This window comes from Mycobacterium montefiorense (assembly GCF_003112775.1).
GTDB lineage: Bacteria > Actinomycetota > Actinomycetes > Mycobacteriales > Mycobacteriaceae > Mycobacterium > Mycobacterium montefiorense.
Genome location: NZ_BFCH01000001.1, coordinates 115,344 through 223,631, shown reverse-complemented (window position 1 = coordinate 223,631; position 108,288 = coordinate 115,344). Strand labels below are relative to the sequence as shown.

108 protein-coding genes, 3 pseudogenes and 1 riboswitch (1 of these 112 cut by a window edge) are annotated in these 108,288 nt (G+C 66.1%); of the genes and pseudogenes, 53 read left to right on the top strand and 58 right to left on the bottom strand.

Going from position 1 to position 108,288, the window contains the following annotated elements:
• The 3 genes from DB708_RS01100 to msrB form a co-directional block, all read left to right on the top strand.
• A partial coding sequence (locus tag DB708_RS01100; protein ID WP_108920098.1) for an alpha/beta fold hydrolase occupies positions 1–1,405 on the top strand: 1,405 nt, incomplete at its 5' end.
• A 20-nt stretch (positions 1,406–1,425) separates the two neighbouring features.
• Positions 1,426–2,736 (top strand): arabinofuranan 3-O-arabinosyltransferase, encoded by a 1,311-nt coding sequence (gene aftC, locus DB708_RS01095; RefSeq protein ID WP_108920097.1) that lies wholly within the window; start codon positions 1,426–1,428, stop codon positions 2,734–2,736.
• On the top strand, positions 2,733–3,155 hold the full coding sequence (msrB, locus tag DB708_RS01090) for a peptide-methionine (R)-S-oxide reductase MsrB (protein ID WP_108920096.1): 423 nt from the start codon (positions 2,733–2,735) through the stop codon (positions 3,153–3,155). Before aftC ends, msrB begins: the two co-directional genes overlap by 4 nt.
• 83 nt (positions 3,156–3,238) lie before the next feature.
• On the opposite strand, the gene DB708_RS01085 is transcribed toward msrB, so the two are convergent.
• The 4 genes from DB708_RS01085 to hemE are packed head-to-tail and all read right to left on the bottom strand — an operon-like array spanning position 3,239 to position 7,111.
• Positions 3,239–3,991 (bottom strand): class I SAM-dependent methyltransferase, encoded by a 753-nt coding sequence (locus tag DB708_RS01085; RefSeq protein WP_108920095.1) that lies wholly within the window; start codon positions 3,989–3,991, stop codon positions 3,239–3,241.
• On the bottom strand, positions 3,988–4,683 hold the full coding sequence (gene hemQ / locus DB708_RS01080) for a hydrogen peroxide-dependent heme synthase (protein WP_108920094.1): 696 nt from the start codon (positions 4,681–4,683) through the stop codon (positions 3,988–3,990). The genes DB708_RS01085 and hemQ overlap by 4 nt, the downstream gene beginning before the upstream one ends.
• A gap of 5 nt (positions 4,684–4,688) precedes the next feature.
• Positions 4,689–6,065 (bottom strand): protoporphyrinogen oxidase, encoded by a 1,377-nt coding sequence (locus tag DB708_RS01075; protein WP_108920093.1) that lies wholly within the window; start codon positions 6,063–6,065, stop codon positions 4,689–4,691.
• Positions 6,062–7,111: a uroporphyrinogen decarboxylase gene (hemE, locus tag DB708_RS01070; RefSeq protein ID WP_108920092.1), complete on the bottom strand. Its 1,050-nt coding sequence runs from the start codon at positions 7,109–7,111 to the stop codon at positions 6,062–6,064. The genes DB708_RS01075 and hemE overlap by 4 nt, the downstream gene beginning before the upstream one ends.
• Before the next feature lie 83 nt (positions 7,112–7,194).
• On the opposite strand from hemE, the gene DB708_RS01065 reads away from it, so the two are divergent.
• The 3 genes from DB708_RS01065 (at position 7,195) to DB708_RS01055 (ending at position 10,011) form a co-directional block, all read left to right on the top strand.
• Positions 7,195–8,004 carry an enoyl-CoA hydratase/isomerase family protein gene (locus DB708_RS01065; RefSeq protein WP_201263385.1) on the top strand — a complete coding sequence of 270 codons (810 nt, stop codon included), beginning with the start codon at positions 7,195–7,197 and terminating at the stop codon, positions 8,002–8,004.
• 131 nt (positions 8,005–8,135) lie between these two features.
• Positions 8,136–8,717 (top strand): DUF3000 domain-containing protein, encoded by a 582-nt coding sequence (locus tag DB708_RS01060; protein ID WP_235616569.1) that lies wholly within the window; start codon positions 8,136–8,138, stop codon positions 8,715–8,717.
• A 1-nt stretch (position 8,718) separates the two neighbouring features.
• The gene (locus DB708_RS01055; protein ID WP_108920090.1) at positions 8,719–10,011 is read left to right on the top strand and encodes an HRDC domain-containing protein; all 1,293 of its coding nucleotides are present in this window, start codon (positions 8,719–8,721) and stop codon (positions 10,009–10,011) included.
• On the opposite strand, the gene dxs is transcribed toward DB708_RS01055, so the two are convergent.
• From dxs to DB708_RS01035, 4 genes are all read right to left on the bottom strand, one after another.
• Positions 10,008–11,921 carry a 1-deoxy-D-xylulose-5-phosphate synthase gene (dxs, locus tag DB708_RS01050; protein WP_108920089.1) on the bottom strand — a complete coding sequence of 638 codons (1,914 nt, stop codon included), beginning with the start codon at positions 11,919–11,921 and terminating at the stop codon, positions 10,008–10,010. The genes DB708_RS01055 and dxs overlap by 4 nt on opposite strands.
• A 37-nt stretch (positions 11,922–11,958) precedes the next feature.
• Positions 11,959–13,422: a cation:proton antiporter domain-containing protein gene (locus DB708_RS01045; RefSeq protein WP_108920088.1), complete on the bottom strand. Its 1,464-nt coding sequence runs from the start codon at positions 13,420–13,422 to the stop codon at positions 11,959–11,961.
• A gap of 161 nt (positions 13,423–13,583) precedes the next feature.
• Positions 13,584–14,786, bottom strand: coding sequence for a class I SAM-dependent RNA methyltransferase (locus DB708_RS01040; protein ID WP_108920126.1), 1,203 nt, complete (start codon positions 14,784–14,786; stop codon positions 13,584–13,586).
• Between the two features lie 30 nt (positions 14,787–14,816).
• A complete protein-coding gene (locus DB708_RS01035) occupies positions 14,817–16,811 on the bottom strand; it encodes an APC family permease (protein WP_108920087.1) in 1,995 nt (664 codons plus the stop codon).
• A gap of 133 nt (positions 16,812–16,944) precedes the next feature.
• On the opposite strand from DB708_RS01035, the gene DB708_RS01030 reads away from it, so the two are divergent.
• Both DB708_RS01030 and DB708_RS01025 read left to right on the top strand, forming a co-directional pair.
• Complete coding sequence (locus DB708_RS01030) at positions 16,945–17,628, top strand: potassium channel family protein (protein WP_108920086.1); 684 nt, start codon at positions 16,945–16,947, stop codon at positions 17,626–17,628.
• 37 nt (positions 17,629–17,665) lie between these two features.
• Positions 17,666–18,343, top strand: a complete 678-nt coding sequence (locus tag DB708_RS01025) for a potassium channel family protein (RefSeq protein ID WP_108920085.1) — start codon at positions 17,666–17,668, stop codon at positions 18,341–18,343.
• On the opposite strand, the gene DB708_RS01020 is transcribed toward DB708_RS01025, so the two are convergent.
• Positions 18,340–19,023, bottom strand: coding sequence for a DUF3159 domain-containing protein (locus tag DB708_RS01020; RefSeq protein WP_235616568.1), 684 nt, complete (start codon positions 19,021–19,023; stop codon positions 18,340–18,342). The genes DB708_RS01025 and DB708_RS01020 overlap by 4 nt on opposite strands.
• Positions 19,020–19,388, bottom strand: coding sequence for an OB-fold nucleic acid binding domain-containing protein (locus DB708_RS01015; protein ID WP_108920084.1), 369 nt, complete (start codon positions 19,386–19,388; stop codon positions 19,020–19,022). The genes DB708_RS01020 and DB708_RS01015 overlap by 4 nt, the downstream gene beginning before the upstream one ends.
• Before the next feature lie 140 nt (positions 19,389–19,528).
• On the opposite strand from DB708_RS01015, the gene DB708_RS01010 reads away from it, so the two are divergent.
• Positions 19,529–20,227, top strand: a complete 699-nt coding sequence (locus DB708_RS01010; RefSeq protein ID WP_108920083.1) for a hypothetical protein — start codon at positions 19,529–19,531, stop codon at positions 20,225–20,227.
• Positions 20,228–20,243: 16 nt separating this feature from the next.
• On the opposite strand, the gene DB708_RS01005 is transcribed toward DB708_RS01010, so the two are convergent.
• Entirely contained in the window at positions 20,244–20,978 is a 735-nt protein-coding gene (locus DB708_RS01005; protein ID WP_201263384.1) for a DUF3710 domain-containing protein, read from the bottom strand.
• Positions 20,978–21,442, bottom strand: coding sequence for a dUTP diphosphatase (gene dut / locus DB708_RS01000; protein ID WP_108920081.1), 465 nt, complete (start codon positions 21,440–21,442; stop codon positions 20,978–20,980). Before dut ends, DB708_RS01005 begins: the two co-directional genes overlap by 1 nt.
• Before the next feature lie 25 nt (positions 21,443–21,467).
• On the opposite strand from dut, the gene DB708_RS00995 reads away from it, so the two are divergent.
• Positions 21,468–21,947, top strand: a complete 480-nt coding sequence (locus tag DB708_RS00995) for a DUF3093 domain-containing protein (protein ID WP_108920080.1) — start codon at positions 21,468–21,470, stop codon at positions 21,945–21,947.
• A gap of 9 nt (positions 21,948–21,956) precedes the next feature.
• Here the strand turns inward: DB708_RS00995 and DB708_RS00990 are convergent, their stop codons facing one another.
• Positions 21,957–22,259: a DUF4193 domain-containing protein gene (locus tag DB708_RS00990; RefSeq protein WP_036468275.1), complete on the bottom strand. Its 303-nt coding sequence runs from the start codon at positions 22,257–22,259 to the stop codon at positions 21,957–21,959.
• A 182-nt stretch (positions 22,260–22,441) separates the two neighbouring features.
• Here DB708_RS00990 and cei point away from each other — a divergent pair, with 182 nt between their 5' ends.
• On the top strand, positions 22,442–23,092 hold the full coding sequence (cei, locus tag DB708_RS00985) for an envelope integrity protein Cei (RefSeq protein WP_108920079.1): 651 nt from the start codon (positions 22,442–22,444) through the stop codon (positions 23,090–23,092).
• A 1-nt stretch (position 23,093) separates the two neighbouring features.
• On the opposite strand, the gene DB708_RS00980 is transcribed toward cei, so the two are convergent.
• A complete protein-coding gene (locus DB708_RS00980) occupies positions 23,094–23,936 on the bottom strand; it encodes an inositol monophosphatase family protein (protein WP_235616573.1) in 843 nt (280 codons plus the stop codon).
• Positions 23,937–24,141: 205 nt separating this feature from the next.
• On the opposite strand from DB708_RS00980, the gene ppgK reads away from it, so the two are divergent.
• From ppgK to DB708_RS27150, 11 genes are all read left to right on the top strand, one after another.
• Positions 24,142–24,951 carry a polyphosphate--glucose phosphotransferase gene (gene ppgK, locus DB708_RS00975; protein ID WP_108920078.1) on the top strand — a complete coding sequence of 270 codons (810 nt, stop codon included), beginning with the start codon at positions 24,142–24,144 and terminating at the stop codon, positions 24,949–24,951.
• Between the two features lie 176 nt (positions 24,952–25,127).
• Positions 25,128–26,663, top strand: coding sequence for an RNA polymerase sigma factor (locus tag DB708_RS00970; RefSeq protein WP_108920077.1), 1,536 nt, complete (start codon positions 25,128–25,130; stop codon positions 26,661–26,663).
• Positions 26,664–26,744: 81 nt separating this feature from the next.
• The gene (locus tag DB708_RS00965) at positions 26,745–27,686 is read left to right on the top strand and encodes a tyrosine-type recombinase/integrase (protein WP_108920076.1); all 942 of its coding nucleotides are present in this window, start codon (positions 26,745–26,747) and stop codon (positions 27,684–27,686) included.
• 299 nt (positions 27,687–27,985) lie between these two features.
• A complete protein-coding gene (locus DB708_RS00960) occupies positions 27,986–28,294 on the top strand; it encodes a hypothetical protein (RefSeq protein WP_108920075.1) in 309 nt (102 codons plus the stop codon).
• Between the two features lie 136 nt (positions 28,295–28,430).
• The gene (locus tag DB708_RS00955) at positions 28,431–28,844 is read left to right on the top strand and encodes a hypothetical protein (RefSeq protein ID WP_108920074.1); all 414 of its coding nucleotides are present in this window, start codon (positions 28,431–28,433) and stop codon (positions 28,842–28,844) included.
• Positions 28,845–29,010: 166 nt separating this feature from the next.
• The gene (locus tag DB708_RS27030) at positions 29,011–29,211 is read left to right on the top strand and encodes a hypothetical protein (RefSeq protein WP_133250965.1); all 201 of its coding nucleotides are present in this window, start codon (positions 29,011–29,013) and stop codon (positions 29,209–29,211) included.
• A gap of 140 nt (positions 29,212–29,351) precedes the next feature.
• Positions 29,352–29,678, top strand: coding sequence for a hypothetical protein (locus DB708_RS00950; RefSeq protein ID WP_108920073.1), 327 nt, complete (start codon positions 29,352–29,354; stop codon positions 29,676–29,678).
• Entirely contained in the window at positions 29,675–29,971 is a 297-nt protein-coding gene (locus tag DB708_RS00945; protein ID WP_108920072.1) for a hypothetical protein, read from the top strand. The genes DB708_RS00950 and DB708_RS00945 overlap by 4 nt, the downstream gene beginning before the upstream one ends.
• Positions 29,964–30,413, top strand: coding sequence for a hypothetical protein (locus tag DB708_RS00940; RefSeq protein ID WP_108920071.1), 450 nt, complete (start codon positions 29,964–29,966; stop codon positions 30,411–30,413). The genes DB708_RS00945 and DB708_RS00940 overlap by 8 nt, the downstream gene beginning before the upstream one ends.
• A 272-nt stretch (positions 30,414–30,685) precedes the next feature.
• A complete protein-coding gene (locus tag DB708_RS00935) occupies positions 30,686–31,897 on the top strand; it encodes a phage major capsid protein (protein ID WP_165839691.1) in 1,212 nt (403 codons plus the stop codon).
• Between the two features lie 2 nt (positions 31,898–31,899).
• Positions 31,900–32,073: a hypothetical protein gene (locus DB708_RS27150; protein WP_165839690.1), complete on the top strand. Its 174-nt coding sequence runs from the start codon at positions 31,900–31,902 to the stop codon at positions 32,071–32,073.
• 146 nt (positions 32,074–32,219) lie between these two features.
• On the opposite strand, the gene DB708_RS00930 is transcribed toward DB708_RS27150, so the two are convergent.
• Positions 32,220–32,669, bottom strand: a complete 450-nt coding sequence (locus DB708_RS00930; RefSeq protein WP_133250964.1) for a hypothetical protein — start codon at positions 32,667–32,669, stop codon at positions 32,220–32,222.
• 478 nt (positions 32,670–33,147) lie between these two features.
• On the opposite strand from DB708_RS00930, the gene DB708_RS00925 reads away from it, so the two are divergent.
• Entirely contained in the window at positions 33,148–33,771 is a 624-nt protein-coding gene (locus DB708_RS00925) for a prefoldin domain-containing protein (RefSeq protein WP_133250963.1), read from the top strand.
• Positions 33,772–33,859: 88 nt separating this feature from the next.
• Positions 33,860–35,128, top strand: a complete 1,269-nt coding sequence (locus DB708_RS00920; RefSeq protein ID WP_133250962.1) for a hypothetical protein — start codon at positions 33,860–33,862, stop codon at positions 35,126–35,128.
• Between the two features lie 4 nt (positions 35,129–35,132).
• Here the strand turns inward: DB708_RS00920 and DB708_RS00915 are convergent, their stop codons facing one another.
• Positions 35,133–35,843: a restriction endonuclease gene (locus DB708_RS00915; protein WP_108920066.1), complete on the bottom strand. Its 711-nt coding sequence runs from the start codon at positions 35,841–35,843 to the stop codon at positions 35,133–35,135.
• A gap of 469 nt (positions 35,844–36,312) precedes the next feature.
• Entirely contained in the window at positions 36,313–36,450 is a 138-nt protein-coding gene (locus tag DB708_RS27145) for a hypothetical protein (protein WP_165839689.1), read from the bottom strand.
• 262 nt (positions 36,451–36,712) lie between these two features.
• Here DB708_RS27145 and DB708_RS00905 point away from each other — a divergent pair, with 262 nt between their 5' ends.
• On the top strand, positions 36,713–37,090 hold the full coding sequence (locus tag DB708_RS00905; RefSeq protein WP_108920064.1) for a RidA family protein: 378 nt from the start codon (positions 36,713–36,715) through the stop codon (positions 37,088–37,090).
• On the opposite strand, the gene DB708_RS27480 is transcribed toward DB708_RS00905, so the two are convergent.
• On the bottom strand, positions 37,075–37,443 hold the full coding sequence (locus tag DB708_RS27480; protein ID WP_165839688.1) for a DUF952 domain-containing protein: 369 nt from the start codon (positions 37,441–37,443) through the stop codon (positions 37,075–37,077). The genes DB708_RS00905 and DB708_RS27480 overlap by 16 nt on opposite strands.
• 135 nt (positions 37,444–37,578) lie before the next feature.
• Between DB708_RS27480 and DB708_RS28355 the strand changes: the two genes are divergently transcribed.
• Positions 37,579–37,755 (top strand): DUF7455 domain-containing protein, encoded by a 177-nt coding sequence (locus tag DB708_RS28355; protein ID WP_108920122.1) that lies wholly within the window; start codon positions 37,579–37,581, stop codon positions 37,753–37,755.
• Between the two features lie 66 nt (positions 37,756–37,821).
• The gene (locus DB708_RS00890) at positions 37,822–38,826 is read left to right on the top strand and encodes a YihY/virulence factor BrkB family protein (RefSeq protein WP_108920063.1); all 1,005 of its coding nucleotides are present in this window, start codon (positions 37,822–37,824) and stop codon (positions 38,824–38,826) included.
• On the opposite strand, the gene DB708_RS00885 is transcribed toward DB708_RS00890, so the two are convergent.
• Positions 38,827–39,066 carry a DUF3039 domain-containing protein gene (locus DB708_RS00885; protein WP_108920062.1) on the bottom strand — a complete coding sequence of 80 codons (240 nt, stop codon included), beginning with the start codon at positions 39,064–39,066 and terminating at the stop codon, positions 38,827–38,829.
• 45 nt (positions 39,067–39,111) lie between these two features.
• On the opposite strand from DB708_RS00885, the gene DB708_RS00880 reads away from it, so the two are divergent.
• The 3 genes from DB708_RS00880 (at position 39,112) to DB708_RS00870 (ending at position 41,501) form a co-directional block, all read left to right on the top strand.
• Positions 39,112–39,567, top strand: coding sequence for a DUF3099 domain-containing protein (locus tag DB708_RS00880; protein WP_235616567.1), 456 nt, complete (start codon positions 39,112–39,114; stop codon positions 39,565–39,567).
• A gap of 150 nt (positions 39,568–39,717) precedes the next feature.
• Positions 39,718–40,680 carry a sigma-70 family RNA polymerase sigma factor SigB gene (gene sigB / locus DB708_RS00875; RefSeq protein ID WP_108920061.1) on the top strand — a complete coding sequence of 321 codons (963 nt, stop codon included), beginning with the start codon at positions 39,718–39,720 and terminating at the stop codon, positions 40,678–40,680.
• 131 nt (positions 40,681–40,811) lie between these two features.
• Complete coding sequence (locus tag DB708_RS00870) at positions 40,812–41,501, top strand: metal-dependent transcriptional regulator (protein ID WP_108920060.1); 690 nt, start codon at positions 40,812–40,814, stop codon at positions 41,499–41,501.
• A 5-nt stretch (positions 41,502–41,506) separates the two neighbouring features.
• Here the strand turns inward: DB708_RS00870 and DB708_RS00865 are convergent, their stop codons facing one another.
• Positions 41,507–42,565 carry a DUF4192 domain-containing protein gene (locus DB708_RS00865; RefSeq protein ID WP_108920059.1) on the bottom strand — a complete coding sequence of 353 codons (1,059 nt, stop codon included), beginning with the start codon at positions 42,563–42,565 and terminating at the stop codon, positions 41,507–41,509.
• Positions 42,566–42,679: 114 nt separating this feature from the next.
• Between DB708_RS00865 and sthA the strand changes: the two genes are divergently transcribed.
• Positions 42,680–44,086, top strand: coding sequence for a Si-specific NAD(P)(+) transhydrogenase (sthA, locus tag DB708_RS00860; RefSeq protein ID WP_108920121.1), 1,407 nt, complete (start codon positions 42,680–42,682; stop codon positions 44,084–44,086).
• 3 nt (positions 44,087–44,089) lie between these two features.
• On the opposite strand, the gene DB708_RS00855 is transcribed toward sthA, so the two are convergent.
• Positions 44,090–44,914: a trypsin-like serine peptidase gene (locus DB708_RS00855; RefSeq protein WP_108920058.1), complete on the bottom strand. Its 825-nt coding sequence runs from the start codon at positions 44,912–44,914 to the stop codon at positions 44,090–44,092.
• A 209-nt stretch (positions 44,915–45,123) separates the two neighbouring features.
• Between DB708_RS00855 and DB708_RS00850 the strand changes: the two genes are divergently transcribed.
• From DB708_RS00850 to DB708_RS00840, 3 genes are read left to right on the top strand one after another with little or no spacing between them, the layout of a single operon-like run.
• Positions 45,124–46,098, top strand: a complete 975-nt coding sequence (locus DB708_RS00850) for a proteasome assembly chaperone family protein (RefSeq protein WP_108920057.1) — start codon at positions 45,124–45,126, stop codon at positions 46,096–46,098.
• A 34-nt stretch (positions 46,099–46,132) separates the two neighbouring features.
• Positions 46,133–47,164 (top strand): alpha/beta fold hydrolase, encoded by a 1,032-nt coding sequence (locus tag DB708_RS00845; RefSeq protein ID WP_108920056.1) that lies wholly within the window; start codon positions 46,133–46,135, stop codon positions 47,162–47,164.
• Positions 47,165–47,202: 38 nt separating this feature from the next.
• Positions 47,203–47,889, top strand: a complete 687-nt coding sequence (locus DB708_RS00840; protein ID WP_108920055.1) for a PhzF family phenazine biosynthesis protein — start codon at positions 47,203–47,205, stop codon at positions 47,887–47,889.
• 32 nt (positions 47,890–47,921) lie between these two features.
• Here the strand turns inward: DB708_RS00840 and DB708_RS00835 are convergent, their stop codons facing one another.
• From DB708_RS00835 to DB708_RS00825, 3 genes are all read right to left on the bottom strand, one after another.
• Entirely contained in the window at positions 47,922–48,407 is a 486-nt protein-coding gene (locus DB708_RS00835; RefSeq protein WP_108920054.1) for a peroxynitrite isomerase, read from the bottom strand.
• 59 nt (positions 48,408–48,466) lie between these two features.
• On the bottom strand, positions 48,467–48,931 hold the full coding sequence (gene nrdR / locus DB708_RS00830) for a transcriptional regulator NrdR (protein ID WP_108920053.1): 465 nt from the start codon (positions 48,929–48,931) through the stop codon (positions 48,467–48,469).
• Positions 48,932–49,088: 157 nt separating this feature from the next.
• Positions 49,089–49,577, bottom strand: a complete 489-nt coding sequence (locus DB708_RS00825) for a LysM peptidoglycan-binding domain-containing protein (RefSeq protein WP_108920052.1) — start codon at positions 49,575–49,577, stop codon at positions 49,089–49,091.
• A 295-nt stretch (positions 49,578–49,872) separates the two neighbouring features.
• Here DB708_RS00825 and lexA point away from each other — a divergent pair, with 295 nt between their 5' ends.
• Positions 49,873–50,574, top strand: a complete 702-nt coding sequence (gene lexA / locus DB708_RS00820) for a transcriptional repressor LexA (protein WP_108920051.1) — start codon at positions 49,873–49,875, stop codon at positions 50,572–50,574.
• A 19-nt stretch (positions 50,575–50,593) separates the two neighbouring features.
• Here the strand turns inward: lexA and DB708_RS00815 are convergent, their stop codons facing one another.
• From DB708_RS00815 to DB708_RS00780, 8 genes are all read right to left on the bottom strand, one after another.
• Entirely contained in the window at positions 50,594–52,867 is a 2,274-nt protein-coding gene (locus DB708_RS00815) for an LGFP repeat-containing protein (RefSeq protein ID WP_201263383.1), read from the bottom strand.
• Between the two features lie 535 nt (positions 52,868–53,402).
• Positions 53,403–54,563, bottom strand: coding sequence for an acyl-CoA dehydrogenase family protein (locus DB708_RS00810; RefSeq protein WP_108920049.1), 1,161 nt, complete (start codon positions 54,561–54,563; stop codon positions 53,403–53,405).
• Between the two features lie 128 nt (positions 54,564–54,691).
• On the bottom strand, positions 54,692–56,131 hold the full coding sequence (gene hflX, locus DB708_RS00805; RefSeq protein ID WP_108920048.1) for a GTPase HflX: 1,440 nt from the start codon (positions 56,129–56,131) through the stop codon (positions 54,692–54,694).
• 46 nt (positions 56,132–56,177) lie between these two features.
• A complete protein-coding gene (gene dapF / locus DB708_RS00800) occupies positions 56,178–57,044 on the bottom strand; it encodes a diaminopimelate epimerase (RefSeq protein WP_108920120.1) in 867 nt (288 codons plus the stop codon).
• A gap of 4 nt (positions 57,045–57,048) precedes the next feature.
• On the bottom strand, positions 57,049–57,990 hold the full coding sequence (gene miaA / locus DB708_RS00795; protein ID WP_108920047.1) for a tRNA (adenosine(37)-N6)-dimethylallyltransferase MiaA: 942 nt from the start codon (positions 57,988–57,990) through the stop codon (positions 57,049–57,051).
• The gene (locus tag DB708_RS00790; protein WP_108920046.1) at positions 57,987–58,673 is read right to left on the bottom strand and encodes a class III extradiol ring-cleavage dioxygenase family protein; all 687 of its coding nucleotides are present in this window, start codon (positions 58,671–58,673) and stop codon (positions 57,987–57,989) included. The genes miaA and DB708_RS00790 overlap by 4 nt, the downstream gene beginning before the upstream one ends.
• A gap of 66 nt (positions 58,674–58,739) precedes the next feature.
• Positions 58,740–59,675: a DMT family transporter gene (locus tag DB708_RS00785; RefSeq protein ID WP_165839687.1), complete on the bottom strand. Its 936-nt coding sequence runs from the start codon at positions 59,673–59,675 to the stop codon at positions 58,740–58,742.
• Between the two features lie 455 nt (positions 59,676–60,130).
• Positions 60,131–61,033 (bottom strand): DMT family transporter, encoded by a 903-nt coding sequence (locus DB708_RS00780; RefSeq protein ID WP_108920045.1) that lies wholly within the window; start codon positions 61,031–61,033, stop codon positions 60,131–60,133.
• Between the two features lie 245 nt (positions 61,034–61,278).
• On the opposite strand from DB708_RS00780, the gene DB708_RS00775 reads away from it, so the two are divergent.
• Positions 61,279–62,613 carry a DUF349 domain-containing protein gene (locus DB708_RS00775; RefSeq protein WP_108920044.1) on the top strand — a complete coding sequence of 445 codons (1,335 nt, stop codon included), beginning with the start codon at positions 61,279–61,281 and terminating at the stop codon, positions 62,611–62,613.
• Here DB708_RS00775 and DB708_RS00770 read toward each other — a convergent pair.
• The 4 genes from DB708_RS00770 to recA are packed head-to-tail and all read right to left on the bottom strand — an operon-like array spanning position 62,610 to position 66,340.
• On the bottom strand, positions 62,610–63,254 hold the full coding sequence (locus DB708_RS00770) for an Rv2732c family membrane protein (RefSeq protein WP_235616566.1): 645 nt from the start codon (positions 63,252–63,254) through the stop codon (positions 62,610–62,612). The two genes, DB708_RS00775 and DB708_RS00770, sit on opposite strands and share 4 nt — an antisense overlap.
• Complete coding sequence (gene miaB / locus DB708_RS00765) at positions 63,242–64,768, bottom strand: tRNA (N6-isopentenyl adenosine(37)-C2)-methylthiotransferase MiaB (protein WP_409347539.1); 1,527 nt, start codon at positions 64,766–64,768, stop codon at positions 63,242–63,244. Before miaB ends, DB708_RS00770 begins: the two co-directional genes overlap by 13 nt.
• A gap of 44 nt (positions 64,769–64,812) precedes the next feature.
• Positions 64,813–65,334 (bottom strand): recombination regulator RecX, encoded by a 522-nt coding sequence (recX, locus tag DB708_RS00760; RefSeq protein WP_108920042.1) that lies wholly within the window; start codon positions 65,332–65,334, stop codon positions 64,813–64,815.
• The gene (gene recA / locus DB708_RS00755) at positions 65,300–66,340 is read right to left on the bottom strand and encodes a recombinase RecA (RefSeq protein ID WP_108920041.1); all 1,041 of its coding nucleotides are present in this window, start codon (positions 66,338–66,340) and stop codon (positions 65,300–65,302) included. Before recA ends, recX begins: the two co-directional genes overlap by 35 nt.
• Before the next feature lie 161 nt (positions 66,341–66,501).
• Positions 66,502–66,632: riboswitch (cobalamin riboswitch) on the top strand.
• Positions 66,633–66,674: 42 nt separating this feature from the next.
• Between recA and DB708_RS00750 the strand changes: the two genes are divergently transcribed.
• The gene (locus tag DB708_RS00750; protein WP_108920040.1) at positions 66,675–67,352 is read left to right on the top strand and encodes a (2Fe-2S)-binding protein; all 678 of its coding nucleotides are present in this window, start codon (positions 66,675–66,677) and stop codon (positions 67,350–67,352) included.
• Between the two features lie 14 nt (positions 67,353–67,366).
• Here the strand turns inward: DB708_RS00750 and DB708_RS00745 are convergent, their stop codons facing one another.
• Positions 67,367–67,561, bottom strand: coding sequence for a DUF3046 domain-containing protein (locus tag DB708_RS00745; protein WP_409347541.1), 195 nt, complete (start codon positions 67,559–67,561; stop codon positions 67,367–67,369).
• 23 nt (positions 67,562–67,584) lie between these two features.
• Positions 67,585–68,751 (bottom strand): glycosyltransferase, encoded by a 1,167-nt coding sequence (locus tag DB708_RS00740; RefSeq protein WP_108920039.1) that lies wholly within the window; start codon positions 68,749–68,751, stop codon positions 67,585–67,587.
• A 50-nt stretch (positions 68,752–68,801) separates the two neighbouring features.
• Here DB708_RS00740 and DB708_RS00735 point away from each other — a divergent pair, with 50 nt between their 5' ends.
• Positions 68,802–69,233 (top strand): limonene-1,2-epoxide hydrolase family protein, encoded by a 432-nt coding sequence (locus DB708_RS00735; protein WP_108920038.1) that lies wholly within the window; start codon positions 68,802–68,804, stop codon positions 69,231–69,233.
• 5 nt (positions 69,234–69,238) lie between these two features.
• Here the strand turns inward: DB708_RS00735 and pspM are convergent, their stop codons facing one another.
• From pspM to pgsA, 4 genes are all read right to left on the bottom strand, one after another.
• Positions 69,239–70,060: a phage shock envelope stress response protein PspM gene (gene pspM, locus DB708_RS00730; RefSeq protein ID WP_108920037.1), complete on the bottom strand. Its 822-nt coding sequence runs from the start codon at positions 70,058–70,060 to the stop codon at positions 69,239–69,241.
• 18 nt (positions 70,061–70,078) lie between these two features.
• On the bottom strand, positions 70,079–70,906 hold the full coding sequence (pspA, locus tag DB708_RS00725; RefSeq protein WP_108920036.1) for a phage shock protein PspA: 828 nt from the start codon (positions 70,904–70,906) through the stop codon (positions 70,079–70,081).
• 139 nt (positions 70,907–71,045) lie between these two features.
• Positions 71,046–71,384 carry a transcriptional regulator ClgR gene (gene clgR, locus DB708_RS00720; protein ID WP_108920118.1) on the bottom strand — a complete coding sequence of 113 codons (339 nt, stop codon included), beginning with the start codon at positions 71,382–71,384 and terminating at the stop codon, positions 71,046–71,048.
• Positions 71,385–71,441: 57 nt separating this feature from the next.
• Positions 71,442–72,032 carry a CDP-diacylglycerol--glycerol-3-phosphate 3-phosphatidyltransferase gene (gene pgsA / locus DB708_RS00715; RefSeq protein ID WP_201263382.1) on the bottom strand — a complete coding sequence of 197 codons (591 nt, stop codon included), beginning with the start codon at positions 72,030–72,032 and terminating at the stop codon, positions 71,442–71,444.
• A 56-nt stretch (positions 72,033–72,088) separates the two neighbouring features.
• Here pgsA and DB708_RS00710 point away from each other — a divergent pair, with 56 nt between their 5' ends.
• Positions 72,089–72,607, top strand: coding sequence for an amino-acid N-acetyltransferase (locus DB708_RS00710; RefSeq protein WP_201263381.1), 519 nt, complete (start codon positions 72,089–72,091; stop codon positions 72,605–72,607).
• Here the strand turns inward: DB708_RS00710 and DB708_RS00705 are convergent.
• Positions 72,604–75,105 (bottom strand): FtsK/SpoIIIE family DNA translocase, encoded by a 2,502-nt coding sequence (locus DB708_RS00705; protein WP_108920034.1) that lies wholly within the window; start codon positions 75,103–75,105, stop codon positions 72,604–72,606. The two genes, DB708_RS00710 and DB708_RS00705, sit on opposite strands and share 4 nt — an antisense overlap.
• A gap of 206 nt (positions 75,106–75,311) precedes the next feature.
• Between DB708_RS00705 and DB708_RS00700 the strand changes: the two genes are divergently transcribed.
• The 3 genes and pseudogenes from DB708_RS00700 to DB708_RS00690 all read left to right on the top strand — a co-directional run.
• The gene (locus DB708_RS00700) at positions 75,312–75,626 is read left to right on the top strand and encodes a putative quinol monooxygenase (protein WP_108920116.1); all 315 of its coding nucleotides are present in this window, start codon (positions 75,312–75,314) and stop codon (positions 75,624–75,626) included.
• A 2-nt stretch (positions 75,627–75,628) separates the two neighbouring features.
• Entirely contained in the window at positions 75,629–76,456 is an 828-nt protein-coding gene (locus DB708_RS00695) for a mycofactocin-coupled SDR family oxidoreductase (protein ID WP_108920115.1), read from the top strand.
• Between the two features lie 62 nt (positions 76,457–76,518).
• Positions 76,519–76,623 (top strand): annotated as a pseudogene (locus DB708_RS00690) (SAM-dependent methyltransferase); the annotation flags it as partial.
• Here the strand turns inward: DB708_RS00690 and DB708_RS00685 are convergent.
• The 9 genes from DB708_RS00685 to DB708_RS00645 all read right to left on the bottom strand — a co-directional run bounded on the left by DB708_RS00685 (position 76,620) and on the right by DB708_RS00645 (position 85,815).
• Positions 76,620–78,296, bottom strand: coding sequence for a ribonuclease J (locus tag DB708_RS00685; RefSeq protein WP_108920033.1), 1,677 nt, complete (start codon positions 78,294–78,296; stop codon positions 76,620–76,622). The pseudogene DB708_RS00690 and the gene DB708_RS00685 sit on opposite strands and share 4 nt — an antisense overlap.
• 7 nt (positions 78,297–78,303) lie before the next feature.
• Entirely contained in the window at positions 78,304–79,206 is a 903-nt protein-coding gene (gene dapA / locus DB708_RS00680; protein WP_108920032.1) for a 4-hydroxy-tetrahydrodipicolinate synthase, read from the bottom strand.
• Positions 79,207–79,255: 49 nt separating this feature from the next.
• Positions 79,256–80,008: an FAD-dependent thymidylate synthase gene (gene thyX / locus DB708_RS00675; protein ID WP_108920031.1), complete on the bottom strand. Its 753-nt coding sequence runs from the start codon at positions 80,006–80,008 to the stop codon at positions 79,256–79,258.
• Between the two features lie 5 nt (positions 80,009–80,013).
• On the bottom strand, positions 80,014–81,069 hold the full coding sequence (locus tag DB708_RS00670; protein ID WP_108920030.1) for a restriction endonuclease subunit S: 1,056 nt from the start codon (positions 81,067–81,069) through the stop codon (positions 80,014–80,016).
• On the bottom strand, positions 81,063–82,451 hold the full coding sequence (locus DB708_RS00665; RefSeq protein WP_108920029.1) for a class I SAM-dependent DNA methyltransferase: 1,389 nt from the start codon (positions 82,449–82,451) through the stop codon (positions 81,063–81,065). Before DB708_RS00665 ends, DB708_RS00670 begins: the two co-directional genes overlap by 7 nt.
• Positions 82,451–83,686: a winged helix-turn-helix domain-containing protein gene (locus DB708_RS00660; protein WP_108920028.1), complete on the bottom strand. Its 1,236-nt coding sequence runs from the start codon at positions 83,684–83,686 to the stop codon at positions 82,451–82,453. The genes DB708_RS00665 and DB708_RS00660 overlap by 1 nt, the downstream gene beginning before the upstream one ends.
• Before the next feature lie 41 nt (positions 83,687–83,727).
• Positions 83,728–84,429, bottom strand: a complete 702-nt coding sequence (locus DB708_RS00655) for a DivIVA domain-containing protein (RefSeq protein WP_108920027.1) — start codon at positions 84,427–84,429, stop codon at positions 83,728–83,730.
• A 103-nt stretch (positions 84,430–84,532) separates the two neighbouring features.
• Positions 84,533–85,018: a dihydrofolate reductase gene (locus DB708_RS00650; protein ID WP_108920026.1), complete on the bottom strand. Its 486-nt coding sequence runs from the start codon at positions 85,016–85,018 to the stop codon at positions 84,533–84,535.
• Positions 85,015–85,815, bottom strand: a complete 801-nt coding sequence (locus tag DB708_RS00645; RefSeq protein WP_108920025.1) for a thymidylate synthase — start codon at positions 85,813–85,815, stop codon at positions 85,015–85,017. The genes DB708_RS00650 and DB708_RS00645 overlap by 4 nt, the downstream gene beginning before the upstream one ends.
• Positions 85,816–85,980: 165 nt before the next feature.
• Here DB708_RS00645 and DB708_RS00640 point away from each other — a divergent pair, with 165 nt between their 5' ends.
• Positions 85,981–86,730 (top strand): dienelactone hydrolase family protein, encoded by a 750-nt coding sequence (locus DB708_RS00640; RefSeq protein WP_108920024.1) that lies wholly within the window; start codon positions 85,981–85,983, stop codon positions 86,728–86,730.
• Here DB708_RS00640 and DB708_RS00635 read toward each other — a convergent pair.
• The 4 genes from DB708_RS00635 to DB708_RS00620 are packed head-to-tail and all read right to left on the bottom strand — an operon-like array spanning position 86,727 to position 91,028.
• Positions 86,727–87,956 carry a glycosyltransferase gene (locus DB708_RS00635; RefSeq protein WP_108920023.1) on the bottom strand — a complete coding sequence of 410 codons (1,230 nt, stop codon included), beginning with the start codon at positions 87,954–87,956 and terminating at the stop codon, positions 86,727–86,729. The two genes, DB708_RS00640 and DB708_RS00635, sit on opposite strands and share 4 nt — an antisense overlap.
• A 5-nt stretch (positions 87,957–87,961) precedes the next feature.
• A complete protein-coding gene (locus DB708_RS00630; protein WP_108920022.1) occupies positions 87,962–89,059 on the bottom strand; it encodes an acyl-CoA dehydrogenase family protein in 1,098 nt (365 codons plus the stop codon).
• Positions 89,056–90,249 (bottom strand): acyl-CoA dehydrogenase family protein, encoded by a 1,194-nt coding sequence (locus tag DB708_RS00625; protein ID WP_108920021.1) that lies wholly within the window; start codon positions 90,247–90,249, stop codon positions 89,056–89,058. Before DB708_RS00625 ends, DB708_RS00630 begins: the two co-directional genes overlap by 4 nt.
• A complete protein-coding gene (locus tag DB708_RS00620) occupies positions 90,246–91,028 on the bottom strand; it encodes an SDR family oxidoreductase (protein WP_108920020.1) in 783 nt (260 codons plus the stop codon). The genes DB708_RS00625 and DB708_RS00620 overlap by 4 nt, the downstream gene beginning before the upstream one ends.
• 134 nt (positions 91,029–91,162) lie before the next feature.
• Between DB708_RS00620 and DB708_RS00615 the strand changes: the two genes are divergently transcribed.
• Entirely contained in the window at positions 91,163–91,492 is a 330-nt protein-coding gene (locus DB708_RS00615; protein ID WP_108920114.1) for a PE-PGRS family protein, read from the top strand.
• 20 nt (positions 91,493–91,512) lie between these two features.
• Here the strand turns inward: DB708_RS00615 and DB708_RS00610 are convergent, their stop codons facing one another.
• Together DB708_RS00610 and DB708_RS00605 are read right to left on the bottom strand one after the other, a co-directional pair.
• Complete coding sequence (locus tag DB708_RS00610; protein WP_108920019.1) at positions 91,513–94,740, bottom strand: acetyl-CoA carboxylase family protein; 3,228 nt, start codon at positions 94,738–94,740, stop codon at positions 91,513–91,515.
• Positions 94,737–96,269, bottom strand: a complete 1,533-nt coding sequence (locus DB708_RS00605; RefSeq protein WP_201263380.1) for a class I adenylate-forming enzyme family protein — start codon at positions 96,267–96,269, stop codon at positions 94,737–94,739. The genes DB708_RS00610 and DB708_RS00605 overlap by 4 nt, the downstream gene beginning before the upstream one ends.
• A 39-nt stretch (positions 96,270–96,308) precedes the next feature.
• Here DB708_RS00605 and DB708_RS00600 point away from each other — a divergent pair, with 39 nt between their 5' ends.
• The 9 genes and pseudogenes from DB708_RS00600 to DB708_RS00560 form a co-directional block, all read left to right on the top strand.
• Positions 96,309–97,142 (top strand): thioesterase family protein, encoded by an 834-nt coding sequence (locus DB708_RS00600; protein WP_201263379.1) that lies wholly within the window; start codon positions 96,309–96,311, stop codon positions 97,140–97,142.
• Positions 97,143–97,425: 283 nt separating this feature from the next.
• Positions 97,426–101,768: pseudogene (locus DB708_RS00595) on the top strand (AAA family ATPase).
• 102 nt (positions 101,769–101,870) lie between these two features.
• Positions 101,871–102,656: a hypothetical protein gene (locus DB708_RS00590; RefSeq protein ID WP_108920018.1), complete on the top strand. Its 786-nt coding sequence runs from the start codon at positions 101,871–101,873 to the stop codon at positions 102,654–102,656.
• Positions 102,656–103,840, top strand: coding sequence for a polyprenyl synthetase family protein (locus tag DB708_RS00585; protein ID WP_108920017.1), 1,185 nt, complete (start codon positions 102,656–102,658; stop codon positions 103,838–103,840). The genes DB708_RS00590 and DB708_RS00585 overlap by 1 nt, the downstream gene beginning before the upstream one ends.
• Positions 103,837–104,295, top strand: coding sequence for a hypothetical protein (locus DB708_RS00580; protein WP_108920016.1), 459 nt, complete (start codon positions 103,837–103,839; stop codon positions 104,293–104,295). The genes DB708_RS00585 and DB708_RS00580 overlap by 4 nt, the downstream gene beginning before the upstream one ends.
• Positions 104,292–104,564 (top strand): hypothetical protein, encoded by a 273-nt coding sequence (locus DB708_RS00575; RefSeq protein WP_235616565.1) that lies wholly within the window; start codon positions 104,292–104,294, stop codon positions 104,562–104,564. The genes DB708_RS00580 and DB708_RS00575 overlap by 4 nt, the downstream gene beginning before the upstream one ends.
• Positions 104,561–105,583 carry a hypothetical protein gene (locus tag DB708_RS00570; RefSeq protein WP_108920015.1) on the top strand — a complete coding sequence of 341 codons (1,023 nt, stop codon included), beginning with the start codon at positions 104,561–104,563 and terminating at the stop codon, positions 105,581–105,583. The genes DB708_RS00575 and DB708_RS00570 overlap by 4 nt, the downstream gene beginning before the upstream one ends.
• The gene (locus DB708_RS00565; protein ID WP_108920014.1) at positions 105,576–105,980 is read left to right on the top strand and encodes an SCP-2 sterol transfer family protein; all 405 of its coding nucleotides are present in this window, start codon (positions 105,576–105,578) and stop codon (positions 105,978–105,980) included. The genes DB708_RS00570 and DB708_RS00565 overlap by 8 nt, the downstream gene beginning before the upstream one ends.
• Positions 105,977–108,288 (top strand): annotated as a pseudogene (locus DB708_RS00560) (NAD(P)-binding protein) (it continues 786 nt past the right edge of the window). Before DB708_RS00565 ends, DB708_RS00560 begins: the two are co-directional and overlap by 4 nt.

Genomic DNA, 108,288 nt, shown 5'->3' with positions numbered 1-108,288 from the left:
GCCGATCGCCGCCCCCAAGAACGACTTGTCGTGGCACGACTGCACCTCGAAGGTGTTCAACGACGCCGGCGTCCGACCCGCCCCGGGCGGCATCCAGCTGGATTGCGCGAACTTCGACGCCGACCTCGACCCGGTCAACGGAGGGTCGGGAACCGTGACCGTGGGCGTGGTGCGCGCCCGGTCCAATCAGACCCCGAAGGACGCGGGCCCCGTCGTCTTCACCACCGGCTCGGACCTGCCGTCGTCGGCGCAGTTGCCGGTATGGCTGTCCCGGTCGGGCAACGATCTGCTGACGGCCCACCCGATTGTCGCCGTGGACCGCCGCGGGATCGGCATGTCGAGCCCGCTCGACTGCCGGGATCACTCCGACCGCCAGGCAATGCGCGATCAGGCGCAATTCCAGAGCGGTGACGACCCGGTCGCCAATCTGTCCGAAATCTCCAACACCGCCACCACCAACTGCACCGACGCCATCGCGCCGGGTGACAGTGCCTACGACAACTCACACGCCGCCTCGGACATCGAGCGGCTGCGCAGTCTGTGGGACGTGCCCTCGGTCGCGCTGCTGGGCATCGGCAACGGCGCCCAGGTCGCGCTGGCCTACGCGTCGTCGCGCCCGGACAAAGTCGCCCGGCTGATGCTGGACTCCCCAATTGCCCTGGGCGTCAACGCCGAAGCGGCCGCCGAGCAACAAGTCAAGGGCCAGCAGGCCGCGCTCGACGCCTTCGCCGCGCAATGCGTCGCGGTGAACTGCGCGCTGGGGCCCGATCCCAAGGGCGCCGTCAGCTCGCTGCTCGCCGACGCCCGCGCCGGCAGGGGCCCCGGCGGCGCGTCGCTGGCCGAAGTCGTCAACGCCATCACCGTCGCGCTGGGCTTCCCCTCCGGGAGCCGCGTCAACGCCACCACGAGTCTGGCCAACGCGCTGGCGGCTGCCCGCTCCGGCGACGCCAACCCGCTGACCAACCTGATCAACCATGCCGACGCCACCCAGGACACCGACGGTCAGTTCGTCAACTCCTGCAGCGACGCGATCAACCGCCCAACCCCGGACCGGGTCCGTGAACTCGTGGTCGCCTGGGGCAAGCTCTACCCGCAGTTCGGCACGGTGGGCGCGCTCAACTTGATCAAGTGCGTGCACTGGCCCACGATCTCGCCGACGGCGCCGCCCAAGGATCTCAAGGTCGACGTGGTGTTGCTGGGCGTGCAGAACGATCCGATCGTCGGCTCCGAAGGCGTTGCCCAGACAGCGGCGACCATCATCAACGCGAACGCGGCCAGCCGGCGGGTGATGTGGCAGGGCATCGGACACGGCGCGAGCATCTACACGCCGTGCGCCGTCCCACCGATGGTCGGCTACATCGACACCGGCAAACTGCCCGGAACCGACACTTACTGTCCCGCCTGACCGGACGGCCCGTCACGGCGGTGTACGGTGCGCTGGTGACGGCTGCTGACTCGACTCGGACCGGCCTGCGCGATCGGGTGCTTGCCACCTTCCGTCCCCGCACTGGGCCACCGAGCACGGCGACGATATTGCGGTCCGCGCTGTGGCCGGCCGCGATTCTTTCAGTGCTGCACCGCAGCATCGTGATCACTACCAACGGCAACATCACCGACGACTTCAAGCCGGTCTATCGGGCGGTGCTGAACTTCCGGCGCGGCTGGGCCATCTACAACGAGCACTTCGACTACGTCGACCCGCACTACCTGTATCCGCCCGGCGGCACGCTGCTGATGGCACCCTTCGGCTACCTGCCGTTCGCGCCGTCGCGCTACCTGTTCATCCTGATCAACACGATCGCGATCCTGATCGCCTGGTACTTGTTGCTGCGGCTGTTCAAATTCACCCTGTCCTCGGTCGCGGCCCCGGCCCTGCTGCTGGCCATGTTCTGCACCGAGACGGTGACGAACACGCTGGTGTTCACCAACATCAACGGCTGCGTGCTGCTCGCCGAGATGCTGTTCTTGTGGTGGCTATTGGACGGCAAACGCAGCCATCAATGGTGGGCCGGCTTAGTGATCGGCTTGACGCTCACGCTCAAACCGGTGCTCTTACCGCTGCTGTTGTTGCCTCTGCTGAACCGGCAGTGGCGGGCGCTGGTGCCCGCGGTCGTGGTTCCGATCGTGGTCAATGTGGCCGCGTGGCCACTGGTCAACGATCCGAAGGACTTCGTCACGAAAACGGTGCCGTATTTCCTGGGCACTCGCGACTACTTCAACAGCTCCATCGAGGGCAACGGCATCTACTTCGGCTTGCCCACCTGGCTGATCGTGTTCCTGCGGCTGCTGTTCACGGTGCTCGCGATCGGTGCGATCTGGCTGCTGTACCGCTACTACCGCACCCGCGATCCGCTGTTCTGGTTCACCACCTCGGCCGGCGTGCTGCTGCTGTGGTCGTGGCTGGCGTTGTCGTTGTCGCAGGGCTACTACTCGATGATGCTGTTCCCGTTCCTGATGACGGTCGTGTTGCCCAACTCGGTGCTCCGCAACTGGCCGGCCTGGCTGGGGATCTACGGCTTCATGACTCTGGACCGCTGGCTCTTGTTCAACTGGATGCGATACGGCCGCGCCCTGGAGTACCTCAAGATCACCTACGGCTGGTCGTTGCTGTTGATCGTGGTGTTCACGGTGCTCTACTTCCGCTACTCCGACGCCAAGGCCGAAAACCGGCTGGACAGCGGCATCGACCCGGCCTGGCTGACGTCCGAGCGGATGCGGGCTAACGTGGACGCATGACTTCCCCCGACATTGCTCCGAAGGTGCAACTGACCGACGACGAGTGGCGTAAGAAACTCACCCCGGAGGAGTTTGCGGTGCTGCGCCGCGCCGGCACCGAACGGCCCGGTGTCGGCGAGTACACCGACACCAAGACCGAGGGCGTCTACCAGTGCCGGGCCTGCGGCGCTGAATTGTTCCGCAGCACGGAGAAATTCGACTCGCACTGCGGCTGGCCGTCGTTCTTCGACCCGGCCAAGTCGGAAGCGGTGATCCTGCGACCCGACCATTCGCTCGGCGCGACGCGTACCGAGGTGATCTGCGCGAACTGCCACAGCCATCTGGGTCACGTGTTCGCTGGCGAGGGTTATCCAACGCCGACGGATCAGCGGTACTGCATCAACTCGATCTCGCTGCGCCTGGTCCCGTCTGACGAATAGCGGCCTCACCGCGTTGTCGCCGAGCCTGTAATTTCGCGGGGCGCTACTCGCACTTTCGCTGCGGATTTACCGTCTCGACGAAACTAGCCCGCTCGGGTGGCGTGGACTTCCCAGAACGGCGCATGCACCCGACCGTCCTTCAGCCAGGGTTCCATCGAGCGGTACCGCTTCAGCATGTCTTCGGCCTGATCGGCCATGTCGGGATTGGGCGCGGCCATCGTCTCAATGCTCTTGGCACTGATGTTGACTTGGTAGGTAGTGGTGCCCAGATAGCTGATCTCCCAGCCGCCGGCTGGAAGCACGTCACGAAAGTCGTTCTCGGACAACGACCGCATCATGGTGAAGCCGTTGACGTCGTGCGCTCCGAACTCGAACATGTAAAGTCGCGCGCCCGGCTTGGTCGCCCGCCGCAGCGCCTGCACGTACGACTGCGCAAGCTCGGGCTCACCGCTGAAGGTGTGGTAGAACGCGCAGTCGACGACGGTGTCGAAACGGTTGTCCAGCCCTTCCAGCTTGGTGGCGTCGGCCAGTTCGAAATTCACTGATACGCCTGCCTTTTGGGCGTTCTCGCGGGCCCGTTCCAGGGCGGCCGCCGACCCGTCGACGCCGGTGGCCGAGTATCCCTTGGATGCGTAGTAGATCGCGTGGTGGCCCGGGCCGGTGCCCGGGTCGAGCACCTCACCCTTGATCGCGCCGAGCGCGACCAGCTGCTGGACCACCGGCTGCGGGCCGCCGATGTCCCATGGGGTCGCCGCGGGCAGGCCGTGCGACGTCTGGTCGTCGCGGTACATCTGCTCGAAACGGGTGGGATCGTTGGGATCGAATTGCGTTGTCACGGCAGGGAATTAACCAACTGCTCGACCGGCACCCGCGGCCCGGTGAAGAACGGCGTCTCCTCGCGGGTGTGCCGCCGGGCATCGGTGGCGCGGAGTTCACGCATCAGATCGACGATGCGGTGCAGTTCGGGAGCCTCGAAGGCCAGGAGCCATTCGTAATCGCCGAGCGCGAACGCTGGCACCGTGTTGGCCCGGACGTCCTTGTACTCGCGCGCGGCCATGCCGTGCTCGGCGAGCATGCGGCGGCGTTCCTCGTCGGGCAGCAGGTACCACTCGTAGGACCGCACGAATGGATACACGCAGATGTAGGCACCGGCTTCCTCGCCGGCCAGAAACGCCGGAATGTGGCTCTTGTTGAACTCCGCCGGCCGGTGCAGCGCCACGCTGCTCCACACCGGCGCGCTGACCTGTCCTAGCGTGGTGGTGCGGCGGAAATCTGCATAGGTGGCTTGCAACGCTTCGACCCGCTCGGCGTGCGTCCAGATCATGAAATCGGCATCCGCACGCAGACCCGCGACGTCGTAAAGGCCGCGCACCACGACACCGCGTTCTTCCTGCTGCTTGAAAAACCGGGCCGTCTCGTCAATGACGGCGTCACGCTGGTCACCCAATTCACCGGGCTCCACCGAGAACACCGAGAACATCAGGTAGCGAATCGTCGAGTTCAGGGCGTCAAAGTCGATCTTGGCCATGAGACCTATCGTGCCACTTCCGCGTCGGAACCCTCGATGGCCCTGATCACACGCTCGACGGCCTTGCCGGCCGCGCCGATACAGGCCGGCACGCCGATCCCGTCGAGGTAGCTGCCCGCCACGGCGAGCGTCGGCGGCAAGCCGTCGCGCAGTTGCGCGACCACGTCGGCGTGGCCCGGCCCATACTGCGGCATCGCCTCGATCCACCGCTGCACCCGGGCATCCACCGGTTCGACGCCCAGCCCGAACACGGTCGCCAGGTCGTCGACCGCCCAGGCCAGCAGCTCCTCGTCGGAGGCGGTGGCCGCCAGGTCGTCGCCGAACCGCCCGAAGGACAGCCGCAGGAATTGCAGGTCGCCCGGCACACCCCACTTGCGTGACGACAGCGTGATTGCCTTGCTGCGCAACCGCTCACCGCTGGCCACCAGCACTCCCGAGTACTCCGGGAACGCCGTATCACCGGGCACCGCGAGCGCGACCACCACCGACGACGCACTCGCGATCCGGCTCGCGGCGGCGAACGTCCGCGGGGCTACGCGATTGATCAGGCGGGCCAGCCGCGGGGCGGGGACGGCCAGGATCACCGCGTCGGCGTTGCATCCGGCGCCGCTGTCATCGCGCAGCGCCCAGCCCTGCCCGGCAGGGTCGAGCCGCTGCACCGCGGCCCGAATCCAGCGCGCCCGGCTGCGCGCCACCAGCTCGTCGATCAGCACCTGGTAGCCGCCGTCCAGCGCGCCGAACACCGGCGCACCCGTCGCCGGCGGCAGACCCTGCCGGACCGCGTCGGTCAAGCTGGTGGCGCCGCGATCCAGAGCCGCCGCCACGCTGGGGGCGGCGGCGCGCAGCCCGATCGTGGCCGCCGAGCCCGCGTACACACCGCTCAGCAGCGGGTCGACCGAGCGGGCCACGGTCTGCTCGCCGAACCGATCACTCACCAATTCGGCTGCGGCGGGGTCGGTTCCGGGTTTCCAATCCAGCGGGCGGCCCGGCTCAGCCTCGATGCGCGCGAGAGTGGCGTCGTCGACCAGTCCGGCGACCGACGCCGCCGAGGAGGGAATTCCGACGACCGTGGCCGCCGGCAGCGGGTGCAGCTCGCGCTGACTGTAGATCAATGGCCGGGCGCCGGTGGTGCCAAGTTGGCGATCAGACAGCCCCAGCTCGGCGAGCAGCGCGGGCATCTCGGGCCGGCGCAGCACGAACGCCTCCGCACCCAGGTCCATCGGCCGTCCGCCGACCTGCTCGGTGCGCAATATCCCACCAAGCCGCTCGCCCGGATCGAACAACGTGATGCTCGCGTCGTCGCCCGCAGCCAGCCGCAGCCGGTAAGCCGCCGTCAGGCCGGAAATCCCGCCTCCCACAACGCAATACGAGCGCTGGGTCATAACGAGTGGACCAGTGACACCAGGTCGGTCAGCACACCGGGGTCGGTCTCGGGCAGCACTCCGTGACCGAGATTGAAGACGTGGCCCGCGACACCGGCGTCCACAGCGCGGCGGCCATCGTCGACGACGGCGCGCGCCGCGCGTTCGGTCGCCGGCCAGCCCGCCAGCACCACCACCGGATCGAGGTTGCCCTGCAGCGCGGTGCCGGGCCGCACTCTGGCAGCGGCATCGGTGAGCGAGGTTCGCCAATCCACCCCGACGACCGTCGGACCCGCTTCGCCCATCGCGCCCAGCAGTTCGGCCGTCCCGACGCCGAAATGTGTCATCGGTAGCCCGTACTCGGCCAGCGTCGCGAACACCCGGCTGCTGTGCGGCAGCACATATTGGCGATAGTCGGCCAGCGACAGGGTTCCCGCCCACGAGTCGAACAGCTGGATGGCGTCCACCCCGGCGTTGATCTGGCCGCGCAAGAACTGAACGGTGAGATCGGTTAGCTTCGACATCAGCGCGTGCCAGCTGGCGGGTTCGGCCAGCATCATCGCCTTGGTGCGGGCGTGGTTTCGGCTCGGGCCACCTTCGACGAGGTAGGACGCCAGCGTGAAGGGCGCCCCGGCGAAACCGATCAGCGGGACGTTGCCGAGCGCGTCGACCAGCAGCGAAACCGCCTGACAAACCGGCTGAATGGCTTGCAGTTCAAGGGGTTTCATTGCATCAATATCGGCGTGGGTGCGGATCGGGTGCGCGATCACCGGCCCGACGTCGGCGACGATGTCCAAATCGATGCCCGCGGCACGCAGCGGTACGACGATGTCGGAGAACAGGATCGCCGCGTCGACGTCATGGCGCCGGATCGGTTGCAGGGTGATCTCGCAGACGATCTCGGGCTGCAAGCACGCCTCGAGCATGCTGGTGCGTTCGCGCAGCGCGCGGTACTCGGGCAGCGAACGCCCGGCCTGCCGCATGAACCACACCGGCACGCGGCCGGGTTTACGGCCGGTGACAGCAGCCAGGTAGGGCGCCTCGGGAAGTTCGCGACGGGTACTCATTGCACTCAATGCTGCCACGGTGCTGGTACCGGGGCCGGGCGGCGCCCCTCGATCACCCGGCATCGCTGCGTAACATCGACCCAGTGTCAGTAGCGCCAGTCTCAGTCAACTACGACGAGTTCCCCAGCCTCCGCTTTGAACACGGCGGCAACGGCGTCCTCACGGTGGTTCTCGACGCTCCCGGGCTGAACTCGGTGGGGCCGCAAATGCACCGCGATCTCGCCGACGTCTGGCCCGCCATCAACCGCGACCCCGACGTACGGGCCGTCCTGATCCGTGGTGAAGGTAAGGCGTTCTCCTCCGGCGGCAGTTTCGACCTGATCTCGGAAACCATCGGCGACTATGAGGGCCGGCTTCGCATCATGCGCGAGGCCCGCGACCTGGTGCTCAACATCGTCAACTTCGACAAGCCGATGGTCTCGGCGATCCGGGGCCCCGCCGTCGGCGCCGGATTGGTGGTGGCGTTGCTTTCCGACATCTCGGTGGCCGGGCGGACCGCCAAGATCATCGACGGCCACACCAAGCTCGGCGTGGCCGCCGGCGACCACGCCGCGATCTGCTGGCCACTGCTGGTCGGCATGGCCAAGGCCAAGTACTACCTATTGACCTGCGACACCCTGCTGGGTGAAGAAGCCGAACGCATCGGCCTGGTGTCGGTCTGCGTCGACGATGACGACGTGCTCGCGACGGCGACCCGCGTCGCCAATGATCTGGCGCAGGGAGCCCAGAATGCGATCCGCTGGACCAAACACAGCCTCAATCACTGGTATCGCATGTTCGCGCCCGCCTTCGAGACGTCGCTCGGCCTGGAATTCTTGAGTTTCAGCGGCCCGGACGTGCAGGAAGGCCTCGCCGCGCACCGCGAGAAGCGCCCGGCGCGATTCAACGACTGAAGAGCTTCTGAACAGGATAAACGTCGTGAGATCACGACGTGACACACCCTGGTAACAGCTTGGTCGCGACGGGTTTGAAGATCGGCGCGCCTGTCGCGGCGTGTCAGGCGATAGGTCTAGCGTCGAACGCTGTGACCTCAGTCGAACCGGCCCCATTCCGCGAGGCGGTGGCGGCAATGAACGCCGTCAACGCACGGCCGGAGATCGAGTTGGGCCCGATCCGGCTGCCGCAGCGCCTGGCCCCCTTCAGCTACGCGCTGGGCGCCGAAGTCAAACATCCCGACCTCGAGATCGTTCCCGAGCGGTCAGAAGGCGACGCGTTCGGCCGGTTGATCCTGCTGCACGACCCGGACGGCGCGGACGCCTGGGACGGCACCATGCGCCTGGTCGCCTACATCCAAGCCGACCTGGACTCCAGCGAAGCCGTCGATCCCCTGCTGCCGGAGGTGGCGTGGAGCTGGCTCGTCGACGCGCTGGAAGCCCGGACTGACCAGGTCACAGCTCTGGGTGGCACCGTCACCGCCACCACATCGGTGCGCTACGGCGACATCTCCGGGCCGCCGCGGGCGCACCAGCTCGAGCTGCGGGCCTCATGGACGGCCACCTCACCCGCCGTCGGCGGGCATGTCGAGGCGTTTTGCGAGGTGCTCGAACACGCCGCAGGCCTACCGCCGACCGGGGTCACCGACTTGAGCTCGCGGTCACGCGCCTGACATGTCTGAGCCGGGGTCCGATGGGCCCGACAGCAACGTGCCCGGCAGCACTGAACCCGAATCCACCCCACTTCTGCGCCCGGCCGACGGAGTACCCGATCTCTCGGTGAGTGTCGGCGAGATCGCCGATGCCGCGCGACTCCTGGACCGCGGGCATGGCCCATTCGCGGTGGACGCCGAGCGGGCGTCGGGATTCCGCTACTCCAATCGGGCCTACCTGATACAGATTCGGCGCACCGGCGCGGGCACCGTGCTCATCGACCCGGTCAGCCACGGTGCCGATCCCCTGACGGCGCTGCGGCCCGTCGCCGACGTGCTCAGCCAAGACGAATGGATCCTGCACGCGGCCGATCAGGACCTGCCCTGTCTGGCCGAGGTCGGCATGCGACCGCCCGCGCTGTACGACACCGAACTCGCCGGGCGGCTGGGCGGGTTCGAGCGGGTGAACCTGGCGGCGATGACCGAGCGGCTGCTGGGCCATGGTCTGGTCAAAGGTCATGGCGCGGCCGACTGGTCCAAGCGCCCGCTGCCCGCGGACTGGCTCAACTACGCGGCCCTCGACGTGGAACTGCTCGTCGAACTCCGCGCCGCCATCGCGGCCGAGTTGGCTGAGCAGGGCAAAAGCGATTGGGCTGCACAGGAATTCGACTACCTGCGGGCCGTGGGCAGCAAGGAGGTCGCGCCGCGGCGCGACCGCTGGCGGCGAACGTCGGGCATCCACAAGGTGCGGGACCGCCGGGGCCTGGCCGCGGTGCGCGAAATGTGGACGACACGCGACAGCATCGCGCAGCGCCGCGACATCGCACCGCGGCGCATCCTGCCGGACTCGGCGATCATCGACGCCGCCCTCGCCAATCCGAAGACCGTCGAAGACCTGATAGCGCTGCCGGTGTTCGGTGGGCGAAACCAACGGCGCAGCGCGGCAACGTGGTTGGGTGCGCTGCAGACCGCCCGCGACAGCAAGGATCCACCCGAAGACGCCGAGCCGCCGAACGGGCCGCCGCCGCCGGCGCGCTGGAGCAGACGCAAGCCGGAGGCAGCCGCCCGGCTGGAGGCGGCCCGCGCAGGGCTGTCGGAGCTGTCGGAGCGGGTGAATGTGCCGACGGAGAACCTGGTCTCGCCTGACTTGGTGCGCCGACTGTGCTGGGACTGGGAGGGCGCGGCGGACCCGGTCGAGGCTGTCGAAGGATTCTTGTGCGCCGGCCACGCGAGGGACTGGCAACGTGAACTCGTGGACCCCGTGCTGGCGACCGCACTGCAGCCGCCACCCGAGGCCGAGCGCACCGACAGCTAGTCGAGGTGCTCGCGGATCTCGGCTTCGGATTCGTAACTGCCCAGTGCGGCAACCCAACCGGTGATGCGGCGGGCCACATCCTGGTCGGTCAGCCCGAGGTCGGCCAACACCTCGCCGCGGGATGCGTGCTCGTAGAAGTCCTGGCGCAGGCCGACATCGCGGCATGGCATGTCGATCTCGGCGTGGCGCAGCGCGGCCGAAATCGCTGACCCCACACCGCCGTTGACGCCGTTGTCCTCCAGCGTGACAAGCAGTTTGTGCTGCCCCGCCAGTTCGAGAACACCGTCGGACACCGGCAACACCCAACGCGGATCGATCACGGTCACACCGATCCCCTGGTTGTGCAGTCGCTTGGCCACAGCCAGCGCCATCGAGGCGAATGCGCCGACGGCGACTAGCAGCACATCGTGGTTCAGCCCACCGGCGGGTACCGCGAGCACATCAGATCCGGATCGCCGTTCCAAGGCCGGAATATCTTCGCCCACATCACCTTTGGGGAACCGTAGCGCCGTCGGGCCGTCGTTCACGTCGAGCGCCTCGCCGAGTTCCTCGCGCAGCCGGGCAGCGTCGCGCGGGGCGGCCACCCGCATGCCGGGCACAATGTTCAGCATCGACAGATCCCACATGCCGTTGTGGCTCGCGCCGTCGGAACCGGTGACCCCGGCACGGTCGAGCACCAGGGTGACGGGCAGCTTGTGCAGCGCCACGTCCATCATGATCTGGTCGAACGCCCGGTTGAGGAACGTCGAGTAGATGGCCACCACCGGGTGCATCCCGCCCATCGCCAGCCCAGCCGCCGACGTCATCGCATGCTGTTCAGCGATGCCGACGTCGAACAGCCGATCCGGGAAACGTTGCCCGAACGCCGTCAGCCCGGTCGGGCCGGGCATCGCCGCCGTGATCGCCACGATGTCGCGGCGCTTTCTGGCGTAGCCGATCAGCGCCTCGGAGAAGGTCGCGGTCCAGCCCGGGCCGGGGATCTTGGTGGCCTGGCCGGTGACCGGGTCGATCGGCGTGGTGGAGTGCATCTGCTCGGCCTCGTCGGCCTCGGCCGGGGCGTAGCCCATGCCCTTGCGGGTGGCGACGTGCACGATCACCGGGCCGCCAAAACCGCGGGCCCGGCGCAGCGCGGCCTCCACGGCGCGTTCGTCGTGACCGTCGACCGGGCCGACATACTTCAACCCAAGATCGGTGAACATCAGCTGCGGTGCCAGCGAGTCCTTGATGCCCGCCTTGACGCTGTGCATGAAGTGGTAGCAGATCTCGCCGATCAGCGGCATCGCTCGCACCACGTCACGGCCCTTTTCCAGCACGTGCTCGTAAGCCGGCTGCAGCCGCAGCATGGCCAGGTGGTCGGCGACGCCGCCGATCGTGGGTGCGTAGCTGCGACCGTTGTCGTTGACGACGATGACGACCGGACGACCGGACGCCGCGATGTTGTTGAGCGCCTCCCAGCACATACCGCCGGTCAGCGCGCCGTCGCCGACCACCGCGACCACGTGCCGGTTGCGATGCCCGGTCAGCTCGAACGCCTTGGCCAGGCCGTCGGCGTACGACAACGCCGCGCTGGCGTGGCTGGACTCCACCCAGTCGTGCTCGCTTTCGCTGCGCGACGGATACCCCGACAGGCCGCCTTTTTTGCGCAGCGTCTCGAAGTCCTGGCAGCGGCCGGTCAGCATCTTGTGCACATAGGCCTGGTGACCGGTGTCGAAGATGATCGGATCGTGCGGCGAGTCGAACACCCGGTGCAGCGCCAGCGTCAGCTCGACCACGCCGAGGTTGGGTCCCAGGTGCCCCCCGGTCGCAGCCACCTTGTGTATCAGGAACTCGCGGATCTCGGAGGCCAGATCGCGGAGCTGCTGCTGTGAAAGGGGCTGCAGATCGGCAGGCCCGCGGATCTGTTCGAGCATCACGACAGTCTACGCAGCCAACGCCGGATGTAGCTCCCTACGAGGGGTCGAACAGTTCGGCAAGGGTGTCACGAAGTTCGGGGTCCGCCAGCACCACGACCTCGTCGCCGGCCTGGAGTTCGGTGTCACCCCGAACCGGCACCAGACCGGTGGCGCGGACGACGATGCTCACCCAAATGTCACCGACGCGGTCACCGAGACGTTCGACCGTGCAACCCTGGGCAGCGGACCCGGAGACAACGCTGAAGCGGTGGATCCCCTGCGGTTCATCCGCGAGCCGGACACCGATCTCCCATGGCTGCGTCTCGACAGTACGCATGGGCAGGCGCAACAGTTTTGCGATACCAGGCACGGAGCTGCCTTGCACCAGAACGGAGAAGACGACGACCACGACCACGATGCCGTACAAACGTTCGGCGTCGGCGACGTGGGCAGCGCGCAAGAACTCACCTAACAGGATCGGCACCGCGCCCTTGAGCCCGGCGGCGAGGATGAAGATGCGTTCGTTTCGCTGCAGCTGGACCGGAATCAGGCAGGAGCCCACCGCCAACGGCCGAATCACCACTGTCAGGGCCACCCCGAGGAGTAGCCCGGGAATCCACACGTCGGGATGGGCGAGCACGTTGAGGTCGACAGTTAAACCCAGCACGGCAAACGCGACGATTTCAGCCAGACCGGCCAAGGCAGCGTGGAATCGCTTGATATCCGGCTTGTAGGGCGCGCGAGCGTCGCCGATCACGATGCCGGCGACGAATACCGCCAGAAATCCCGAGCCGTGCGCAAGGGTGGCGATGCCGTACAGCATCAGGCAGCATGCCAACGTGCGTAGCGAGTACAGGCTTTCGCTCGGCAATGCCACGCGCCGCATGAACACGAGTAGGGCGCGACCGCCGACGACCCCGACCGCCAGACCAATCGCCATTTGCAGGGCGAATTGGGCTCCGACGCTGGCGAAGCCGGCTGCACTGAGGCCGCCGGCGGCGATCAGGCTGACCATCAACGAGATGCCGACTGGATCATTGGCGCCGGACTCGCCCTCCAGGATGGTGCTACTGCGACCAGAAATCTCGCGTTTGCCCAGGACTGAGAAGACCACAGCCGGATCGGTGGGCGCCACGGCTGTGGCCACCAGCAACGCAGGGAACCAACCGATTCCGCACGCGTAGTGCAGCATCAGTGCCGCGCCGGCGGCGGTGAGGGCGGTGCCCACCACGCCGACCGACAGGATCGGGACAATCGCCGCGCGGAAGCGCGAAGGCCCGATGTGCATTCCGCCGTCGAACAACACCAGTACCAGCGCGATGGTGATCAGCCGCTCGACGGTCGGCTCGGACGGTGACTGCACCGCGGGCACGGTGTGCACCACCACGGCCGCTCCGACCAGCACGAGCAGGGCCACCGGAATCTTGACTCGTTCGGTCAGCCGGTTCGCCAAGACCGCGACCAAACCGACGGCGCTGCAGAACAAGACGATCAACGCGTAATGAATAGTCTCGTTCACGATGGCGGCCCTTCGACAGTCAGGGACCGTTCTTGGTTGGTAAGCACTCGAACCTTTCGGTTGGTCGACAACGACATTGCCGACCAGACTTCCCGGCACACCGCGACGGAGTTTAGCCTGTCGCGGGAATCACCGCAGAGGCATTCGGTTACGGCTACTTCCTAGCCGGTCAGCAGCGCCACGCATTCGGTGTGATGCGTCAGCGGAAACGCATCGAACACCTTGATCTTCTCGACCGTATAGCCACGACCGAGGTACAGGCCGATGTCGCGGGCGAAAGATGCTGCCTCGCAGCCGATGTGCACGACCCGTGGCACGCCGGCCGCGGCGAGCAGGTCGATGACATCGCGCCCGGCGCCCGAACGCGGTGGATCCAGCACGACCACGTCGGCACCGCTTCGCTGAGCCGACACCGCGCGGCGCACCGAATCGGTGACGATGTCCACCTGCGGCAGATCGACCAGTGCGGCGCGAGCGGCCCGCGTCGACGCGCGGGAGGTGTCGACGGTGAGCACCCGCCCGGACTCCCCCACCGCATCGCCCAAAGCGGCGGCGAAAACGCCTACGCCGCCGTAGAGATCCCACACCCGCATGCCGGTGCCGGGCTGTGCCCAGTCGGCAACCAGTGCGCTGTAAACGCGCGCCGCGTCGCGGTGCGCCTGCCAGAACGCGGTCACCGGCACCTGCCAACTGCGCGGCCCCACCCGATGGGTTGCCTCGTAGTCACCCTGCACCACATTGGTCGTCGTCCGCCCGCCGTGGCGCAGAGTGCGCACCACATGGCGCTGGCCGTCATCGTCGATCGCGACGTGCAGCTGCGCGGTCGGCGACAGATCAGCCGCAGAACATGCTTGCGCCAGTTCGTCCAGCATTCCCGGCGGCAACTGCGCGCAGCGCAGGTCAGCCACCAGCTCGTCACTGTGGTAGCGGTGAAACCCGGGGCGGCCGTCGGAGCCCACCTCCAGGCGCACCCGGGTGCGCCAGCCTGTGGGGCCGGTATCCGAAAGCGGTTCCGCCGCACCGCTCCAGTGATAACCGCCCAACCGTTCCAACTGATTCGACACCACCTGCGCCTTGAGCGCCCGAACCGCGTCCGGGGTGGCGAAGGCCAGATCGCAACAACCGGAGCCGTCCACCCCGGCTATCGGGCACAGCGACTCGGTTCGATCCGCCGACGGCTCGATAACCTCGATAACCTCTGCGTGCCAATAGGATCCGCGATCAGCGGTGACTCGGGCCCGTACTCGCTCACCGGGCAAGGCGTAGCGCACGAACACCACCCGGCCTTCGTGGTGAGCCACGCAGCTGCCGCCGTTGGCCGGAGCACCGGTCACCAGCGTCAGCTCCCCGCCAGCGGGGGGCAACGATGCTTCGGCACTCACGACATATTCGCTTTAGTCGAAGATGCCGCGACGGGCATCGCCGGGAGCCGCGTGCGGCTGCAGCATCTGCAGTCGCTCCGACGAATTCAACTGCCAGGGAACCGAAGTGACCATCACGTTGGGCATGAAAAGCAGACGGCCCTTGAGCCTGAGGGCGCTTTGGTTGTGCAGCACCTGCTCCCACCAGTGGCCGACGACATACTCCGGGATGAACACCGTCACCACGGTGCGCGGTGACTCTTTGGCGACTCGTTTCACATAGTCGAGCACCGGACGGGTGATGTCGCGGTATGGAGAGGCGATGACCTTCAGCGGGACGCTGATTTCACTCTTCTCCCAATCATGGACCAGCGCACGGGTTTCCACGTCATCCACACTGACCGTGACGGCCTCGAGCGCGTCGGGACGGGTCGCACGCGCGTAAGCCAATGCCCGCAGGGTCGGCAGATGCAGCTTTGACACCAGCACCAACGCGTGGTTACGACTGGGCAGCACCACGTCGTGCTGGGCGGCGGCTTGCTCTTCGAGTTCCCGGCCAACGGTGTCGTAGTGCTTGCGGATCAACTTCATGACGACGAACAGCGCACTCATCGCGACGATCGCGATCCATGCTCCGGCAAAGAATTTGGTGACCAGCACCACCAGCAGCACCGCTCCGGTGGACAGCAAGCCGACCGTATTGATCACACGTGAGCGCACCATCTTGGCCCGCGCCCTGGGGTCGGTCTCGGTGCGCAACAACCGAGTCCAGTGCCGGACCATCCCGATTTGGCTCAGCGTGAACGATATGAACACGCCGACGATGTAGAGCTGGATCAGCGCGGTCACCTCACCGCGGAACGCGATGACGAACGCCAGCGCCGCCGCCGACAGGAACAGAATTCCGTTGGAAAACGCCAGGCGGTCGCCGCGGGTGTGCAACTGACGCGGCAGGTAACTGTGCTGCGCCAGCACCGAGCCCAGCACTGGGAACCCGTTGAACGCGGTGTTGGCCGCCAACACCAAGATCAGCGCGGTCACGGTGGCGATGAGCAGGAACCCGATGCGGAAGTTACCGAACACGGTCTGCGCCAGCTGCGTGACCAGCGTCTTCTGCATGTAGCCGGCCGGGGCGCCGGTCAGCTGGGTGGCCGGATCGTCGACCAGCTGCACGTGGATCTGTTGGGCCAGCACGATGATGCCCATCAGCAATGTCACCGCGATCACGCCCAGCATCAGCAGAGTCGTTGCGGCGTTGCGCGACTTGGGTTTCTCGAACGCCGGCACCCCGTTGCTGATTGCCTCGACACCGGTCAGCGCCGCGCAGCCCGACGAGAACGAGCGGGCCAGCAGGAACGCGAACGCGAAACCGACGATCTGGCCGTGCTCGGCGTGCATCTGGAAGCCGGCGGATTCGGCCCGCAAAGGATTGCCCAGCACAAAAATCCGGATCAGCCCCCACCCGATCATCACGACGACGCCGACGATGAACGCATAAGTCGGGATCGCGAAGGCCACCCCGGACTCGCGGATGCCACGTAGGTTCAACGCCGTCACCAACACGATGGCGACCACACAGAACCACACTTTGTTCTGCGCGACGATCGGGACCGCCGAGCCGATGTTCGCCATCGCCGACGAAGTCGAAACAGCAACCGTGAGAACGTAATCCACCATCAGGGCACTGGCCACCACGAGTCCGGCGGTCTCGCCCAGGTTCGTGGTGACCACCTCGTAGTCGCCACCGCCGGACGGGTAGGCATGCACGTTCTGCCGGTAGCTGGCCACCACCACCAGCATGACCGCGGCCACCGCGAGACCGATCCACGGCGTCAGGGCGTAAGCGGCCGCTCCGGCCACCGAGAGCATCAAAAAGATTTCCTCGGGCGCATACGCCACCGAGGACAGTGCGTCGGAAGCAAACACCGGCAAGGCGATGCGCTTAGGCAGCAGGGTGTGGCTCAGCCGGTCGCTGCGTTGGGGCCGGCCAATCAGCAACCGGCGCGCTGCGGTTGAAAGTTTGGACACGAGAGCCAAGAGTAAGCGCAACGGGCCGTGCCGGTAGCGTTCCCTGGGCGACAATATTCCCGACGGATATCGGCTGGCCAACGAAGTTTGCCGATGAAATGACACATACTCCGATCAGCCGAGAGGACCTGACGTGCGGGTGGTTGTGATGGGATGCGGCCGGGTGGGCTCTTCCCTGTCCGACGGGTTGTCCCGAATTGGCCACGATGTCGCGGTGATCGACCGCGACAGCTCGGCGTTTAACAGGCTGAGCCCGGAGTTCGCCGGAGAACGGGTGCTGGGCCAGGGGTTCGACCGGGATGTGCTGCTGAAAGCGGGCATCGAGGAGGCCGACGCGTTCGCCGCGGTGTCATCCGGGGACAACTCCAACATCATCTCGGCTCGACTTGCTCGCGAGACGTTCGGCGTTAATCGGGTGGTGGCCCGCATTTACGATGCCAAGCGCGCCGAGGTCTATGAACGCCTCGGTATCCCGACGATTGCCACCGTGCCGTGGACCACCGATCGCCTGCTCAACGCGTTGACCCGGGAGAGCGAGACCGCCAAGTGGCGCGACCCCACCGGAACTGTCGCCGTGGCTGAGGTCGTCCTGCAGGAGGACTGGGTGGGCCGTCGGGCCACCGATCTCGAGCAGGCCACCGGCGCGCGCGTGGCATTTTTGATCCGCTTCGGCACCGGCATCTTGCCCGAACCCAAGACTGTCATCCAGGCCGGCGATCAGGTCTACATCGCCGCGATATCCGGCCGGGCAGCCGAGGCGGTGGCAATCGCCGCGCTGCCGCCCAGCGAGGACATCGATTCGGGAGCGGGGCATTGATCCCGAGCCGCCCGACCACGACTAAGGAGCGGCACACATGAAGGTAGCTGTCGCCGGTGCCGGCGCAGTCGGCCGCTCGGTCACCCGCGAGCTCATCGAGAACAACCACGACGTCACCCTGATCGAACGCAACCCCGAGCACGTCGACGTCGACGCGATCCCGTCCGCGCACTGGCGCCTCGGCGACGCCTGCGAACTGAGCCTGCTGGAGTCGGTGCACCTCGAGGATTTCGACGTGGTGGTCGCCGCGACCGGTGACGACAAGGTCAATGTGGTGCTCAGCCTGCTGGCCAAGACCGAGTTCGCGGTGCCCCGGGTGGTGGCCCGGGTCAACGACCCCCGAAACGAATGGCTGTTCACCGACGCCTGGGGCGTCGACGTGGCGGTGTCCACCCCGCGGATGCTGGCGTCGCTGATCGAAGAAGCCGTCGCTGTGGGAGATTTGGTGCGCCTGATGGAATTCCGGCGGGGTCAGGCCAACCTGGTCGAGATCACCCTGCCCGACGACACGCCCTGGGGCGGCAAGCCGGTACGCCGGCTCGAGCTGCCCCGGGATGTAGCGCTGGTCACCATCCTGCGCGGGCCGCGCGTGATCGTGCCGGAGGCCGACGAGCCGCTGGAAGGCGGCGACGAGTTGCTCTTCGTCTCGGTCACCGAGGCGGAAGAGGATTTGCGCAAACTGCTGTTGCCGGCGGCCGCGCCGCCCGCGAACTAGTCGCCGACGGTGTCGGCGTCGAGCGCCACGGCGGCGGGGTCGAAATCATCGGCGGCGCCGGCGATCGCACGCTGCGCGGCCCTGATCGCCACATAGGTCACCAGCGCTGCCACCGCGGTCAGCGGCCAGCCCATCCCGATGCGCGCCGCGGCCAGCCAGCCGGTCTGACCCGCGTCGTACAGCAGTAGCTGAACCCCGAACCGCGCGCCGAAGACCAGCACCCAGCACAGCGAGGCGACGTCGAACGCGTAGACGGCCCGGGCAACGTTGCGCCAGCCCCGATCCCGCCCGGTGGCCCAGCTCCACGCGTAGCCAACCAGCGGACGGCGGATCACCACGGACACCGCGAACACGACCGCCCACAGCAGCGAGATCCAGATGCCGAGCAAGAAATAGCCCTTGGATTCCCCGACGATATAAGCGATCAGCGCACAAACGGCGACGCCGGCGAACCCGGAAAACGCCGGCTGGATGGAATCCCGCCGGATCAGCCGCCACACCAAGACCAGCGCGGCCACCCCGAGCGCCGCGCCGATTGCGGGCAGTAGGCCCGACAGGCTGGAAACCGCCACAAAGATCACGACGGGCAGCGACGAGTAGATGACACCACTGACCCCGCCTAGCTGGCTCAGCAGGCGTTCTGGACTGATGCGATTCGACGTATTACTGGGCAGGGTCAACGTTGAATTTCATAATGCGGGTTGTAGATGGCCTTTGTTCCGTTCTCCAGCTTGCCCATCCGGCCACGCACCCGCAAAGTGCGGCCCGAGTCGATGCCGGGAATGCGGCGCTGTCCCAACCACACCAGGGTCACGGTGTCACTGCCGTCGAACAGTTCAGCCTTGACACCACCCGCGCAGCCCTTGCCGTTACATTCCACGCTGCGCAGCGTGCCTACCATCGTGACCTCCTGGCCACGTTCGCAATCGATGACGCGCTGCGCACCGGTACTCGCAACCTCGTCCGACAACTCCTCGGAATCAAGTTGCTCCGGGTCCTCCGTCAACCGACGGGTGAGGCGGCGTAAATAACCCTGAGCCCCCATGCTCACTCCTGACAATTGGCGAAAAAGCCGCGGTGCTTTCATCTATGCCAACGGAAACCGTAGACCTCTTGGTTCCCCGGCGCCAACCGGATCGAAACCGTGATTTTGGGCTGCTTGTCCCGGCCGGGCAGTATCGGGGCGTGGGTGTCGATTTGCGCGGTGTCACCACCGTGCTCTTGCCCGGGACCGGGTCCGACGACGTATACGTCAATCGGGCGTTTTCCGGGCCGTTGCGCAATGCCGGCGCCCGGTTGGTGACCCCCGCGCCGCGCCCGGACCGATTGGTCGATGGCTACCTGTCCGCATTGGATGACGCGGCGCGCGACGGTCGGATCGCCGTCGGCGGAATCTCGATCGGAGCCGCGGTGGCAGCCGCGTGGGCGCTCGCACATCCAGGTCAGACCGTCGCCGTGCTGGCCGCGCTGCCGGCCTGGGCGGGGGCCCCCGGGTCGGCGCCGGCCGCCCTTGCGGCGCGGTATTCGGCATCCCAGCTACGCGCCGACGGTCTGGCCGCGACGACCGCACAGATGCGGGCGTCCAGCCCGGCCTGGCTAGCCGAGGAGCTGACTCGGTCCTGGCTTGCCCAATGGCCGCTGCTGCCCGACGCCATGGACGAAGCCGCCGCCTACGTCGCACCGAGTTGTGACGAACTCCACAAACTGGCCGCGCCTCTCGGCGTGGCGGCCGCGGTCGACGATCCGATTCATCCGCTGCAGGCCGGTGTCGACTGGGTCGCCGCCGCACCGCGTGCGGGGTTGCGGACGGTGACGCTCGATCAGATCGGCGCGGACAGCGCCGCGCTCGGGGCGGCCTGCCTGGCCGCACTGGCCGACGCGTAGTTGTTCCAACCGGCGGCTAGCCGCCGGTGGTGGTGCGCAACTGTTGCATAGCCGATCCGTCCACGCTGCGGCGCGCGGCCGGATCGTTGGGCGGTTGCTCCTGCTGCTGCGCCTCGGCCTGTTCCACGGCGGCCTGACGCAGCTGCTCGGCCATTGGCTCGGGAAGGTTCACGGCCAGCGGCGTGCGCACCGGCAGCGGGGTGTCACCGCGGCGAACCACGGTGTCCGCCAACGCCGAACGCGCCTCCTGCTCGAGCGCCTCCATGGTCTCGTGCGCTCCGTTGATCACGCAGCGGATCATCCATCGGTAGCCGTCGACACCGATGAAGCGCACCACTCCCGTCGCGGTGCCGACCACCTCGCGACCCCACGGGCCGTCTTTGATGCTGACTTGAGCCGAATCCTTGCGCAGCGAGTCGGCAAGCTCGCCGGCCACCTCACGCCACAGGCCGCCCGTCTTGGGGGCGGCGTAGGCGGCGATCGTGAACCGGCCGTTGGGCGTGACGACCCACACGGCGCTCGGCACGCCGGTCTCGGTCAGCTCGACCTGCAGCTGGCCGGCTTCCGGCATCGGGATCAAGACCGAGCCCAGATCGAGCCGGGCCAGCTCGGCGACCGACGGGTCGTCGAAGTCGTCGATGTCGAACGGCCCCTCCAGGTCGTCGTCGAACTCGTCATCGACGGGGTCGGCCGCAGCCTCTGGCGCTACCGGCTTGTCGCTGTCGTATTTGCCCGATTTTCCGAATGCCATCACAAACTCGCATGTCCGCCGGAGGAACCGTGGCCACCGTCGCCACGGGATGTTTCGGCCAGCCCGGCCTCGTCGAACGACGCGACCTCGACCAACTCGACCAACTCGACCCGCTGCACCAGCAACTGGGCGATCCGATCGCCACGGTGCACCACGATCGGCTCGGCCGGGTCGAGGTTGATCAGCGCAACCTTGATCTCGCCCCGATAGCCGGCGTCGACGGTACCCGGGCTATTGACGATCGAAAGTCCAACCCGGGCAGCCAATCCCGAGCGCGGGTGCACCAAGCCCACCATTCCGAAGGGGATTGCGACCGCCACACCCGTCCGTACCAGGGCGCGTTGCCCAGGGTCCAGCCGGAGATCTTCGGCGCTGTAGAGATCAACCCCCGCGTCACCGTCGTGTGCCCGACTGGGCAGCGGGAGCTCGGGGTCGAGGCGGACAATGGCCAGACTGGTCGACACGGGGCCACAGACTACCCTTGACCGCGTGTCCGGTACGCGTGTCGCGCCGCACAGCGTGCGATATCGCGAGCGGCTGTGGGTCCCATGGTGGTGGTGGCCACCGGCGTTCGCGCTAGCGACGCTGATTGCTGTCGAAGTCAATCTCGGTGTCAGGGCACTCCCCGACTGGCTGCCGTTCGTGGTGCTATTCCTCGTGGCCACCGGCGCGCTGCTGTGGCTGGGCCACGTCGAAATCCGAGTCACCGCCTCCGCCGACGGTGTGGTGCAACTGTGGGCCGCCGATGCCCATCTGCCGATCACCGTGATCGCCCGATCCGCTCAGATAGCGCCGTCGGCGAAGTCGGCGGCACTGGGGCGTCAGCTCGACCCCGCGGCGTATGTGCTGCATCGCGCATGGGTGGGACCGATGATTTTGCTGGTCCTCGATGACCCAGACGACCCGACGCCGTACTGGATGGTGAGCTGCCGTCACCCTGAGCGGGTGCTGTCGGCCCTGACAAGCTAGGTGCGGCTATCAGGCTGCGCAGTCGGTGCAAATCATCACACCGTTCTTCTCGCTGGCAAGTCGACTGCGGTGTTGCACCAAGAAGCAGCTCGAGCAGGTGAACTCGTCAGCTTGTTTCGGGATGACCCGAACTGATAGCTCCTCGCCGGACAGGTCGGCACCAGGCAGTTCGAAGTTCTCGGCGGACTCGGATTCGTCCACGTCAACAACAGCCGACGCCGCCTCGTTGCGTCGAGCTTTCAACTCCTCCAGCGAGTCTTCCGAAACGTCGTCCGTTTCGGTCCGCCGTGGAGCGTCATAGTCGGTAGGCATCGTCCAATCCCCTCACATGCCTGCGTTACCTCAAGCAACGCTTTGTACCAGCGTCGAACGCATCCACCAAATGATTCGTGCCTGTATCCCGGTCGATTCGGTTGTGATTTACCTCACACCCCCGAATTGACCCTCGTATTCGCCTTCAAACAGTGGATTTAGTGTGCGGCTAGAGTGCAGCTGTGGTCGCACAAATCACCGAGGGTACAGCCTTCGACAAGCATGGTCGGCCCTTTCGGCGGCGCAATCCCCGACCTGCCATTGTCGTGCTGGTCTTCCTGGTGGCGGTGACGGGCGTCGCGTGGACCGTAGCGCTGACGCGACCCGCGAAAGTTCACGAAGTCGAAGCGTGCAACCCGCCCCCGCACCCGACCGGGTCGGCGCCGGCCCAAATCGGCGAGCAAATGTCGCGCAGTGCGATGGCCGACGTGATGCCCGCAAAACTCGCCGACACCAAGGTCCGCGTCCTCAACGCCAGCGGCCGCGGCGGCCAGGCCGCCGACGTCGCCGGCGCGATGAAGGATCTGGGCTTCGCCCAGCCAACCGCGGCCAACGACCCGGTCTACGCCGGCACCCGTCTGACCTGCCAGGGCCAGATCCGCTTCGGTACGGCCGGACAGGCCACCGCCGCCGCGGTGTGGCTGGTTGCGCCATGCAGCGAGCTGTTCAACGACAGCCGTGCCGACGACTCCGTCGACCTGGCCGTCGGCACGGAATTCAACGCACTGGCCCACAATGACGACATCGACTCGGTGCTCGCCAGCCTGCGCCCCGGTGCCACCGGATCGTCAGATCCGTCGCTGTTGTCGAAGATTCACGCCAGCAGCTGCTGATTCAGTCCTCGATTGGCGCGAGGCCGTTGAATTGCCGCAGGGCCGCCAGCAGTTCGTCGGCGATTCCGGGCGCGACCGCAACCACCAGTCCGGCGCCGCCGACCTGCTCGTCGGGCGGCGGCACCAACACCCGCGCTCCGGCCTCGGCGGCGATCAGTGCACCCGCCGCGCGATCCCACACCTGCAGCCCGTGCTCGTAGTAGGCGTCCAGCCGCCCCGCCGCGACCATGCACAAGTCCAGCGCCGCGGAACCGATGCGCCGCACATCGCGAACCAATGGCAGCAGCTGCGCCAGCAGCGCCGCCTGGGTGGTGCGGCGCGCGATCGAATACCCAAAGCCGGTGCCCAGCAAGGCCATCGACAAGTCGTCGACATCGGCGCACCGCAGCGGGTGCGTCCCCTGCTCGTCGATGAAATGCGCGCCGAGACCTGTGGCCGCGGAATAGACCCGGCCTCCGACGACGTCGGCGACCGCGCCGGCCACTGACACGCCGTTGCGCTGCGCCCCGACCGACACCGCATAAGCCGGGATGCCGTAGACGAAATTCACCGTGCCGTCGATGGGGTCGAGCACCCAGGTGACCGCGTCAGTGTCTGCGGCCTTCTCCGCGGGCCCGCCGCCCTCTTCCCCGAGAATCGGGTCACCGGGCCGTAATTCGGCCAACCGATCGCGCAGCAGCCGTTCGGTCTCGGTGTCGACCACCGTCACCGGATCGGTCGGTGTGCTTTTGGACCGCACCGCGCCACTGTCGGTCGCGCCCGCGTGAGCACCGAACACCTCGGCGCGCCGCGACCTCACGAACTCGGCGGCTTCGGCGGCTAGCGTTTCGGCCACTAAGCGCAGCCCGGCGTGCTCTGCACCGCCGGCGGGTGGGGGTACCTCCCGCCGGCGGTGGCCGGCACCCACGTCAGGTCGCGTCACCGGTCTATCGCATCACAGTCGCCCACCACCGCGCAGCGCGGCGAATCGCCTCTCGCATTGTCCGACCGCAACCGCTTCGCTGCCAGCTAAGGTGTGAACCAGCCCAAATCTCGCCAAGGAGATTTCGATGACCAGCACCGAATCGGCCACGGATACCCCCGATGCCGGGGCGGCCTCCGGTACGCCGCAGCGACGTGGATTCGGCATCGACGTCGGCGGCAGCGGAATCAAAGGCGGCATCGTCGACCTGGACACCGGACTGTTGATCGGGGACCGGATCAAACTGCTGACACCGCAACCCGCCACGCCGTCGGCCGTCGCCAAGACCATCGCCGAGGTCGTCAAGGAATTCGGGTGGACCGGCCCGCTGGGCGTGACCTACCCAGGCGTCGTTACCGACGGCATCGTCCGGACGGCCGCCAATGTGGACCGCGCCTGGATCGGGACCAACGCGCGCGACGTGATCAGCTCCAAGCTGGACGGCCAGCAGGTCACCGTTCTCAACGATGCCGACGCGGCGGGGCTCGCCGAAGAGCGCTACGGAGCGGGCAAGAACAAATCCGGTTTGGTCGTTTTGCTGACCTTCGGAACCGGAATCGGGTCCGCCCTGATCCACAACGGGAAATTGATCCCCAACACCGAGTTCGGCCATCTCGAAGTCGGTGGCAAAGAAGCCGAGGAGCGCGCGGCGTCGTCGATCAAAGACAAGAACGAATGGAGCTACCGGCGCTGGACGAAAGAGGTGACCAGGGTGCTGATCGCGATCGAAAACCTGATCTGGCCGGACCTGTTCATCGCCGGCGGCGGCATCAGCCGGAAAGCCGACCAATGGGTGCCGCTGCTCGAAAACCGCACCCCGGTGGTGGCGGCGGCATTGCTCAATTCCGCCGGGATAGTCGGCGCCGCGATGGCGTCGACCGCGGACGTAACGCACTGAATTTCCCCGCTAGGGCGGTACGAGCGCGCGTTGTCGTTACAATGGTTCACGGCGACCGCCCGACAGATAGCGTGCGAGCAGTCACGCTGGTACCAACGCCGACATTCGACATAGCAGACACTTTCGGTTAACCATGCCCAAACCCACCGATAGTGAGTCCAACCGAAGGGGTGTAAGTGGCAGCGACTAAGACCAGCCCGGCAACCGATGAGCCGGTGAAACGCACCGCCACGAAGACCCCCGCTAAGCGGCCCGCGGCAAAGGCTGCCAATGGCACCGCGCCGGCCAAGCGTGCGACGAAGACTGAGGCACCGGGCACCCACCCCGCCGACGACACCGACGGTGGCGCCCCGAAGAAGGCCCGTACCCGCGCCAAGGCCGCGGGCAAGGCGCCATCGGGTCGCGGTACCAAAGCCGCATCCAAGGGCGCCGGAGACGACGACAACGTCGAAGGCGTCGACGAGAACGCCGCCGAGGAACTCGACACGGAACCCGACCTCGAAGGTGAGCCCGGCGAGGACATCGACATCGACAGCGACCTCAGCCTCGACGACCTGGAGGACGACGTCGCGTCCGACGGCGATGGGGACGACGACGCCGGCGACAGCGATGGGGATGACGAAGCCGAGGACACCGCGAGCGCCGCGAAACCTGCCGCGAAAAAGGCGCCGGCCGAAGAAGAGGCAGAGATCGCCGAGCCCTCCGAAAAGGACAAGGCGTCCGGCGATTTCGTCTGGGACGAAGACGAATCCGAGGCGCTGCGGCAAGCCCGCAAGGACGCGGAACTCACCGCCTCCGCGGACTCGGTACGCGCATACCTGAAGCAAATCGGTAAGGTCGCGCTGCTTAACGCCGAGGAAGAAGTCGAACTGGCGAAGCGGATCGAAGCCGGTCTGTACGGCACTCAGCTGATGGCCGAGCACGCCGAGCGCGGCGACAAGCTGCCCGCCGCGCAGCGTCGCGACATGATGTGGATCTGCCGCGACGGCGACCGCGCCAAAAACCATCTGCTGGAAGCCAACTTGCGGCTGGTGGTTTCGCTGGCCAAGCGCTACACCGGTCGCGGGATGGCCTTCCTCGATCTGATCCAGGAAGGCAATCTGGGTCTGATCCGCGCCGTCGAGAAGTTCGACTACACCAAGGGATACAAGTTCTCCACCTACGCGACGTGGTGGATTCGCCAGGCGATCACCCGCGCCATGGCCGACCAGGCGCGCACCATCCGCATCCCGGTGCACATGGTCGAGGTGATCAACAAGCTGGGCCGCATTCAGCGCGAGCTGCTGCAGGATCTGGGCCGCGAGCCCACGCCTGAAGAGCTGGCCAAGGAAATGGACATCACGCCGGAGAAGGTGCTGGAGATCCAGCAGTACGCGCGTGAACCCATCTCGCTGGACCAGACCATCGGCGATGAGGGCGACAGCCAGCTTGGTGACTTCATCGAAGACAGCGAAGCGGTCGTGGCCGTCGACGCGGTGTCCTTCACGTTGTTGCAAGACCAGCTGCAGTCGGTGCTCGAGACGCTATCGGAGCGCGAAGCCGGCGTAGTACGGCTGCGCTTCGGTCTCACCGACGGCCAGCCTCGTACCCTCGACGAGATCGGCCAGGTCTACGGAGTGACCCGCGAGCGCATTCGCCAGATCGAATCCAAGACCATGTCGAAGTTGCGCCACCCCAGCCGCTCCCAGGTGTTGCGCGACTACCTGGACTGAGAGTTAGCGCAGAAATACCGTTTGAACTGGGATTTTAGCGCACTTGTGAGTTAGCACACAGGTGTTAGTTAAGGTAGTGGTATGGCCGCTACCCCACCACGACCGCGCGCTAGCAAACGCGCCCGCAAACCTGACTTCGACATCAACGCGCTGCTCCCCAGCTGGGAGCTGTCGTTGCGCCACGAGCGCAAAAGCCGCGAGACGATCAAGTCGTACACCACGGGCGTCTACCAGTTCCTCGACTGGTGCGAGGTGTACGGACACCAGCCTGCGCTGGACAAGAAGCTGCTCCGGGCTTGGGTCGACGACATCATCACCACCGGTGCCTCCCCCGCCACTGCGGTGGCTCGCCAGCTGGGCGTGCGTCGCTTCTCGGCATGGTGCGAGGAGGAGGGCGAGCTCGAAGCTGACCCCCTGCTCGGGCTGCGGTCACCCAAGATCGACAAGAAAGTGACCAAAGGCCTGCCCGACGACCAGTTGCGCGAACTCATCAGAGTCTGCGCTGGGAAAGAGTTCCTGGACCGCCGCGACGAGGCGATGCTGCGGCTGATGGCTGAGACCGGTGTGCGCGCTGGAGAGCTGCTCGACTTGAGCGTGGACGACGTAGACTTGCTGCGGGGCCAGGTGACGGTGGTGCGAGGCAAGGGCGGCAAGGGCCGGGTGGCTCCCATCGGCCCGCAGGCGGCGCGGGCCATCGACCGGTACCTGCGGGCACGCCGCTCCCACCGCCTCTCCGACGCCAGCACCGCGCTGTGGCTCGGTGACCGCGGAAAGCAACTCGGCTACTACGGGCTGCGCAACGCGCTGCAGCGTCGCGCCGAAATGGCCGGCATCAAGGACTTCCACCCGCACCTCATGCGGCACACCTTCGCCACCCGGTGGAAAGCCGCAGGCGGCTCCGACGATGGCCTGATGAGTGTGGCCGGTTGGTCGAGCCGCGACATGATCGACCGATATGCCGGAGCTGCTGCCGCCGACCGCGCGGCGAATGAGGCCCGCAGGCTGGGTCTCGGCGAGATCTAGCACGTCGCAACACGCGCGGGTGCGCTAGCGCTTGTGCGCTTTCACGCCGAGGTGTTTCCCCTCGTAACTACTGGTATGCCAAGCACGGCATTGCGCCGTGGCGCAACACCTTTCACCCGTCCCGGCGGTGTACCGGTGTACGGTGTGCAGCTGTCAGCACAACTGCATAGCGAAACCACGACTCATCCCCCACGCACGGCATCGCCATTGCAGCGGGTGTCACGAGAAGACGAGCGCTCCGGGGCGGGCATCAAACCCGCCAGCAACGCTCGGGTCGTTCATACCCATGGAGGGGATGAATGCCCGAGATCGATGATGCGCCAACATATCTCAGTCCTGCTGAACGCACACTGCGCGCCAGCATCGCCGCCCAGACTCGCTGGGCCAAAGAACCCGACCGCACTGCTGCTACCGCTGCCGCACGCGCAGCGCAGCAGCGCAGGCGTGAGGACGCGGTTGACCCCGATCACCTGCTGACCCCTGGTGAGCGCGCGCGGCGCGCTGAGAACCTGCACCGCGCACATATGCAGCGGATGGCTCTGAAAAGCGCTCAGGCGCGACGCAGGCGCAAGGCAATAGCGCAGCGGCGCAAGCGAGGTGCCGCATGAGCCCGCCACATACAGAAAGCCGCCCGTGCGAACACGGACGGCTCCCTAACAACACCACCCGGCAGTCTGCCACACAGCACCGACGTCCGCCCACAAGCGTTGGACCTCAGGGGGACGGCCGGGGCGGGCGAGGGGCGTGAACGCAGACGAACGTCGCGCATGGCGTGCACACGTCGCCAACCATCCCGATCTGACTACAGCCCAGCGGCACATCCTGCAGACGCTGGAGATGTTCGCCGACTACCCGCATGGCACCAACGCCCATCCCGGCGTGGAGAACCTCGCCAGGGCATCGGGTCTGCAGACGCGCGCGGTGGACAACACGTTGGCCAAAGCGCGGAAGCTGATGCTCATCGAACAGACAGCCCGAGCAAACCCCAAACTGGGACTTGCGTCGGTCTATCGACTGCTGGCAGTACCACATTCAACACGCACCCTCGTGCGGACAGAAAGCAATTCAACCCGCACGGGGGTGCGGATAGAAGACGATTTCAATCCGCACGAAACACGGTTTCAACACGCACCCCCGTGCGTACCACCAGATCATTAACACCAGATCACGAACACCCCGCGCGCGAGCGCGAGGCTGCTCGGCGCAACCCGGCAGCCCTCGCGGCGTGCGCGCTTTGCGACGAGCACGGCTGGCTGCTCGGCAAAGACGGTGGGGCAACCAACGTTCGGTGCTATCACCAACGACCCGACGCCAAGGAGGCGTCTTGAGCAGCCCGCGTCGCCTGGTCGAATACTGCGCGTGCGGCGCTGCGCTGCGGCCCGACAACACCACCGGCATATGCGCCGAATGCCGATGGCTTGCCCGCGACGAGAGGCTTCGGCGCATCGAAGACGAGCAACGCCGAAACAGGCGCGCGGCCGTCGTGGCCCAGCGCATCTCACAACTTGACCAAGGAGGGCCGTGAACGAGCGGGCCAGAGTCACTCCCAACGCACCAACGCCATCCGCCGAAGGTCAGTGGACCCGGAACCTCGGACAGCGTGGCACAGACGACGCTGGGGGCCAACCGCACCGCTTCACCTTCACCTGCGAAACCTGCGGGGAAATGATCGTCGGCCCGACGGGTTACGCCACCCTCGACCGGCGGGCGGCCGCGCACCGCCACCACGGTTTTCGGGCCTGGCGAAAAGCCAACCCCGGTGTCCATCCGCGGAAGGGCCCGCACCTGGTGTGCTGGCGCGTCCTCCACAACAGCTGCGACACCGAGGCCACAGAGTGGGATTTCAGGATTTCCGTCGACACGATGAAAACCCCGACTCAGCTGCTCTACCGGACCCTCGCGATCGCCGAGCGGCCGTGGTTCAACGACACCGACTGGCGGCGCCTTGTGCGCCGTCTACTCAAACAACTTAAACAACCTGGGACACAATGAATTCCGCATATGACGAGCGATGGCACACCACGCGGGAGCGGGTGTTCGGCGGCCGGTGGCTCGCGGTCTACCCGGGTGCGGACGGGGACGCCTGGCATACCGGCCCGGTGGATGGGCTTGTGCTGCAGCTCCATCCCGATCATCGGTCCCGCATTCTCGCAGCACTGCGGGACGACGTGGGCCGCCTGGTGCCGCTGGACCCGCAGCCGTTTACCTGCGTGCCGACAGACAAGCTGCGGAAGCGCCTCGCCAGCATGCACCCACCCATCGCCGAGGAGCACCCTGATGCATGATCTCGATTTGCGCGATGTGGTCGACGGGCTTCCGCGCAACGAACTCCTTGTGCTCGCCGACGAATTCGAGGTGCTCGCCGGCATGACGCAGCACCCTATTGGCCCGTGGTCCGCGTGGTGGCTGTGGCGGATCCGGCGCGCAATGGGCGTGCACTATGACCCGCCCCCTGCTGAGTCGATCGGCGTCATGGACACCGCCGAGCGCAAGGCCATCCGCGACGATCTGCTGTCCCTGGCAGAACGCCACCGCGACAACGAGGGCGTGGTCGCGTTCGCGGTCGGGATGGTCGCGCAACTCGAGTTCTCGCTGCTGGACGACGAGCAGAGTAAGGCCGACCTAGCGGCATGGATCAGCGCCTACCGCCGCGCACACCCCTACGGCGAACCCCGCGACACCTCCCGCCTGCCGCGTTGGAGCAACCCAACCGACGACGCGGTGTAGCGCGCTGGAATTGCGGCACAGCGGCTTTCAGTGCTTGGCCATGTCGGCGGGCGGGCGTAGCATCCTCGGCAGCAACCGCAGCCCGCCAGACCATCTCGGCCGGGGCGGCGGCATCGGTTCCCCGGGTGTTGCGCTGGCACGGCGGCCTGAGCGGAACCAAGGTTCGTAGGACGTGGTGGCACTCCACGACGCGGCCCAGACAATCCACTTCCAAATTGTGTTGCGGCGCAATCGGATTCGATGCCGCACGCCTACGCCCTTGGAGGGCCGCCATGCCATCAGCAAACCGCGAGATGCTCGACCGGTTGCATGCCACAGTGCGCGACGTCGAGCAGCAGCGCAAAAACATCATCGACCGCGCCCAGGCCGAAGGTCGCACCGAGCTGACCGTCGAGGAGACCGCCGAATTCCGTGGTCTCACCGAGCTCATTGACGGCCTGGTTGAGCGGGCCAAGGACCTGCGCGAAGAAGTGCAGCGCGAGGGCAGCCTGTCGGACCCCAGGTTCATCGCCGCGCTCGGCGGCACCGGGGCCGACGCCCGTGCAGCCAGCCAGGCCTGGGGACGCACCGCCGCGCAAGCGCTACGCCAAAACCTGGGCGGCAAGGAATCCCGCGCGGTCATCAGCGGCAGCGTCGACATCCCCAACCTCGTGCTGCCGCAGGTCGTCGCCATCCCGCGACCAGTGCGGCTGATCGACCTATTCTCCAACCGCCAGCCCACCGACTCGATGGCCTTCGAATACTTCCGGGCCACCGTCCGCACCAACAACGCCGCGCCGGTTCCGGACTTGGCCCAGAAACCCACCAGCGTCAACACCGTCGTACCCGTGGTCGACCGATGCCGGGTAATCGCCCACCTGTCAGAGCCGGTGCCCTACCGCATCTGGTTGGACGAGAACGAGATCTCGAATTGGCTCAGCAACGAGATGGCCAACGGCGTGCTCGACGCACTGGAAGCCGAGGCCGTGGGTAGTCCGACTGGCACGGGCCCGGGAACCGGCGCAGGCGAGCACATGACGGGAATTCTTAAAGTTGCTGGTACTACTGCTGTTTCGTACAACACCGACGTGCCAACAACGCTGCGCAGCGCGGTAACTGCCCTGCAGAAGATCGGAGTGACGCCCAACGGCTGGGCGCTGAACCCCGACGACGCCGCTTCCATCGACCTGCTGCGGTGGGGACCGGATGGTGGATTCCTGACCGCCGGATATCCGACCGGCCTCGCGGCGCAGGCGTCCCTGGCCGACAACATCTTCGGGGACACCCGCCCGCGCGTGGTCAGCCCCAGCGTGCCGCAGGGCACCGCGATCCTCGCGGACTGGACACAACTCAAGCTGTTCGTGCATTGGGGAATGACCCTGATGGCCAACGCATTCGGCGACACCTTGTTCCAAACCAACGCGGTCCAGGTGCGCGCCGAGTCGCTGGTCGGCATCGGCATCCTCCAACCACGCAGCTTCGCCATCGTCGACCTGACGGCGTAACCGTGGGCGAGCATGACGACTCGATCACCGCGTTCAAGGACGGGAAGTCCTGGCGCTGGCGCGCTCCGTGGGCAAGTAACCACGACAGCACCGCGGCCTACACGACTAAGGCCAAGGCACTGGCTGCTGGCAGGTCGTGGTTGAGGAAGCGGGCCAGTGGCCAGAAGCGTGCTTGACCTCTTGGAGCTGGGCTACGTTCCGCTACAGGATTCAGCCGAGCGCATGGGTATCTCCGTGGAACGGGTGCAAGACCTGGTCAAGCGCGGAGTGCTGCGCGCTTCCAGTGACGGACTGTACGTACAGCCAGCTATCGTCAGTGGTTCTATTGGCCCTCTTGTTGAGGATCCGCCGAGTTGTTGCCTGATCCATCGGGATATGTGAATAGCTGGAAGAACCCCGCCGCTGTCAGTGCGAAGCCGAAAAAGGCTACTGGGGCAAAGACGAACCAGAAGAACCCCGTGACGTTCAGGGCGAGCCACGCCAATCCGCCCCCGGCGGCCGCAGTGACTGCTGCCACAAAGATGAGAGTCGCAACGGCTGACCAGGAAATCTTGCGCAGTCGGCGCCGGATGTGAAGTTGAACCTCTTGACTTATAAGGTCTTCCAACGCCTGCTTAGAGCTCGTCGGGACTTCCTTGTAGAGTTCCGCATCCTTCGCAATCCTTCGCGTTACCCTGCTGTCCGCTGATCCCGCGAGGTAGATATTTCCGACCAGCCCCGCCACAGCCGGCACTGCTCCAAGGATCAACGGCAGGGTTCCACCCTCTGGCATGCCGCTAAGACTATTACTGCCCACACCTTCCGGACATCGCATTGCCTCGCAACGGTCACCACCTACCGCACCTAACCCACTCCCCCTCGGTACCGGAGACCCCGACGTGGTTCCACCGACCGGTCACCATGGTCCGAACATCGTCGCAGCCACCTCGTAAACCATGGTCACACCCACGAACGTCCGGGAGAATCCACCACAGCCCCAGCATCAAGGAGGGGGTATGCACCCTAGAAGTTGCGGGGTCGCAGCCTCCCCTGAGCCAGCCCGGACGGGTTATATACCCCCGAAAAGTAAACACGCAAAAAGCGCTCATCTCGGATCAAAGCCCTGGAAGACGGCTGTCCGATCAGACCGCCGAGAGGCCACCCGTTTACTCGCGAAGTAAACGCTTGCAATCTCCTCCGGCGGGTTGATGAATGCGGCAGCATTGGTGCGCGTGGCCTCAATGGACAGATGGCGAAGCTACCCGTGGTGGGTGCCCTTCTGGTTCGTTGCGTCGGCTTTCGTCTTGGCGGCTTGGAGCCTGGCGCTGGAGGTGCACGACCTGGACCTGAAATGGTGGTCTACCACGCTGCAGTTGGTTGGCGGGATTTTGGCCTTCTGCGGTTTCGGCAGCGCCTATGTGCGCGCCGCGTACGGGCTACCCGTCCCAATCTGGTTCAAGGAGCATGTTTCTCGGTTCCACCGATGGATTACCCGGCTTTGGAATAAGCTGCTACGCAAGCCCATAAGTGTCTCTGTTTTTCCGGGGACGGCCAAGATCAAAGTCCGTGCGCACACGCCCAGTATCCGGCAGTATCCCGGCGCCCTCTCGCTGGACCGGACCAGACCGCTGAAGCAACAAGTCGCCCAAATCGCGGACTATGCCAACAAGCTGCAGGCGGAAGTACCGAAGCTGCTGGACGAAATAGGGCGGCTTGATGGACGCATCGATAAGGTTCATGTCGGCGCTTCCGAATCAGCGGAGAAGGCACTAGACCACATCCAGAAGGAAATTGAAGCGCTGACGAAGCGCCTCGACCAGTCGTTGGTAAAAGACCTTCAGTGGGCAATCTGCGGCCTAGGCATCACGGTCGTCGGCATCGCGTTGGGCTACTAGTGGAGGACGCGACACGTTAACGAGCCTTCAACTCCGGCGGGCCGCGACGCGAACCCGCGCGGTCGCGGCCCGTGCGTACCATCGGCGAATGGTCGTCTACGGCGAAGCTCAGCGTCCACGCGTTGTGGTTGCTGGGTTTGATAAATCGCATCCCTTCGCATCCGTCGTTGAGAGATACGCCGGAACCGTCCACTACTTGGACGAAAACCCCAACATTCGATGGGACAGCTGGGATGCCGTGGTGGCGGTCGGGTTTGCGGCTATTTATGCTGGGCACGTCCGGGTCCTTCAGATCGGCGGAGATCCGATCGGAGGCGTAGCGAGCAGACAGACCTATGCTTCAGCTTTGTCATTGACAGACCACATCGGCGAAGAGCTCGAAATCCCAGATCGCCTTCCCGATGATCTTCGCGAGTTGGTCAAGAGGGAGCTCATTCCCCTCGTGGACCCACAGGTCGACAGAAGCCGAATTTCGCCCACTCGCCTTGCGACAAACGATGAACGTTATTTGCCTCTCCTTCACGACCTCGATGGATATGCATTCGCCGCCCTGTACTTACCGCCCCTTGGCATACACGCTTGCCTGTATCTGCCCGGGAACACCGTCAACCTTGCACCGTGGTTGCTTTATGCCTTCAGGCTCTGGTCTGACGATCTCCCCGACATATTCCCGTCACAACCCGAGTGGACATCCAACCCGACGTGGATGACGGCCGAGGAGTTGTCTGCGCAGTCGGATGCTGCTGAGAAGCGTGCCGAAGAGCAGCGCGTAATGGCCGAGCAGCGGGCGCTTGTAGAAGGTTCCGAGGCTTCACTTGCACAAATCCGCGAGAGGGTCGATGCGTCGGAGCGACAACTATTGACGGCGGACGGTCCCCCGTTGGTTGCCATCGTCCATCAAACCCTCGAAGAAATGCTGGAATTCGAAGTCACGAATGTCGACGACGGGCTCGCCGAGGGGCAGGCGAAGAAAGAAGACCTGCGCGTCGCGGATGACGGCTGGATAGCACTTTGCGAGGTCAAGGGGTACACGAGGGGAGCTAAGCTCTCGGACCTCCAAAAGTTGACCGGTTGGGCCACCCTCTATGCAGCTGAGGCTGGGCGACCTCCAAACGCAATGTGGTTCGTGGCGAACCAGTTTCGCGGAACCGATCCGAGTACTCGCCAACCACTGCTTCAGGGCGCGGAGGAGTATTTGGAGGTCTTCGGCCAGCAGGGCGGGCTCGCAATCGATACGCGCGACCTCTTCCGACTGCGAAAAGCAGTAGCCTCCGGGTCGGTCAGTGCCGAGGACGCCCGCGCCATGCTGATGGGCTCTACCGGTCGATTCGAGCCTCCACCGACCGTGCGGCCCTAACTACTCAAACGTCAGTCCGGGTTTGAGCCAACCGGGCCGTCACCGTTGCGAATTCGGATTCCAGCTTCGCGAGCGCATGTTCAACGACGTCCATCAATCCATCGAAGTTCGGCGGGCGCTCAGTTGACTCCTTGCCCTCGGAGACAATGACAACGCGGATAGGCCACTTACCTGCCAGAGCCGCTTCCGCGGCGCTACGCAGTATGGACGCGCGACCCGTGAATTCGATGCCGTTGAGGCCAGCGGGAAAGCTCGTTCCGTACATGCCTCCGCGCCGGAACAGAGTGCTGAGCGCGGTTATCTCGTCGATGATGGCTTGGCAGCGCTTCGTCACCAGCACGCACCGATACTCCTTGTACTCGTCTTCCGTGTCCGTCTGGAGTTCATCGAGGCTAGTGAGGGTGATGTTGCTCTTGGTAGCTAACGCCGGTGCACCAGACTGAAAACCCCGCCTACTCAGGATGATTCCTCTGTCGGCACCCACGTCCTGCACGATGTCGCGCAATGTGGATACAACTGATTTGTCGACCCGGCGATTCCAGTACTTGCATTCGACAATCCAGAGGAACCGGACACCAGCGCGGTACCCACGCACCGCCACGTCAATTTTGTGGACGCCGCGAGCGCCGTCGATGGTCTCGTCCGTCTCTGCAGAGAGCCCAAGCGCTCGGTAGTAGGTGGCGGTCGCTTCTTGGTATTCCTTCCAAGTCGGCATAGGGGCAGTGTGCCCGAGCGCGGCACCATCTCGAAGCGTTCCTCCACCGTCTCGGCTTGGTCGCCGGCCATCCGTCCGGAGGCTGTGCGCTTAGGCGCGACCGCTGGAAGCGTGCCCACGCCATGCGGCGTGCCGCCAAGAGTTAGCTCGCAGCTCAGGCAACATGGTCCGAATGTGTGAGACTCGGCGCGGCGTTTTGGCGATACCCAACAAGCGAGGCACGAGCGGCCTTGCCGTCCGGGACGCAGCGGAGAAGCACGCTCGCGCGTCGCTAACCCACGAGGAACAGTTCGCCGAAGGAAGCATCGAGGTCGAATCGCAGTCCCCTCGGCTGGACGACGAAACAGTGAGGGACGTCTATTACGCCTACAAAGTGATGACGCCGGGATGCACCGGGTGGAGTACGCAGACGTAGACAAAGCTGCCCCGACCGCTGATTAGAGCCGAGGCAGCTTTTTCGGATCGTGGCTTACTTGTACTGCTCGATCACCCTCTCGTACGACGCGTCGCGCATCACCTGGTGGGACAACCATGTAGCGCCGCTCTCGACGTAGCCCGCCAGCTCTTTGGCCTGGTCCTCAATGCCGCACCGGCCAGCGACATGCACCCACGACCCTGGGCAAACAGGATCCTGCGAACCAGCTAAATTCTCAATGCAGGTATTTTGAGCACACAGCACCCGGTTTTGGTGCATTTATGCAGGTAGAGCACTCCGCCAGCACAGCGCTACTGCGCGACTACCTCGACTAACGCGCGCTTTCGCCAGACCTGTTGCCGCACAAGCTCGGCTAGCCTCGGTGCGCCGGAATTTGGTTTGCCACAGCGAAAATCAGGTGCGCCGGCCATGGGCATCGTCGTAGGGTGACCCGATGTCCGCCAACCGCGTGCTCGTCTCGTCCGGATCCGACTTCGAATCGACAGTCGGCTACTCGCGCGCGGTGCGAGTAGGCCCGTACGTGGCGGTCGCCGGCACGACCGGCACCGGGCCTGCCGGTGACATCGTCGCGCAAGCCCAAGACGCCTTGCGCCGCATCGAGATTGCGCTCCAAGAGGCGGGCGCTTCGCTGACCGACGTGGTCCGCACCCGCATGTACGTGACCGACATTTCGCGGTGGCGCGAGGTGGCGGCGGCGCACGCGCGGGCCTTCGGGGAAATACGTCCCGTGGCGACCATGGTCGAAGTCTCGGCGCTGATCGCACCCGAATTGCTGGTGGAGATCGAAGCCGACGCCTACATCGGGTCGTGAGTAGTTACGACGGGCGCAAACGTTCCCCCGGGCCCCGGCAAATACTCGGTGACCTTTTTCACAGCGGCGAGCGGCAGCGGTCCGTACAGGTGCGGGAACAGCATCGCCTCCGGATCTGTCGGCACACCCGGCTCCCAACGCACGGGCGAGTCCAGCAAACCCGGGTCGATGTGCAGCAGCACCAAATCCTGGCGCCCACAGAAGAGCCGGTTGGCCGGCAGATGTACCTGCTCGGGCGCCGACAGATGGATGAACACCGCGGTGCCCTCGGGGCGGATTTCACCCCGCCGCTGGGCGTCGGACCACTCTTCGATTCCACACAGATGTACAAGCAGGTCAGCAGCGATGGTCACGGTCGTTAACTCTAGGAAGCCCGTTGAAACCAAACGTTTACAGGTCGTGAGAAACGACACACCCGATAACGATCGGGGAACAACGCGAAAACGCCGAACGTCTGAGAAAGTGGATACAAGAGAACGGAGAAGCCAATGAACGCAACTCTGACAAGTCCCGAGCTGACTAGAGCTGACCGCTGCGGTGCTGCAGCTCGCGTACGCGCCAAGCTGCCTTCTGGAGCCGAACTTCTCTTCTGCCAGCATCACGCTAACGAACACGAGGCCAAGCTTGTTGAGCTCGCCGCCGTGTTGGAGGTTAGCGCAAGCTAGGTCCAGCGAAACTCGCCCAGTCACAATGTGGGGTGTGGGCGCACCGATCGGTAATGCTGGACCGATATGAGCGAGCAAACCGTAAAGCCGTCGCGCCATCACATTTGGCGAATTGCGTTGCGGACCCTGACCAAAAGCTGGGATGACTCCATCTTTTCCGAGTCCGCACAGGCTGGTTTTTGGTCGGCGCTCTCTACGCCTCCGCTGCTGTTGGGAATGCTGGGCAGCCTGGCCTACGTGGCGCCGCTGTTCGGGCCGGACGCACTGCCCAGCATCGAGAAGAGCGCGATCTCGGCGGCCCACAGTCTCTTCTCGTCCAGCGTCGTCAACGAGATCATCGAACCCACAGTCCGTGACATCACGGCGCATGCCCGCGGCGAGGTGGTCTCGCTCGGCTTTCTGCTATCGCTATGGGCGGGCTCGTCGGCGGTCTCCTCATTCGTCGATTCCGTGGTCGAGGCGCATGACCAGACGCCGCTGCGCCACCCGGTGCGACAGCGGCTGTTCGCGCTGTTTCTCTACGTGGTCGGGCTGGTGTCCGCGGTCGTGGCCGCACCGGTACTGGTGGTGGGCCCGCGCAAAGTGTCCGAACACATCCCCGATGGCCTCGCCAACGTCCTGCACTACGGCTACTACCCGGCGCTGGTGCTCGGGCTGATGATCGGGGTCGTCATCTTGTACCGGGTGTCGCTGCCGGAGCCGCTGCCCACACATCGGCTCGTCTTCGGCGCCGTCCTGGCTACCTTCGTGTTCGTGACCGCGACGCTCGGCCTGCGCGTCTATTTGCGATGGATCACCAGCACCGGCTACACCTACGGCGCGCTGTCCACGCCGATCGCGTTTCTGTTGTTCGCGTTCTTCGGCGGGTTCGCGATCATGCTCGGCGCCGAGCTCAATGCGGCGATCCAGGAAGAATTCCCCGCGCCCCGGACACACGCCCACCGACTGCGCAATTGGTTGTTCTCGCGTTCACCCGCCCTGAAGCGGACGGCGGAGGCGTTATCGAATCCGGTGACGACCAATCCCGCAACTCAAGAACGCGATCCCGCGGCGGCAGAGCCGCCGATCTGATCAGCTCTTCTTGAGCTGCTCGTAAATCTTCTTGCAATCCGGACAGACCGGCGAGCCCGGCTTGGCGGCCTTCGTCACGGGAAAAACCTCGCCGCACAGCGCGACCACATGGTTACCCATGACCGCGCTCTCGGCAATCTTGTCCTTCTTGACGTAGTGGAAGTACTTGGGAGTGTCGCTGCCGGTCCCGTCGTCGACGCGTTCGTCGGTATCGGTGCGTTCGATCGTCTGGGTCTGCATACCTCATATTGTGCCTGCCAAGGTGGCCCAACCGGAATCCGGCGGATGTGGGACAGTGGAAGAATGAAGCGCGGCCCGGAATTGGGGTTCGACGACGGCGGCCGGCCGGTGCTCATCACCGCCGCCGAACCTTCGTACGAAGAGCAGCATCGCGCCCGGGTGCGTAAATACCTGACGCTGATGGCCTTCCGGATTCCCGCACTGTTGCTGGCCGCCTTCGCCTACGGCGCCTGGCACAACGGCCTGATTTCACTGGCCATCGTTGCGGCTTCCATCCCGCTGCCCTGGATGGCCGTACTGATCGCCAACGATCGGCCACCCCGCCGCCGCGACGAGCCCCGGCGGTTCGACGATGCCGCTCGGCGCACGCCGTTGTTCCCGACGGCCGAGCGGCCGGCACTCGAGGCGCGGCGGCAGCCACCGCCGGGTTCTCCGGGCGACGAGTACGACCCCAGTTCCGAGTACAACCGGGGTCACGGGTACGACGCCAGTTCCAGCTGACTGGCCACTGAACGCACTTCTCAGGACATTCTCAGGTCGTCGGCACATTTCTGCACGTCAAAGCGTGTGAGATGACGGCGGGGCGGGAACTCTCAGAGCTGATATGTCGTTAAACACCATGACAGCTACAAAGCCAATCGGGAGGCCGCCATGGCGAATGCCATCACAGGCAGGTTCGACACCAGCGATCTAGATGCTCAGAGCCCTGCTGCGGATCTCGTGCGCGTATATCTGAACGGCATCGGGAAGACGGCGCTGCTGACCGCCGCGGACGAAGTCGAACTCGCGAAGCGCATCGAGGCCGGGTTATATGCCGAGCATCTGCTCGCGACGCGGAAGCGTCTCGGCGAGAACCGCAAACGCGATCTGGCGGCCATCTCGCGTGATGGTCAGGCGGCGCGCCGTCACCTGCTGGAAGCGAACCTGCGTCTGGTGGTGTCGTTGGCCAAGCGCTACACCGGCCGCGGGATGCCGTTGCTCGACCTGATCCAGGAGGGCAACCTCGGGCTGATCCGCGCGATGGAGAAGTTCGATTACACAAAGGGATTCAAGTTCTCGACATATGCCACGTGGTGGATCCGTCAGGCCATCACCCGCGGTATGGCCGACCAGAGCCGCACCATCCGGCTGCCCGTTCACCTCGTCGAGCAGGTCAACAAGCTGGCGCGGATCAAGCGCGAAATGCACCAGAACCTCGGCCGTGAGGCCACCGACGACGAACTGGCCGCCGAGTCCGGAATCCCGGTCGAGAAGATCAATGACCTGCTCGAGCACAGCCGCGACCCGGTAAGCCTGGACATGCCGGTCGGCTCCGAGGAAGAAGCCCCGCTGGGCGATTTCATCGAGGACGCCGAAGCGATGTCCGCGGAGAACGCGGTGATCGCCGAGCTGCTGCACACCGACATCCGCAGCGTGCTCGCCACCCTCGACGAGCGGGAGCACCAGGTAATCCGGTTGCGCTTCGGTCTGGACGACGGCCAGCCGCGAACGCTGGATCAGATCGGCAAGCTGTTCGGCCTGTCCCGCGAGCGGGTTCGTCAGATCGAGCGCGACGTGATGGCCAAGCTCCGTAACGGAGAACGCGCCGATCGGCTGCGCTCGTACGCCAGTTAAGCCGGCACCCGGCCCAGTTGCAGGACAGTATGCCCGCCGCAAACTCGCGGCGGGCATACTGCTTGCCTAGGGAGCGTTAGACCCATTTCGGCAGCTGGCCAAGTAGACTCGGCGTCAATGGAGGGTACTGGATGAACGACCTGGTTGATACCACCGAGATGTACCTGCGAACCATCTACGACCTGGAGGAAGAGGGCGTTACGCCGCTGCGCGCCAGGATCGCCGAACGGCTCGACCAGAGTGGGCCGACCGTCAGCCAGACCGTCAGCAGGATGGAGCGCGACGGATTGCTCCACGTCGCCGGTGATCGGCACCTGGAGCTCACTGACAAGGGCAGGGCCCTGGCCATCGCGGTGATGCGCAAGCACCGCCTCGCCGAACGACTACTCGTCGACGTCATCGGCCTGCCGTGGGAAGAAGTGCACGCCGAGGCATGTCGGTGGGAACACGTGATGAGCGAGGATGTCGAGCGCCGGCTGGTGAAGGTGCTCGACAACCCGACCACTTCCCCGTTCGGCAATCCGATTCCGGGTCTGCTGGACCTGGGTGTGGGTTCGAATTCCGGCGCCGAGGACGTCAACCTGGTCCGGCTGACCGAGTTGCCGGCGGGTTCTCCGGTCGCGGTCGTCGTCCGCCAGCTCACCGAGCACGTTCAGGGCGACATCGATCTGATCAGCCGGCTCAAGGACGCCGGCGTGGTGCCCAATGCGCGGGTCACGGTGGAGACCGGTCCCGTTGGGGTCACCATCCTGATACCCGGGCACGAGAACGTCACCCTGCCGCACGAGATGGCGCACGCGGTCAAGGTCGAGAAGGTCTGACTCCTCTACCCCGCACGGCGACCGAACACCCGCTGCGGCGGAAGCTGCACGCCGAGTCGCTTAGCCAGTCGATAGCCGGTCACCGCCAGGTCCCGAATCTGCTCCGGTCGCAGACCGGATTGCAACGCCGTGTCCAGCATGCCCGCCATCCGGTGATCCGGATCGCAGCGCAACGCGGCCTCCAGCGACACCCCTGCCAACGGGCCGTCGCCGCGGACATAGGCGCTGAACGCGAGCAACACCAGCGCCTCGACGCGCCACGGCGCAGGCAGGATGCGCGCCAGCGACGCCCACAGCGCCTCGGCTTCCCCGGCCTTCTCGCCGACCGCCAGGGCGTACAACGTGTCGCGCACCGCCACGTCATTCAGCGCGCAGCCCAGGGCGGCCAGCTCGGCGTTCGACAACGATCGCCCAGCACCGACGCGGCCGACCGCGGTCAGCGCGGCTTCCACATCACGCCGGCTACAGCCCGCTGGGTCCGTGCGATGCGCCTGCGCCCGGGTGGCCGCCTGCCGGGTAAGGACCCCGGCCAGTGCGGCACTTCGCGCCGGATCCTCAATGGCCACGACCGCTTGTAGGTCGGCGCGGCGCCCATAGAGCCGACGTCCTTCCAGCACCGCGGCGGCGGCCAGCGGCGATGCCGACGGATCGTCGACCGTCCCACTCGCGCCGCAGCCGTCCACGCAATGCCAGCGCCCGCCGCGGGCCACCCGATCCACGACATGCGCCGCCCACAGCTCAATGTTGTACTCCGCCAACATCTCTGCGAGCATCGCGCAGAGCTGCCGGTACTCGTCATTGCAGCGCGGACAGTCGGCGCCCTCGTCGTTGACGATCACGACGATCACCGCCTCGGGCTCGGCCGCGGCAGCAACCTCGACAAGGTGTCCGACCCGGTCGGCGAGCTCCTCGCAGAGGTCGACCCTCAGCACCGCTTCCAGCTCGCCACCGTCCAACGACACCAAGACCAATGAATTCTCCGGAACAAAGCCGAGAACGGCGGGTAGCGCGGCAACCAGCGCTCCCGGGCGGTTGAGTTCAAAATCGGGCGAATGCGGTGTCATGAGGCCTAACGCTGATGGCCGCCACCGTCAGAACGCGCTCGCGCAAGGCAATTGAGCTTTCGGTCTGTGGAGAAAGTCTCGACTGTGGGCTCTATCGTCTATCTCATGGGATCGATGCAGGAATACGACATGGTCGTGATCGGCTCGGGGCCCGGCGGACAGAAAGCCGCCATCGCCTCGGCCAAGCTCGGCAAATCGGTCGCGATCGTCGAACGCGGCCAAATGCTGGGCGGCGTCTGCGTCCAAACCGGCACCATCCCGTCAAAGACGTTGCGTGAGGCGGTGCTCTACCTCACCGGAATGAGCCAACGCGAACTCTACGGCGCGAGCTACCGCGTCAAGGAGAAGATCACCCCGGCCGACCTGCTGGCTCGCACTCAGCATGTGATCGGCAAGGAGGTCGACGTGGTGCGCAATCAGTTGATGCGCAACCGGATCGACCTGCTGATCGGCCACGCGCGGTTCATCGACGCGCACACGATCGAGGTCGAAGATCCCTCTCGGCGCGAAAAGCTAACCATCAGTGGCAAATACGTCGTGATCGCCACCGGTACCAGGCCGGCACGGCCGTCCGGCGTCGAGTTCGACGAAGACCGAGTGCTCGATTCCGACGGGATTCTCGACCTCAAGGCGCTGCCGGCCTCGATGGTGGTGGTCGGCGCCGGTGTGATCGGCATCGAATACGCGTCGATGTTCGCCGCGCTGGGCACCAAGGTGACCGTCGTGGAAAAGCGCGGCGACATGCTCGACTTCTGCGACCCCGAGGTCGTCGAGGCGCTGAAGTTCCATCTGCGCGACTTGGCGGTGACCTTCCGGTTCGGTGAGGAGGTGACCGCGGTCGACGTCGGTTCGGCCGGCACCACCACAACCCTGGCCAGTGGCAAGCAGATCCCCGCGGAAACGGTGATGTATTCCGCCGGGCGGCAGGGGCAGACCGACCACCTGGATCTGCACAACGCCGAGCTGGAATCCGACAACCGCGGCCGGATTTTCGTCGACGATAACTTCGCGACGAAGGTGCCCCACATCTACGCCGTCGGCGACGTCATCGGCTTCCCCGCATTGGCCGCAACCTCGATGGAACAGGGCCGCCTGGCCGCCTACCACGCGTTCGGGGAAGCGTGCGACGGCATCACCGACCTGCAGCCGATCGGCATCTACTCGATTCCCGAAATCTCCTACGTCGGTGCCACCGAGGTGGAGCTGACCAAGAACTCGATCCCCTACGAGGTGGGCATAGCTCGCTACCGGGAGCTGGCTCGCGGTCAGATCGCGGGTGATTCCTACGGCATGCTCAAGCTGCTGGTGTCCACCGACGACCTCAAAGTGCTCGGGGTGCACATCTTCGGCACCAGCGCGACCGAGATGGTCCATATCGGGCAGGCCGTGATGGGCTGCGGCGGCACCATCGAATATCTGGTCGACGCGGTGTTCAACTACCCGACGTTCTCCGAGGCCTACAAGGTCGCCGCACTCGACGTGATGAACAAAGTGCGCGCACTCAACGAGTTCCGCCGCTGACGGTTAGCAGGTGTCGTCGAAGTCGACCGGCACCGGATCGCCCGGCCCGCCGGCTTCGGCGCGGGCCAGCAGCGCGGCAGTGTGCTCATCGAACGGCGCGGAGTAGGACACGTTCTCGGCGCATCCGCCGCGCTCGAATCCACCGATCAGCCCGACGACGGTAGTGCCGCTGACCCACGGCGCGCCGCTGGTGCCGCCGACCAGTCCCTGGCATACCAGTGAGGGAAATCCGCCGTCGGTGACAGCGGTGTTGCCCTGACAGCCGATCGGCGAGCCACCCACACCGCTCGGATAGCCCACCACGGAGACACGACTGCTGGAAGGCGGAGCCGTGCCGAGGGTTAGCGCCAAGCCTTCACTCGACTCGACGGAACCGCCGTGCTCGCTGTTGACCCGGGCGATCGCGTAATCGGCGTGCGGATCTTTGCTGGCCACCCACCGCGGATCCAGGTAGACGCTGTCCGCCTTCCAAAGATCGGGTGGCACACCATCACCGGACAGACCGGGCACAAAGGTGATCTGAGCAGCTCCGGCCAGGCAGTGCGCGGCGGTCAGTACCAGGTTTCCGGCCGTGGAATGCAGCACCGAACCCGTGCACACGTGCTGGGTGCTGCCATCCAGAAAAATTGCTCCCACCCGCCTGTCCGGGTCCACCGGACCCGCAACCGCGCCTGGCTCGGGCTGGCTCACATGTTGGACGGGCCCACTCGTCTTCGTTGCCGGTGTCGTAGTAGTGGGCAACGACACATGCAGCACCGGACGGTCGCACGACGCCAGCAACGTCGCGAGGCCGACAATCGGGCAGAGCAGCAGCATCGGGACGCGCATCGGGTCCCATCATGCCCGACCACAGGGCCGGAAGCGGAATTCGACGCATCGCGCTGCGACACCTAGATTTGCTGGCAGATCCGGTGCCACCGGAATTGTTCCTTCTGGATTACGTTCTTGCGTCATGCTGTTTCCATTTCTAATGCCCGTTGATTCGGGGGACACTGGCTAGGGCACCCTGGAAGGACCCCGAGAGGAGGCAAAACTCGATGTCCGACGAGCACCAAGACGACGATCTCTATTACCAGCCAGGGCAACCCGGCATGTACGAGCTGGAGTTCCCCGCGCCCCAGTTGGTGACATCGGACGGCCGCGGACCGGTGTTGGTGCACGCTTTGGAGGGTTTCTCGGACGCCGGCCATGCGATTCGGCTGGCCGCGACCCACCTGAAGGCCGCTCTGGACACCGAGCTGGTCGCGTCGTTCGCGATCGACGAATTGCTGGACTACCGCTCGCGGCGGCCGCTGATGACCTTCAAGACCGATCACTTCACCAACTATGACGACCCGGAGCTGAGCCTGTACGCGCTGCGCGACAGCGTCGGCACCCCATTTCTGTTGTTGGCGGGCATGGAGCCGGATCTCAAGTGGGAGAGATTCATCACCGCGGTCCGTCTGCTGGCCGAGCGGCTGGGGGTACGCCAAACCATCGGCCTGGGCACCGTTCCGATGGCTGTTCCGCACACCCGGCCCATCACGCTGACGGCGCACTCCACCAACCGCGACCTGATCAGCGACTTCCAGCCGTGGATTGCGGAGATCCAGGTCCCCGGCAGTGCGTCAAACCTGCTGGAATACCGGATGGGTGAGCACGGGCATGAGGTGGTCGGTTTCACCGTCCACGTGCCGCACTACCTGACGCAGACCGACTACCCCGCCGCCGCCCAGGCGCTGCTCGAGCAGGTCGCCAAAACCGGGTCGCTGGACCTGCCGCTGTCGGCGCTGACCGAGGCTGCGGCAGAGATCCGTGGCAAGATCGACGAGCAGGTGGAAGCCAGTGCCGAAGTAGCCCAAGTGGTGGCTGCACTCGAGCGCCAGTACGATGCGTTCATCGACGCTCAGGAAAACAGGTCATTACTAACACGCGATGAAGACCTGCCTAGCGGCGACGAGCTTGGGGCCGAGTTCGAGCGGTTCCTAGCCCAGCAGGCGGAAAAGAAGCGCGACGGCGACGACCCGGCTTAAAACGCCTCAGCGGCGCGACGACAAGGGTGGCGAGATGACTGAGCGGAAGCGCAAGAGCAATCTTCGCCCGGTGCGCGAAGTAACTACCCCCTCGCTCGAGTTCCGCACCATCCACGGGTACAAGCGGGCCTACCGAATCGCCGGCTCCGGGCCGGCGATTCTGTTGATTCACGGCATCGGCGACAACTCCACGACGTGGAATACCGTGCAGGCCAAGCTCGCTCAGCGGTATACAGTGATCGCCCCCGATCTGCTCGGCCATGGGCAGTCCGACAAGCCGCGCGCCGACTACTCGGTCGCCGCATACGCCAACGGGATGCGCGACCTGCTCTCCGTGCTCGAAATCGAGCGCGTGACCATCGTCGGACATTCGCTCGGCGGTGGGGTGGCGATGCAATTCGCTTACCAGTTCCCACATCTGGTCGACCGGCTGATCCTGGTCTCCGCGGGCGGCGTCACCAAAGACGTCAACGTCGTATTCCGGTTGGCCTCGCTGCCGGTGGGCACCGAGGCGCTGGCGCTGCTGCGGCTGCCGCTGGTGCTGCCGGCAGTACAGCTGGCGGGCCGGCTCGCGGGCCTGGCGATCGGATCGACCGGCCTGGGCCGCGATCTGCCGAACGTGCTGCGGATTCTGGACGACCTACCCGAACCGACGGCCTCGTCGGCGTTCAGCAGGACGCTGCGGGCCGTAGTGGACTGGCGCGGCCAGATCGTCACGATGCTGGATCGATGTTATTTGACCGAGACCATCCCGGTGCAGATCGTATGGGGCACCAAGGATGCGGTGGTTCCCGTCCGGCACGCATGGATGGCCCACGCCGCGATGCCCGGCTCGCGCCTGGAGATCTTTGCCGGCTCCGGCCACTTTCCATTCCACGAAGACCCGGCACGCTTCATCGACGTCGTCCAGCGCTTCATCGACAGCACCGCCCCCGCCCAACACGATCAGGGCGCGCTTCGTGAGTTGCTGCGCACCGGCAGCGGCGAACGCACCGTCACGGGCCCGGCCGACACGCGCGTCGCGGTGCTCAACGCGATGGGTTCCGACGAGCGCAGCGCCACCTGACGACCCATCGGCGTTGACCCGCCCCGTACAGTCGGCCCATGGGGATCGATGTGACGGTGTTGCGTGTCTTCACCGACCGGGACGGAAAATTCGGCAATCCACTGGGCGTGGTCGACGCCAAACAGGTCGCTCTCGCCGATCGCCAGGCGCTGGCAGCCCAATTAGGTTACAGCGAAACGGTATTCGTCGATCTTCCGGCCGGCGGCTCAACCACAGCGCAGGTCACCATTTACACTCCGCGCATCGAAATTCCGTTCGCCGGGCACCCGTCAGTGGGCGCGTCGTGGTGGCTGCGCGCCAACGGTACGCCGATCAACACGCTGCAGGTACCATCCGGCATTGTGCAGGTGCACTACGCGGGTGATCTGGTGGGCATCAGCGCCCGCTCGGACTGGGCTCCCGTGTTCGCAGTGCACGAATTCGATTCCGTCGAGCAGCTTCTCACGGCCGACCCAGACGATTTTCCCGACGACACCGCGCACTACCTGTGGGCCTGGATCGATGAGCCCGCCGGGGCGCTGCGTTCCCGGATGTTCGCGGCAAATCTCGGTGTACCCGAAGACGAAGCGACCGGCTCGGCAGCGATGCGGATTACCGACCATCTTAGCCGCGACCTGAGCATCACCCAGGGCAGAGGATCGATGCTGGAAACTGTCTGGAGTCCCGAGGGCTGGGTTCGGGTGGCTGGCCGCGTCGTCAACGACGGTGTGACACAACTGGACTGAAGGATACTCGGCCAGCCGAGGCTGCTGGGAATTCAGGACTTCCGCTGCAACTCCGCGGCAAGATGATGCTGCATGGGTTGCCCGACCGCACCCATTTGTACCGAGTACGTAAGCTGGTCGCCGTCGAGGCGGATGGAACGACCAAGCGCGGAAACCTCTTTGGCGGTCGGCGTCAAACCGATCGACGTGGTGGCCAGCTCGATTTCGATGACATCGCCGGTCGACCGGTAGGAGCCGACCTCGATTTCGGTGACCCCGCTGGGGTGAGCCAGAACTAGCTCGACGTGGCCGGGTTCGGGCACCCGAAGATAGCCGGTCTCGGCGTGCAGCGGTTTGCCGTCGGCCACCGCTTTGGTCTTCTGCGCGTAGGCCAGAAACGGTTTGCCCACATGGGAAAACACAACTTCTTCGAGATACTCGAAGGGCTGGATCGTCGGATATTCGCCCGCACCGCGACCAGCCCAGGTGCCGAGCAGCGGCGCGAGCGCCTCGAGATCCGGATGCAGGTCGCCAGGCATGAATTCAGCCTAGTCCGGTGCCGACCAGTACCGTTGCGCCCGAGTCACGCGGCGGACCATCAGGTGGGTGTCGATACCTTGCGGTGCTGGCGCAGCGCCTCGATCTCGCGTTCGAAATCGTCGGCCGAAGAGAAGGACCGGTAAACCGACGCGAAGCGCAGGTACGCCACCTCGTCCAGGTCACGCAACGGCCCCAGGATCGCCAGGCCGACCTCGTGACTGGGAATCTCGGGCGAGCCGGCGGCACGGACGGTGTCTTCCACCTGCTGCGCCAGCAGGTTCAGCGCGTCCTCGTCCACCTGACGGCCCTGGCACGCGCGGCGCACCCCTTTGACGACCTTTTCGCGACTGAACGGCTCGGTGACTCCGCTGCGCTTCACCACGGCCAGGACCGCGGTTTCTACCGTGGTGAACCGTCGCCCGCACTCCGGGCACGATCGGCGGCGCCGAATGGCTTGGCCTTCATCGGTTTCCCGCGAGTCAATTACCCGGGAATCGGGATGGCGGCAGAACGGACAATGCATGACCGCTCCTTCGCGGGGCCGGCATCTCGCAGAACACTCCGAGCGTACCCGTGCGCTCCCCCGCCGAGCCAATGTAGCCGCGACACGGGTGCTGGTAGCGGTGCGAGGACTGAGCGGCGTTGGCGTAGAGCGGTTTTCGTACGGCGTCGCCGCGCCGTCAGCCGATCGGCGCGATCAGGGTCTGGCCGGCGGCCAGTGACGGCGAGTTCAGGTTGTTGAGTTCGCGAATGCGGTCGGCAACCTGGCGCGCCGGCGCTTCGGGCGCTACCCGGTGTGCGACGTCTTGAAGGGACTCGCCCGGCTCGACCTGCACGACGGACAGCCTGTCCGGTACGGGAGCGGCGGCGGAGTCACCGTTGGCGATCTGACCGAGATTCGCGACCAGACCCAGCCAGAGCGTGATGATCCCGGCCATCAGGGCCAGCCCCAGAGTCGTCCCCAGTGTGGCCGGACGGCGGCGATGCGGCGCGGCCGACACCGCTACCCCGGTACCGCGGTAGCGCATTGGCGCGCCGGCCGGCCGCGACTGCACGGGCCGGCGCGACCGCAGCGCGCGTTCCTGGTCGTAGCGAGGCCGCGCAACCAGCCCATCGCTCGGGCGCCGCACGTTGTTGGTCCGCGGTGAGACTGTGTGCATGAGCGTCATGTGCGTTCCTCCAGTCAACTAATCCTCGCTCGTGTGTTCGACACTATCGCTCGTGTGTTCGAAATACGAACATTTGAGCGAAGCGTGTCGCACGAGCAAAACGCTAGACCACGCCACCGACAACCTCCGTCGGTCGCTATCACTGCCATCACGCACAAATACCCGGTCTTTTCGAGAGTTACACCATTGTGATTCGCAAAGTTGCGCGGATCACTGTTTCAGGAGACACGAAGGGGCGACACGCGAGTCGAACACATGTTTGATTCCTGGCTTCCAGGGGGTTACATTCAGTGCCATGAGCGACAGCAACGACACCTCAGCCACCGGCCCCGAAGGCCGGTTGCATTCCGTGGATTCATCGCTTACCCAGCGGCAACGCACTATCTTGAACGTCATCCGTCAATCGGTGACCACCCGTGGATATCCGCCCAGCATCAGGGAGATCGGCGATGCCGTCGGGCTGACTTCGACGTCCTCGGTGGCTCACCAACTGCGCACTCTGGAACGCAAGGGATTCCTGCGCCGCGACCCGAACCGCCCCCGGGCCGTCGATGTTCGCGGCGCCGATGACCTCGTTGCGGCGGCGCCGGCCACCGAGGTCGCCGGATCCGACGCGTTGCCAGAGCCGACGTTCGTCCCCGTGCTCGGGCGCATCGCGGCCGGTGGACCGATCTTGGCCGAAGAAGCCGTCGAGGATGTCTTCCCGCTCCCCCGCGAATTGGTCGGCGAGGGCACCCTCTTTCTGCTCAAGGTGGTCGGCGACTCGATGATCGAAGCCGCGATCTGCGACGGCGACTGGGTCGTCGTGCGGCAACAGAATGTCGCCGACAACGGCGACATCGTCGCCGCCATGATCGACGGTGAGGCCACCGTCAAGACGTTCAAGCGCGCGGGGGGTCAAGTGTGGCTGATGCCGCACAACCCGGCGTTCGATCCCATCCCCGGCAATGACGCGACCGTGCTCGGCAAGGTCGTCACGGTGATCCGCAAGGTCTAGTGCCGCAAAAGTTCGCTATCTAGTCGGCCTTGATGAAGCCGTTGACCAGCGCGGCTTCCTCGCTGGACAAGAACACTTCGGCGAGCGTGTCGTGATAGAGGTCGCTATCCGGGGTGTAATACAGGCCGAAGCGGGTGCTCGCCTTGATCGGATAACCGTCGGGAATCAGATACGGGTCATCCAGAGGCAGGTGGATCGTCGGACGTCCGGCCGGGCCTAGTGCCCCGAGGGCGGCTGCCGACTCGAAGTCTGACTCGCCGTCAGCGTCCGCGGCGGCGTGCCGTCCGCCACGCGATGCAGCGCCTACCGCGGCGGCGAGGCCGGCCGCGACATCACCCGCAGCGGCAGCACCGGGCGTGGCGCCGCTTGCGGCGGCAAGATCCGGCGGCGTATGCGGCACGGCCACATCGGGATAGGCCGCCTCCTCATCGTCGGCACCCGGATAGCCCGCCTCCGCATACGGGGTGTCTTCCTCGGCGGCGTCAGGGTAGGCGGCTTCCGGAACGCTCGCATCGGTGTATTCAGTGTCCGGATCGGCGCGCTCCGACACTTCGACATCATCCAGGTAGCCGGCTTGGAGTACCTCATCGCCATAGCCGGCCTCGGTGAGATCGTCCGCCGACACCACGTGGATGGAATCGGTGTCGACCGTGTCGGGATCCTGGTCGTCGACCCCTAACTGATCCCACTCTTCCTCGGATACGGATTCGTCGGCGTAACCGGCCGCGGCATCTTCGTCCAGTTCGACCGTTTCGGGTGAATGCGGCCACCTGACTCGCGGGGCGTCGTCGTCGTGGTGCTCCGGTGAGTGCACGTCGCCATAGGACAAGTGCTCGGTCGTGGCATCGGCGTAATCGGGCCCCCAGCGCGGCTCACCCGAGTCGTCGTAGCCACCGACGTCGACGTCGCGATCGAGGTTGTAGGGCGCGGCATTGCGCTCGGCGCGATGCCGGTGCCACCGCAACGCCACGAACACCGCCAGCAGCACCAGAACCAGCAGCGGGACCAGGGCGAACAGGTACCACCAGCTCCAGGTGAACCACTTGTTGGTGTGCTGCGGCATTGCCGAACCACTCGGCTGGTTTTGTCCCGACACCTGCAGGCCCGACAACAGCGGAGCCAGGTTCGCCGGGTCGGTGGAGAAGGTGTTCTTCGCGCGGTTCCACGAGATCTTGCCGCCGGTGAACTTCTGCGAGATCACGTCGCCGTCGACGGTCTGATCGCCGACCGGGGCACCCAGCTTGCCGGTGGGACCGCGCAGCTTGTCCCAGGCCGCCTTCATCGCTCCGCGCACGACGAAGGCACCGTGGTCAGAGCTCCAGAAAATCACCGGCTTGTCGGCTGCCGAGAACGTCGCGATCCGGCTGTTGGGGCTGACGCCGCCGTCGGACTCGTTGGCGATCGGGAAGCCCAGGTCGCTGCTGACCGGGCCACCCACCGACTCGTACTTCGCCAGAATGTCGCTTTCCAGGGCGTTCGCGCCGTTCGCCGGGCTGAAGAACACCTTGCCGCCGGCGAAGTTCTGGGCGATTCCGTCGCCGCCGATCGGATACTGGCCGCCCTGCTTGGCGCCCAGCGGGCCGTTCACACCGCCGGCCGCGCGCCAGGCCATGTTGATGGCCGCGGCTGGATCGATGGCTACCTGCAAGCCCTTCAGCTGGTCGGCCAATCCCGCTGGCTCAGTGTTGAATTCCTTGGTTTTGCGGTTCCAGGAAATCTGGCCGGCGCCGAACTTCTGCGAGGACACTTCGCCGTCGTAGGTCTCATCTCCGACCGGGGCGCCGAGAACGCCGCCCGAGCTACCGAGTTTGTCCCAGGCGGCGTTCAGCGCGCCGCGCACGACAAACGCGCCATGATCGGGCGTCCAGAAAATCACCGGCTTGTCGCTGGCCGAGAACGTCGCCACGCGGCTGTCGGGGCCCGCGAGTCCGGGAACCTCGTTGATGGTCGGAAATCCCAGATCGCTACCGGCCGGGCCGCCGAGCATGTCGTACTTTTCCAGGATCGGCCCGTACACGAATTTCGCACCGGTGGCCGTGGTGAAGAAGAACTTGCCGCCGTCGAAGTCGCACGCGAAGCCGTCGGCCACGGGATAGACGTCGCCCTTGCGGGGGCCTAGCGGTGAGGTGGGGCCGCCGGCCTTGTCCCACGCGGCCATGATGGCGGCTTCGGCGTCGCCGATCGGAGAAGCTGAGGCGGTAGGTGCCAGCAGCACGACGGCCAACGCTGTGGTCGCCACGCTGATCAGCGCCCGCCCGGCGAGCCTGCGCACTTGACCTCTCTTCCCGTTCACCAAGCCTCCCAGCCGACGGATATGCCCTCAAATATGGCCATGCCCGTGCCCTGCGGACCCTGCGAGCGGTTGGTACCCCGAACGCGGGTTACGAACCCCATCAGAGTTCGCATATCGCCGGGCTCGCATAACTTTGCTCTAGCGAACAAGAAATGCGAAGGCAATTCGCGAATATTACGAAAACGGATACCGCTCTGATGTCGAAATGATGCGGGACGACGATCGCGTCGCGACTCATCGTATGTTCGTACACGCCGTGGGCGGGTGATTACGCGCTCCACGAAGCCGAAACACATGCGCTGACCGTACGCGAAGCCATCAGTTCGCCGGCTATGCACTCGAGCAAAGAAGCAATTCATGGGCGGCAACCATTTTGCCGCACACCAGGGCAACCAGACGGTAAGCGCACTAGTTGTGCTTCGGCCGTGTCACCATCGGCGCGCGTTTCGAACGTCCGCCCACGATTCGTTGTTGCGTGGCAGCAGGATTGGTTCACCGCCGCCGACGCTAGCCGACGGGGTTGCGATCATGAGCGTCAAACGCCGAGGCCGCGCCCGATGATTTCCTTCATGATCTCGGTTGTGCCGCCGTAGATCGTCTGCACCCGGGCGTCGAGATAGGAACGCGCCACGGGGTATTCGCGCATGTAGCCGTAGCCGCCGTGCAGCTGCAGGCAACGGTCGATCAGGTGCACCTGCTTTTCGGTGGAGTACCACTTGGCCATTGCCGCTTGCTCGGCCGTCAGCTTCTTGTCCAGATGCAGCCGGAGGAACTCGTCGACCATGATGCGCACCACGGTGGCCTCGGTTGCCAGCTCGGCCAACACAAACCGGCTGTTCTGGAAACTGCCGATCGGCTTTCCAAAGGCTTTGCGCTCCTTGGTGTATTGCAGCGTCTGATCAAGCACCTGCTGCATCGCCGCGGCCGCCATGACGGCGATCGAGATCCGTTCCTGCGGCAGGTTCTGCATCAGGTAGATGAAGCCCTTGCCCTCATCCCCCAGCAGGTTTTCGGCCGGAACCTTGACGTCGGTGAACGACAACTCCGCCGTGTCCTGCGCTTCCAGTCCGATCTTGTCCAGATGTCGGCCCCGCTCAAAGCCTTCCATGCCGCGTTCGACGACGAGCAGCGAAAAGCCCTGCGAGCCCTTCTCGGGATCGGTCTGGGCCACCACGATCACCAGGTCGGAGTTGATTCCGTTGGTGATGAACGTCTTTGCGCCGTTGAGCACATAGTGATCGCCCTGCTTGACCGCACGAGTCTTGATGCCCTGCAAGTCACTGCCGGTGCCCGGCTCGGTCATGGCGATCGCGGTGATCAGTTCCCCGGTGCAGAACTTTGGCAACCAGCGTTGCTTCTGCTCTTCGTTAGCCAACTCCAGCAAATACGGCGCGACGATGTCGTTGTGCAGTCCAAAGCCGATCCCGCTATAACGCCCGGCGGTGGTTTCCTCGGTGATGATCGTGTTGTACCGAAAGTCGGCATTGCCGCCGCCGCCATACTCTTCGGGCACCGCCATGCCGAGGAATCCCTGCTTGCCGGCTTCAAGCCAGACGCCACGATCGACGATTTTCGCCTTCTCCCACTCGTCGTGGTACGGCGCGACATGGCGCTCGAGAAAGGCCCGGTAGGACTCGCGGAACAATTCATGCTCGGGTTCGAACAGTGTGCGTTGGTACCTGATTGCGCTGCTCATGGATAACCTCCGGCCAACGGGAACTCTGTCGCCCAACATATACCAACCAGACGGTTGGTCGGCAGCTGACCCGGCGGCCGACCTGACGGCACCTCGCGGCGGCTAGCAGACCTCGTCAACCACGGTGGCTAGTCCGTGGCGAATTGCCGCAGGCTCGCGGCCAGCGCCTCGGGAACCCGAGCCTTGATCCGGGTGCCGTCGGGCTTGTGCTCGGCTTGCTGGACCCGGCCGTCGGCGTGCACACGCGCCACCAAGTCGCCGCGGTCGTAGGGAATCACCACGTCGACGGCGGTATCGGTGGGAGCAGCGAGCTCGTCCATCCGCCGGCGCAACGCGTCGATCCCGTCGCCGGTGCGCGCGGAGACGAACACGGCACCGGGCAGCCCATGCCGAAGCTTGGCCAGCATCAGATCGCTTGCGGCGTCGATCTTATTCACCACCAGCAGCTCTGCAGGCGGGTCACCGTGGTGGTCGGAGACCACTTCGGAGACCACCTGGCGCACCGCGTTGATCTGGGCGACCGGGTTGACGTCGGAACCGTCCACGACGTGCACCAGCAGATCGGCGTCGACGACCTCCTCCAGCGTCGAGCGGAATGCCTCGACCAGCTGGGTGGGCAGGTGGCGGACAAAACCGACGGTGTCAGTGAGCACGAACGGCCGGCCATCATCGAACTCGGCGCGACGGGTGGTGGGTTCCAGGGTGGCGAACAGCGCGTCCTGCACCAGCACCCCGGCCCCGGTCAGCGCATTGAGCAGGCTGGACTTGCCGGCGTTGGTGTAGCCGACGATCGCGATGGACGGCAGGTCGCTGTGCACCCGGCGACTGCGCTGGGTGTCGCGCGCCTGCTTCATGTCCTTGATCTCGCGGCGCAGCTTGGACATCCGCTCGCGGATGCGGCGCCGGTCGGTTTCGATCTTGGTCTCACCGGGACCACGCAGGCCCACCCCGCCGCCGCTGCCGCCGGCGCGGCCACCGGCCTGCCGGGACATCGACTCACCCCAGCCGCGCAACCGCGGCAGCATGTACTCCATCTGGGCCAGCGATACCTGCGCCTTGCCCTCCCGGCTGGTGGCGTGCTGGGCGAAGATGTCCAGGATCAGCGCCGTGCGGTCGATGACCTTGACCTTGACGGCCTTCTCCAGCGCGGTCAGCTGCGCCGGCGACAACTCGCCGTCGCAGATGACCGTGTCGGCGCCGGTAGCCAGGACCACTTCGCGCAACTCCTGCGCCTTGCCCGAGCCGATGTAGGTCGACGGGTCGGGCTTGTCGCGGCGCTGGATCAGGCCTTCGAGCACCTGCGAGCCGGCGGTCTCGGCCAGGGCTGCCAGCTCGGCAAGGCTCGCCTGGTTGTCGGCCGCGCTGCCCTCGGTCCACACCCCCACCAGCACAACGCGTTCCAGACGCAGCTGCCGGTATTCAACCTCGGAGATGTCAGCGAGTTCGGTCGACAGCCCGGCCACCCGGCGCAGCGCCGATCGATCTTCAAGGGCTAGCTCGCCGACGCTGGGCTCGGCAACGGGACGGCCGCCTGGCTGATCGCGGTACGGAGTTTCAGGGTGTGTCATAGGCAATTAGCAATAGTGCACGCCAAATCCAGCGCGTGCATCCGAATTATTGGGCGTGCCACCAATCCTCGCTCACTTCGCCATGTGCCACCAGCACCGACGGCCCGCGCAGGTAACTAGTGGCATCGGTGACGGTGACGACGACGTCGCCGCCGGGTATGCGGACGGTCAGCGTGCCGGTGTCGGCCCCGGCATCGGCGAGCGCGGCCACCGCGGCCGCGACCGTTCCGGTTCCGCACGAGCGGGTTTCGCCCACCCCCCGCTCGTGGACCCGCATCCGCACCACGCCGTCGGTGGCCGCGGTGAGCACTTCGACGTTCACACCTTCGGGGAACTGCGCGCGGTCAAAGTGCACCGGCGCACCGACATCCAGCGCGGCAAGCTCGTCATCGCTCAGCGCTGCGTCCAGGCATGCCAGGTGCGGATTACCGACGTCGACCGCCAGCCCGCGCAAACGCCTGCCGTCGACTATTGCCTCCCCCGTACCCAGCCGGTTGGCCTTGCCCATGTCGACGGTGATGTCGGCGTTGGTGGCGTCGGCGTGGTGCAGGGTGACCATCCGCGCCCCCGCCAGCGATCCGACGATGAACTCGTCGCGGGATTCCAGGCCGCTGGCGCGTAGGTAGTGCGCGAACACCCGCACACCATTGCCACACATCTGCGCGGTGGACCCGTCGGCGTTGCGATAGTCCATGTACCAATCGTTCGCGCCGACACCGTCGGGCAGCCGGTCGAGCACGCCGACCGCCAGGGCGGCACCAGCGGTGGTCGCCCGCAGCACTCCGTCGGCACCCAATCCGCGGCGCCGGTCGCAGAGCGCAGCCACCCTCGGCGCCGTGAGCGGCAGGGCGGCGTCGACGTCGGGCAACAGCACGAAGTCGTTCTGGGTGCCGTGGCCCTTAGCAAAGATCACCTGTTCAGGGTACGTGTCGCCACGCTCGCAAGGTGTCCACGACGATCCGGGCGCGGTCGGCATCCGTCGCGGCGCCCACGTCGACCCAGTGCACCCGGTGGTCGCGCCGAAACCACGACCGTTGCCGGCGCACGTAGCGCCGGGTACCGAAGTACGTCTGCTCCTGCGCGTCCTGCAAAGCTTGCGGGCCGTCGGCGTCGAAAGCGGCAATCAGCTGCGCGTAGCCGAGCGCGCGCGACGCGGTGACGCCGTCGCGCAGGCCGTCGCGCAGCAGTGCACGGACCTCGCCGACCAGGCCGTGCTCGAACATGTTGTCGGTGCGGCGGGCCAATCTCTGGTCAAGAATTGTTGTGTCACAGTCCAGTCCGACAATGGCGGTGCCCCAGCGTGGAACACCGATGCGGGGCGCGGACGCGGCGAACGGCTGGCCGGTGAGCTCGACAACCTCGAGCGCGCGCACCGTGCGCCGGCCGTCGGTGGGCAGGATCGCGGCGGCAGCGGCCGGGTCCCGGCGGGCCAGCTCGGCGTGCAGCTCGCCCACCCCCACCTCGGCGAGGCGCTGCTCCCAGCGCGCGCGCACCACGGGATCGGTCGCGGGAAACGACCAGTCGTCGAGCAGCGATTGGACATAGAGCATCGACCCGCCGACGATGACCGGCACCGCGCCGCGGGCCGCGATCGCCTCGATATCCGCGGCGGCGGCCCGCTGATAGCGGGCAACGGTCGCGGTCTGCGTGACGTGCAGGACGTCGAGCTGATGATGCGGGATGCCACGGCGCGCTTCGACGGGCAGCTTGGCGGTCCCGATGTCCATGCCGCGGTAGAACTGCATGGCGTCGGCGTTGACGATTTCCGCGCCCACCTCGCCGCTGAGTTGCTCGACGACGTCGAGGGCCAGCTGCGACTTACCGGTGCCGGTGGGCCCGATAATCGCCAGCGGTCTCATGGTTGCCAGGCTCCGGCGAAGTAGCCCACTCCGTAGGGCGCGCCGCGGTACAGCTCCTTGGCCGCACGCGGGCCCGGCTCGGTCAATCCCGCCAGAACCTGGAATGCGACGCGGCCGAGGATCGGCTCCGGCAGCCGGGTCAGGGCGGCGGTGTCGCCGTTCGCCAGTGCGTCGTCGAGGGCCCGCTGCGCATCGATATTGCCGGGGTCATAACCGCCGGGCGCGCGTGGTGTCAGCGTGTTCGCGCCGTCGGCGACGACCAGCACACCGATCGGATCGGGCGCTTGGTCGATCTCCACGCGCAGCTGTCTACCCAGACCAAGCGCGGTGTCGACGTCATGATCGCCGCGATAGACCCGTACCTGCGCGCTGGCCTCGGGCCGGGCCTGGCCGCGCAGCCAGCCGGCGATCAACGCGCAAAGCGGGAAGTCGGCCACCGGCTCGGAGTCCTGGGGCGAGAGCCGGACCCGCACGTCGGCGCCGTAACCCGCAAAGCTACCGATCCCGCTGGGGCCCAGCACATCGTCGGCGCCGCCCGTTCCGATCGCGACCCACCGCGACGGCAGTAGGGCAGCCGCTGCCGAGACCGCGGTGGCCAGGTCGGCCACCTCGGCCGCCACTGCCCCGGTGAGCTCGGGAACGAGCAGCGGCGTGGCAGGAACGATCGCGATGGCGCTCAGCACGCCACCAAACTAACTGAAGGGCCGAAGTCTGCTAGGCCAACAGGCCAGTCGGTCCGCCCGGGACCCTCAGCCGCACTCCGCCTCGGCGAGCCGCATCTCCCCCGATTTCCGCAGGGCTTTTTTCGCCAGTTTCTCCGCCACCTTGCTCGACATGGTCGCGGCCTCGCCGCGGGCCAGCGCCACGGTCGCGACGACCACCACCACGATCCCCGCCGCGAGCACCAGCCTCGCCGGCCCGGTGCAGTCCAGGTACTCACCCAGCACCGCCATGCCCAGGATCGAACCGACCACCGGCTTGGCCACAACGGAAGTCGGTAGCGAAGCGGTTAGCGAACCGGCACGGAACGACGACTGCTGGAAGATCATGCCGGCAAGCGCGGCGGCGATCCAGGCGTAGAACTCGGGCGCGGCCAGCAGCGCACCGACGCCTTCTCCGACGACCTCGACGACGGCTTTGGTCAGCACCGCAAACAACGCCAACGACGAACCGGCGACGATCGCCAGCAGCACCGCGGCCACCGAGCCGGACCAGATCCGCGCACCCAGTACGCAGAACACCAGCGCCGGGCCCATCACGAGAGCGACCACCATCCAAGTTCCGACCGTCCCGCGCGACGCTCCGGGATCCGGATCCCCGACGATGACCACCACCGCCAGGGCGGCGGCCAGGAGCAGTGCCCAAGTCCATTCCCAGCGGGTGACCGAGCGCCGGGTCATCCGCGCGTAGATCGGCAACGCAAACAGCAGAGCGGTGACCTGCAACGCCGTCACCATGATCACGGAGCCCAGCGTCAGCGCAGCGGCCTGTAGCGCGTAGTTGCCGATGGCACCGCCCGCCCCCAGCCACCACTTGGTGTCGCGCAGCGACATCCGGAAGAGCTCGAGGTGGCCTACCGGTTTGTCGGTGATCTCCTGCGCTGAACGCTGACGGACAACGTTGCCCAGTGCCGACGCGAACGCGGCGAGCAGGGCGAGGACAACGGCGATGTCCGTTTTCGTCATCTGCGACCTCCTCCCCGGTGTCGCGGCCCAAGGGCCAGTATCTGCGGCGGGTATTCGCTACCCGTTTCAAAACCGTTTCCGTTGCGTGCGCGACACGCGCTGCTTTCCGAAGAAACGGTCCTGCGCAATACGTAGTTCACGAACCTATGTACAACCTATGACACGGCTGTGGCTGGATGCTGACGCTCGATAGGACCGAAGAACGCCCCCAATGGTGTCACAGCCGGACACCCGGCCGCCGCCCCGGCTTGCTCTGTGACAGCCATCGTCGCGACTATTTCGCGGGACGAAACCGCCGTCGCAACGACCTCCCCTCCGCCATCCTGACGTGCCCCCTCTAGCCCCACAAGTACCAATAACACCAATTGTCACCATTACCGTACCGGGCACTGCGACGTCGCCCTACGCCCCCAGCAACGGTGGAATGGAACTGTTATCCGGGCCGGGTGCGAGGATTACGCCGGTTGCTCGACGGCGCCACCGAGCGCCGCGTCGATGCCCTTACCGGTCGCGACGGCATCGACGCGGGCAAGCTCCGCGGTGGCCGCCGCCACCACCAACGCGGCTGCGATCAGGGCGACCATTCCGCCGCGGCCGGTGTTCAGCGTTTCGCCGAGGACGACGACGCCCAGCAAAGCCGCCACCACCGGCTGGGACACCTGCAGGGTCGGCATCGACGCCGTCAGCGCGCCGGCCCGGAACGCCGACTGTTCCCACCCGAAACCGCCGATGGCGACCAGAAGCCAGGCGTACAACTCGGGGCTGGCGAACACTGTCCAGCCACCTTCGCCGAGCCGATGGACAACGCCCTTGGTGAGTACCGCGAAGATCCCCCACAGCGCACCCGAGACGAAGGCGAACAGCACCGCGGCGAGCGCGCCGCCCCGGATACGGGCGGCCACGATGGACCCGACCAGCAGCGGCCCCAGCACCGCCGCCACGTAGGCCCAGGTCTGAAGTGATGCATTGGAATGGCCGGCCTGCGGGTTGCCGACCGTGACGATCACGGTGACCGCCGCCGTCAGCACGACGGCCCAAATCCACTCCCGGCTACTCACCGGGCACTGGGCCAATTTCGCGCTGATCGGCAGTGCGAATAGCAACGACAGGACCAGCAACGCCTGCACGAGCAGCACCGAACCCCGGTCCAGCGCAGCCGCCTGCAACACGATGCTGCCGATCAGGATCAGGACGCCCCATCGCCAGCGTTGATTGCGGGCCAATTTGGCGAACAGCTGCGGCAGGCCAAGCGATGTGTCGGTAATCCGGTGCGTCGCACGCTGCTGGAGGACGTCGCCGATCGCGACGCACAGCGCCGAAGTCAACGCGAGCAACGCGGCGATATCGGCCTTGTCCATGTGCGGGTTCTCTCCAAGTCGAGCGTGATTCACGAGTAAAAATGCTGCGTGCACCACTGTTCCACAACGGGCTGTCCAAACAACGACGATCAGGTTGCGGCATACAGCCCGCCAAGCTGCTTGAATACTGTTGGAATCGGTGACGGAGCAGCTGTTGATGGCAGCAGGTCTCCCGACCGAACGGGTGCCGCTACGCGCGGCAGGTGCGCGGGAATGTGACCGCGCGAAGGGTAGGTGACGAGCGCATGACCGATGACGCGCCCCGCTCCAGCGACGCTGCCAAGCCGACACCACGTCCTGGTCCACGCCCGGGCCCGCGGCCAGGGCCTGGGCCGACAGCACGACCCAGCGCCCACCCGTTGGTGTTGCCCCCGGCCAGCAATCCGCACCAGTACGGCCGCGTCGACGACGATGGCACGGTGTGGCTGATCAGCTCATCCGGCGAACGCATCATCGGCTCCTGGCAGGCCGGCGACCGTGAGGCCGCATTCGCTCACTTCGGTCGGCGGTTCGAGGACCTGAGCACCGAGGTCACGCTGATGGAAGAGCGGCTGGCCTCCGGAAGCGGCGACGCGCGCAAGATCAAAGCCAACGCCTCCGCACTGGCCGAGACGTTGCCGACGGCCTCCGTGCTGGGCGACATCGATGCGCTCGCGGGCCGGCTGACCATCCTGGTGGAGCACGCCGACGCCACGGTCGCCGCCGATCGTTCCCGCCGCGACGAGCACCGGACCGCGCAGACCGCACGCAAGGAGGCACTGGCCGCGGAGGCCGAGGACCTGGCCACCAACTCGACGCATTGGAAGGTCGCCGGCGACCGGATGCGCGAGATTCTCGACGAGTGGAAGACGGTCACCGGTCTGGACCGAAAGGTCGACGACGCGCTGTGGAAGCGCTATTCGGCAGCGCGCGAGGCGTTCAACCGGCGGCGGGGTTCGCACTTCGCTGAGTTGGACCGCGAGCGCGCGGGCGTGCGGCAGTCCAAGGAACGGCTCTGCGAGCGGGCCGAGGAGATGTCCGACTCGACGGACTGGGCGGGCACCAGCGCCGAATTCCGAAAGCTGCTGACCGAATGGAAAGCGGCGGGGCGGGCGACCCGGGAAGTCGACGACGCCCTGTGGCACCGCTTCAAGGCCGCCCAGGATGCGTTCTTCACCGCGCGCAACGCCGCGACGGCGGAGAAGGACCATGAATTCCGGGGCAACGCCACCGCCAAGGAGGCGCTGCTGGCCGAGGCCGAGAAGATCGACACCAGCAATCACGAAGCGGCCAGGTCGGCACTGCGGTCGATCGCCGACAAATGGGATGCGATCGGCAAAGTGCCCCGGGAGCGGTCGGCCGACTTGGAGCGGCGACTGCGCGCCGTCGAAAAGAAGGTGCGCGATGCCGGTGAAGCGAATTGGTCCGACCCTGAGGCACAGGCCCGGGCCGAACAATTCGCGACCCGCGCCGAGCACTACGAGCAGCAGGCCCGCAAGGCGGCCGCGGCCGGCCGGACCAAAGAAGCCCAAGAGGCACAGGCCAATGCCGAACAATGGCGCCAGTGGGCGCAGGCCGCCGTTGATGCGCTGAAGCGCTAGCGGTTCTCCGCCTGGTCCGGCGGCGCCTCGGCGTCGGGGTTCTCGGCGACGGGGCCCTCGGGAGTGTCCGCGTCGCCGAGGGTCTCCAGCAGCGTCCTGGACTGCTGCTCGGCACTGACGCGTCGGCGTTGCTCTTCGGCCGCGAGTTGCACGATCGTGCGCGACCACACCACACGGGCCCAGTGGAACGTCAACAGAATCAAGGTGATCCATGCGACGAACAGCCCGATACCGGGGCCGGGATGACCGGCGGCAACGGTCTGGCGTGACCACACCGCCAAGAGCCCGGTCGCGCTGGCTATCGACGTACCTGCCAGCGCGATCCAGGCCAGCGCCCAGCGCCGTGTCAGCAAGGCCACCATCGAGAAGCCCACACCGAAAACCAGTGCCAGCCAGGTGAACACCTTGGATGGCAGCGACAACGCGGCGGCACCGGCGCCGTGGCTGCTGAACAGCACATCCCAGCCACGGACATGACCGGTATGCGGCAGGATGAACGATCCCAGCAACACGAACACCAGGATCGCGACGACGAATGCCCGTGGGCCCGGGTCGATCTCGCGTGCTACCCGGCGTTCTGCGGCCTCGATCTCGGCTCGCAGGGCGTCATAGTCGGTGTGTTCTTTCGTCATCGGGCACATCCAAGGGATTCGACTGGTTCGGCGGCAGGCCCGATGCCTGGCATGCCCAGACCGATACCGCGTGGGCGTTGTCCGGCAGCATGTGCGTCACCGGCTCGGGTGCGGCGGTGGGTCAGGATGCCGGCATCGGCGATCAGGTGGTGCGGCGCGGCCCCGGTGACCGCCGTGGTGATGATATCGCCGGGCCGCACCGCGGTATCCGCGGCGAAATGCACCAGCCGTCCGTCGCGCACCCGCCCGGTCATGCGGGCCGTGCGAGCGTCCTTACGACCTTCGCCGGTGGCAACCAGCAATTCGACCCGCTGACCGATCAGCTCGCGATTGCCCTCCAGTGAGATCTGTTCCTGCAGTTCGATCAGCCGCATATAACGTTCCTGCACAACGGCTTTCGGCAGCTGTCCGTCGAGTTCGGCAGCCGGGGTGCCGGGACGTTTGGAGTACTGGAAGGTGAACGCCGCCGCGAACCGCGCCTGGCGCACCACGTCGAGGGTGGCCGCGAAATCCTCTTCGGTCTCGCCGGGGAATCCGACGATGAGGTCGGTGGTGATGGCCGCGTGCGGCATGGCCGCGCGAACCCGGTCGATGATGCCGAGGTAGCGGTCGGCGCGGTAGGAGCGCCGCATCGCCCGCAGCATCCGGTCGGATCCGGACTGCAGCGGCATATGCAGGGCGGGACAGACATTGGGTGTCTGCGCCATTGCCTCGATGACGTCGTCGGTGAATTCGGCCGGGTGGGGCGAGGTGAATCGCACGCGTTCCAGCCCGTCGATAGCTCCGCAGGCCCGCAGCAGCTCGGCGAACGCGCCGCGGTTGCGGGGCAATGCCGGGTCGGCGAACGAGACACCGTAGGCGTTGACGTTCTGGCCCAGCAGGGTGACTTCCAGCACCCCGTCGTCCACCAGCGATTCGACCTCGGCCAGGATGTCGGCCGGGCTGCGGTCGACCTCCTTGCCGCGCAGCGACGGGACGATGCAGAACGTGCAGCTGTTGTTGCAGCCGATGGAGATGGAAACCCAGGCAGCGTAGGCGGATTCGCGAGCGCTCGGCAGCGACGACGGAAACTCCTGGAGCGCCTCGACGATTTCCACCTGGGCGACTTTGTTGTGCCGGGCCCGGTCCAGCAGCGTGGGCAGCGACCCGATGTTGTGCGTACCGAACACGACGTCGACCCATGGGGCCTTGCGTAACAAGGAGTCTCGGTCCTTTTGGGCCAGACAGCCACCCACGGCGATCTGCATGTCCGGGTTGTCGCGTTTGCGCGGGGCCAGGTGGCTGATGTTGCCGTACAGCTTGTTGTCGGCGTTTTCGCGCACCGCGCAGGTGTTGAAGACCACCACGTCCGCGTCGGCGCCCGCGGCGGCGCGGATGTAACCGGCCGCCTCGAGCAGGCCCGCGAGCCGCTCGGAGTCGTGGACGTTCATTTGGCAGCCATAAGTGCGAACTTGATAGGTGCGCGCCGACCCAGCCACGGCCCCGGAGAGGCTCGCGGCGTCTGGCGCCACTGTCGAAGTCACGGGGCCATGCTACGGCGATCGGGGCCGAGGGCATTAACCCGCAGCTAGACCCGGCGGCGTTCTCGTTCGGCGTTCAGCTCGGCGAGGACGACCTCGCAGGCCAGGTTCTGGCTATAGCCACGGCGCGCCAGCATCCCCACCAGCCGACGAGTGATCCGCGCGTCGTCCCCGCTCAGCGTCTCCCGTCGTAGCTTGGCCTGTACCAGTTCTTCGGCCCGACCTCGCTCTGCACCGGCGTCGATCCCGGCCAGCACCGTGGTGATGACCTCTTTGTCGACACCTTTGGTGTGCAGCTCGGCGGCCAAGGCGTGCTTGCTCTTTCCCACCCTGGTGTGCCGGGACTGCACCCACTGTTCGGCGAAGTCCCGGTCATTCACCAACCCGACAGCGGCCAGCCGATCGAGCACCCGGCCACTGACGTCGCCGGGGTATCCGCGTTTCGCGAGCTGGCCGGACAACTCGGCCCTGGTGCGCGCCCTCGCGGTGAGCAGGCGCAGGCACAACGCCCGCGCCTGCTCTTCGCGGGCAGGCTCAGAAATCGACGGGGGCGGGGAGGACGTCGTCATCGGTCACCACCGCACCGATGCCCATCTTTTCCTTGATCTTCTTCTCGATCTCGTTGGCGATATCGCCGTTCTCCATCAAGAAGTTGCGGACGTTCTCCTTACCCTGGCCGAGCTGTTCGCCCTCGTAGGTGAACCAGGAACCGGACTTGCGGACGAAGCCCTGGTCCACGCCCATGTCGATCAGCGAGCCTTCCCGGCTGATGCCCCGACCGTAGAGGATGTCGAACTCGGCCTGCTTGAACGGCGGTGCCACCTTGTTCTTGACCACCTTGACCCTGGTGCGGTTACCGACCGCGTCGGTGCCGTCCTTGAGCGTCTCGATCCGGCGCACATCCAGGCGCACCGATGCGTAGAACTTCAAAGCCTTTCCACCCGTGGTGGTTTCCGGACTGCCGAACATCACCCCGATCTTCTCGCGGAGCTGGTTGATGAAGATCGCCGTCGTCCCCGAATTGTTCAGTGCGCCAGTCATTTTCCGCAACGCCTGACTCATCAGCCGGGCTTGCAGCCCGACGTGGCTGTCGCCCATCTCGCCTTCCAGTTCCGCACGCGGCACCAGCGCGGCCACCGAGTCGATGACCAGGATGTCGAGTGCGCCGGAGCGGATCAGCATGTCGGCGATCTCAAGGGCCTGCTCACCGGTGTCGGGCTGGCTGACCAGCAGGGAATCGGTGTCGACGCCGAGTTTCTTGGCGTAGTCCGGGTCCAGGGCGTGCTCGGCGTCAATGAACGCCGCGACGCCGCCGGCGGCCTGGGCGTTAGCCACCGCGTGCAGGGCGACGGTGGTCTTACCCGAGGACTCCGGGCCGTAGATCTCCACGACCCGGCCGCGCGGCAGGCCGCCGATGCCCAAGGCCACGTCCAGCGCGATGGATCCAGTCGGAATGATCGAGATCGGTTGACGTGTCTCTTCGCCGAGACGCATCACCGAGCCTTTGCCGTAGCTCTTCTCGATCTGGGCCATCGCCAGCTCGAGAGCCTTCTCGCGGTCGGGGGCTTGCGCCATGGCGCCTCTCCTATAGTCGATGTGTTCGATGACCGGTTTCGGTCGGTTGGGCGAGACATTAGAGATGGCCACCGACAAGTCGGCATCTCCGAACGATCACCACAGTAGCCGAACACCTGTTCGATTCAAGTTCGACACGCCGCGCGTGTGGCAACATCGGCTACCGAAAGGGCGTCGACGGGCCTGCAGGAAAAAGCTGAGGAAACCGGTGCGAATCCGGTGCGGTCGCGCCACTGTGATCGGGCGCATTGCGACCCGAGAGCCAGATACTCACCGTCGGCGCTTCCTCACTAGACGCTGGGGCGGACCTCCCCAGAGAGGGTGGCGCGCACGCATGGATATCTCCTGCGAGCTTGCCCAAATATCTTCCTACAAAGGGTTTTTCGCGCTCACGGTAGGCGGCACCGGAGCAGGCTGGCATCCGGTCCGACAGGACTACGCCGACGGCTTCACCGGTTTGATCGACACCACCGCGCAGCGCTACCACACGACTGACCTACGGATCGGCGCCTCGCTGGTTCATCTCGGCCATGCCACCCGGCTGTGGTCACCGGTGCTGGCATGCGCTTTGGCCCACGACGTTGTTCCAGACCTCGACGACCTGCAACGTGCCGACGACGGGGCGCCGCTGCGCATGCCCGAACCCACCGGAACAGCGGTGCCGGAAATCTCCGCGGAGTTGTTGTACGGCGTTGTGGTGCAACAACATATGCAGCCGTTCGAGGCAGGTCTGCGGGTCAAGCTGGCGCCTGTCCTGCTGGCAGGCAATATCGCGTCCGCACTCGTCGGCGCGTCGCGGGCGCTGCTCGTGGCCCGGCCCGACCTGCGCGCACGGATTGTCGAGATCACCGGTTCCCTGCTGGACACCGGCGTGCTGTCCGGATCCGGTGCTATCAGCGGCTCGCATCTGGGCTTCAAGCGCAACAGCTGCTGCCTGTTCTATCGCCTCCCGGGGCGAGCCGTGTGCGGCGACTGCGTCTTTCGCCAGGCGCCACGATCAAGCCAGAGATGAGTATGCGAAAAAGCTCACCACTGCTCGCGGGGCACATCGAAGTCGACGCACAACGCCCGCCAGACATCGCGAGGTTCGACGCCGTCTTCGATCGCCTGCGACGCGGTTCGGCCGTCAAAACCGGGCAGCACGTGGTCTACCAGCACCGAAGCGCCGTACGCGGTGCCGAACCGCAGCACCACCCGCTCGTTGAACTCCGTCAGCCGCACGCCAGCCAACATACCGATCGCAGTCATCCCGCGAGCGCCAGCGCTTGGTGGCATATCCGCACCGGGTCGGCGACGCGGTGGATGCCGGCCGCGGCCGTTCGGGCGGCCTCGCGGTAGCGGGGTGCCGACAACACCTCGCTGACCGCCTGGACCAACGCGTCGGCCGTCAACGGCCGGATCAGCCGCGCGCTCCCCTGGCGCATCACCCGATTGGCGATCTCCCACTGGTCGCCGCCGCCGGGCACCACCACCAGCGGCACCCCGGCCAGCAGCGTTTTGGCCACCATTCCATGGCCGCCGCCACAGATCACCACATCGGCATGCGCCAACAGCTCGTCCTGGCGTCCCAGCCCGACCACCGCCCACGACGGCACCGTCAGCTCCGGTCCGTCCAGCCGCGACACCAACAGACGCGATCCCGCCGGCAGCGTCTCGCCCGGCGTCAAGCACCCCAGCGCGACCTCGGCGAGACCCTCGGTGCCGATCAATGCGGTCGACGGCGCGACCACCACCACCGGCCCCGAGCCGGCCGGGACCTCGAGGATCTGATCGGTCGGCTCGAAGTGCAGCGGCCCGACCACGACGGCCTCGGCCGGCCAGTCCGGCCGGGAAACCTCCAGCGCGGGCAGTGTGGCGATCAGCCGCCGCAGCGGCCCCCGATCGCGCGCCGACAACCCGATCTCGACGCGGGATCTCTCACGTTGCTGCTGGCCCGCGCGCACGGAACGCGCCGTCATCGCCCGCATCGCGGCATCACGCAGCCGGCCGCGAATGCCGGTCCCCGGGGCTAGCCCGCTGCCGATCGGCGGCAACCCCTTCGATGGCAGATACAGCGGATGAGGGTTCAGCTCGATCCACGGGATGTCCAGCAGCTCGGCGGCCATGCCGCCGCCGGCGGTGATCACGTCGGACACCACCAGGTCGGGTGCCAGGTCGCGCAGCGCCGGCACGTTGAGCACCGCCATCCGCGCCGCGCGCCGGTGGATTCGGGCCCCGGCGTCGAGGTCTTCATCGGTCGCCGCGAGCCCGTCGAGTGCGACAGCCGCGATGCCCACGTCGCGGGCGGCTTGGATCCATTCCTCGCCGGTGAACAGGGTGGCTTCGTCGCCCGCGTCCCGGAAACGCTGACACAGCGCGATCGCGGGAAACGCGTGCCCAGGATCCGGCCCGGCGACCACGGCGACTCGCACCGCCTTACCCTGCCACAGCGGCCGACCGGCACGCGCCCTACGCTGGCACCATGACCGAGCTGACCGGAACAGCCGTCGCGAACACGCGCACGGTCGAGACTTTTCTGAACGCCTTAATGGATGCGGACTACGAAACCGCGGATGCCTCATTGGACGACAACCTCGTCTACGAGAACGTCGGATTGCCGACCATCCGCGGCCGTGCCCGGGCCATGAAGCTGTTCCGCCGAATGGACGGCCGCGCCGGATTCGAAGTCAAGATCCATCGCGTCGCCGCTGACGGCGCCGCCGTGCTCACCGAGCGCAGCGACGCGCTGACCCTGGGCCCGCTGCGCCTGCAGTTCTGGGTTTGCGGCGTGTTCGAGGTCCACAACGGGCGAATCACGCTGTGGCGGGACTACTTTGACTTCTTCGACATGACCAAGGCGTTGCTGCGTGGCGTGGCGGCGCTAGTGTTGCCGTCGCTCAAAGCGTCGTTCTAGTCAGATCACGGGCGGCGCGGTAAGCCGCCGAGTTCGTCGAACGCCTGAGCCCAACCGGTCAGGTGATCGGTAGCCTCGACCAGCTCGGACCGATAGCGTTGGTGTGCGGCCGCGAGCCCCGCATCGCCATTGCCGTTCGCCGAGGAAACCAATTGTGCTGCGGCGGTGACCATTTCGTTGTACTGCCGGACACCGGCACTCAACTGCGCCGTGAACGCATTGATGGTGGGCACCAGATACGACCGCGATGACTCCGAGCTGTGCGCGGCGCGCTCCATCGACACCACCTCCGCGGCACTGGACGCCATCGCCGCCGAAGTCTTGTTCGCCGCCGCGGTCAGGTCACTGATCTCGTCCGCCGGCAACATGGCACCGCGCTCGATGACGCTCAACAGCGAGAAGAACCCGCGTTCGGAGGCGCCGAGCGCATACATCGCGGGTCGTGCCGCGGAACCCGGCGGCGGCAGCCGACGGGGGTTGGTGGGCCGGCTCGCCGGCAGCGGCTCCGATTTCAGCCAGTGGTATCGGAAGAACAACAACGTCGCGGGGATCACCTCGATGACCGCGATCGCGCCGGTGATCTGCAGCAACAGCACGAACCAGCCCCACCAGGCCAGCACTGCGGTGACCAGACCCCAGAACACGCTGCCGACGGCGAAGATCCACGCCCACCGCAGTGCGCGGCGGCGGCGACGCAGCAGCCGCGCCCGCGGATCGGTGGCCGCGGTGATCTTCTGGGCGACGAAGCCGGTGAGATCGGCGGCGGTGTCCAACCCCTGCTGCAGCATTGCTCGCCAGGTGCCGCGCTGCGTCGCCTTCACCGCCATGTCAGACCGACCGAACGGCTACTGACCAAAGGGTTTCTCGGCAACCTGTCCACCGGCGCTCTCGGCGGGCGCGGGCGCGGCAGGGGTGGCTCCGGAACCGGAAGTCCCGCCCGTCGGCAGAGCCTCGCCACGCATCGACGCTCGGATTTGCTCGAGCCGGGAATGGCCCGCCATCTCCACGCTGGCCTGCTGGACCTCGAGCATGCGGCCCTGCACCGAACCCTGCGCAAGTTCGGCGGAGCCGATCGCGTTGGCGTAGCGGCGTTCGATCTTGTCGCGAACCTCGTCGAGGCTTGGGGTGTTGCCCGGCGCGGCGATCTCGCTCATCGACCGCAGCGACGCGCTGACCTGCTCCTGCATCTTGGCCTGCTCGAGCTGGCTGAGCAGCTTGGTGCGCTCGGAGATCTTCTGCTGCAACACCATCGAGTTCTGCTCGACGGCCTTTTTCGCCTGGGCCGCGGCGCCCAGCGCCTGGTCGTGCAGCGTCTTGAGGTCTTCGACGCTTTGCTCAGCGGTCACCAGCTGGGCCGCGAAGGCCTCGGCGGCGTTGTTGTACTCGGTGGCCTTGGCCGCGTCGCCGCCGGAGGTGGCCTGGTCGGCCAGCGTCAGGGCCTGGCGAACGTTGACTTGGAGCTTCTCGATGTCGGCGAGTTGGCGGTTGAGCCGCATCTCCAGCTGGCGCTGGTTGCCGATCACTTGCGCCGCCTGTTGGGTTAGCGCCTGGTGCGTGCGCTGGGCTTCCTCAATAGCCTGCTGAATCTGGATCTTGGGGTCGGCGTGCTCGTCAATTTTCGCGTTGAACAGCGCCATGACGTATTTCCACGCTTTGACGAACGGATTGGCCATGAGTTAGCTCCACCTTCGTTTCCGTGTGCCGCAGGCTCCCTGATGGGCCCTGGCGATCACTCTGCCGCTCAATTTATCGGGTCGCCGCCGATCGCCCCACCCCTGGCGGGTGATCGGCGCTGCCGAGCAATCCTGGCACTCAGGCCACCACGAGCGCCGCCACCGGCGGGATCACGACCTTGGTGCTGGCGTCGATGGTGGTGACGCTTGCCTCGCCGCTCGGTACACGCTGCGCAGTGCGCTCCTCGTTCGCCATCCGCTCACCGGCATCGGTGAGCATCGTCGACAGCGGGACGTCCAACGCGTCGCAGATCGCGTTCAGCAGCTCGCTGGAGGCTTCCTTGCGGCCGCGCTCCACCTCCGAGAGATACCCGAGGCTTACCCGGGCGGTGTCCGACACCTCACGCAGCGTCCGACCCTGCGACGTCCGGGCCAGGCGCAGCACCTCGCCGATGACCTCGCGCACCAGTGGCGACATGCTGATCTCCTTCGTCCGGCAAAGCTGCTTCATCAGGTCAACGCCAGCAGCGGCCGTCTAGGTTCCCGTCCGCCGCACTTCCCTGACGGTCGAAGCCACATAGTCGATACCGGTGACGACCGTCAGCACGATAGCGGCGGCCATCACCACCGACGCCACCACTAGGAACGGTCCCGACACCGGCAGCACGAATAACCCGATGGCCACCGCCTGGACGAAAGTCTTGAGCTTGCCGCCCCAGCTGGCCGGAATGACGCCGCGGCGAATCACGGCCAGCCGCAATACCGTGACCCCAACCTCGCGGACCAGGATCAGCACAGTGACCCACCAGGGCAGGTCGCCGAGCATCGACAGTCCTACCAGCGCCGACCCGATCAACATCTTGTCGGCGATCGGATCGACGAACGCGCCGAATTCGGTCGCCATGCCGTAGTTGCGTGCCAGCAGGCCGTCGAATCGATCGGTAAGGCACGCAACGGCGAAAATCGCCCAGGCCACGATCCGGGCGGAGGTCTCGTGACCGCCGCCGGCGAACAATGCGAGCAGGAAGATCGGAACCAGTACCAGTCGCAACAGCGTCAGGACGTTGGCCAGGTTGGCGATGCTGACGCGTCCCGCCACTGGTCCTGTCTGCGGCTGCCCCGACACGGCATCAGAATAGCGGTTGACCAGCGGACCCGCCCCAGATGTCAATACTGTTATCCGTGACCGAACGTTCTTGGGATAGCGGGCAAGTCGTCGTCCGGCGCGCGCGAACATCCGATGTCCCCATGATCAAGCACCTCGTCGACACCTATGCGGGCAAGATCCTGCTGGAAAAGAACCTGGTGACGCTGTACGAGGCCGTCCAGGAGTTCTGGGTGGCCGAGCTTGACGGCACGGTGGTCGGCTGCGGCGCGCTGCACGTGTTCTGGTCAGATCTTGGCGAGATCCGCACCATCGCGGTCGATCCGACCGCGACAGGCCACGGCATCGGACACGCGATCGTCACGCGGCTGCTCGACGTCGCTCGCGAGCTGACGCTGGAGCGAATCTTCGTGCTGACCTTCGAGACCGAGTTCTTCGGCCGGCACGGGTTCACCGAAATCGAGGGCACGCCCGTCACCGCCGAGGTATTCGAGGAGATGTGCCGCTCCTACGACATCGGTGTCGCCGAGTTCCTGGACCTGAGCTACGTCAAGCCGAACATCCTGGGCAACACCCGGATGCTGTTGCTGCTCTAGTCTTCGCCGTCGTCTTCGGAGCCGTCGGCGTTGGCACCGCCGCGGATCAGCGCCAGCGTTCCCGCCAGCTCGTCGGGCTTGACCAGCACCTCGCGCGCCTTGGATCCCTCGCTGGGCCCGACGATGCCGCGGGTCTCCATCAGATCCATCAGCCGGCCGGCTTTGGCGAAGCCGACCCGCAGCTTGCGCTGCAGCATCGAGGTGGAGCCGAACTGACTGGACACGACCAGCTCGACGGCTTGCAGGAAGACATCCATGTCGTCGCCGATGTCCGGGTCGACGTCGGTGCGCTCGCCGGTGGGCTTCGCGGTGGTGACGCCTTCGGTGTATTCGGGTTCGGCTTGGTCCTTGCAGGCGGTGACGACGGCGTGGATCTCGTCGTCGGTGATGAAGGCGCCCTGCAGCCGGATGGGCTTGTTGGTGCCCATCGGCAAGAACAGGCCGTCACCCATCCCGATCAGCTTCTCCGCGCCCGCCTGGTCCAGGATCACCCGGCTGTCGATGAGCGACGACGTCGCGAACGCCAGCCGCGAGGGCACGTTGGTCTTGATCAGCCCGGTGACCACGTCGACGGACGGGCGCTGGGTGGCCAGCACCAGGTGGATGCCGGCGGCGCGGGCCTTCTGGGTGATCCGCACGATCGCGTCCTCGACGTCGCGCGGCGCGGTCATCATCAGGTCGGCCAGCTCGTCGACGATCGCGACCACGTACGGATACGGCCGGTACACGCGCTGGCTGCCCAGCGGCGCGGTGATGGCACCGGATCGCACCTTGGCGTTGAAGTCGTCGATGTGACGCACTCGCGACGCCTGCATGTCCTGGTAGCGCTGCTCCATCTCCTCGACCAGCCAGGCCAGCGCGGCGGCCGCCTTCTTCGGCTGGGTGATGATCGGGGTGATCAGATGCGGAATGCCTTCGTACGGCGTCAGTTCCACCATCTTCGGGTCGATCAGGATCATCCTGACCTCTTCCGGGGTGGCCCGGGTCAGCAGCGACACCAACATGGAGTTGACGAAGCTGGACTTACCGGATCCGGTGGATCCGGCCACCAGCAGGTGCGGCATCTTGGCCAGGTTCGCGGAGATGAAGTCGCCTTCGATGTCCTTGCCCAGCCCGATCACCAGCGGATGATGGTCGCGGCGGGTCGAGGGCGCGGTGAGGACGTCGGCCAGTCGCACCATTTCCCGGTCGGTATTGGGCACCTCGATGCCGACCGCGGACTTGCCCGGGATCGGGGCGAGCATCCGGACGCTCTCGGTCGCCACGGCATAGGCGATGTTCTTCTGCAGCGCCGTGATTTTCTCGACCTTGACACCCGGCCCGAGCTCCACCTCGTAGCGGGTGACCGTGGGACCCCGGGTGCAGCCGGTGACGGCGGCGTCGACCTTGAACTGGGTCAGCACCTCACCGATGGCTTCGGCCATCTGTGTGTTGGCCGCGCTGCGCTTCTTCGGCGGGTCGCCGGTAACCAGTAGCTCCATCGGCGGCAGCGTGTACGGGCCTTCGACGATCCGGTCGGTTACCTGGGTGTCCTGCTTCTTGGCGGCGCGACGGCGAGTGCGGGCGGTGGGTTCCGGAATGGTGGGAGTTTCGTCCGGGAGCGGGTCGAGTGCGGCGGGGGCGGCATCCGCCGCCGGCCACGCCTGCGGCTCATTTTCGAATGCACCATCGTCGTAGTAACCGTCGGAAAAGTCTTCGCGCCCTTGGCCGTCCGCGTCGTCGTAGTCGTATTCGCCCTCGTCGGAATAAAGATCATCCACGAACCGGGTGTTGAACAAGGCGCGCATCATTTCCGGCAGCTCGCGGATGGTGGTGCCGGTCAGCAACAGCAACCCGAACAGTGCGCCGATGAACAACAGCGGTGCCGCAATCCAGGGCGTCAACCCCTCCGACAACGGACCGCCGATGGCGAAGCCGATGAATCCCGCTGCGCGACAGCGCAATTCGGGGTCACCCGGCGAGCCGGACCACAGATGACGCAGACCGAGCAGTGAAAGGCTGATCATGCTCGCGCCCAGAATCAGCCGGGGCCGTGCCTCGGGGTTGGGCGCGGTGCGCATCAGCACCACCGCCACCGATGCCAGCACCGCCGGCAGGGCCAGGACGCCGGCGCCGATGAACGTGCGCAGCACCGCGTCGACCCACGCGCCGACCGGCCGCGCGGCGTCAAACCAAGAGCTCGCCGCGACCACCACGGCAATGCCCAGCAGAACCAGTGCGATTCCGTCGCGACGGTGCCCCGGGTCGATGTCGCGGGCCCGGCCGATCGACCGTGCCGCACCGCCGGTGCCCCGTGCCGCCATCAGCCAGGTGGCACGCATCGCGCGCCCGCCGGTCATGCCGGCGGCAACCAGCAAGGACCGGTTATGACGTTTGGCCGGCCTGCTCACCTTCTTGCGGGCAGGTGCCGGTCGCGCACTTCGAGGCCCGCTGGTGCGCGAAGTGGCCTTTGACCTGCTCGTTCGGGTTCCGGAGCGGGCAGCGGTCTTACTAGCCATGGGGTCCAGCCTAGTCGCAACCGCCCCACATTCACCATCAGCCACACGGGTCACAAAACCGTTTCGATTCGGTTATCGGAGTGCTTCGACAGCACCCGAAATAGCCGGGACCAGCGCGGTTCGGTCGCAGCGGGCATCACAGCGGCCGTCGATTCCGGGTGAGTAGGGTGACAGCCATCCCGTCGCTACTCCTCAAGGAGCTCCGCATGCCCGTCGTCGTTGTCGCCACCCTGACCGTCAAACCCGAGTCCGTCGACACCGTTCGCGACATCCTGACGGCCGCGGTCGAAGAAGTGCACGAGGAGCCGGGGTGCCAGCTCTATTCGGTGCATCAAAGCGGTGAGACCTTCGTCTTCATCGAGCAATGGGCCGATGAAGACGCACTCAAGGTGCACAGCACAGCTCCCGCGATCGGCAAGCTGTTCTCGGCGGCCGGCGAGCACCTGGCCGGAGCGCCGGACATCAAGACCCTGCAGCCCATTCCCGCGGGCGACCCGGGCAAGGGCCAACTGCGCCAGTGAACCTGCAGCGCCCGGACGGACCGCTAAAGGGAAAAGTCGCGCTGATTACCGGCGCGGCCCGCGGCCAGGGCCGCGCGCACGCGGTTCGGCTGGCCACCGACGGCGCCGACGTGATCGCCGTAGACCTGTGCGCGCAGATCGACAGCGTTCGCTACGCCCTGGCCACCCCTGAAGACCTGGCGGCCACCGTCAAACTCGTCGAGGACACCGGCGCCCGGATCGTGGCCAAGCAGAGCGATGTGCGTGATCGCGCGTCGCTGTCGGCCGCGGTGCAAGCCGGGATCGACGAGTTGGGCCGGCTCGACATCGTGGTGGCCAACGCCGGTATCGCCCCTATGCAATCCGGCGACGACGGTTGGCGCGACGTCATCGACGTCAACCTCACCGGCGTCTACAACACCATCAAGGCCGCGATACCCACCATGGTCGCCCAAGGCACCGGCGGGTCGATCGTGCTGATCAGTTCGAGTGCCGGGCTGGCCGGCGTCGGCAGCGCGGACGCCGGTTCCGTCGGCTACGCCGCGGCCAAACACGGGGTCGTCGGGCTGATGCGGGTATACGCGAATCTGCTTGCAAGCCAGATGATTCGGGTGAACTCGCTTCATCCGTCCGGCGTGGAAACTCCGATGATCAACAACGAGTTCACCCGCGAGTGGCTGGCCAAGATGGCCGCCGCGACCGATACTCCCGGAGCCATGGGCAATGCCATGCCGGTCGAAACGCTCGACGTCGAGGACATCGCCAACGCGGTGGCATGGCTGGTGTCCGACCAGGCGCGCTACATCACAGGCGTGACCCTGCCGGTCGACGCGGGCTTCTTGAACAAGTAGCGGCTATGGCGCGAAACCCCGCTGCGCAGAATGCTTTTGGTCCCATAGTGCTGGCCGCCGTCGAGCAGGCCGGACCGGATGAACTCGTCACACGTTACGTCGAGCCCACCGGCCGCCATCTCAACGCGTCGCAACTGGAATGGTCGGCTGACGCCGAGAAAATCTAGATCTCGATGACGGTCGGCACGATCATGGGCTGGCGGCGATAGGTTTCGCCCACCCACTTTCCGACAGTGCGCCGCACACCCTGGGCTATCCGGATCGGGTCGGTCACGTTGGCGGCAGCCAGCGCTTCCAGTTCTTCCTCGACTTTACGCACGGCGGCCTCGAGCGCCTTGGGATCCTCGGAGAAGCCGCGGGAATACAGGTGCGGCGTAGTTGCCGAACGCCCGGTGCTGCGGCTGAGCACCACGGTCACCGCGACAAACCCCTCGGACAGAATGAGCCGCTCGCCCAGCGTGATGTCGCCGACATCGCCGGTGACCAGACCATCGACGAACATCTTGCCAACCGGCACCGCGCCAGCGATCGTCGCCCTGCCACCGACCAGGTCAACGCTGACACCGTTCTCGGCCAACAGGATTGACTCTTCCGGCACTCCGGTGGTGGCGGCCAGCTTGGCGTTGGCTCGCAGCATCCGCCAGGTTCCGTGCACCGGCATCACATTGCGCGGTCGCACCCCGTTGTACAGGAAGAGCAGCTCACCAGCGTAGGCATGGCCCGAAACATGCACCCGGGCTTGGGCATTGGTGACGACTCGGGCGCCGACCTTGGCCAGCGAGTCGATGACACCGTAGACGGCTTCCTCATTGCCCGGGATCAGCGACGACGACAGCACGATGAGGTCACCCGCGGTCAGCGTGATACTGCGATGCTCGCCGCGCGACATCCGGGACAACGCCGCCATCGGCTCGCCCTGGGTGCCGGTGGTGATCAGCACCACCCGCTCGGGCGCCATCATCTCGGCGGCCCCGATGTCGATCACGTCGGAGTCGTTGACCTGCAGGAAGCCCAGATCTCGGGCGATACTCATGTTGCGCACCATGGATCGACCGACGAACGATACCCGTCGGCCCAAAGCGACTGCCGCATCGATGATTTGCTGTACCCGGTCGACGTTGGAGGCAAAGCACGCCACGATGACGCGCCCGTCCGCACCACGGATCAGCCGGTGCAGAGTCGGACCCACCTCGCTCTCGGACGGCCCGACACCGGGGATCCCGGCGTTAGTCGAGTCACACAGAAACAGATCCACACCGGTGCCGCCGAGCCGTGACATGCCGGGGAGGTCGGTGGGCCGGCCGTCCAGCGGTTGTTGGTCCAGTTTGATGTCGCCAGTGTGCAGAACCGTTCCGGCGCCGGTATAGACGGCGATTGCCAGTGCGTCCGGGATGGAGTGGTTCACGGCGAAGTATTCGCAGTCGAACACGCCGTGGTGGCTGCTCTGTCCCTCTTTGACTTCGACGAACACCGGCTTGATGCGGTGCTCGCGGCACTTGGCGGCGACCATCGCCAAGGTGAACTTGGACCCGACGACTGGGATGTCGGGCCGCAGCTTGAGCAGGAATGGGATCGCCCCGATGTGGTCCTCGTGCGCATGCGTTAGCACCAGGGCCTCAATGTCGTCGAGCCGGTCTTCGATGTGGCGCAAGTCGGGCAGAATCAGGTCGACGCCCGGCTCGTCGTGGGTGGGAAACATCACCCCGCAGTCGATGATCAACAGCCGGCCCAGGTGTTCGAAAACCGTCATGTTGCGGCCGATTTCGCTGATGCCGCCGAGCGCGGTCACCCGCAACCCACCTGCGGTCAACGGACCTGGGGGGCTGAGGTCTTCGTTCACCTGTCGATCACCTGAGTACCGAGGCCGCGCGCATGTCGGCGGCCAGCGCGTCGATCTGCTCGGGGGTGGCCGCCATCTGCGGCAGCCGGGGATCGCCGACGTCAATGCCCTGCAGGCGCAGCCCCGCCTTGGACATCGTCACTCCGCCCAGCCGGCCCATCGCGTTGCACAGCGGCGCGACCGCGACGTTGATCTTGCGGGCGGTGGCGATGTCTCCGGAATTAAAGGCGGACAATAACTCTCGAAGCTGCCCAGCGGCCAGATGAGAAATCACACTGATGAAGCCGATGCCACCCATCGCCAGCCAGGGCAGATTGAGCGCGTCGTCTCCGGAGTAGTAGGCCAATCCGGTTTCCGCGATGATCTGGCTACCGCTGTGCAGATCGGCCTTGGCGTCTTTGATCCCGACGATATTCGGGTGTGACGCCAGCGCGCGGATGGTGTCGGACTCGATCGGGACCACCGACCGCGGCGGGATGTCGTAAAGCAGCACCGGCAGGTCGGTCGCGTCGGCCACGGCGGTGAAGTGCGCGATCAGTCCGCTCTGCGGCGGCCTCGAGTAGTACGGCGTGACGACGAGCAGACCGTGCGCACCCTGCGCCGCGCTGGCCTTGGCCAGCTTGATGCTGTGTGCGGTGTCGTAGCTGCCGGCGCCGGCGATGACCCGAGCCCGGTCGCCCACCGCTTCGAGGACGGCGCGCAGCAGCTCGAGCTTCTCGTCGTCGGTGGTAGTCGGCGACTCACCAGTGGTTCCCGAGACGACCAGGCCGTCGCAGCCGGCGTCTACCAGGTGGCTTGCCACGCGCGCCGCCGCGGCGGTGTCAAGCGAGCCGTCGGCGGCAAACGGCGTCACCATTGCGGTCAGCAAGGTTCCCAGACGCGCGGGGGCATCGAATCCGACGGAACTCACGGGTCCCAGATTACCTGGCGGTGCCAAGCCGATTTCGGCGCCGCGCCCCCTAGGCTTCGGTGGCTAATGGACTGGTCGCGACCTCGGTCCCATCGGTGAGGTTGGAGATCTCGAAATCGGCGAATATCGCCGGTGCGACCGCTACCAGCTGGCGCAGACATTCGATGGCCAGACGCCGGATTTCCACGTCGGCATGCTCGCTGGCGCGCATTGCGATGAAGTGCCGCCACGCCCGATAGTTCCCGGTCACGACGATGCGGGTTTCGGTGGCATTCGGCAGCACGGCCCGGGCCGCCTGCCGCGCTTGCTTGCGCCGCAGCACCGCGCTGGGTTGATCGGCGAACTTGGCTTCCAGCTTGTCCAGCAGTTCGGTGTAGGTGGCACGACTGGCGTCGGCCGCATCGGCCAGGATCTGCCGCAGTTCGGGGTCGTCTTGTAGGCCCGGCGGCACGACGATCTGCGATTCGGTTTCGGGGACGTAGCGCTGTGAGAGCTGCGAGTAGGAGAAATGCCGGTGCCGGATCAGCTCGTGGGTCAGCGAGCGCGAGATGCCGGTGATGTAGAACGACACGGCTGCGTGCTCGAGCACCGAAAAATGCCCGACGTCGATGATGTGTTTGATGTACCCGGCGTTGGTCGCGGTCTTGGGGTTGGGTTTCGACCAGCTCTGGTAGCAGGCCCGACCGGCGAACTCGACCAGCGCCGGCCCGCCGTCGGCGTCGGTGGTCCACGGCACGTCTGGCGGCGCCAAGAACTCCGTCTTGGCGATCAGTTGCACGCGCAGCGGCGCGATCTCGGCCACGGCGCTTACCCTATCTGGACTGTCGTCGACATCAGCAACGGCAGCAACGCGTCGCGGAAACCGGACAGCCGCAGGGATTCGCTGCGCCTCGCGTGACACAGCGCACCCAGCGTGGTGATCGTCTGCGCGGCATCGGCGCTCAGACACCGCACATCGCGCACCACGACGTCCATCAGGTCGCGCGGCGCGATGCGTTGGTGGCTAGTCGAGGTTCCGGCGACCTGCTGCTGCAGTCGCTGCGAGACGTCGGGCTGCCGTATCGCCGCCCACAGCGCCGAGGTGTCGACGCCAATCGGGCGCAGCACGACGAATTCCGGGCTGGCCACTGCCATTTCGGAAGGCAGCTGGACCACATTCCAGATTCGCGGAATGCGCGGGTTCAACTTGGCGAACAACACGCACGGTTGCGACAACACGAACTTGCTGCTTCGCACGGATGCGCCGTTCACGCGCGCAGGTGTGGCGCCGGCGTCGAATGCCGGGAGGCTGAAATGCGCGACGACGTGGTCAAATTGCGCCGGCGCGCGAAGCACCGTCGACCGTTGCGCCAGGTTGCACAGCGGCACCTGGTCGGAGATCGTCTCGACGATGGCGACCATCATCTGCTCGGCGGCCTCGACCACGCGCTGGTTGACGGCAACCTTGTCGTCGAAAGCGCCGAGCAGCTCGGCGATCCGCTGCCGCTGGCGTCCCGGGACCGCCCGGACCGAAACGTCACACAGAATTGCCTGGTTGAGCAGCGGCTGCCCCGATCCCGCCCGATGCTCGTTGAGCCTGCAGTTTTGCAGCGCGTAATACCAATATCGGGTCTCCGCAGGCTCTTTGGCCCGACACACCAGAGCGTTGTCGGTGACCCAAACATCGGAATCGCAATAGCGCACGCTGCCGCAATACGATCCGACGCGACCGAGCACGATCAGCGGCCCGCTCGCATTGGGTTGCGCCGCATACCCGATCACGCCGTTGGCCCCATAGACCGGGAACCGCCCGTCCGGTATTCGCGCCGGCGATCGGCTTCCGGTGCTGAAGTCGAGATACTCGCCGAGCGTTGCCTTCAGCATAACCGCCGCACCTGTTGCCGCAGTACCGTTTCCAATCGTGCGGACTCGTCGAGCGCGGTCATTAGGTCTGCGGTCAGCCGCGCGATCTTCTCGTCGGCGGGCTCCGCGTCAGCATCCGCCGCCGGAGCGCCGACATACCGCCCCGGTGTAAGCAGGTAACCCGCTGCCGCGATCTCATCCAGCGACACGGATTTGCAGAACCCCGAAATATCCTCGTACACAATGCCTCTAGCGGCCGCGGAACCCGACCCGGACCACGCGTGATAGGTGTCACCGATACCGGTGACCTCCTCGTCAGTCAGCGCGCGTTCCGCGCGATCGACGAGATAGCCGAGCCCGCGGGCGTCGATGAACAGCACCTGACCGCAGCGGTTGCGTTTGTCCCGCGCGAAGAACCACAGGCACACCGGGATCCCGGTGCTGCGAAACAGCTGTGCGGGTAGTGCGATCATGCACGACACCAGATCCGCGTCGACGATCTGCGCGCGAATGTCTCCCTCTCCGAGCGTGTTCGACGACATCGAGCCGTTCGCCATCACCACGCCGGCCGCACCACCCGGTGCCAGCTTGGACAGGATGTGCTGAATCCACGCGTAGTTGGCGTTGCCGGCGGGCGGAACGCCGAAGCGCCAGCGCGCATCGTGTTCGTCGCGAGCCCAATCCTTGATATTGAACGGTGGATTGGCCATCACGTAGTCCATGCATATGCCGGCGTGCAGATCATTCACGAACGTGTCGCCCCGGGCCAGGCCGGTGTCGTCGATCCCGTGAATAGCGAGGTTCAGCTTCGCCATTCGCCAGGTCTGCTCGACGCCCTCCTGCCCGTAGATGGACACGCTCTTCGGGTCGCCGTCGTGGGCGGCGATGAAGTTCTCGGTCTGCACGAACATTCCGCCGGAGCCGCAGCAGGGGTCGTACACCCGACCGCCGCAGGGTTCCAGGACCTCCACGATCAGCCGCACCACGCTGGGCGGTGTGAAGAACTCTCCGCCGCGTTTGCCTTCCGCGCGAGCGAAATTGCCGAGGAAGTACTCGTACACCTCCCCCATCAGATCCCGGGGTCCCTGCGGGCGCAATCGCGCGCCGTCGAGCAGACCCACCAGCTCACCGAGCCGGCGCTGGTCGAGGTCTTCGTAGATCCGCGGCAGCATCCCGGCAAGGGCCGGGTTCGCCGCCATCACGACGTCCATCGCGTCGTCGACGAGCTGACCGATGTTGTCAGATTTTGCTTTGTCCGCCAACGACTTCCAACGTAAATCTGACACATGCTTGAGGAACACCAGCCCCAGGATCACGTCCTTGTACTGACTTGCCGACAGCGAGCCGCGCAGCTTCTCGGCGGCCTTCCACAACGTGGTCTTGAGCTCCCTGGACGGCGCCATCAGCTGACCCGCTTGGCGGCACTACGCAATTCACCGGCCAAATCACCGCGGCCGGACACGGTAAACCCGCCCAGGCCAAGCCATGACGCCATCGAGTCCAGCTCCCCGGCCAGCGCGGCGGCCACTCGGGAGCGCGACGCTCGGTCGGCATCGGAAGGCTCACCGAACGCGCCCGCGACCCGCAGTGTGTCGGCGGCGCGGTCGGCTTTGAGGTCCACGCGTGCCCTCAGCTCGCCGTCCACCAGCAGCGGCCACACGTAGTAGCCGTACTGGCGCTTGGCCGCGGGGGTGTAGATCTCGATGCGGTAGTGAAAGTTGAACAGCCGCTCCACCCGGGGCCGGAAGAAGATCAACGGGTCGAACGGACACAGCAGCGCGGTGCCGCGATCCAGCCGGGGCACCGACCGGCCAGCGTGCAGATACGCGGGCGCCGACCAACCGTCGACGCTGACCGCCTCGATGTCGCCGGCGGCCACCAGCTCGGCGATCGCTGGTTTGACCTGCTGCGCGGACAGCCGGAAGTAGTCGCGGAGGTCGGCCTCGGTGCCCACCCCTAAAGCGGTGGCCGCTCGCAGGATGAGCTCGCGGATGGCCTCGACATCGTCGACCTCGCGGGCCAGCACGCCGGCCGGCAGCACCCGTTCCACCAGGTCGTAGTGGCGGGCGAAACCGACCCGGGTGGCAGTGGTCAGCACCCCCGAGGCGAACAGCGCTTCGGCCACCCATTTGGTGTCGCTGCGACTGCCCCACCAGCTTCCTTTGGGCCCGCGCGGTTCGGACTCGAGATGAGCCTCGATCTGTCCGGCGGTGCTGTGCCCGAGTTCGCTGACGGCGGCGACGATCTTGTCGGCAAGCTGCGGATTGGCCTTGACGATATGGGTGCCCCAGCGGCCGTGCTGGTACTGGCGCATCCGCCAGCGCATCAGCGGCCAGTCGTCGACGGCCATCAGTGCGGCCTCGTGTGCCCAGTACTCGGCCAGCAGCCGCGACGAGGGTGGGCCCCAGGCGGCGCGGTCCAGTACGTCGCGGTCGTAGGGGCCAAGCCTGCTGAACACCGGCGCGTAATGCGCACGAACCGCCACTGAAACCGAATCTAGTTGCAGCACTTGAATTCTCGAAATCAGTCGACGCAGGTGGGCCCGGGTGATGGCACCACCAGGTCGCGGCTCGTTAAACTCTTGGGCCGCAACGGCTATCCGCCGGGCTTGCGCGGCGGATAGCTTGCTGATCGACACGCGCCGAGAATACCGGTCAATCGGGCGGTCTCAGCGAAGGCTCACCCCGCGCTGGCCGTCTCCTCTACCGGTGCCGCCGCGCTGCGATCCGGCGGATTCTTTTGTTCTTGGTAAGCCGTCTCAAGCGCGGCCGGAACCGATTCCAGGTCGCGGTACACGCCCATCAGTTGTTCCAGGACCTTCACCCGTTGGTCGCTCGCCGCGTCCACTGCCCGGCGGGCTTGCTCGCGGTCGCGGTCGATCCGTTCCTTGGCCTCGGCGAGCAGCTGCGCACGCGCCTGCTGGGCGTCGTCGCGCATGCTGGCCAGTTCGGCGTCGAGCGTCTCCTTGGTTTCGCGATACTGCGCTTCCAGCGCCTTTTGCTGCGAGGCCATGTCCGCCAACACCTCTTGGTGCTTGCGCCGCTCAGTCTCGATTTCCGATTCGGCAGCCGTGATCAGCGCTTCTGCCTCGGCCCGCGCCTCGGCCTGCATCTCCGAAATCTCGTCGACCGCACGCCGCAGCATCCTCGCCATCCGTTGCTGCATCGCGTGGGGCGCCGGTGAGGTGTCCGTCAGGACGGCGACTTCCTTGCGCAGCGCGGCCGCTTCGTCCCCGGATTCCTTCAGCCGAGCCCGCAGGCTTTCGACGTCGTTGAGCAGCAGGCTCTGCTTGGTGCTCAACATCTCGATGTGGGCATCAACCGCGGTCGCGTCGTAGCCCATGAATTTGCGGGTGAACAGCGTTGTGGGTTCGGTTATCACTGCCAATTCCCCTCCCTGGAAATGCTGGAAGTTCCGTCACACCGACGCCGCCGACCCCCGTCCGAGTATGTCAGGTCACGAAAGTTGACGCGCAGACGTGCACTCAAGGCCGACGATAGCTGTGAAACCGATATCGCAGCCCAGACCGGCTGACCTGCCACTCCCCCATCGCACCGAGCCAGGTCTCGTCGAGCACCGGGGCCAGCGCGTCGTCGTCGTCGCGGACCAGGTCGATCTCGATCTCGGTGACCTCGCACCGGGTGGCGTGCGGCAGCGCGAGACGGTAAATCTCGGCGCCGCCGATCACCCACGCCTCAGGCTCGGTCAGGGCCTCGTCGAGTGAGTCGACCACTTCGGCTCCCTGCGCACAGAAGTCGGCTTGACGGGACACGACGATGTTTCGCCGCCGCGGCAGCGGCCGCACCGCGGCCGGCAACGAATCCCAGGTCCGCCGGCCCATCACCACGGTATGGCCCACGGTCACCTGCTTGAAGCGGGCCAGGTCCTCGGGCACGTGCCAGGGGATGTCGCCATTGCGGCCGATGACCCCGGATGTGGACTGAGCCCACACCAAGCCGACGATCGTCATACAGCGACGGGCGCTTTGATCGCCGGATGCGGATCGTAATTCTTTACGACGACGTCGTCGTAGGTGTAGTCGAAAATCGAATCCCGTTGGGCCAGAGAAAGTTCCGGATACGGCCGCGGATCGCGACCGAGCTGGGTCCGCACCTGTTCGACGTGGTTGTCGTAGATGTGGCAGTCGCCGCCGGTCCAGACGAACTCCCCCACGCCGAGGCCGGCCTGGGCCGCCATCATGTGGGTGAGCAGCGCGTAGCTGGCGATGTTGAACGGCACGCCCAAAAACAGGTCCGCGCTGCGCTGGTAAAGCTGGCAACTCAGCCGCCCGTCGGCGACGTAGAACTGGAAGAACGCGTGACACGGCGGCAGCGCCATCTGCGGGATTTCTCCGACGTTCCAGGCCGACACGATGTTGCGCCGGGAGTCCGGGTCGGTGCGCAGCAGCTCCAGCGCGGCGCTGATCTGATCGATGTGTTCACCCGACGGGGTCGGCCAGGATCGCCACTGCACGCCGTAGATGGGGCCGAGATCGCCTGTGTCACTGGCCCATTCGTCCCAGATCGTGACGCCATGTTCGTGTAGCCAGCTCACGTTGGAGTCGCCGCGCAGGAACCACAGCAACTCGTAGACCACCGATTTGAGATGGACCTTCTTAGTGGTCAGCAGCGGGAAGCCGGCGGACAGGTCGTAACGCAACTGCCGGCCGAACAGGCTGCGGGTTCCGGTGCCGGTGCGGTCCGGTTTGACCGAACCCGTCTCGAGGACCTGGCGCAGTAAGTCCTCGTAGGGCGTCGCGATCGGCACGCGGTCAGCTTAGCGGCGATCGCGAGCGCGGCGAAGCCGGGCGCGGCGGGTCGACGCCAAAAATTCGCGCGGCGATCGCGAGCGCGGCGAAGCCGGCGCGCGTGGGGGCACCTCCCGCTCACGCCGATTACTTTCCGTCCACAGTTGCGGAGTAGAACGGGTGCCATGCCGAATATCACCGACACCATCACCACCACCGACGGGACCTGCACCGTCCACTTGTTCACCCCCGAAGGTCCGGAATCCCAAGTCCCGTGGCCGGGCGTGGTCATGTACCCCGACGCCGGTGGACTTCGCGATACCTTCCAGCAAATGGCGGCCAAACTGGCCGGATTCGGCTACACGGTGCTGCTACCGGATGTGTACTACCGCAACGGCGACTGGGCCCCCTTCGACATGGCCAGCGTGTTCGGCGACGATGCAGAACGCAAACGCCTGTTTTCCATGATCGGCAGCCTGACAGCAGACAAGATCACCACCGACGCCCGGGCATTCTTCGACTACCTGTCGGCTCGCCCCGAGGTATCCGGCGAACGCTTCGGCGTGTGCGGCTACTGCATGGGCGGGCGAATCTCGGTAATGGTGGCCGGCCGTGTTCCGGACCGTGTCGCTGCCGCGGCGTCCTTCCACGGCGGCGGTTTGGTGACCGATACCGCGGACAGCCCGCATCTGCTGGCCGACCGGATGACCGCCACGGTGTATGTGGGCGGTGCCGAGAACGATGCGGCCTTCACTACCGACCACGCCGAACAGCTGGACAAGGCGCTGACGGCGGCCGGTGTGCGGCACACCATCGAGTGGTACCACGCAGCACACGGCTTCGCGGTACCGGACAACGCGCCGTATGACGCGGCCGCTGCCGAGCGGCACTGGGAGGCGATGACGGGGGTCTTCGCCTCGGCGCTGCCGCGCTAACGATTTTCGCGGCTCGCCGCGTCGAGCAATAACCGTGCGGCCACCGTCGAACCGTCGGTGCGGACAGTGGCCGCGACGGCGCCGGCTTGGGCGCGGGTCTCGTCGGCCAGGGCCGCCTCGAGCGCGACCGGCAGGGCGCCCGGGGGCGGTGTCGGACCGTCGCATGCGGTACCGATGCCCAGCTCGGCCACCCGGCAGGCCCAGTACACCTGGTCGGCCCCCTGCGGTATCACCAGCTGGGGCGCGCCGGCCCGGGCGGCCGTCGTCGTTGTGCCCGCGCCGCCGTGGTGCACGACAGCGGCCACCCGCCCGAACAACGCCTGCTGATTGACCTCGCCGACGGCGAAACAGTCGTCGCGGTCATCGTGCAACGCCAGCTCGGCCCAGCCGTGCGAGAGCAGCACGCGCCGGCCCTGGGCGCGGATCGCCTCGATCGCCATCGGAACGACTTCCCCGGCGCCCCACAGCGGCATGCTGCCGAACCCTAGGTACACCGGCGGTGTGCCGGCATCGAGGAACTCCTCCAACTCGGCTTGCAGCGGGCGTTCGTCGTGCAGCAGCCACGCTCCGGTTTGCACGACATCGAAGTCGGCCAGCGGCTGCCAGGGACCCAGCGTCGGGTCGGCGGCCAGCCACGGCCGGTTGGTGTAGGCGTAAGCACGCACGTTGTCAACCGGGGCCAGGCCGATCGCCGCGCGGTGGCTGTTGAGCGTCGGACCGAACAACGTATTGGCGTTGCGCGCGTTGTGATCCCACATCATCCGGTTGTCGATCTCGGTGGTCCCCATCCCCCGGCCCACGTACTCGGGTGGCGGGTGATACGGCGACGGCAGATGAGTTGGGTGGTAGCTGGCGTAGACGTAGTGGATGCCGAGTTTGTCGGCCACCGATCGTGCCCCGGCCGACGTCCACACCAGGCCTGCCGACACCAGCGCGTCGCATCCCTGCGCGGCGGCGGCGACCGTGTCGAACTGCTCGGCGACCAACCCGAGCAGGTGGTCGCGCAGGTCCTCTTCGGACGACCGCGTCGCTCCGGTCGCCATCGCGCGCACCGACGGACCAAATCCCACCAGCGGAACACCGAAACCGGCTGCCCGTTGGGCGAATTCGTCGTCGGGCGGGGTGCATAGCACTACCTGGGCGCCCAGCGATTGCAGTCCGGCCGCAAGCCCCAGCAGGGGCTCGACGCCGCCGCGCGAATCGTATGTCGTCAGCAACACGCGCATGGCGCTCAGCCGGCCGGCAGGTCCACCAGCTCGGCCAGCCGGGCCCGATGACGGTAGGCAGTGCCGAAGGCCAGCTGATCGCTCTTGGCTCGCTTGAGGTATAGGTGCGCCGGATACTCCCATGTCATGCCGATGCCGCCGTGTAGCTGCACACACTCCTCGGCAGCATGCACCGCGATACCGCTGCAGTAAGCCTGCGCAACGGCCGTCGCGATGCCCGCGTCGCGATCTTCGGAAGCGCAGGTGTCCGCGGCGTGACGTGCGGCCGCCGTCGCCGCACCGACCTCGAACCACAGATCCGCAAGCCGATGCTTGATCGCCTGATACGAGCCGATCGCGCGGCCGAACTGCTTGCGCTGCTTGGCATAGTCCAGGGTGGTCTCAAAACACCATTGCGCCAGCCCGAGTTGCTCGGACGCCAGCAGCGCCGCACCCATCTGTAGCGCGGCGGCCACTGCGGCATCCGCCGGTCCGACCGCCGTTGACGGCGCTGCCGAAAAACGTACATTGGCAAGGGGTCTCGTCATATCCAGGGCCAGCAGCGGTGACACCTGCACACCCGCTGCGTTGGCGGCGACGGTGTGCAGCTCGAGACCGTCGGCGTCTGCGACTGGCACCACCAAGACGTCGGCTTGACCGGCGCCGGCGACGCTGCTGACCGCCCCGCTCAGCCCGTCCGCCCCGACACTTACCCCCGCGATCGCGTCGCCGGGCGCGGTCGACAGCGGCACCGCCAGCGCCGCGGTGAACTCACCTTGGGCCAGCCCAGAAAGGGTTTCGGTGTCGCCGGCCACCAACAACGCGACCGTGGCAAGCACCGCACTGGACAAGAACGGCACCGGCGCGACGGCGCGGCCGATCTCCTCCATCACGACCGCGGCCTCACGGGCACTGCCGCCGGCACCGCCAAGCGATTCCGGCACCAGCAGACCCGCAACCCCCAGCTCGCCGCCAAGCCGCAGCCATAGGTCGGAAAAGTCTTGCGGCTCTGGGTCATAAGCCCGAGCTACCACCTCGGGTGCACACCGCTCGGCGAACAGGTGGCGGACGCTGTCGCGCAGCGCCTCCTCGGTGTCGGAGTAAAGCAAGTCCCCGATGCTCATCGGTTCAGGTCCTTCCAGGCGACATCCTTGTCGACGCGGTGTTCGCCCGGCAGGCCGAGAATCCGCTCAGAAATGGTGTTGCGCAAGATTTCCGACGTGCCACCCTCGATCGAGTTACCGCGTGCCCGCAGGTAGCGGTATCCGGGTTCGCGGCCGACCAAGTCGACGACTTCTGTTCTGCGCATCGTCCAATCGTCGTACTGTAGGCCGGACTCGGCGTGCAGCTCGATGTCGAAACCCGAAAGCGATTGCGCCAGCTTGGCGAAGGCGATCTTCATGCCGGCGCCCTCCGGCCCAGGCTGGCCCGCTACGGCCTGCTGCCCCAGCCGTTCCCCCGCCAGTCGAAGGACTTCCGCCTCCACCCAGAGCCGCATCAGCTCGTCGTGCATCGCGCCGTTGCGCAGCCCCGGTTCGTCTCGCCATGCGCGGGCGATCTTGCCGATGATCCCGCCCTCCCGCGGAACACCGGAACTGGCACCGATCGCGACACGTTCGTTGTTGAGCGTGGTGGTCGCAACCCGCCAGCCGCCACCCACCGGGCCGAGCCGATTCGCATCGGGCACGCGGACATCGGTGAGGAACACCTCGTTGAACTCGGCCTCACCGGTGATCTGGCGCAGCGGCCGGACATCAACACCCGGTTGCGTCATGTCGCAGACGAAGTAGGTCAAACCCGCGTGCTTGGGCACGGTCGGGTCGGTGCGGGCAACCAGGATGGCCATCTGCGCGTGTTGCGCCATCGACGTCCACACCTTCTGCCCGTTGACAATCCAGTCGTCACCGTCGCGGACCGCGCGCGTCGCCACCCCGGCCAAGTCCGATCCCGCGCCCGGTTCGCTGAATAGCTGGCAGTAAACCTGTTCGCCGGTGAACAACGGGCGCAAGAACTTTCGTTTCTGCTCGTCGGTGCCGAAGGCCGCGATGGTCGGGGCCGCCATGCCCATGCCGATGAAGTTCTTGACGGTTCCGCCCACCGGTGCGCCCGCGGCGGCCAACCGAGTGTTCACCAGTTCCTGCGCTTTACGCGGCAGGTCGCATCCGCCGAAACCCGGCGGCAGGTGCACCCAGGCCAACCCGGCATCGAATTGCGCACCAAGGAAATCGCGAGGCTCGGTGGTTGCCGGGTCGTGCTCGTCCAGCAGAGCCTGCACCCGCGCGGTAACGTCGGCCGAGAAATCCTGCGCGCTCATGGCGTGCCTTCGGGCCGCATCTGGTAGCCCTGCGCACCGCCCAGCAGCAAACCGCCGTCGATGACCATCGTCTCACCGGTGATCCAGCTCGCCGCGTCGGAAACCAGAAAGGCCACCGCGTTCGCCACATCGGTTGGCTCACCGATACGTCCGAGCGCAATCTGCGATGCCAGTGGGTCTTCGTGGTCCTTCCATAGCGCCTCGGCCAACCTGGTGCGAACCACTCCCGGGGCAATCGCATTGACCCGGATGCGCGGCGACAGTTCCAGGGCCAGTTGCTTGGTGACGTGGATCAGCGCCGCCTTGGTGGCGTTGTACATGCCCATCCCCACCGATTGGTGCAGCCCGCCTATCGAGGCGGTGTTGACGATCGCGCCGCCGTGTTCGCCCATCCATGCCTTGACAGCAAGCGAAGTCCACAACAGCGGAGCCCACAGATTCACCTCGAAGATCTTGCTGAACCGCGCGTGATCCTGCTCGATCAGCGGCCCGAATGCCGGATTGGTGCCCGCGTTGTTGATCAGGATGTCAACGCTGCCGAACCTTTCCAGCGTGAGATCTACGCAGCTGCGCGCGGCGTCCTCGTCGACCGCGTGTGCCCCCACGCCCAGCGCCCGCTCTCCGACTTGCGCCGCAGCCTCTTGCGCCGCTTCCTGTTTGCGGGCGGTGAGCACCACATTGGCGCCCGCCGCCGCCAGCTGTTGGGCAATCGCCAGCCCGATTCCGCGCGAGGCTCCCGTGATAATCGCAGTACGGCCGGTCAAATCCAGTGAAGTCATCTTCGTACACCTTTTGTTTTGTGGGGGGCCAACTTCGCCAGCAGAGAACGTAGATTGTCAACCAATCTTTTCTGGGAGGTTTTGTTCGCGTGCGTGCGTGGTATGCGAGTCGCATGTTAGCGAAATTGACCCTCCTGAAACCACTGGTTCTCGGCGGGGCTGTTGCTGCCGCGATCGCCGCCGCACCGATGGCCGCCGCGGATAGTTTTGCGACCGGCCCGGCGATGACCGGCCCGTCTGCGACCCACGTCGTCTTCAAGGACGACCCGGGCGGCGGCGGCTGCGACGCCAACGGCAACTGCGGCTCCGGCGGCCAGAACAGCGGCCCGGGCGGCGGTCCGGGTGGTACTGGCTGCCTGCCGGGCGTCGGCTGCGGCTCCGGCGGCCAGAACGCCGGCCCGGGCGGCGTTCCGGGCGGTACCGGATGCCTGCCGGGCGTTGGCTGCGGATCCGGCCACGCCTGATTCCCCTCCGACACGACCCTTCAGACTCCCGTCAGCCTGCTGATCCAGGCGCGGGAGTCTGAGGGGTCGATTACGTCGTCAAGCTCGAACATCGTGGCGGCCCGAAGCGCCTTTCCGTGTTGATACGCCGCGGCCACAAGCTTTTCGAATAGCTGCTCACGTTCGCCCGCATCGGCCGCTGCGGCCAGCTCCTTGCTGAAGCCCAGCCGCACCGCGCCTTCCAGGCCCATGCCGCCGATCTCCCCCGTCGGCCAGGCGACGGTGAACTGCGGGGCATCGAATGAGCCGCCCGCCATCGCCATCGCACCCAATCCATAACCCTTGCGCAAGATGATCATTCCGAACGGCACCGTCAGCCGTGCACCCAGCACGAACATCCGGCCGAAGCGGCGGACCGCGGCCTGCTTCTCGGCGTTCGGCCCGACCATGAATCCGGGTGTGTCGCACAACGAAATCACCGGCAGCCGAAACGATTCGCACAACGCGAGAAAGTCACCGGCCTTGTCAGCGGCCTCGGCATCGATCGCGCCACCCAGATGGTGACTGCTGTTGGCTATCAATCCAAATGCCACACCCTGGACGCGGACAAGTGCGGTGACGATCCCGACGCCGTAATCGGGGCGCAACTCGAGCACCGAGCCGACATCAACGATCGACTCGATCGCCCGCCGCACGTCGTAGGCGCGTAACCGGTTCTCCGGCAACACATGTCGCGCCAGCCGTGGATCGGGCGCCTCCCAGTCGCCGACGCTGCCCTGAAAGTACGACAGATATTGTCTGGCCAGCGACACCGCATGCGTTTCGTCACGGGCGACCAGGCTCACCACGCCGTTGTGCCGCTGCACGTCGATCGGACCTATCGCCTCGGGCGGGTACACCCCAAGCCCGCCGCCCTCGATCATTGCCGGCCCGCCCATCCCGATATTGGCGTCCGGGGTCGCGATGATCACGTCGCACACTCCGGCCAGCGCGGCGTTTCCGGCGAAGCAACGCCCGGAGACGATGGACACCAACGGCACCCGGCCGCGCAGCCCGGCCAGCACCCGGAATGTCGGCACATCCAGGCCCGCCGCACCACCGACGTCGGTGTCGCCGGGCCGTCCGCCCCCACCCTCGGCGAACAGCACTATCGGCAACCGCTTTCGGGCGGCCACGTCGAAGACGCGGTCCGTCTTGGCATGGTTGCGCATGCCCTGCGTTCCGGCGAGGACGGTGTAGTCGTAGGACACCACCACTGTCTCGGCCGCCGCCCGCCCAAATCGGCCGGCGCCGATGGTTGCCAGGCCGGCGACCAGGCCGTCGGCCGGGGTGTTGGCGATGAGGTCCTCTTCGGAGCGCCGGCTGCGTTGCGCGGCAATGGCGAGCGCGCCGTATTCGACGAAGCTGCCGGCGTCGACCAGATCGGCGATGTTCTCCCGAGCGGTGCGCCGACCCTTGTTGTGCCGCTTGGCTACTGCGGCTTCGCGTCCTTCGTCAAGGGTGAGCAGATGGCGCCGCCGGACCTCATCGAGGTCGGCGCGCGGCCGGTCGAGATCGACCGCGGCGACAGCGGACTCGCCGCCGATACTGGCCCCGGTGCGGGTGAAGACCACCAGTGGATCGCCGGTTCCGACAACCTGACCGGGTGTCACGAGATTGCGGACCGTTCGCAGCGCGTGCGGTGCGACGAGCACATGTTGCATTTTCATCGCCTCGAGCACGACCAGTTGATCGCCGGGAGAAAGCTCGGTGCCCTCGGGCGCCACCTCGACCACGGTGCCGGCCAGCTGCGCACGTAGCGCTTCCTCACCGGGATAGAGTTCGACGGACGCCATCCGGGTGTCGTGTTCGTGGGTGAGCGCCGCGGCCGCCAACTTCGGAAGCTTGGCATCGAGGAAGCCCGTCGTCACCACGCCGGACTGAATTTGGCTGTCGGACAGCAGCTCTTGCAGGAAATTGATGTTCGTGCGGACACCCTCGATACCGAATTCGGCCAGCGCGGTGCGCAACTTGCGCAGTGCCGCCTGCAGCGACGACCCGTGCACGTGGGTGATGACATTGGCCAGCAGCGAGTCGTATCGCGCACTCAACGCCAGCCCCGTCCGGCCGAAGGTGTCGACGCGTACACCCGGACCGCTCGGCGGCGAGAACACCGTTAAGACGCCTGCGGCGGGCACGACCGCCCCGTCGGCCGTCAGGGTTTCCATGTTGACCCGGGCCTGTATCGCAATGCCGCGCCGTGCGGCGGGCTCGCCGATGACTTCGTCACCGTCAGAGGCGATTCCGGACGGCAATCCCAGCTGGTAGTAGGAGGCGCCGCCGGCGATGGCGAGCTGTGCCGCGACCAGGTCCACCCCGGTGGTCTGCTCGGTGATCGTGTGCTCGACCTGAATGCGGGGGTTGACCTCAAGGAAGACGAATGTTTCACCGGCGACCAGGAACTCGACGGTGGCCAGCCCGCGCAGTCCGACTCTGCCGCACAGCCGGGCGGCGGCCAGGTGTAGCTGGTGGCGCAACGCATCCGAAATCCCTTGAGCAGGAGCTATTTCGACGATCTTCTGGTAGCGGCGCTGGAGGCTGCAATCGCGGTCGCCCAGGGCGAGCGCATGCGTTCGGGGCCCGGCGGGCGCGGCGACGATCTGAACCTCGATGTGCCTGGCGTCGTCGAGAACCGCCTCGGCGAACACCGCCGCATCGCCGAATCCCAGTTGCGCCTCCGCGGCACACAGCCGGTGGGCATTGTCGATCTGATCAGCGCTATCGACTCGGCGCATACCGCGCCCGCCGCCGCCTGCCAGCGCCTTGATCATGACAGCCCCACCTTGAGTGGCGAAGAATGCCCGGATGTCCGCGGCGCTGCTGGGCCCAACGGTGGCGGGCAACACCGGCACACCGGCGGCGATCGCGGCGGCGCGCGCCGCGGATTTATTACCGACCGTCTCGAGCACGTCGGCGTCCGGCCCCACGAACGTGTACCCGGCCGTTGTGCACGCGCGAGCGAAATCGGCGTTCTCCGAGAGAAAGCCATAGCCTGGATGAATCAGCCCCGCGCCGGCATTCTTCGCCGCCGCCAGTAGCGACGACTGGTCCAGGTAGGCTTGCGCTCCGCTGCCCGGCAGACCGATCGCTTCGTCCGCCGCGTGCACGTGCGGACTATCGGCGTCGTCCTCGGCGTAGACCGCGATCGTCTGCATACCCAATTCGGTGGCGGTGCGGATGATCCGAAGTGCGATCTCGCCGCGGTTCGCGATCAGCAGGGTAGCGCTCATCGGAGCGGGTCACCCCACTGCACTTCACCACGCAGCCTGGCTTTGAGTAGCTTGCCGCCAGCGTTGCGCGGCAACGCTTCTGATACCACCGTCACGTACTGCGGAAGTTTGTAATCGGCGAGCTGTCCGCTGCAGTGCTCGAGTACTGCCGGCACGTCGATCTGCGCCGCACCGCCGAACAGCACGGCCCCTACTTTCTCACCCATGACCTCGTCGGGCACCGCTAGCACGCAGGCATCCGCGACGTTGGGCGCGGCCAACAACACCGCTTCGACCTCGACGCTCGAGACGTTCTCTCCGCCGCGATTGATGATGTCCTTGAGCCGGTCGACGATGTGCACCCGGCCCGCGTCGTCGACACGCACCACGTCGCCGGTGTGCAGCCAGCCGTCAATGATGGCCTCCTCGGACGCCTGCGGCCGGTTCCAGTATCCAGCAGTCAGATTGGCCCCGCGCGCCACCAACTCACCGACACCTGCGTCGTCACCGCTGGGGATCACGCCGAGATCCACGGTGGGGACCGCGTACCCCACCGAGTCGGCGTGTTCGACCGCGTCGGAGTCGGGTAGCACGGTCATCAGCGAGGCGGACTCGGTCATGCCGTAGCCGTTGAACACCTTTGCCTGCGGAAAGGCGTTCTTCACCGACCGCACCAACGAGGGCGCGATAGGCGCCCCACCGTAGCCCACCCAGCGAACACCGGAGATATCCATGGAATGAAATTCCTTGTGCCGCAGTAATAATGCGTAAATCGCGGGAACAGTCACCAGCTGCGAAATGCGTTCGATGCTCAGCGTGGCGGTCAGCTCGTCTAGGTTGAGCGTCGGCATGATCACCGAGGCTCCCCCGAGTCGCACAGCGACTAATAATTGTGTATTACAACCGGTTACGTGAAACAGCGGCACCGAGATCAGGGTGCGCAGCTCCTCACTGGCATGTGGCGGAAATCCCATGCACCGAACACAATTCTCGGTGTTGGTGACGAATGCCTCATGGGTGGTCGGCACGCCCTTGGGATGCCCGGTGGTCCCCGAGGTGTAGAACAGCGCGGCGGTGTCCAACGGCGTGAGTCCTTCGGCCACATAGGGTAGGCCGTCGGGCAGCGGTGTGTCCGCGGACAGATCCACTCGCGCACCCGCGTCGGACAGCACGAACTCGATTTCGGGCTGCGCCGAGCGCGTATTGACCGCCACCGCAATGCCGCCGGCCATCACCGTTCCCCAAAACGCCAACACCCAATTGATACCCGCGGGATAGCGCACCGCCACCCGGTCAGCGGGTTGCAGACCGGCCGCCCGCAGCCCGCCGGCGACCCGCGCGGCGCGGTCCCACAACTGCCGGTAGGTCAGTCGGCCGGCACCGACTTCGACCACGGCCTCGCTACCGGGACGGCGCTCGACCTGCTCGGCCAGCATGTCCAGCAGCGTGGCAGGCAGGTCCTCGTAACGCAGGATGCCGTCGGGGTCGCGGGTCACGCCCGTCGTCGAGAACGGGTTGTGGCCGCGCGGAATTTCGATCACTTCAGGCATGCCCGGTCCTTACTATCGGCGTGTCCTATCGTGATAGCGGTGACGATCGAGGATTCCGCCATCATGCCCGAGGCGTTTTTCGCCGCCGTCGGCGACTCCTATGTTCCGGGTCCGCTGACACAGGGGCCGTGGGGCGCGGCAATGGGCGGCCAGATCGTCGGAGGTCTGTTGGGTTGGGGCATAGAACAATCGGGCATCGATGCCGACTTTCAGCCTGCCCGGCTTACCGTCGACCTGCTGCGGCCAGTGCTGCTGCGACCGGTGCAGATTCAGACTTCGATACAACGCGAAGGCCGCCGCATCAAGCTGGTCGATGCCGCCCTGATTCAGCGCGGCACGGTCGTCGCCCGCGCTAGTGCGCTGTTCCTGCGTCGCGGCGATCATCCCGAGGGCCAAGTGTGGTCCTTTCCGGTCCAGATGCCGGCGCTGCCGACGTCCTACGACGGTTTTCCTACCGACATGCCGTTCCTCATTTGGGGGTACGGGGCCACGTTCGAAGGCAGTCCCGGCATCGCGGCGGGCGAGTGGGAGCAATCCCACTCCCAGAAGTTCGCCTGGGCGCGAGTGTTTCGCCCGATGGTGCAAGGCTACCCGTTGACACCGTTTACTCGCCTGGCCTTCGTCGGTGACATCACGAGTTCGCTCACCCATTGGGGCACAGGCGGATTGCGCTACATCAATGCCGACTACACCGTTACCGCGAGCCGACTGCCCGATGGTGAATTTGTCGGGTTGGCCGCTCAAAGCCACTACGGCACAGCAGGGGTCGCCACCGGCGCGGCGACCCTGTTCGACTGCCACGGCCCGATCGGCACCAGCTCCGCACTGGCCGTGGCCCAGCCCGCGGATGCATTCAAACCGACTCACACTTAGCCCGACCGCGTCGCGACGACCAGGTCATCACTATTCGTGCATACCCGCCTGCCCACCGATCTGCTTGACCGTCGAAATCTCGCACCGTGTCCGGCGTTTGGGCTATGCTCCTCTACTACCTGCAGATCGGAGCTACACAGTCCCGTAGCGGGGGGACCGTCACTGCGGTGGGTGGACATTTCCCTTGGAGGGGAGTGCACATGCGCCTCGGCTTGCGATCCCCTTGCAGCGCCGTCTGCGGGACGGCGCCCGCCATGGTGTGCCCTGCGCCGTGACAACTCCGGTGCTCGACCTCGACGGCCGCGTGGTCGACCGACGCCACGAGCTCACCGAACTCCGAACCGCAGTAGAAACGGCCGGACGGGTCAGCGGAGGATGCGTCCTGCTCAGCGGGGCTCCAGGAGTAGGCAAGTCGACACTCACGCAGGCCTTCGGCGTCGAGGTCTCCCGCCGCAACTGCATATTCGCCTACGGCAGGTGCCGGGACGGCGCACCGGCGCCCTACTCAGCATTGGCGGACGCACTTAGCTCGCTGGTCCGCACCATGGAGGCCACCGGTGCGGCCGAGCGCGACAGTTGGCGTGCCGATCTCGTCGGCGAGACGTCGGGGTTCGCCGGTGTCCTCTGCGAACTCGTGCCCGAACTGGCGCAGATGCTGGGCGAATCCTCGGATGATGCCGACCTCGATGCGGCGGATGCCCGCCGTCGCCTGCACCGCGCGGCCATCCGACTGGTGTCGACCACCGCGTCCTACCGCCCGGTGGTGCTGGCGATTGATGACTTGCAGTGGGCAGATCGAGACACGCTGCTGCTGTTGTCCGAACTGTTGACGGTGTCGCTTCGCAACGTCTTAGTCATCGGTGCGCACCGCGCGGGCGAATTCGATCCGGACTTGGCGGGCATTAAATCGGAGAACCTCAACACCATTCAACTCGAACCGCTGGCGCCCGAAGATGTCGAGGAGCTGCTCGCCGACGTGTGCGGCCAGAGCGTGGAGCTGAGCGATGTGGCCGCCGAGTTCCACCATCGCACCGGAGGCAATCCGCTGCAGGTCCGTCAGCTGCTGTACCGCGCCCAACGCGAAGGCGCGCTCATCGCGGTCGGCCCCGGTGGCCACCCGAGCTGGGACCTGCGCGTGCTCACGTCGATCGAGGTCTCCGCGACGGCAGCCGAGTTCCTCGGCCGCTACCTCGACCAACTTCGCACCGGCGACCGGGAAGTGTTGAGTTCGCTGTCATGCATCGGTGGTGAGTTCGACCTCGACGACGCCACGGCAGCGGCCGCACGGTCGCCCGACGTCGTGGCCCACGCGCTCTGGGCCTGCCTCGAGCTTCGGCTGATCGAGGCCCTCGACGGCGGCGGCCAGCGGATCACCAACGCGATCAGCCGCGACGCCCGCTATCGGTTCAGCCACGACCGCGTGGCCGAAACGGCGCGCGCGACGCTGTCCGCCGACGACATGCGCGCCATTCACCTGCGCCTCGGCCGACGGCTGGTCACGCTCGGCGACGCTCGGGTGTTCGAAGCCGCGCGCCACGTCGGCATCGGTGGCCTCGGGCTGGCCGACGACGTAGAGCGCACCCGGTTCGTCGAGGTAGTGCGGCGGGCCGCGCGCAAGGCTCGAGCGCAGGCCTCGTTCCCGTTGGCCTTCGGGTACTGCCGGAACGCTTTGGACCTGCTCGGTGAGCAACGTTGGGCCGCACACTTCGCGCTGACCCGGGAGCTGCAACTCGACGCCGCCGACGCGGCATTGCTGGTCGGTGATGTGACAGCGCTCAACGCGCTACTCGACGAGGCCGAGACGATCCTGCGCGAGCCCGCGGACCGCGCGCGACTCGCATACCTGCGGCTCAAGGGGCGCGTCGCAGAGAACCGTTTGCAGGAGGCGCTCGAGATCGGGCTTAAGACGCTCGACGAGTTCGGCGAAAGGGTGCCAAGCGACGCGGGCAAGCCACGGATGGGCAACGCGATCGCCCGGATGAGGCTGACGATGCGTGGCTGGAGCACCGAGCGGCTGCTGCGGCTCCCGCACTGCGATGACCAGGGATTCATCGCGCTGCACCGGATTCTTGTCGAACTGTGCAGCATGGCGGTGCTCGTCCGGCCGAACCTCCTGCCCTTGCTGGTCCGAAAGCAACTCAATCTGACCTTGGCGTACGGCCACACACCGTCCTCGCCGCTGGTCATGGCCGCGTACGGGATTGTCCTCGTGCTGGTCGGTGACTACGCGGGCGGTCAGCGCTTCGGCGAGGTAGCCATGCAGCTTGCCGAGCGCCCGGAATTCCGGGAGACCCGGCCGCAGACGGTGTTCATGCACCTGGACTACATCCGCCACTGGCGGCAACCGATCCGCGACGGCTTGGGCGAGCTTCGCGACAGCGCCGAGGAGGCACTCGATCAAGGCGACCAGGAGTATGCCGCCTACCTGGTCGCAGTCCTGCTAGCCCAGTCATTCTGGGCCGGCCGTCCGCTCGCGGAGATCGATGCGCTGGCCAGCTCGCTGATCCCGCAGTTCCGTTCCCAGCCCGTGCCCAGCGCCCTTTGCCAGGCGATGCAGCAGCTTTGCCTCAATTTGATGGGCCGCAGCGCCGATCCCTTCCTGCTCGCCGGCGAGAGCGGTTACGACGAGCGAGACGTGCTGCCGGCGGCCCGTCTCGAGGGCGACGAGGTGGCCCTGGGCGTCGCCGCAGCCATGAAGCAGGGCCTGCACTTCTGGTGTGGCGACCACGCCGGGGCGGCCGCGGCCACGCCGGCAGCAATCGAGTATCTCGGCGGGCTGGCCGGCACCACGGCATCACAACTTGTCTATCTGGTCGGCGCGCTGAGCATGATCCAGTGCGCGCCGCGAGACTCTTCGACAGCCCACTTTGTCCGCCAGACCCTGGCGTTGCACCGCAAGTGGGCGGCGGGCGCACCGCGGCACCGCATGCCCTGATCCAGGGGTCGTGGGAGCGAGCACGCGGGCAACATGCCAAAGCGGAGCGCTACCTTCACCAAGCGATTGAGCTCGCCGAGAAAAACCAGCTCCCAACAATCAGTGCGCGCGCCCACGAGGAAGCCGCCGCCCTCTACGCCGACACCGGGCGCACGACGCTTCGTGAACACATGCTGCGGTCGGCGTACCAGCACTGGCTGAATCTGGGTTTCGCGGTGCGCGCCGACTGGCTCGCGCGGGAACACCCCTGGCTACTGCGACGCGATCTCACGGGTTCGGCTGGGATCGACCCGGTCGGCGCGCATCAACTGCTGCACGCGCTGTCGGGCGCGCGAACGCCGGACGGCTAGGCCAACATCATTCTGGGCTCGGTCGCGGACACGACGGGCGCGAGCCGCGTCCTGTTCCTCACCGGTGAAGCGGGGAATCTGTCGGTGCGCGCCGTCAACGATCACGGCGACATTTCGATTGTGGACGGGCCGTGGACCGAGGTGTCTTATGACGCCAATATCGTGCGCCGCGCAATGGACGCGGGCTCCCCGCTGATCGTCGCCGCCGACGCCGCCGCCCCGACGGGCGGCCGGTCACCGGGACGGCGTCAGCAGCAGCAGCAGCAAATTCAGGCATCAAGGCCGTCCATACTCGTCGTTCCGATAATGGTGCAGGACAGAACAATCGGCGTGGTTTATGCCGAGCACGGCGAGCCCGGCAGCAACTTCGTCGCCGACCACGAGCAGGCGGTCGCATTCTTGTGCGCCCAGGCTGCCGCGCCGCTATGGAACTTCCAGCTCGAAGCACGACTACGGGCCGCCGACGAGTACCGGCAGTCCCTGATGGACGTGCAGTCCAGATTTGTGCCCAACGAACTGCTGCGCATCCTCGACATCGACGACCTTCGCCGGGTCCGCAGCGGCTACCGGGTCGAGCGTGAGATGACGGTGCTCATCAGCGATATCCGGGGCTATACGACCATGATCGAGGACATGAACGTCGGCGAAGCCGGCAATTTGGCGATGGGCTTTCTGCGGGCCGTCGAGCTCCCAATCATCAGCTACAACGGCATGATTCAAGACGTCCGCGGCGACGAAATCGTCGCCGTCTTCGAGTCCCCCTCCGACGCCGTCCGGGCGGGGTTGGCCATGCTGCGCTCCTTGGCCGAGCACAACCGGGAACGCAAGGCGCTGGGCTCCGAGGAGCTGCGGGCAGGCATCGGCATCAATACCGGGGCGGTGGGAGTTGGGCTCGTCGGTGGCGTAAACCGCATGGTGCTCACCATCATCGGCGACGCGGTGAACCTGGCCGCGCGTATCGAGAGCACCAACAAGCGCTACGGCTCCGCCTTGCTCATCTCCGATCGGACCTATCAGCGCCTAGCTGCATCCGAGCAGTTCGACGTCCGTCGCATGGAGCGCGTCATGGTGGTCAACCGACGCCGACCGGTCACGATTTATGAAGTGTACGACGAGGATTCGGCGTCACTTCGCGAGGTGAAGCGCGCGGCACAACCCGCATTCGACGAGGCCTTCGCGCTGTTCGACGCGGGCGACGTCGACGGGGCGCGCGTCGCTTTCGAGCGATGCCGCGAGCTACTGCCCGAGGATCCTGTTGCACCGCTGCACCTCGCGCACTGCGAGGCGGTGGCACGCGGTGAGATGACCCCGGGTCAGGAGATAGCGCTGTTGAACAAGTAGTGCAGTACTCCACTTCGACAACTTCGGCGAAGTAATTGCGTACGTGCCGAATTTGTCTCATGATTTGTACCGACAGTCGGGGGCCCTCAAGGAGTGGCAGCGATGTACATGAGTGCGGAGCGGTTGGCTCTGGCCAACCAGGCGGTCAAAAACACGTTCGCGCATTGCAGCGTTGCCTGGCAGGCCTTCCCGCATTGGGACACTGGTGATCCCAGCCAGACGATGGTGCCCAACGACAGCTTGACCACGCTTGCCAATGTGCCGCTTCAGCTGGAACACGTTGACTTCATCGTGTCGCTGGCCCAGGCCGTCGCACCGACGCCCGACGAGGTGCTCGAGCTGGTGAACGCCGCCACCGTCAAGCTCGCCGCGAAAGTAGATGCTGCGGTGTTCCCGGCACTCTATCCGGCCATGACACTGGCGACGACGGTGCACATCCCCTGGTGGCCAACGACTCAGCAGCTTCTGACTGGGCTGATCGAGGCTCGCGCGAAGGTCGAAAATGGGGGCTACCGCGCTCCGTCGTGTCTCGTGACGGACACCATTGGGCTGCACTACCTCGCCGGAAGCACTATCGCGACCGGGAATTCCGGCACCGATGTGCTGTTGCCTCCGGCGAACATCAACTCGCTGCACCGCGTCAATACCCTCGCACCCATAACCGCCCTCGACGTCCGAGGGTGGCTGCTCGGACGGCGCCAACGAATAGCACACGGCGGCGCGGCGGGCGCCTCGCCAGGTGAAGAGGCCGCGGACCTCGCCGTCAGCGTTCTTCCCAGCCTGGAGGTCGTCGGCGCGACCGGGAACAACATAAACCTACGGGTCCGCATTAGGTACGTGACAAGGGTGAAGGATCGACGCGGGCTCGTCGTTATCCGCGTTCCGTAATGACGTCGACGTTGCCCGGCGCGCGCGCAGGCCCGATCGCGGTGAATGCGCTCGACGACTATCTCGCACTGTGCAAGGACGCCTGCGACGGCGAGATCGAGCGGCTGTACGGTCCGGACGAACGTGGGTCGAACAGCCTCTACGATCTGATCCTCGACTACCCGTTGCGCGGCGGGAAGGCGCTGCGGCCGGCACTGAGCATCGCGGCGTGCCTCGGACTCGGGGGCCATCTGGAGGCAATCCTGCCGACAGCTGCGACGCTCGAGCTCTACCACAACGCATTTCTCATCCACGACGACATCGAAGACGAATCATGGTGGCGGCGTGGCAAACCCACGCTGCACATCGACCACGGCGTGCCGATCGCCGTCAACGTCGGCGACGCGATGCTGTCGCTCTCGCTGCAACCGCTGCTCGACAATGTCGAGCGAGTCGGGCTCGGGCCTGCGCTGCGCATCCTGCGAGCCATCGCCAAGATGACCCGGCTGACCGTCGACGGCCAGGCGCTGGAACTCGATTGGGTCCGATCCAACGCCTGGCGGCTCAACGACGCCGACTACCTCAAGATGGTGGAACTCAAGACCAGCTGGTACACGTTCATCACACCGCTACAGGCCGGCGCGATCGCATCCGGGGCTGCACCCGAGCGAATGGCCCCCCTCGAGTCACTCGGCCGGCATCTCGGAGCGGCCTTCCAGATCACCGACGACCTGCTGAACTTGCGGGCCGATCCGCAGGAGTATGGCAAGGAGATCGGCGGCGACCTCTGGGAGGGCAAACGAACCCTGATGCTGTTGCACACCTTGCGATGTGCCGAATCGAAGGACCAGGAACGCGCCGTACAGATTCTGGCCAAGCGCCGGCCCGGCCCCGACGGCGAGTTGGAGCTGATCGAACTGCTGGACCGCCTCACCACCTGCGGGCAATTGTCCCAGTCGGGACGGGCTGAAATCCAGGCTCGGCTGCAGGGACACCACCCCTCGGAGTGCAAGAACCTTAACGACATTCAATGGCTCTACGAATTGATGCACGACGTCGGTTCGCTCGAGCACGCGCGGAATATCGCCGCCGGGCATGCCCAGAAGGCAGCCGCGGCGCTCGCCAGTCTCGACTGGTTCCCACCCAGCCGCCATCGAGACATGCTGGCCGACCTCGTGGACTACGTACACGGGCGGACCCGATGAACCCCGAAACCTTGCTTGGCATGCTGGCGGAACTCGAGCGGATCCGCGAGCTCACTCTCGACGTCATCGACCGGGAGACCCCGCAGTTGCGCCCGGCCCCGCCGGACGACGCTAGCGGGACCGAGCGGACCGCGTTCGACTTACTTGTTGGCGCGCGCCGCGCGGTCCTGGGTAACCCCACGGCCGCGAGAGGGCTGCACGACCTACTCGTTGCCGAGGGTCGCCGCTACGCGAGCGCTCCCCGCGGGGCGCGGCTGCGCGACGCCTTGGTCGCCTCCGAAGCGGTAGAGAACCTCCGGCGCGTCTGGGAGATGGTGAGCCTCAACGTTCTCGACGGCCCCGCCACGCCAAACTCCGCCCCCGACGCCTGGGCGGAGCTGCTGGCCGACGCTGTCATCGGACACGGCCTCGACGACTCGATCCTCGCTCGCCTGCGGCCCGAGGGGTTCGCATGACGCTCACCGATCCTCGCGAAGCGCTCGCCGATCAGAGCAATTTCATCGGCTACCTGGTCGGCTTGGCCGGCGCGGCCCGGATGGTTCACAACCTCGCCGACGACAACCGCCGAGTCGGAGCCGGCCGCGCGCCAGATGACTTCGTGCACGCCTTGCTGGGGCTGGCAAGCGTCGGCGCGGCGATCGAACGCCTCTCCAATTCAACTACGGCACAGCAGAATCCAACAGCCGCGATACCCGCCAAACCGATCACGCGGTGGCTGCGATGACCGCGCTGCTGGCACGCAGCGACTTCGTCCGCGCCCCGGTGCTGGCCATGACCAGACCGGCGGGGTACAAGGAGTGGCAGCACTTCGTGGTCCACGGACGTGACACCCGGCTCCTGATCAACTTCAGCTTCAACAACGAAGCGTTCGGCGCCGACGAAGTCCGGCTTGCGCCACGCGTCATCGTGATCGCTCACAACGAGGATTGGACCGGCGCTATCGAGCGGTTCGACGGGCGCGCCTTGAACGTCTCGGCCGATCTGGGTGAACTGACCATCGGCGCCAGCCGGATGACCGTGCTGCCCGACGGCTACCGCATCACAATCGACCTGCCCGACAAAAACATCCGGGGTACATTGCACTTCACCTCCGCGAGCCGGCCGTTCGTGGTCCGCAATCAACCGCTGGGGGACGGCCGGATCAACTGGCTGTTCGTACCGCGGCTGCGCGCCAACGGATGGGTATGTATCGGCGGCCGTGAACACCGGATGGAAGACGACCTCGCCTATCACGACCACAACTGGGGCCGGTTCCGGTGGGGCGACGACTTCGGCTGGACATGGGGCACAATCTTGCCAACCGAACCCGCCAACCCGTGGTCGATGGTATTCATGCAGACGACCGACCGAAGCCGGCAACGCTGTCTGTCCCAAGCGCTCTACGTTTGGCACCACGACGAGCCCGCCGCGATATTCCGGCACGCGTCGGTGCGGACGCGCTCGCAGCGCCGGCTTGCCCGAGCGGCCGACTGTACCTTGCCGCCCCCGATGCGGCTGCTGCTGGACGGCGAGGTGCCGGGCGTGCCGGAACGGACGGATATCACCGCGACACGGGCAGGCGACCGGGTGCGTGCCGAGTTCCGCTCGCATTCTTATGCCCGCCTTGCACAGCCGAGCGAGATATACCTCGACCGTTCGACTGTGCTGTGCGAAACGGGCGGCACCACAAGGGCATGCGGCAAAATCAACGGCGAAGACTTCGACTTCGCCGGAACTGGTGTATTCGAGTTCCTCTATGGCTGAACAGATTTCGTCGCTATTGCGACGCTCGGCCGAGCAACTGGAGCACGAGGTGCCCGACAGTTACCGATTGATCGTCGCCACGCTCGGTCCGATGGTGGTCGAACTCGACGTCGACGACGAGGTGTTTTCGCTTCGCGGCGGTGGTCGACTGCAGGTATCGGACGGTGCGGCTCCGAGGGCCGGTGCCCGGATCGTCACGTCGCGAGCCACGATCCTTGACCTGCTCGATGCGAAAGTGGGGCTCAGCGAGGCCGTCGAGACGGGCACGCTGAGCGTCCGCGGATCGCTCGACGACGTCCAATGCGCTCACAACTCGCTGCTGGCGTATGTCCACGCCGCGGTCCGAGCCTCCTCGCAGCCCGCACTGCTGTCCGAACTGCGGGCGGGGGCGCCATGACCGGGCGCATCACGACGCCGGCATCCCGCGAACGACGTCCCGCGGTGGCGGTGCTCGGCGCCGGCATCGCCGGCCTCACCGCCGCGCACGAACTCGCGGAGCGTGGTTTCGTCGTCACGGTGTACGAGTTGCGACGGGATGAACGCAACGGGCTGGGATCCGAGCCGGCAGGCACCTACCCGCCCGTCAAACTCGGCGGCCTCGCGGCCTCTCAGTATTCGACGGTGGGCACACACGACGGGAGCCAAGCCGAACTGCGGCCCTTCCCGGGCCGGCGGGGCCAGCCGCGTGAGCCCCGACGACCGGTTCCGGGTGAACACGGCTTTCGCTTCTTCCCCGCGTTCTACCTACATATCTGGGATCTGTTCCAGCGCATCCCGGTCTACCAGCTGACGCACACGGCCGGCGGTACGGCCAGCTGGACACCAACGTCACGCACTGTGTACGACAACGTCCGGCGGGTAGTCACCAAGGGCGTCACGGTGCACGGTCAGCCGTCCCTCGTCTTTCCCAGCGAACTCCCACGCAGCCCCGCCGAGTTTCTCGGAATCCTCAGCGAACTCGCAACATTGGGCTTCACTGCCAGCGACGTCGCGACCTACCTGACCAGGCTGCTCTGCTACCTGTCCTCCAGCCCTTTGCGTCGCGCGCAGGATTTGCAGAACCTGTCCGCCTACGACTATCTGGTCGGACACGACCGCAAGACCGGGATGAACCGCTACGTCTATTCACCGACTTGCGACAAGCTGTTGCGCCAAATGCCAAGAATCCTGGTTGCTCTCGATTCGATCTGGGGCGACGCGCGGACCAACATGAGCACCTATCTACAGCTGTACCTGAATATGGACCGCCGCGACAACAAGGCCGACGGAGTGCTCAACGGTCCCACCACCGAGTCGTGGTTAGACCACTGGTATCGCCACCTCGTCGCACTCGGCGTCCGCTTCGTCCAGAAGGCGGCGGCTCGCCTAGACCCTCCGGTCTTCGACCCGACTCAGCCGGCCCATCTGCGGCCCCGCGCGCAGATCACGTTGGCGGATGGTACCCGGGTGAGTTCGGACTACACGGTCGTCGCAGTCGACGCCCCGGGAGCCGAATACATCACCACCGCGTTGCGCGCGGCGGGCACCGGCGGAACCGTGGCCAGGCTGAACGGCTTCACCACCATCGCTCCCCCGCCGGACGGCCCCCTGCAACCCGAAAAGACCCGGCCCCAGCGGCGGCGGAATCCCTACTCGATGGATGAGATGGGACGGGTGCCATGGGATCGGTTCCAAACGCTGTGCGGCATCCAGTACTACTTCGACACGGAATTTCAGCTGCTCCGAGGACACATATTGCTCACCGGCACTCAGTGGGCGCTGTCCTCGATCAACCAGTCTGGATTGTGGGAGAAGCGACCGATACTGGACCTCGACGGCTGCACCTCGGTGCTCTCGGTCGACATCGGGGATTTCAACACCCCCTCCGGTCACCTGCTCGATGAGTTCGGCCGGGGAAAGGCGGCTCGCGACTGCACAGCCGACGAAATCGCCGCAGAAGTGTGGCGCCAGATCATTTCCGCGCTCACGAGCAACACGGGATCCGCCGCGGAAGAGGTCATGCCGTGGCCGGTGTGGTACGCGCTCGACCGGGGCCTGGTCATGGCTACCGGACCCGGGCAGGGCCAGGGCCGCGTGGTTCGCAACGAGTCACCGTACCTGGTTCCCATTGTCGGAGACTGGGACAATCGGCCCGGCAGCGATCCGTGGAACCCGCACGGAACGTCTTATACGACAACACCGCCAGAGGACGTGTGGCTGGAAGATCTTGAGCAGCAAAATGTCTGGCAGGCTCGTCATGGCGGCTATCAGGTGCACAACAATTCGGTGGTCTTCGCGGGCACGTGGAACAAGACATTCACTCGGGTGACGTCGATGGAGTCAGCGTGCGAATCGGGACGGCATGCCGTCAATGCCATTCTCGACCACTATATTTGGGTCGAATCGGGTGGTCTCGATCGCCGAGAGAAGACCCCGGCGCTCGACTGGGAGTTCCCCTACGGCTTCCTCGATCAAGGTATGTCGAGTCCGATTCGGATGCCGACACCGGCAGGCGACTACTGCTACGTGTTCGACATCGAAAACCGTGAGCCGGCCGACACCCGCGCGCTCCGCACAGTCGACTCGAAACTCAGCGAACAGTCGCTGCCGCATCCGTTGGATACACCGGCGGCGGTGTCGTTCGGCACCCCTTCGCCCCCCATCCCGCACTAGCTGGAGGTCATCAAATGAACATGCCTACAACGGATTACAACCAGCAGTTGCTC

Excerpts from the sequence above, each read along its gene's own strand:
- DB708_RS00630 (WP_108920022.1), bottom strand. The coding sequence starts at position 89,059 with ATGAGCATCGGGGACTTGCTTTACTCCGACACCGAGGAGGCGCTGCGC.
- recX (WP_108920042.1), bottom strand. The coding sequence starts at position 65,334 with ATGACGACGTCCTCCCCGCCCCCGTCGATTTCTGAGCCTGCCCGCGAA.
- sthA (WP_108920121.1), top strand. The coding sequence starts at position 42,680 with ATGCAGGAATACGACATGGTCGTGATCGGCTCGGGGCCCGGCGGACAG.
- DB708_RS00590 (WP_108920018.1), top strand. The coding sequence starts at position 101,871 with ATGTACATGAGTGCGGAGCGGTTGGCTCTGGCCAACCAGGCGGTCAAA.
- DB708_RS00840 (WP_108920055.1), top strand. The coding sequence starts at position 47,203 with ATGGGGATCGATGTGACGGTGTTGCGTGTCTTCACCGACCGGGACGGA.
- DB708_RS00750 (WP_108920040.1), top strand. The coding sequence starts at position 66,675 with ATGGATATCTCCTGCGAGCTTGCCCAAATATCTTCCTACAAAGGGTTT.
- DB708_RS00885 (WP_108920062.1), bottom strand. The coding sequence starts at position 39,066 with ATGCAGACCCAGACGATCGAACGCACCGATACCGACGAACGCGTCGAC.
- DB708_RS00855 (WP_108920058.1), bottom strand. The coding sequence starts at position 44,914 with ATGCGCGTCCCGATGCTGCTGCTCTGCCCGATTGTCGGCCTCGCGACG.
- DB708_RS00865 (WP_108920059.1), bottom strand. The coding sequence starts at position 42,565 with ATGACACCGCATTCGCCCGATTTTGAACTCAACCGCCCGGGAGCGCTG.
- DB708_RS00575 (WP_235616565.1), top strand. The coding sequence starts at position 104,292 with ATGACGCTCACCGATCCTCGCGAAGCGCTCGCCGATCAGAGCAATTTC.
- DB708_RS00665 (WP_108920029.1), bottom strand. The coding sequence starts at position 82,451 with ATGGCGCCGTCCAGGGAGCTCAAGACCACGTTGTGGAAGGCCGCCGAG.
- DB708_RS01005 (WP_201263384.1), bottom strand. The coding sequence starts at position 20,978 with ATGGCATTCGGAAAATCGGGCAAATACGACAGCGACAAGCCGGTAGCG.
- clgR (WP_108920118.1), bottom strand. The coding sequence starts at position 71,384 with ATGTCGCCACTGGTGCGCGAGGTCATCGGCGAGGTGCTGCGCCTGGCC.
- pspM (WP_108920037.1), bottom strand. The coding sequence starts at position 70,060 with ATGGCGGTGAAGGCGACGCAGCGCGGCACCTGGCGAGCAATGCTGCAG.
- DB708_RS00770 (WP_235616566.1), bottom strand. The coding sequence starts at position 63,254 with ATGTGCCCGATGACGAAAGAACACACCGACTATGACGCCCTGCGAGCC.
- nrdR (WP_108920053.1), bottom strand. The coding sequence starts at position 48,931 with ATGCATTGTCCGTTCTGCCGCCATCCCGATTCCCGGGTAATTGACTCG.
- DB708_RS00950 (WP_108920073.1), top strand. The coding sequence starts at position 29,352 with ATGATCGTCGGCCCGACGGGTTACGCCACCCTCGACCGGCGGGCGGCC.
- DB708_RS00620 (WP_108920020.1), bottom strand. The coding sequence starts at position 91,028 with ATGACTTCACTGGATTTGACCGGCCGTACTGCGATTATCACGGGAGCC.
- DB708_RS00930 (WP_133250964.1), bottom strand. The coding sequence starts at position 32,669 with ATGCCAGAGGGTGGAACCCTGCCGTTGATCCTTGGAGCAGTGCCGGCT.
- DB708_RS00605 (WP_201263380.1), bottom strand. The coding sequence starts at position 96,269 with ATGCCTGAAGTGATCGAAATTCCGCGCGGCCACAACCCGTTCTCGACG.
- msrB (WP_108920096.1), top strand. The coding sequence starts at position 2,733 with ATGACTTCCCCCGACATTGCTCCGAAGGTGCAACTGACCGACGACGAG.
- DB708_RS00935 (WP_165839691.1), top strand. The coding sequence starts at position 30,686 with ATGCCATCAGCAAACCGCGAGATGCTCGACCGGTTGCATGCCACAGTG.
- DB708_RS00915 (WP_108920066.1), bottom strand. The coding sequence starts at position 35,843 with ATGCCGACTTGGAAGGAATACCAAGAAGCGACCGCCACCTACTACCGA.
- DB708_RS01025 (WP_108920085.1), top strand. The coding sequence starts at position 17,666 with ATGAAGGTAGCTGTCGCCGGTGCCGGCGCAGTCGGCCGCTCGGTCACC.
- DB708_RS00825 (WP_108920052.1), bottom strand. The coding sequence starts at position 49,577 with ATGACGCTCATGCACACAGTCTCACCGCGGACCAACAACGTGCGGCGC.
- DB708_RS00640 (WP_108920024.1), top strand. The coding sequence starts at position 85,981 with ATGCCGAATATCACCGACACCATCACCACCACCGACGGGACCTGCACC.
- DB708_RS00775 (WP_108920044.1), top strand. The coding sequence starts at position 61,279 with ATGACCGATGACGCGCCCCGCTCCAGCGACGCTGCCAAGCCGACACCA.
- DB708_RS00650 (WP_108920026.1), bottom strand. The coding sequence starts at position 85,018 with ATGACGATCGTCGGCTTGGTGTGGGCTCAGTCCACATCCGGGGTCATC.
- ppgK (WP_108920078.1), top strand. The coding sequence starts at position 24,142 with ATGACCAGCACCGAATCGGCCACGGATACCCCCGATGCCGGGGCGGCC.
- DB708_RS00835 (WP_108920054.1), bottom strand. The coding sequence starts at position 48,407 with ATGCCTGGCGACCTGCATCCGGATCTCGAGGCGCTCGCGCCGCTGCTC.
- DB708_RS00635 (WP_108920023.1), bottom strand. The coding sequence starts at position 87,956 with ATGCGCGTGTTGCTGACGACATACGATTCGCGCGGCGGCGTCGAGCCC.
- DB708_RS00960 (WP_108920075.1), top strand. The coding sequence starts at position 27,986 with ATGCCCGAGATCGATGATGCGCCAACATATCTCAGTCCTGCTGAACGC.
- DB708_RS00850 (WP_108920057.1), top strand. The coding sequence starts at position 45,124 with ATGTCCGACGAGCACCAAGACGACGATCTCTATTACCAGCCAGGGCAA.
- DB708_RS00735 (WP_108920038.1), top strand. The coding sequence starts at position 68,802 with ATGACCGAGCTGACCGGAACAGCCGTCGCGAACACGCGCACGGTCGAG.
- DB708_RS00570 (WP_108920015.1), top strand. The coding sequence starts at position 104,561 with ATGACCGCGCTGCTGGCACGCAGCGACTTCGTCCGCGCCCCGGTGCTG.
- DB708_RS01075 (WP_108920093.1), bottom strand. The coding sequence starts at position 6,065 with ATGACCCAGCGCTCGTATTGCGTTGTGGGAGGCGGGATTTCCGGCCTG.
- DB708_RS00990 (WP_036468275.1), bottom strand. The coding sequence starts at position 22,259 with ATGCCTACCGACTATGACGCTCCACGGCGGACCGAAACGGACGACGTT.
- dxs (WP_108920089.1), bottom strand. The coding sequence starts at position 11,921 with ATGCTCGAACAGATCCGCGGGCCTGCCGATCTGCAGCCCCTTTCACAG.
- pspA (WP_108920036.1), bottom strand. The coding sequence starts at position 70,906 with ATGGCCAATCCGTTCGTCAAAGCGTGGAAATACGTCATGGCGCTGTTC.
- DB708_RS00880 (WP_235616567.1), top strand. The coding sequence starts at position 39,112 with ATGTGGGACAGTGGAAGAATGAAGCGCGGCCCGGAATTGGGGTTCGAC.
- DB708_RS00810 (WP_108920049.1), bottom strand. The coding sequence starts at position 54,563 with ATGAGCAGCGCAATCAGGTACCAACGCACACTGTTCGAACCCGAGCAT.
- hemE (WP_108920092.1), bottom strand. The coding sequence starts at position 7,111 with ATGAGTACCCGTCGCGAACTTCCCGAGGCGCCCTACCTGGCTGCTGTC.
- DB708_RS00700 (WP_108920116.1), top strand. The coding sequence starts at position 75,312 with ATGCCCGTCGTCGTTGTCGCCACCCTGACCGTCAAACCCGAGTCCGTC.
- DB708_RS28355 (WP_108920122.1), top strand. The coding sequence starts at position 37,579 with ATGAACGCAACTCTGACAAGTCCCGAGCTGACTAGAGCTGACCGCTGC.
- DB708_RS00625 (WP_108920021.1), bottom strand. The coding sequence starts at position 90,249 with ATGAGCGCGCAGGATTTCTCGGCCGACGTTACCGCGCGGGTGCAGGCT.
- DB708_RS01055 (WP_108920090.1), top strand. The coding sequence starts at position 8,719 with ATGTCTGAGCCGGGGTCCGATGGGCCCGACAGCAACGTGCCCGGCAGC.
- DB708_RS00565 (WP_108920014.1), top strand. The coding sequence starts at position 105,576 with ATGGCTGAACAGATTTCGTCGCTATTGCGACGCTCGGCCGAGCAACTG.
- hemQ (WP_108920094.1), bottom strand. The coding sequence starts at position 4,683 with ATGGCCAAGATCGACTTTGACGCCCTGAACTCGACGATTCGCTACCTG.
- sigB (WP_108920061.1), top strand. The coding sequence starts at position 39,718 with ATGGCGAATGCCATCACAGGCAGGTTCGACACCAGCGATCTAGATGCT.
- DB708_RS00870 (WP_108920060.1), top strand. The coding sequence starts at position 40,812 with ATGAACGACCTGGTTGATACCACCGAGATGTACCTGCGAACCATCTAC.
- DB708_RS00940 (WP_108920071.1), top strand. The coding sequence starts at position 29,964 with ATGCATGATCTCGATTTGCGCGATGTGGTCGACGGGCTTCCGCGCAAC.
- DB708_RS00905 (WP_108920064.1), top strand. The coding sequence starts at position 36,713 with ATGTCCGCCAACCGCGTGCTCGTCTCGTCCGGATCCGACTTCGAATCG.
- DB708_RS00610 (WP_108920019.1), bottom strand. The coding sequence starts at position 94,740 with ATGAGCGCTACCCTGCTGATCGCGAACCGCGGCGAGATCGCACTTCGG.
- DB708_RS00845 (WP_108920056.1), top strand. The coding sequence starts at position 46,133 with ATGACTGAGCGGAAGCGCAAGAGCAATCTTCGCCCGGTGCGCGAAGTA.
- DB708_RS00585 (WP_108920017.1), top strand. The coding sequence starts at position 102,656 with ATGACGTCGACGTTGCCCGGCGCGCGCGCAGGCCCGATCGCGGTGAAT.
- recA (WP_108920041.1), bottom strand. The coding sequence starts at position 66,340 with ATGGCGCAAGCCCCCGACCGCGAGAAGGCTCTCGAGCTGGCGATGGCC.
- DB708_RS00945 (WP_108920072.1), top strand. The coding sequence starts at position 29,675 with ATGAATTCCGCATATGACGAGCGATGGCACACCACGCGGGAGCGGGTG.
- DB708_RS00890 (WP_108920063.1), top strand. The coding sequence starts at position 37,822 with ATGAGCGAGCAAACCGTAAAGCCGTCGCGCCATCACATTTGGCGAATT.
- DB708_RS00670 (WP_108920030.1), bottom strand. The coding sequence starts at position 81,069 with ATGCTGAAGGCAACGCTCGGCGAGTATCTCGACTTCAGCACCGGAAGC.
- DB708_RS00785 (WP_165839687.1), bottom strand. The coding sequence starts at position 59,675 with ATGACGAAAACGGACATCGCCGTTGTCCTCGCCCTGCTCGCCGCGTTC.
- DB708_RS00920 (WP_133250962.1), top strand. The coding sequence starts at position 33,860 with ATGGTCGTCTACGGCGAAGCTCAGCGTCCACGCGTTGTGGTTGCTGGG.
- hflX (WP_108920048.1), bottom strand. The coding sequence starts at position 56,131 with ATGACACACCCTGAAACTCCGTACCGCGATCAGCCAGGCGGCCGTCCC.
- DB708_RS00965 (WP_108920076.1), top strand. The coding sequence starts at position 26,745 with ATGGCCGCTACCCCACCACGACCGCGCGCTAGCAAACGCGCCCGCAAA.
- DB708_RS00705 (WP_108920034.1), bottom strand. The coding sequence starts at position 75,105 with ATGGCTAGTAAGACCGCTGCCCGCTCCGGAACCCGAACGAGCAGGTCA.
- DB708_RS01015 (WP_108920084.1), bottom strand. The coding sequence starts at position 19,388 with ATGGGGGCTCAGGGTTATTTACGCCGCCTCACCCGTCGGTTGACGGAG.
- miaA (WP_108920047.1), bottom strand. The coding sequence starts at position 57,990 with ATGAGACCGCTGGCGATTATCGGGCCCACCGGCACCGGTAAGTCGCAG.
- DB708_RS00580 (WP_108920016.1), top strand. The coding sequence starts at position 103,837 with ATGAACCCCGAAACCTTGCTTGGCATGCTGGCGGAACTCGAGCGGATC.
- DB708_RS00780 (WP_108920045.1), bottom strand. The coding sequence starts at position 61,033 with ATGGACAAGGCCGATATCGCCGCGTTGCTCGCGTTGACTTCGGCGCTG.
- lexA (WP_108920051.1), top strand. The coding sequence starts at position 49,873 with ATGAGCGACAGCAACGACACCTCAGCCACCGGCCCCGAAGGCCGGTTG.